Origin of the sequence: Croceimicrobium hydrocarbonivorans, assembly GCF_014524565.1 — a bacterium.
Classification (GTDB): Bacteria; Bacteroidota; Bacteroidia; order Flavobacteriales; family Schleiferiaceae; genus Croceimicrobium; species Croceimicrobium hydrocarbonivorans.
This window is the reverse complement of sequence record NZ_CP060139.1, coordinates 2,718,537-2,833,879: the sequence shown is the minus strand read 5'-3', so window position 1 is coordinate 2,833,879 and position 115,343 is coordinate 2,718,537. Positions and strand designations below refer to the sequence as shown.

Below are 115,343 nucleotides of genomic sequence, written 5' to 3'. Positions count from 1 at the left end.
GTAATTCGAATTCATGGGACGTTTCACTTTATGTTGCCGAACCCAATTAATTACACTCACATGAGAAACGCCTAAAATGCGCTCAATCTCTCGGTAGGAAAGACCCTCTAAATAAAGTTGTAAGGCCTTGGTAACGTAATAGTCATCGATCTTTTTACCTAATCGAGAAACGGTAAAATGGTATTTGCAGTTCTTACAGCGGTAGCGTTGTCGACCTTTTACGACCCCACTTTTAGTGGACTCTTCTCCGCCACAATTTGGACAAACTCTCTTTTCCATTTTCGATATACCTATTTAGCAAAGATATATCAATTTAGCAATTAAGTGTTGAACCGACATTTAATAATGGACAAAAAAAAGCCTCCGCGCGAAGCAGAGGCTTAGATACCCATTGTTTATGAAAAAGTATACTAGAAAGGGTACCTATTCGAATCGATAAGCTTAGCGGCGATTTCGCGACGTAATGCTTTAACATTTACTGGGTTAGCTGGCTTAGTAAAGCGCTTTAAACCGATCAACATCATACGTTGCTCATCTCCTTCAATAAAGCTGTAAATAGCTTCACGTCCTTTATTGGCCACAGCTTCCTGGGCCCAATGCAAGTATAAACGTGCCATGGAGATTTCCACTTTTACCGCTTCCTCGCCTTTTTGTTTCGCTAATTTCTCTGCTCTCAACAAAGCAGACTCCGCAGCATATACTTCGATAATCATATCGGCTGCATTCATAATAATCTCCTGCTCTGCTTCCAGATCCATCCCGAAGGTCTCTACGGCTTTACCGGCCACCATTAAAATGGATTTTTTCAATTTAGCAATGCTCTCTTTCTCTTCTGCAAAAAGGATATCCTCATCAGGTGTATCGAAAGAGGGAATCTCCATTAGTTCATTAGCAACAGCCATGGCAGGACTCATTAAGTCGAGTTCTCCTTTTAAGGCCTTTTTAAGCAACATCGCTACCGAATGCAGGCGATTGATCTCATTGGTACCTTCGTAGATACGAGCAATGCGCATATCGCGATAGGCGGCTTCTAATGGGGCATCGGCACTATAGCCCATACCACCATAGATCTGCAGGCCTTCATCCGAAACAAAACTTCCCGCCTCAGATCCCAATACTTTTAATATGGCACATTCAATAGCAAACTCCTCTACACCTTTCAATTTCGCTTCGCCTTGATCCATTCCGGCCTCCATTAAGCGAGCAATATTATTTTCTACATCCTGACCGGCACGGTAGGTCGCCGATTCTGAAACCCAAGTACGAGTGGCCATATCGGCCAGCTTCTGCTGGATAGCGCCAAAAGTGGATATTGAAGTTCCGAATTGCTTGCGCTCGTTTGCATAGGATACCGCGTGAGTAGTAACCCGACGGGCGGCATCCAAACAAGCAACTGATAATTTGATACGGCCATAATTAAGAGCGTTCATGGCGATTTTAAATCCACCATTGCGCTCTCCCAACATATCTTCTACGGCTACTTCACAGTCATTAAAGAATACCTGGCGGGTGGAGCTAGCACGAATACCCAGTTTATTCTCTTCTTCCCCGAAGGTCATTCCGGGATTACCCTTCTCTACAATAAAGGCGGTTAAATATTTGTCGTCTTCGATGCGGGCAAATACCGTGAAGACATTCGCAAACCCTGCGTTTGAAATCCAAATTTTCTGTCCGTTGATTTTATAGCTCTTACCATCAGCACTTAATTCGGCTTTGGTTTTACCGCTATTAGCATCCGATCCGGCACCAGGCTCTGTAAGGCAATAGGCCCCCATTAATTCGCCGGTAGCTAGTCCTGGCAGATACTTCTGCTTTTGCTCCTCCGTTCCATAAAGTAGAATCGGCAGGGTACCGATTCCGGTATGCGCACCGTAGGCAGTGGACAAGGAACCTGATATACCCGAAATACGATCGCAAACTAACATGGAAGTATTAAAATCCATTCCCAGGCCGCCATATTCTTCGGGAACACTAATTCCCAATAGACCTAATTGGCCGGCCTTTTTCATGATGTCTTCGGTAAACTTATAGTCCTTGCTTTCAAAGCGCTCGCGCTCCGGAGCTACTTCCTTATCAATAAAGTCAGAAGTGGCCTGTGCCATCATCTTCTGTTCTTCTGAAAACTCTTCAGGAATAAAGACTTCATCACTGCTTACCTCACGAATTAGAAATTCGCCACCCTTTAAAAAGGACTTAGTATCGACATCTGCCATTGCGAGAATTTTTTTGGATTTGCCCAAAAATACTAAAATTTACTATGCATGCATAGTTTATAATCGAGCTTTTTGAAAAAAATAAAGGTGCCCCTTTTACAAGAAGCACCTCCATTGCAGAGTATCCTTTGTGTAATCTACAAATCCTTACCAGCGGTAGGATACACCCAACTGGAAAGAATACCTTAATTCATTCCTGTCGTACAGCACAAAATCTTGTTGCAGGGGATAGCGAAGCTGTACGCGTCCTAGAACTGACCAACGATCACTAAATCGCCAGCTCGCACCAGGTTGTAATAAGGCGCTCATTCCAAATAGGGATTGACTACCGCTTTCATCTTCGGAATAGGCCAAAACCTGTTGTAATGCCAGCCCTCCGGCCAGTTGAAACTGCCAATTGCCTTTACCCATTTGGTAACCATACAATAGTGGAAGCTCGGCATAATAATAAGCCCTTACTCTTTGGTTTACGATATTCGTTCGGTATTGGTTTGTATCTACTCTTAAATTAATTGTAGTGTCACTAACGATTCTACGTGTAGTGTCATAGACATAGTGGCCTGCCTGAAAGGAATCAATTACCCATTGGCGACTCACTTCAATCACCTCACGATCTTGAATATTTGTTTGCCAAATACTATCAATTCGCATTCCTTCAGAGGGCAGATTTAGTTTATACGGCTGTTCTACTCTATAATAACCCAGACCGACACTAAAGAATTGATGACGCTTTTGCCATTGTAGTTCGGCTGCAGAACCATAGGCCCAAAGTGAATTGGATTTCAAATCATTTTGTAATCCAGCGAATAGGCTTATGCGATTCAATTCAAAACCGCTTTCCTTGCGAATAAACTCATCTTCCTCTTCTTCAGGAGCAAGCTTGGGTTCTTCATTAGTTCCAGCCTCTGCTTCAGTAGAAGCCTTTATCTCATCAGTCGTCTCTTCTTCCTGCGAAGAATCACTTTGATTAGGCATATCCAATTCGGAGTTTTGATCTGAAGCAGCAGAATTATTTTCTGGTTTTCCAATTGTTGCTCCAGAATTTAATTCTCCTTGATCATTAAAGTCCGTGGCAATTGGTTCACTGCCTTCGGCCATTTCTTCTGCCTGCTGATTTATGGGACCCCTATTTTCAAAGGTTCTTTCGGCAGCCCTGCTTCTATCAGCCTCAAAAGTAGTATTGAGAGCATTTCCCTCTTGCGTATTGAGGGTAGACACTGCCTCTTCCTCTTGATCGGCTTCTATGATATTCGCTTCCGAATCATTAGTAAAAGCTACTGCGGAATAACCTGACTCCTGTCCTTCTTCCTTCAGGTTTGGATCAATCTCTAATTCAGACGATCCCATGCTTGGTCCTTCCTGCCTTTCTACATCTCGGTCGGCATCAGGTATTCCCACAGTAGTTTGATTTGAATTCTCTGGTAATGGAGCTTCAAGGCTAGACTCACTATTCCCAACTCCACTCTCCCCTGAAGAGCGAGGCCAGAAATACAAGGAACCCATGCCCAGCATTAAGCCAATTAATCCGGCAACCAGCCAGCTAAACCAAGAATTCTTTGAGGCAACCGGAGCTAAAGCCGGCTGGGCTGCAATTTTAGCCTGCATAGCCTCCCAGTCCGCAGGGGTCGGACCATCGGCATTTGCACCAATTTTATTTTTTAATTTATCCCAATCGGCCATCAGATCACTTTTTTTAATGCTTGTTTATGGCTGAGTTCTTTCTTAAGCAACTCTTTCGCTTTATTTAAATAGCGCTTAGAGCTCCGTTCAGAGCATTCGAGTTTGGAAGCTATTTCCCTATGCTGATATCCTTCCCATTCGAAAAGGACAAAGACCATTCGTTCCGGTTCTGGCAGGTGATATATCAACTCCTTTACTTCTTCGGCCGACATTTCGTCGACCACCTTAAACAGTCCGGGGTTTAAATGGGGTTCTTCCAATTCAGCATCGGTTTCTTTCAAATCCGTTTGCTCTTTATACCGCTTTTCACGTCGGTATTCATCAATAGCGGTTCGCACCGTTATGCTGGAAATCCAAGGGAAGAAATCTTGCTTCTCATCGTAGGAATCCAGGTTCAATAAAATTTTCAGAAAGGCGTCGTTTAATAAGGAAACTGCGTCCTCTCTCTGCTTCTTATAGCGGAAACAAATAGCCAATAAATAGTCAAAGCAGTGATGATACAGATCAAACTGCGCTTGCCGATCATTCTTTCGACACTGCTTTATTATTTTATGTACTGGCCTATTCATTAAGTATTTAGGATTTGGCAGAATGATGTAATTATCATCCTGCCAAATTCCTTAATCTGTCTGCTTATTGTACAATTAGTCGCAAGGTTTTTGTTGCCCTTTGAGTATTTAAACGAACCAAATAAGCTCCGCTAGGGATATCCCTAATTTCTAATTCATGTTTCTCTCCGGGTAAAATCCGCATTACTTCCTGTCCTGTTAAAGAAATCAGAGATACGGTTTCTACTTTCAAAGCTGGCTTCCAGCTCAATATAAGTTTTTCTGCTGCTGGGTTAGGATACATCTGCACCTCATTTAAAAGGGTTTCTTCCTCTAAACCAATGGTTGATGGATCGATAATATTGATCGTAAAACCAGCCTGTCCTTTATATATGAGTGCTCCCGTGCTATCATAACCGATAGAATCACAGAATACACTAGTGCAGGAGTCGCCAGCGGGATTGCTAGCAATGATGCTAAGACAAACATAGTACACACCATTATTGGCGTAAGTATGGGATGGATATCGACTATTAATTACGGTACCATCACCAAAGTCCCAGGAATAGCTTACAATATTCCCATTGGAAATAGACTGTTCCCAAACTATTAATTGATTTTGGAATCTACCTGAATTAAAGGTATCTACCACAAAATTCGCATAGCAATTTACGGCTCCGGAATTACCAAAATTAGGCACCACAACAGCACTATCGCAATAGGTATTAACACAGGTATCATTACCCAGTACAGAAGTAATGGTTAGACATACCTGATAAGTTCCTGGAAAAGAATAGGTATATAATGGGTTCAACACATTGCCTCCTTGTAGTGTATTACCATCTCCAAAATCCCACTGGTAATTTATAACTGTCCCGTTTGTAGCGGAGGAACTATTGAATCTGATATCATAGCCAATCGCACGTCCACCCAAGGTGTCATAGGTAAAGCTAGCCATACAGTTGATTGGAGAAGGGCCAGAGCCACCTCCACGAAAAACAGCTAAAGTATCACAGTACACCGACACGCAAGTATCGGTCCCCATTACCGAAGTTATCTCCAAACAACGGTAGTAATTTCCTTGAGACGCAAACCAACTTTGAATAGTTGGGACCAAATTAGGTGCAGAAAAGTTGCTTCCCGTTCCAAAGAATCTCATGCCAATGATTGTACCATTGCTACTGGAGGTATTAACAATTGTCGCACTGTAACCAGGATTGCCATCCACAACTGTATCTAGATAAAAACCTGCATTACAATGATGGATCAAGCCTACATAAATATTAGAATGACAGGCAGTTGAAACGCAAGTATCCGAACCTAATACAGAGGTAATGGTTAAACAAACCTTATAATATCCAGTATCAGCATAAACATGACTTATCGGATTTAAATGATTAACATCTACACTACTGCTATCGCCAAAATCCCAATGACTATTAATAATGGTGCCATTGGTGCTAGAGTGGTTGCTCAACTGTAATCCAAATCCCTGAGTTCCCGGGCCGAATAGTTGTGAACTAAAGGATACATTACATTGCACCGGTACAACAGTGCCATTATTCACAACCGTTGTTTCCGGACTGCAAACTCCTTCTTGCCTGGAGTAACTTATTGTTAATGGTAAGCTAAATTGACTGGTACTAATTCCGGTTAAAGTATCATGTCCCCCATTGCCAAATTCGGCCGGCCTGAAAGCTTGACCATTTACGGTCCAAACCTCATTAGTATCTGAGGTAAGACTGGTATTACTGAAATGTCTTAAGAAATAAGTTCCGATTGAAACGCTATTTGAATATACATTAGATACCAGCACAAAGTCGCAATCCCCTGGTTTACAGCTTATATTTAAACTACCACTGGACGGATTAGTAGTACCACCTGATTGACGAATAAAGAAATCGTAATAAAGAGTTCCATTGCAATCTTTGGCTGCATAGTAAACCGTATCACCCGGATTTGCGCTAAATGGAGTATATATAGTAACCTGTCCATTTACGTCGGTAAATCGATGGGCATAAAAGTCGTAAATGCGAGGAGGTTGATTATAGCCATCAATATAAAACTGCCCGGGGGTTTCGAAAAAAAACACGGCCACCCCTTCAGCTGCCGAACCATTCTCATTTACGGTAACAGTAAAATTTTGAGCCGAGAGCGAAAAGCTCATCAAAGCAATTAATAAGAGCAGATAATTTTTCATAAGAGGTTAATTTGAATCTAATTAGTTGATATCCTAAATCTTACAGTTACTTATAGATTCATTTTGAAAGCGTTTTCTTAGGCGCTTTCACTCCTGCTTTAATATTTTAATTCACAATTAATCGAAGGGTTTTACTGGCCGCTTTCGCTTGAATTCGCACTAAGTAAGCGCCTTTAGGAAGATCCTTAATCTCCATATTGGATGCCTCATAAGGTTTTACGCTAAGCAATTCCAGACCTCCTAAGGAGAACACCGAAACCCTTTCCACCTTCAGGGCAGGATCCCAGCTTAAAGTTACTTTCTCTGTAGCCGGATTTGGATACATCTTCAAACTTTCCTCCAGCAGGTTTTCATCCAGGCCAATAGAAGCGGGGTCAACCACATTAATGGTAAATCCCGCTAACTGATCTTTAAACACCATATTTCCACTGGCATCAAAACCGATGGAATCGCAATAAGTACTTATGCAAGTATCCATACGAGAGGAATCGACGGCTGTAATCTCCAAGCATACCTCATATACACCATTTTGGCTATAAGTATGACTGGGGAATTGGTTGGTTTTAATGGTACCATCACCAAAATCCCAACGATATTGCAAGATATCGCCATTGGATTGGGAGAGTTCTCTAATTACAATCTGATTTGGCGCTGCAATTGAATTCAAAGAATCTACCCTGTACCAGGCTTGACATTGCGCTTGTCTTGAAACCGTGATACTATCGCAGTATGTTAGCTGACAGGTATCGCCTCTAAAAGCGGATTTAAACGTGTAACATACCGAATAAACACCATCTTGAGACCAACTGAAGCTAGTGTGTCCACCCCCCTTATTATCGGAGATATTGTGAATCACTCCGTTTTCATCTTCAATGGCCCATTCTGCAAAAAACAGATTTCCAGTGGTGAAAGGACTAGCATAAATATCATACATGTTTGTACCAGGCATACCAGCACTCGAAATTTGCTGAACTTCGCACAGAAAGCCGCGCTTAACACTTCCGCCTCCAGGCCCTACCACAACATTGGTTACCCATTCCTTCATTGCCCCCCAACCAGATGCACTTATACTAGTAACTCCTAATCGCACTCGATAGGTTCCGGTTGAAGCATAGGTATGTTGTGGATCGGAGTCGTATCTACCGTTCAGGGTGGTTCCATCACCAAAATCCCATTCATACCTTCTGAATGCACCATTACTAAAAGATGAATCATTAAAAGCCATAGTGTATCCAGAACCGGATGGACCAACAGGGTCAGCGGTAAAATAGGTAGTTAGGTAAACCTGAGGATCATTATCAATAATTGAGCACTGATTCTGAGCTCTAGTGTATTGTACATTGATCGGTGCTGATAAGCTACCTGGACTGAAGCTTGCAGAATCATAATTAGACTGCACAGTACCTGTCCTACTAATGCCATTCACCGTAATTTGACTTTGCGATCCACTGGTTAATCCCGTTTGACTGTATTCTAAAAAGGGGATAAATTGGAATAAAACAGTTCCTGACACCAATGTGTCAATCCTAATATGAGTGTCACAATCTTGGGGCAAACAAGGTAAATCCAAGACTCCTGTCATTGATGAGCTTGATCCTACCACTCCAAAATCAGTTACCATACCTCGCTGGCAATCGTGGGAGGCCCAATAAACAGTATCGCCAACAGACATATTCCCAAAGGAAAAAACTACCTGTCCATTCGCATCAGAATAAGTAACAGCATCATATTTACCTAAAACAGCTCTAGGTATTACCAAAGGAAATATTTCTTGCTTATCCGTAAATAAAAACACCGAAACACCTTCGACAGGTGTACCATTTTGAGAGACTGTTATTGAAAGATTAGTTTGAGCGAAGGAGGCCAAACCTATCAAACAAAAGAAATAGAGAAATAAACTTTTCATAGTCAGGGATTTAGATTAATCAAACGTAAAGTTTTTTTTAGCGAAAAAGCGCCCCGGTTATCCCGGGACGCCTTCTTTCCAAGGGCTGATGATTTTAGTGTACGATCAATCGAAGCGTTTTGCTGGCGGTTGCGGCATGAACACGCACCAGGTAAGCTCCGCGGGGAAGATCGTTGATCTCTAAGCTAGCTGCTTCGGAAGGACTAACACTAAGCACTTCTTGACCGGCTAAGGATAATACCGATACATTTTCCACCTTCAAAGCAGGATCCCAGCTCAGGGTCACCTTCTCATTAGCAGGGTTAGGATACATAGCTAAACTTTCATCAAGTAAGTTTTCTTCTAATCCAACGGTTGCAGGATCAATTACATTGATGGTAAATCCACCAGTTTGACCTTTGTATACCAGGTTACCATTTGAGTCGAATCCAATAGAGTCGCAGAATGTACTCATGCATGAATCACCTTGAGCGTCTACCGCCATAATGGTTAAGCACACATTGTATACACCAGTGTTGGCATAGGTATGACTAGGATACTGAGTGTTGATTACAGTACCGTCACCGAAGTTCCAGCTGTAGCTGAAAATGGTTCCGTTAGAGTAAGAACTTTCCCAGATAATCAATTGATTTTGGAATAAACCAGAGTTTACGCTGTCCACTGCATAGTATGCATTACACATAATTGGGGTACCACCGCCACCGGTGTTTCCGCCTACATACACACTATCGCAGAAAGTAGAAGTACAGGTATCGTTTCCTAATACCGAAGTAATACTTAAACATACGGCATAAGGACCAGTAACGCTGTAAGTATGAGTAGGAGCAATCGCGTTTGGACCAGAAGCAGTAGTTCCGTCACCAAACTGCCAATCGTAGCTAATAATAGCACCATTGGTAGTAGATGCATCACGATAGATCATAGTATAACCAGCAGGACTTGCACCAACAGTGTCAGCAGTAAAATCTGCATTACAAGTTACGGTAGTACCACCACCGCCGTTTCCGGAATAGGTATAAGTGATTGGAGAACATACACTATCTACACGAGAGTAGGTAAGGGTAAACGGACTTACAGCACCGAAAAATGAAATACTGTCATAGTTTGCAGCCGGGAAACCAGTAGAACTAGTTCCATTTACGGTCCACATACTTTGACCATTAGTAGGTAAGCTGGTTTGATTGTATTCCATTAGAGGATACGCTTCCACTAGGATCATTCCACCAGGGAAAGAATCCGTTCTGAAAATCGCATCGCAATCACCAGGCATACAGCTTAAAGCTAAAGTACCGGTAATATTGGCTCCAGCAGAAGTTAAAACACTGCCACCCCAGATCACATTACCATTGCAATCTTTGGTTGCATAAAACACGGTATCACCTACGCTCACATTCCAAAGGTTAAAGGTGGCTACACCATTACCACTGGTAAAGAGAGGGTAATCAAAGTTTTCCATAGTTGGTCCAGCTGCTCCGCCATTGGCAAAGAACTTGGCATCCGAACTATAGTAAAATACGTTCACGCCATGTGCGGGTACACCATTGTCCGTTACGGTAACCGTAAGGGTAGATTGGGCAGCCACGCTTAAGCTGAAAACGCTTAATAGAGCTAATACTAATTTCTTCATTGTAAGAGATTTTGATTCTTGTATTAGCTAATACGGATCTGAGCCTTCAAAAGGGACAGCCCTTCCTTAATATTTTTCATTATCCACAAAAAAACCCGGGTATCTCAAGCCCGGGTTTCCTACAAATCAGCGTATTCTTCTTGGTTCTATAAAAGTTCATAGATGCCCGCGGCACCCTGACCTTCTCCTACGCACATGGTTACCATGCCGTATTTCTGATCACGTTTTTTCAATTCATTAAAGATCTGCACCGATAATTTAGCACCGGTACATCCTAAGGGGTGCCCCATCGCAATGGCCCCACCATTTACATTTACTTTGGATGGATCTAAGTCCAACTCGCGGATCACCGCTAAGGACTGGGAAGCAAAAGCTTCATTCAATTCGATCAAATCGATATCATCCTTCTTCATGCCTGCTGCCTTCAAGGCCTTAGGAATAGCCTCTACCGGACCAATACCCATAACTCGCGGCTCAACGCCTACCACCTGATAGTTTAATAAGCGAGCTATGGGCTTCAATCCTAATTCATTTACCATCTTCTCGCTCATCACTACCACAAAGGCCGCCCCATCACTCATCTGTGAAGAGTTACCAGCAGTTACAGAACCACGCGCCGCGAATACCGGGCGCAATTTTGCCATGGCTTCTACATTAGTTCCCTTGCGAGGACCTTCATCTGTATCCACTGTATAGGTGCGCACCTGACGTTTTTCATTTTCATCCAAGTAGATTTCCTCGACTTCGATAGGTACAATATCGTCTTTAAAGCGACCTTCTGCGATGGCATTCAATGCCTTCATGTGGGATTCGTATCCAAACTGATCTTGATCCTCGCGCGACACCTTATACTGTTGGGCTACCGCTTCGGCAGTAAGCCCCATATTATTGTAATAGTCGGCATGTTGCTTGGCCAGCTCATAGCTAGGCACCACTTTATATCCCCCCATGGGAACATAGCTCATGCTTTCTACTCCACCGGCGATAATGCAATCGGCAATACCGGCGTGAATCTTAGCAGAGGCAATGGCAATCGACTCCAATCCACTGGCACACCAACGATTTACGGTAGCCCCGGGAACCTTCACTGTATCCAATCCCATTAAAGAGACTAGGCGCCCCATATTCATTCCTTGTTCTGCCTCCGGCATGGCATTCCCCACAATCACATCGTCAATGCGGTCCTTATCCAATTGGGGCATATCCTTCAGGATTTCCCGAATTAAGGTGCCCGCCAAATTATCCGGACGCGTAAATCGAAATACACCCCGAGGAGCTTTACCTACGGCAGTACGTTTTGCGGCTACTATGTATGCGTTCATCTAATATTGTTTTTAGTTCTATATTTTATTAAGGCAGATTTGAGATGTGAGAATTGAGATATGAGAATCACTGGGTCTTTAATTTGGATTGGAAACTGAATATCATTTTCTGCAATTCATCTAATTCTGAAAGTATCCAATTAAAGGATTCCGACTCCTCAAGAAAATTTAATCTCTGAGATAATAGCAATTGAGTTTCAACTTCATTGATAGAGCCATTTGCCATATCCAAAAACCTACTGAAATCCATATCTGTTTTTCTTCCTGCCCCTTCAGCAATGTTTGATGGAATAGAAACTACAGCACGACGAATCTGAGATTTCAGGCCAAATCTTTCTTCATCAGGAAAACCTTGGCTTAGTTCATAAACCTTTTCGGAAATCCCCATCGCTCTTTGCCATATTTTCAAATCCTTGTACTTGTGCATCTCTCACATCTCAATTCTCAATTCTCAATTCTCACATCTCACATCTCACATCTCACATCTCACATCTCACATCTCACATCTAGTTTCTCAACGGCTTCCCAGTCTTCAACATGTGCTGGATGCGCTCCAGAGTTTTCTTTTCGGTGCAGAGGCTTAGGAAGGCTTCACGCTCAAGGTCGAGGAGATATTGCTCTGATACGAAAGTGGGTTCCGAAAGGTCTCCGCCACTCATAACGTAAGCGAGTTTCTCTACCATTTTCTTTTCATGCTCGGTGATATAGCCCCCTTCTAACATGGTGTGGGCACCTACGGTAAACATTCCTAAGGCCTGGCGACCTAATACCTTAATATCGCGTTCGCGGATAGGCATTTGATAGCCGGTTTCCGCTAAAGCCAGAGCACGTTCCTTGGCATCGGCAATCAAACGATGGCGGTTCATAGAAATGCCATCCCGACCCTCTACAAACAAGCCCATATCAAAGGCTTCTTTCGCCGACTTAGCTACCTGCGCCTGACCGATTCTGAATAAATTCTCACGATAGGCATTGGTTTCAATATCATCTTTCACGTAGCGAAGTCCTGCTCTGCGGGTCAATTCTTTGGTACCACCACCGCCAGGGATTACACCTACTCCAAACTCAACCAATCCGATATAGGTTTCAGCTGCAGCTTGTACCGCATCCGCGTGAAGCGACATCTCACAACCGCCTCCCAAAGTCATTTGATGAGGAGCCACCACCACAGGGATGGAAGAATAGCGCACCCGCATCATAGTATCCTGGAAGTACTTAATCGCAAAGTTTAGTTCGTCATATTCCTGCTCAATGGCCATCATAAAGATCATCGCCAGGTTAGCACCCACAGAGAAATTATCCCCTTGGTTGGAGATCACCACCCCTTGATAATCCTGCTCGGCAAGTTCAATACCTTTATTGATACCGGCTAAAACTCCGCTGCCCAAGGAATTCATTTTGGAGCGGAACTCAATATTGAGGATTCCATCGCCAAGGTCTTCAATGGCGCATTCCTTATTCTTCCAAACTGTTTTGCTGGGGCGGATATGATCCAATACGATAAAGCTCTTTCCACCAGGTAAAGCCTGATAGCTCTTATCGCCAATATTGTAATAGTAGCCCTGTCCTTCCTTCACGCTATAGAAAGAAGTATGTCCGGCAGCTTGCATTTCTTTCACCCAGGGAGCCAGGCTCAATCCTTCGGCTTCAATCAGTTTAATTCCCTTCTCGAAACCAATGGCATCCCAAATTTCAAAGGGACCATGTTTCCAGCCAAAACCAGCCCGCATACCTTGATCAATGCGGAATAGATCATCGGCAATTTCTGGAATACGATTAGCTGCATAAGCCATAACTCCGGCTACAGAACGACGGTAAAATTCGCCTGCCTTATCCTTGCCACCAATCAGCACCTTCCAGCGCTCACGCACATCATCGATGGTTTTAGTGAGCTCGAGGGTAGCGAATTTACTGCGCTTTTGAGAGATGTATTCTAAGGTATCTAAATCGAGAGATAAGATTTCCGACTTACCATCCTCACCTTTTACTTTCTTATAAAAACCTTGACCGGTTTTAGAACCTAACCAATTGTTTTCCTGCATTTTTTGCAAGAAGCCCGGAAGTTTAAATACCTCTTGCTTCTCATCATGAGGAACCGCTTGAGCTAAGCCATTGGCCACGTGAATTAAGGTATCTAAACCTACAACATCCGCTGTACGGAAGGTGGCTGATTTTGGACGACCAATCAACGGTCCGGTGAGCTTATCGATATCTTCTACGCTAAGGCCCATTTCTCCCACCTTATGGAAGAGATCCATAATGGCGAAAATGCCTACCCGGTTGGCGATAAAAGCGGGAGTATCCTTACAAAGCACGGTGGTTTTCCCTAGATAGCGATCGCCATAGTGCATGAAGAAATCTACTACTTCCGGATCCGTCTTTGGAGTTGGAATAATCTCTAATAATTCCAAATAACGGGGCGGATTAAAGAAGTGAGTACCCAGGAAGAATTTCTGAAAATCCTCACTGCGACCTTCCGTCATCAGGTGAATTGGAATTCCACTGGTATTGGAAGAGATAAAGGTTCCCGGCTTGCGGTACTGCTCTACCTTTTCAAATAAGCTTTGCTTGATATCCAAGCGCTCCACTACTACTTCGATGATCCAATCGGTTTTGGCGATCTTGGCCAAATCATCATCGAGGTTACCGGTTTCAATACGAGAGGCATAAGCCTTATCAAAAAGGGGCGCCGGATTCATCTTCACTGCCTTAGTCAGGCTTTCATTTACAATCCGATTGCGCACGGCCTTGTCTTCCAAACTAAGGCCTGCTTTTTCTTCTCTTTCGTTTAATTCGCGCGGAACAATGTCGAGCAAAAGCACACGCACACCAATATTGGCCAAATGACAAGCAATCTGGCTTCCCATAATTCCGGAGCCGATTACCGTTGCGTGTTTAATAGTCTTTTTCATACAATTACTTTAGTTCTTGAGTTGCGAGTTTATTCTCCTGCAGCATGGTTTCAATTCCGGTGATTACCTTAAAGAAGGTCTCCAATTCGGAGGGACTGAATCGATCAAAAACCTGCTGGTTAAATCCAATTACGGCTGCCTTAGCATCACGGCGTTTCTCAATCCCAAAGGGGGTTAAAAAAACGAGGACCGATCTCCCGTCCGCCGGATTTGGCTTTCGTTCAATCAGTCCTTTTTCTTCCATGCTCTTTAAAATGCGAGAGAGGCTGGTGGCCTCCATTCCCATTTTGGGGCCCAGGGCAGTACTGGGAGTCCCTAATTCTTTATCTATGTTGAGTAGCACATATCCGGTGGCCATGGTGGCTCCGTATCCTGCGGCTACTTCATTGTACATCTTGGCGATACTTTGCCAGGTACGTTTGATGTGAAAATCAACTGTTTCTTCGGGTTTCAAGCGCTTTTATTTTGAAGCTGCGCTAAGATATAAAAATTATGCATGCATAAGAAATTGCAGCATTTCAAATTCCTGGAATTGATCTGGAAATTAATTAAAATATTTAGGCTTGAGCAGTTCTCTGAAAATGAGATTGGCGCTCTAAGAGCGATACCGTTTCACTCTTAGCCATGCGCAAGAGCTTCGCACTACAGACCATGGTTAAAACACTAAAGAAGCTTAAGAGTGTATTGATTAGTATGCCTCTATCTGTAAGGAGTAGATTGAAAAAACCATCCTGATTAAAGAGAATCCAATTATTGAAAGGAGTAAAATAGATCAGGTAAAATAACCAGCCCGATTGATACAGGCTGCCCATGATCATGCTTTGATCGCCACCTAATTTTTTCGACATCTGACGGCGTTCCCAGAAAATATAAATGACCAGTGAAATGATGGCTACATAGTTGATCACGTAGACAATCTGACTTAAAACAGGCCAGTTTAGCATTAGAAGATACAGCGTCGCAAAAACCAAAAGGGTAAGTAGCACCTGTGGTATTTTGAACCAGTGCTTTAATTCTTTCCACACTGTATACCAAAATCGACGGGTCACCACCTTTTCATGTTCGTCTGCCACCTTGGACAAACCGAATATGCCGAAGGATTTATAAACCTTATGGAAAGCCTCTTTGAAACTTAATTGGGGCTGTTCTTGCCATAGCTCCTCTACCCGCGAGGCTATATGATCCACCAACTCCAATCGCAATTCGAGATAATGGATATCCTTGCGCTTACATAAATCGTAAATCTCAATAAGCTCTTCCTGACTTACTCTGCGCTCTTCCATTCCTGCTCATTTTTAAAAATGGCGGCCAAGGCACCGATATATAGCTGTACCTGGCTTTCCATTTCAGATAGTAATTCCTTGCTCTCCTTGGTGGCGGCCAAACGATAGTATTTCCGCGGCCGACTCCCATCCGTTTTAAAAACAGACACCAAGAGCCCTTGCTCTTCCAGTTTATGCAAAACCGGATATAAAGCTCCTTCATTTAGTTTGATGACACCTTGGGTACGCTCTTCCACCATCCGCGTAAGCTCATAGCCATAGCTCTCCCCTTTCTCGGCGATCAAATGCAAAAGAATATCCTTTAAAAATCCTTTGATGTAAGATTTACTCATACCTCAGAAACTGAGGTAAAAATACAAGGCGATTTTCAGAATTCCAAAAAGGAAGGCCTAAGTAGTTTTCCGATAATTTAAAATCGCCCAGGAATTAGAGATCAAAGCCATTAGTGCAATAATCCCAAACTGAGGCAGCAAATCTTTGAAGCCAGAACCCTTTAAAACCACCAAACGCACCACCTCAATAAAATAGGTAACCGGATTTAAAGCCGCTACCCATTGGGCCCATTCGGGCATGCTTTCGATTGCCGTAAATAAGCCTCCCATCAAGATGAATATCATCATTATGAAGAAGGCCAAAGACATGGCTTGCTGCTGGGTTTCCGCATAAGTAGAAAGCATCATCCCAATCCCCAAAACGGCTATCAAATACAGAAATAAGAAGCTATATAAAGCTAATATGGAACCGATGGGCACAATGCCATAGACCAATCGAGCTACGCCAAAAAGGCCCAAACTAAAAACAAAGAAGCCAATGATCAAGAAAGGAATAAGCTTACCCAAAATGAAATGGTATTTCTTAATCGGGCTCACATTGATCTGCTCAATGGTTCCCACCTCTTTTTCCTTTACAATATTTAGGGAGGTCATATAGACTCCCACCATGGTTACCAAAAGCACCAAAATACCAGGAACCATAAAGGCCTGATAATTTAAAAAGGGATTATACCAATTCAGGCTTTCCACCTGAATACCACCTGATATATTAGCCTGTAATTTTTGGGCAAAACGATTTATCACCTGATTGAGATATGCACTCCCCACGGTGGCTTTCACGCCATTAATAGCATTGGCTGATATGTTTAGAGAAGTCTTCTTAAAGTCTAAAATCTCCTTCTCAAAATGTGCGGGAATTTCGAGAATGAGATCCGCCGTTCCTTTTTCAAATGCTTGATTAGCCTCTTCGAAGCTGTTAAAATCACCCACACTTATAAAATAGCCGGATGCTAATATGGCCTCTTGTAAATCTTCCGCATAGGGACTTTTATCGAGATCCACCAGGGCGATATGGATGTTCTTAATTTCATAATCCGCCGCCAAAGGCATGATCAGCAATTGCACAACCGGCATCATCAAGATCATCGCCAGAATACTGCGATTGCGAAAAATCTGCTTAAACTCCTTTTGTAAGAGAAACTTCAAAATTCTCATGCCAGTCGGGTTTTAAATTTGCGGATACTCAGGGTGAGAAAGACGGTAGTCATCCCCATTAAAACCAACATCTCTCGCCAGACAGACGCCAAGCCTTGCCCCTTTATCATAATCGCCTGCACAATGATGTAATACCATTTAGAAGGCACGATATTGGAAATCACCTGTAAAGGCCAGGGCATATTTTCCAGGGGAAACATAAATCCGGTTAACATTACGGTGGGCAGCAACATCGCCATTAAGGAAATGAGCATGGCTGTTTGTTGCGAGGCGGTTGAATTGGATATAAGCAAACCCAGTGAAAGGGCCGTCAATATTAAAAGCGCGCTGGAAAGGTAGAGCAGGCCTAAACTTCCGGCGATCTCCATATCCATCAGCAGCACACTTAAAATCAATATTACCGTGAGGTTTACCAGCGATAAAAAGAAATAGGGCACTGCTTTGGCGCTGATCACCAAGATGGGATTAAAGGGTGAAACCAGCAGCACTTCCATAGTACCGGTTTCCTTCTCGCGCACAATGCTTACAGAGGTCATTAATACCCCTACTAGGAAGAGCACCAATGCCATTACCCCCGGCACAAAATTGGTAGCTCCCTTCAATTCGGGATTGTAAATCATCCTGGTTTGGGTTTCAATCTGCAAGGGCCCTTGACCAGGCAGTAGATCCGATTTTTGATAATCCTGAATAATGACAGTGGCATAATTCGTTAAGGTGGTGGCTGTATTTGGATCCGAGGCATCGGCAATAATCTGAATCTGACTGCCTTCCGGCCGACGGCGATCTAAACCAAAATTTGGCGGGATCAAAACCGCTACTTTAACCTTACCCCGACGAAAGGCTTCCTCCACCTCAGCCTCACTATTCAATAGCAATCCCTGAGAAAAACTTCGATTGGCCTGAATTTTTTGAATAAGCTCCTGAGCGGCCCAATCGCCCGACTGATCTACTATAGCAATGTTTACATTCTTAATTTCATTGGTGAGGGCAAAGCCAAAGAGCACAATTTGAGCAATGGGCATTCCGAAGAGCAAGAGCATCGTCTTAGGATCGCGGAACACATGCCAGAATTCCTTGCGGATGAATATGTTAAACTGCTTCATCTTAATCGGATCTTTTCGCCCCTCGGGCCATTTCGTAAAACACCGCATCCATGCTATCTACCCCAAATTGCTTTTTCAAATTACGGGGCGTATCCAGGGCCTTCATTTCACCATCTACCATCATGGAAATTCGATCGCAGTACTCCGCTTCATCCATATAATGTGTGGTAACAAAAACGGTAATCCCTCGGGCTGCAGCCTGATGAATTAAATCCCAAAACTGTCGACGCGTAACCGGATCTACTCCTCCGGTAGGTTCATCCAGAAAAACCAATTTAGGCTCATGCATAATGGCCACCGAGAAAGCCAGCTTTTGTTTCCATCCCAGAGGTAAGGAGGACACCAACTTTTTGCGCTCCTGCTCCAGGCCCAGATTTTTAATAACAGCCTCCGAAGCCTCCTTCAATTCCTTTCGGCCCAAGCCATAAATTCCACCGTAAAAGCGAAGGTTTTCGGCCACCGTCAAATCCTCATAAAGCGAGAACTTCTGACTCATATAGCCAATGTTCTTTTTGATGGATTCGGTTTCCCGATAAATGTCAAATCCAGCAATAGTGGCTTCTCCAGAACTGGGTTTAGATAAACCACAGAGCATGCGAATAGCGGTGGTCTTCCCAGCACCATTGGCCCCTAAAAAGCCAAATATTTCGCCTTTATACACCTCGAAGGAAATAGCATTGGTAGCAATGAAATCCCCAAAGGCCTTGCTGAGCTTTTCGGCTTTAATTACTACTTCCATCGCTCTTTTGCATTAGTTCAATAAAGCAGTCTTCCACCCCGGCCTCAATGCTATGCGCTTCGAGATCCTGAAAGCCCTGATCCCTCAAATCTGCCAATAAAGCTTCCATTCCTTGTGGACTCTGTTCTTTAAAACTCAGGTGATGATATTCACCAAAGGCATAAACCGAAGCCAGTTCAGGCTTATCACGCAGGCTATCCAAAAGCTGATTCATGCCCTGAGCCCGCAAAGCAAATAAGGGCCGTGGATATTTCTCTTGTAAGCCTTTCGGCTGATCGATACTCAATATTTGCCCTTCTTGAATAAGCGCAATCCGGTCGCATAAACTGGCTTCATCCATATAAGGGGTAGAAACCAAAATGCTTATCCCTTCGGCTTGAAGCCCCTTTAGCATTTGCCAAAACTCCTTACGGGAAACGGCATCCACCCCGGTGGTAGGCTCATCTAAAAACAAGACTTTAGGTCGATGAATCAAAGCACAGCAAAGGGCCAACTTCTGTTTCATCCCTCCTGACAATTGCCCGGCCCTGCGATCTTTAAAAGGCTCAATCTGAACGTAGATATCCTTGATTAAATCGTAATTAGCCTCAATGGTGGTTCCGAAAAGAGTGGCGAAAAAACGTAGATTCTCTTCGATGCTTAAATCTTGATATAAGGAGAATCTACCAGGCATATAACCTACCGCACTTCGCAGGGCTCGCAAATCTTTCCGTACATCAAAACCCGCCACTTCAGCCTGACCTTCATCCGGAAGTAATAAGGTGGTAAGGATACGAAAGAGGGTACTTTTCCCTGCTCCATCCGGACCAATCAAACCAAAGAGCTCGCCTTTCTCTACTTCGAAGGAAATATCCTTTAAGGCCTGAACTTCCGGTTTCTGATAGCGCTTGGAAATATGTTCTACGCGCACTTCCATTAGTCAGTCCAATTTACTTCGCCGTACATGCCAATTTTATAGCGACCGTCATTCGGCACGCGCACTTTAATGGCATATACCCGATTGGCTCTTTCATCTTTGGTTTGGATACTCTTAGGGGTAAATTCCGACTGATCGCTAATCCAGCTAATCCGTCCTTCTGCCTGATGCATATCGCCATCCCCATTATCCGTTAAAACTTGCACCGGCATATCCAATTTGATTTGCGCCAGTTGATCACCACTCACATAAGCACGCAGGTAAATAGGATCGAGAGCCGCCACTTTAAACAGAGGCTTTCCGGCTGCCGCCAATTCCCCTTTAAAGCTATAGGTCTGTAGGATTCGACCAGCAATAGGACTTTGAACCACGGCTTTATCAATCTTCAAATCAATCTGCTCAATTTGTAATTCCAGAGCTCTTACCTCCCGACGAACCGATTCATTGGCATCCTCCAGTTTATTCTGCAGGGCTACCAACTGTTCCTTGGTATGAATTATCTGAAAATTAATATCATCTATTTGCTTGCGGGTAGCGGCATTTGCTGCCAATAATTTCTTCAGGCGTTTTTCTTCATAGTATAGATTGCCAAGGGTGGCTCGTAAGGCGGCGGTTTGCTGTGCTACGCCTTGGGTATGCGACTCGGCCACCGCGATTTGAGCCATTAACTGCCTTTTCTGTAAATGCAAAGCGGTGGTGTCTATCAATGCTAATACCTGTCCTTCTGTAACAGAGCTACCTTCCTGCAATTCCCATTTCTGAATTTCGCCATTGGCCTCGGAAGAAACAATGATTTCATCGGCTTCAAAATTTCCGGTAGCATCAAATTCGGCCTTCGAATTACTGCAATTCGTGAATAGGAAGAGGCTGGCGATAAAGAGTGTTATTTTTTTCATGGCTTAAGATTCTTGTTTTAGTTTCCCTGAGTGTTGGCATATTGATATTCGGCCATCAGCCTTTGCAGGCGATGAAGCTCCAAATCCTGACGAGTACGACTCACATTATTCAAGCGACGTAAATACTCACTGGTTTGCAGGGTACCTTCCTTTAATTGTACGGCACTGGATTCCAGAATTTCTTCTTGTAATTCCAGCAGACTTAGATCCTTGCTCATCACCGAATCCAGACGCTCCAAATCGGCCAGCTCTTGGGCCAATTGCAATTGAGTTTGGTACACAAAGCTCTCTTGCTGAGCAGAAACCTTTGATTGCTCTAGCTTTAGAATTTTCTTTTGATTGCCGGCAGTATAAAAGCTACTGAAGTTCCATTGCAAGCGCAGTCCACCGATATAATAGAGATCAAAATCATTGTTCAGCATATTTAAAGCAGGGCGACCATAACCACCCTGGAAGAACAAACTGATTTGGGGAAGCTTTTGCTGATCCACCAAATCCCTTTGTAAATCGATTGCCCTTTGCTGCTGACTAAACAATTGCAGTTCGGGACGATTAATCTCCACTGCTTGCTCGCGGTTGCCCGGTTTTTCGAACTGAGCATTTTGGGCGGAGCGACCAATCATCTGGCTAAACATAGCGCGGTAAGCCTTGTCCATAGACCGCAAGTCAAATTGCTTCTGATCCAACTTTAGCATTTCCGCCTTGATTTGCGCCAAATCCACGGAAGTGATTATTCCATTATCCAATGCGGCTTGCATTTCCTTTTGTCTGGCCTCCAAATCAGATCGAGTCAATTGCAATTGATCCTCCTGAATTTCTAAAAGCATGATCCCGAAATACAATTGAATTACCCGCTCCCGAATTTTATAAAGCTCCACTTGTACTTGCTTATCCTGAACAGCCATTTGGGCGCGGGTTAAATCTTCCTTGCCTGAAGTTGTAAAAAGCGCAGTTAAGGATTGATTGAGCTCCCCGTATACCCGATACTGATCTTTGCTCAATTCAGGGATATTCATATTGGGAATCTGTATCGGTAAGGAAGTTACATCCGACTGATAGGTCGCCTGACCCGCCAACTGAAATTGGGGCAAATAAGCCTTGCGCACATTGGAAACGGAATAGTTCTCCGACTGGGCTATTAAATCCAATTGTTTGATGGAGGGATAATTTTGCCGCGCCCACTGCAAACAGGAATCAAGCGACAAGGTCTGCCCTTGCAGTCCAATCGACAGCAAAAAGAGCAGAAGCCCCCAATAACTAATCTTCACTTTTCGATTCATCTTAGTATTTTGATTTAATCATTTGTTTAATCTACAGTCAAAAAAATATTAGTCGGCCCGCAGCATACTTTGCACCCAAATCGGAATCAAGCGCTTTCGCTCTTCCACCATAGCTGCAAAGTCTGCATCCTTTAATCCACCAATATGCTTAATGATGGGCGCCGCCATAAAAGGAAAGACGCAGAACGACATTAAATTGAGTACAAATTGCAGGAAAGGCATGGGCCCAATTTTGCCTTGGCCTTGCAGCTCCGCGTACTGCTTTACGAAATACGATTCCAATAAAATGGATCTTAGATTGATATGCTTAATAACCTCCGCCCCTTGGCCCTGCCTTAATTCGGTAAGCATAAAAATGGGGAGATCGGGTTCCTGACTAAAGAGATTCAAATAGCGCTCGGCAATCAGCTCCAGCTTTTCTTCAAAAGTCGAATCGGTATCATTAAACACACCCGACATCGAATGCATAAACTGCTGCATGGACTCGAGCATGATGATTTCAAAAAGCTTTTGCTTGGAGCGGAAATAGTAATTCAAGAGCGCTAGGTTGATACCTGCTTCCTCTGCGATATCTCGCGTTTTGGCCCCGGCAAATCCCTTGCTATGGAATACCTTTCGTGCTGCTTCCTTGATTTTCAACTCTGTGCTTTCGTCCGTTTTGGGGGCCATTACCTTAAATCTTAGGCAAATGTAAAGCAGAAAAAAGGAATTAAACAAGAGATTTAATCAAATGATTAAATATTGAGACGATAGACGGTAGATTTTAGATGCTAGACTAGATGATGCCGCAATAATAGAAAGTGCCTAGGTCGAATTTGCAATTCGACCGACAATGGCTTTAGCTTGAATTGCAAATTCAAGCTAGTTACAAATTCAAGCTAGATGCAGAATGTAAATTTGATTAAGAAGCCCAATCGACTTTGCGGTACTGGCCAGGAGTTTGGCCGGTTTCCTTTTTAAAGGCGGTAGTAAAATGGGATAGATTCTCAAAACCGCAACTCATCGCTACTTCACTAATGCTGGCTTCGGTATTAAGGAGTAATTGGCGGGCCTTTTCCAATCGTAAACGCTGTAAGAAGCGGGCGGGAGTTTCGCCATACATCTCTTTAAACTTGGCAAAGAATTTCGCGCGACTCATGCAGGCCTTCGCGGCGATATCCTTCATGGCAATACTTTCGGTGAGATGTTGAGACAGGTACTCCACAGCCGCAGACATAGGATTAGATACCGAACTACGCTTATAATCGCGGATCAATAAGCTACGAGCCTGAGTTTGCATTAATCGGATGATCATTTCCTGCATGGCTAAATCCAGCAAGGCATCTTTAAGCTTGGCCTGCTCATTAACGGAAAGATGTACCAATCGATTGAGGGCATTGGCTAAATCCTCACCATTTAAAAGATGATGGATTTTCATATCTAAACTCCAATCGCCACAAGCCTGGGGTTTATTGAATTTCTCATTGAGAAGATCTGCAGTTTTTGAAATCAGATCATCACCAATTTCAATTGCCAGGCATTGGGTGGGATTCTCCTCACAGGCTTCAGGAAAGTCGATGACCATTTTTTCACCGGGTGCGATGATTACCGATTCACCTGGTAGATAATCAAATGCGCCTTTACCTTCTAAATGCATCACCTTCTTCCCTCTAAACATGGAGGTAAAAACAAAGTCTTGAAACTGCAACTCCACCTCATGCGCCTTTAAATGTGTTTCAAAGACATTTAATTCAAATTGATTGTGGCTGTAAGTGGTGCGGTTCTCGACCAAGCTCTTTAAATCCCGCGACTGGGTTAGCGAAGGCTGCTGCAAATAGTTCGGCATAAAATTCTTCCTTTAGCTATACTGTCAAATCTACAATAATTAACTGTAGCTCAAGCATTTTAGACGCAGAGCAAAAAAGTATAGACGCAGACAAAAAGGCTTTCAATTTTAGACTTTGAGCAAATTGAAAGGGACGCGCAGCAAATTGAATCTGTTTTAATGTTTTGACTTTGAGAGGGTCTAATCAAAAAAACATTGAACATGGATGTAATGAATACGCCACACCAAGCGGTGGAGCGCCCCCAAATTAAAAATCAGTACAATCACTTTATTGGTGGTGAGTGGATAAAGCCTAGCAGCGGTGCCTATTTTGAAAATATTAGTCCGGTTGACGGTAAAGTTCTCTCCCATGCCGCCCAAGGAAATGCGCAGGATATTGAGCTCGCTCTGGATGCTGCCCACAAGGCTTTTGCCACCTGGAGTAAGGCCAGCGCTATTGAGCGTAGCAATACCCTTTTAAAGATTGCCGACATTTTGGAGGCCAATGCCGAATTATTGGCGCGGGTAGAAACCCTGGACAATGGTAAAGCTTTACGCGAAACCCGTGCTGCCGACATCCCCCTTTGTATTGATCACTTCCGCTATTTCGCCGGCGTTATACGTGCCGATGAAAGCACCATGTCGGAGCATGATGAAAATACGGTCAGCATTAACCTGCAGGAGCCCTTGGGAGTGGTAGGTCAGATTATCCCTTGGAACTTCCCGCTTTTAATGGCTACCTGGAAAATTGCCCCTGCTTTGGCAGCCGGATGTACTACCGTAGTAAAGCCTGCTGAGCAAACTCCTACCAGCATTATGGTTTTAATGGAATTAATTGCCGAGGTAGTTCCTGCCGGGGTAATTAATGTGGTAAGCGGCTTTGGTCCTGAAGCCGGAAAACCCCTCGCCACCTCCCCACGAGTAGCCAAAGTGGCCTTTACTGGTGAAACTACTACCGGTCGTTTGATCATGCAATATGCCTCTGAAAACCTAATTCCGGTTACCATGGAATTAGGAGGTAAATCACCTAATATCTTCATGAAAAGCATTGCCGATGCCGATGATGCCTTCTTCGATAAATGTGTGGAAGGCGCAGTGATGTTTGCCTTAAACCAAGGGGAAGTATGTACTTGTCCCTCACGGATTTTGGTGCACGAAGACATCTATGACAAATTTATGGAGCGCGTGGTAGCTCGTACCAAAGCGATTAAAATGGGCCATCCCTTAGCGGAAGATACCATGATGGGTGCTCAAGCTTCCAATGATCAGTACGAGAAAATCCTTTCCTATATCGAAATTGGCAAGCAAGAAGGTGCCGAGGTGCTTTGCGGAGGAGCTGCCGCCAATCTTAATTCAGGTTTGGAAGAAGGCTATTACATTCAGCCTACCATCTTGAAAGGCCACAATAAAATGCGAGTTTTCCAGGAAGAGATCTTTGGTCCTGTAACCTCAGTAACCACCTTTAAAACCATGGAAGAAGCGATTGAAATCGCCAATGATACCCTATATGGTTTAGGAGCTGGCGTTTGGACTCGCGATGCGCATGAGATCTACAAACTACCCCGTGAGATTAAAGCCGGTCGGGTTTGGGTAAACTGCTACCATGCCTATCCTGCCCATGCACCCTTTGGTGGTTATAAGAAATCAGGCTTTGGTCGTGAAACGCATAAAATGATGCTGAATCACTATCGCCAAACCAAGAATATGTTGATTTCTTACGACAAGAATAAACTGGGCTTCTTTTAGTAGATAGCCATTTTCATACTGGCCCCGACCGCCTGTGTCGGGGCTTTTCATTTCAAAAAAACAGCTTATGAAAATTGAACGCATTGGTGCTACAGAAGCGGCTTTAGACCTCATTCATAAACTCGAAGCGCAGTATGGTGATTTAATGTTTCATCAAAGTGGTGGCTGCTGTGATGGCTCCGCTCCCATGTGCTTTGAGCGCGGTGAATTTAAAATCGGCGAAAGCGATGTCTTGCTCGGGCATATCCTGGAACATCCCTTTTACATGTCGCGAGACCAATATGAGTATTGGAAGCATACCCACCTCACCTTAGACAGCACCCGCGGCCGGGGCTCCAGCTTTTCTTTGGAAATCCCTTATGGAGAAAGGTTTATAATTCGGTCCAGGCTCTTTAGTGATGAGGAGTATAAAGCCTTAGTCAAGGAAGGGGTGATTTAGATAAGATCGAATTACAAATTCGATCTAGGATGTATAGAGTAGGCAGTTCCAAAATAAGATCGAAGCTAGGTTGAAATTGCAATTCAACCGAAATTTTCAGGATGCACTCCAGGATCAAAACCCCAGAACCAGGGTAAGATGAAATAAACAAAGAAGATCAGCAAGAAAGCCGATAGCAGGTTAAGCCAAATACCGGTGCGCAGCATGTCCTTTAATTGAATCACGCCACTGCCAAAAACGAGGGCATTGGGTGGTGTGGCTACCGGAAGCATAAAAGCACAGGAAGCAGCGATAGCTACCGCTACCATCAAGCTAAAAGGATGCAAGTCGAGGCTTAAGGCCAAAGGCGCTAATATGGGTAACACGACTGAAGTGGTAGCTAAATTGGAAGTAATCTCCGTTAAGAAGTTTACCGATACGACCAAAATTAAGAGTAGCATTAAAAAGCCGGTTCCTTCCAAACTACTGAGCTGATGCCCCAGCCAATCGGCTAAGCCACTACGGGCAAAGCCTATGGCCAGGGATATTCCCCCTCCAAATAATAATAAGACACCCCAGGGGAGGCCTCTCATATCCTCCCAGTCCATGATGGGACCAGCGCCCATTTTTGACGGAACGATAAACAAAATCAGGGCTGCTACGATGGCTATTATGGCATCATCCAAAGCGGGAATCCACTGTTGTAACAAAAAGGATCTACTAATCCAAGCGAAAGCCGTTAATCCAAATATGATCAAGATGCGTATCTCGGGAGCGCTCAATGGCCCCAAAGCTTGAATTTGCTCCTCCACATTTTCACTCACCCCACTTAAATTCAGATCCTTTAAGCGAAAGGCCTTATAACTGATGTAATACCATGTGATAAAGAGCAAAATCAAAGCGAAGGGAAGTCCAAAAACAAACCATTTCATAAAGCTAAGTTCCACTCCATAAGTTTCTTCTAATACCCCCGCTAATATCAAATTAGGAGGCGTTCCAATAATGGTGGCTATTCCTCCGATCGAAGCACTATAGGCAATGGCCAACATTAAGGCCTTGCTAAAATCATTCTGATCGCTAGACAAGCGAATGATCGCCAAACCAATAGGCAACATCATTACGGTGGTCGCCGTATTGGAAATCCACATACTCAAAAAAGCAGTGGCCAACATAAAGCCCAATATAATTCGAGGTGGACTGCTGCCAATCGCTTTAATAATCATCAAGGCCAAACGGCGATGTAAATTCCATTTCTCCATGGATAAGGCCAAAACGAAGCCGCCGATAAAGAGAAAAATATAGGGATGACTATAGCCGCCTACCGCCTCCTTTAAGGGCATGGCGCCACTCAAAGGAAAAAGCACAATGGGTAATAAGGCCGTGGCCGAAATAGCAATTGCTTCGGTAATCCACCAAATGGCAATCCAGGCACTGCAAGCTAAAACCGCCTGAGCCTCAGCTTCCAATTGAGGAGCCTTGAAGAAATAATTAAGGAATATAAAAGCCAGGGGACCCGCTACCAAGCCGGCCCGCTTCTTCATTAACTCACCTAGGTTCATGAAATGCTATACTTAATACAGAAGATCCGCCGCAAAGGCAGAGGTCGCCTCAAAATCGTGATCTACATTTTGCAATTCACGATACTGCCAGCTAAAGGGCGAAGCGATAGCCTGGGCTTGCTGGATACTCTGCTGATAGAAATATTGGGCACGTGCTAGTCGATTGCTACCTTGGGCTCTTGCCTGCGGAGTTTGCCTTAAACTTGCCGCATTAGGATCATTGTCTGCGGTGCCAATTACAATGGTTAAAGGCCGACTAAAAAAAGTAGACAAGTCTGCATTTTCAGCCGGACTAGCTCCCAAACCATAGGGAAATTGGACACTGGTATCCGGAAGGGTATACCATCCCGCTGCTGCGGCAACCACGCGATTTACCGGCGCATCATTCCAGAAAAATAAATAACGATGGGCAACTTGAGCGCCAGCAGAATGCCCAAATACATCAAATTGAGTGGTTCTTAAACCGGTACGCGTTTTAAAGTTTTCGAAGAGAGGTTCAATCACCGAAAAGGTCCACTCCTCTTTAGGATTTAAGGTCGATTCGGAAGGATGGTCTCCATCCTCAAAAATATTCCCCAAATTGTATTTATCCCCTCCTGGATAAGCATCGGAAGAAAACTCAGGCACCACTAATGCAAACTTTAAGCGATTGGCTTTAGCGATGAGTTGATCGCGACTATACTCTGCATCCCTACCATTACCATGGAAAACTATAAGCACCGGAGCATTGGCAGGTAAATCGGCAGGTACATGGTAATAAACTGGCAGTCCACCTGCGGCCAAATTCGGGTAGGTCTTAAAATGGTACAAACCGGTACCTTCCAAACCCTGCGCGGTTTGTGGACTGATTACCTCATTTTTATCGCAGGCCCAAAGACCTGTTAGTAAGCAGAATAGTAAAAATACTTGTCGCATAGAGAAATTCGAAGTGCTAAGATATCGGCCGAAAGAGCCCCAAACAGCAGTCCAATTAAAGTATTTTTAGCAGTCCAATTTAAAGCTTGGTATATAAGGCTCCCATTTGACTAAGCTTTCGGCGAATGATGGGCTTACGCACAGAGGAATAGCCTAAGATTAATCCATTCTGTTTTTCCTTATTCACAAAGCATTTACTGTAAGCATGGGTCACAATATTGTGTTGGGCAAAATGCGCCACCACTTCTGTATCCTTTACCCCATTTGGTAATAGCGCCAGGGTATGCAAACTGGGAACCGGATTGGCCAATTGCCGCAGCTTGCCCTTAAAATTGCTTTCAAACTGCTCGGTAAAAAGTGCCAGGCGCTCATCCGCTACCTGCATCAAGCTATGGATATGGTTGTGCAAATAATGCTTCTCAATAAATTGATTTAATACCACCTGAATGGAAGGCGGCACAAAGCGATGCGAGTGCTTTAAAAGCGCCTCTACCGGAGGTAGCAAATACTCGGGCAAGACCATGTATCCAATCCGAATGGAAGGATGTAATAAACGATTAAAGGTCCCCAGGTACACCGTGCGTTGATCGGTATCCAAGCTGTAAATAGAAGGTCGATATTCCCGATAATTATGCACCTCATGCTCGTAATCGTTCTCAATAATTATCGCCTTATTGCGACGAGCCCAGACCAATAAGTCCTGCTTGCGCTCCAGGCTCATGGGAGTGCCAATGGGATAATGACAAGACGGAGTACTATGCACCAATTTAATTGCTGTTGCCTCCCTGCCCTCCGGCATTGCCTCTACCTGAATTCCCGCATCATCAATAGGCACAGCTTGAATATCGGCTCCCAAGCCCTTAAAAATGGAATGCACATTAGGGAAAGTTGGCTCTTCCATGATAACGCCATCCCCAGGATTCAATAAGGTGGAGCCCAAAAGATACAGCGACTGCAAAGAACCCGAAACGATAATAATCTGATGGGGCTCGCATTTAATGCGTCTACTTAAGTTGAGATAGCTGGCGATATTGCTTTTAAGCTGATCAATCCCTGAAGAAGGTGAATAGGATAAAGCCGAAGATTTAATGTGCCGCCAGTACAAATTGGAAAGGTTCTTCCATTGCGTAACCGGGAATATATCCAGTGGCGGTAAGCCTGGTCGAAAGGCCAAACTCTTATCATCAGTGCTGTTTATAAGACCTACGTTCTTTTGAAAGGATTGCCCCATTCTCGATATTTCGGGATAGGCCTGTACATCAATCTCCACTTTTTCCGGCAGGCTGCGCGGTTCCTGTAATAGCTTCACCTGATTTCCCGATCCTGCTTTGGATTCAGTATAGCCTTCCAATCGCAAGAGCTCATAGGCCTTAACTACCGTGCTGCGAGATATCGCCAAACGGTCTGCCAATACCCGACTGGCGGGCAGGGTACTACCTGCAGGAATCTCATTATTGATAATCCCATCCTTCAGCAAATTATGCAAACGTTGGTAGAGCTTGGTATTCTTATTCAGACTGGCATGCCTGCGCGACTTCTCCCTGAAATTCCGTTCCAAACGCTCCAAAAGGCTCTCCATATTGGTATGCTTATTATTCCATAATTGGTATGCTAAAAGTAGGCAATATTAGGATTCCTTCGAAAAATCAAATGGATAGGAATGTCCCTGTCTCATTCTAAACCTCTTAAATTCTATACTATGCGAAAAATATTTACTCTTGCTTGCCTGCTCTTCCTGGGCATTCAAACTCAGGCGCAGCTGGTTATTAATGAAGTGCTTTATGATCCTTCTAACAATGCTCTGGATGGCGACGCTAATGGCGATGGCACCTACGATCAGGAAGATGATGCCTTCATTGAACTCTACAATTCGAGCAGTACCAATTTTGATATCAGTGGCTATCAAATTTGGGACGACACCACTTCTGGAAATTTAAAATTTGTTTTCCCAGCCAATACCTGGGTACCTCCACACGGGGTAATCGTGGTATTTGGATCCGGACCTTTAGTGGGGAATTTTGGCGGTGCTGTAGTATTATCTGCAGACACCAGCGCTGATGGTTTAAACCTCAACAATTCCGGCGAGGTGATTGCCATAAGAGATGCCAATGGCACTACAGTATTAACCTTTGATTCTGATGCCTTATCCAATAATCCCAATGAATCATACACCCGTAATCCGGATATCACTGGTGCTTTCGAGCAGCATAATGATAATTTCTCGGTATTGTTTTCACCCGGAACCCGGGTAGATGGCACGCCATTCGACACCAACTTTGTGGTTTCTTCCATTGATGTTCAGGGCCAGGGGGGCGGAGACAGTATTACCACTTTAGCCGGCACCCTTCAAATGGAGGCTATGGTTATGCCCAATTTTGCAGCAGACACAACTGTAAGTTGGTCGGTACCCGCCGGAAATGGCATCGCCACCATTAGCGCTACCGGTTTATTAACTGCCGTTTCAAACGGCTCGGTAGTAGTTACTGCCACTGCCAATGATGGCACTGGAATTAGTGGAACCGACACCATTCACATCAGCAATCAGGATATTGGTTTGAAGGAATTAAATCAGGCCTTCCAAATGGAAATTTTCCCCAATCCTGCTCATGATCAAATCCAGGTAAAATCTCCGGTTCAGATTGATCAAATTGAACTTTATACCTTGAACGGCCAGCTGCTGATGGAGACTAAGCAAGCTAATGCACTAAATATTTCAGGCCTGGCCCCTGGCACCTATTTATTGCGTGCCTTTGGCGAGGGCGAAAGTGCCAGCCAATTATTCGTTAAACACTAGAACCCCTGGGGAGCGGAATGCTTCGCTCCCCATTTTCATTTTAATTTGAAGCTATGCGCCTTATAAAATTTGCAGGCCTGGGCCTTTCTACGCTGATCCTTGGATTAAGCTCCTGCGCTACTGATGATGTTGATGGACCTGCTCCTTATACCGGTCCGGCAGTGGCTCTCTCGGCCGATATGCCAAGCATGATTGAAGCTAATGGAAGTATAAATCTGAGCGCTACTTTGGCCGCCACCACTAGCCAAGATGTCAATGTTAGCTTGCTATTCGGAGGCACTGCTTTTGGTGATGGAGTAGACTATCTCTTGAGTGATACCGAAATCAGTATTCCAGCAGGAAGCCTCTCTGCTTCTATTCTGATTACTGCTGTGCAAGACACCTTACAAGAAGGCAACGAAAGTATTGAAGTGAGCATCGCCTCTATTTCAGGTGGATCAGCAGGAACTACCGCCGGAATCACCATTACGATTGAGGATGATGATGTGCCCCTGGAATCGCAAATCATTTTAAATGAGATTCTTTACGATCCTTCCAATAGTGGTTTAGAAGGTGATGCCAATGGCGATGGCAGCTATGCCCAAAATGAAGATGAATTTCTCGAATTCGTTAATCTTTCTTCGCAAGCGGCGGACCTCAGTGGTTACCAAATTTTTGATACCGAAAATTTAACGGCCGGAACCCCAAATCACACCTTCCCTCCGAATACCATCGTACCGGCGGGAGGAGCTATAGTTGTATTTGGTGGTGGAACGCCTACCGGCAATTTTGGTGGCGCTATTGTGCAAACCTCAACTAGTGGAGACTTAAACCTCAACAATGCGGGTGACATCATGACTTTAAAGGATGCCAATGGTGAGGTGGTTTTGAGCTTCGACATTGAGCCGCTCTCCAATAATCCAAACGAATCTTATACCCGAAATCCGGACCTTACCGGTGATTTCGAGCAACATGGCGCTAATTTCCCTGTGCTCTTTTCACCTGGCACTCGCACTGACGGTAGTCCATTTTAATAGTCGACCTTGAATAGCTTAGGCCCCATATTAGCCCTTCTTTTTATTGTGGTAGTTGCCAGGCTCTTGCTGCGTAAATATCACCCACATGCAGTTTTATTAATTGCCGGTTTGCTTATGCTGGCCCTGGCTTTAATTCTGCAATTCCCGGTTCCCGAACCCATGAAGAGCACGGGCTCCAAAGGCCTGGATCTCTTCCGTTTACTTAAAGAATCCTTTGCCGGAACCAATGCCAAGGTGGGCCTGATGATTATGTCGATCGGTGGCTTTGTGGCCTATTCTGATGCCATTGGCGCTTCCAAAGCTTTGGTGCGCATCGCCATGAAACCGCTTTCCCTCTTAAGAAAGCATCCACACGCTACAGCAGCAGCAGTGATTCCCATCGGGCAATTGCTCTTTGTCTGCATTCCCTCAGCGGCAGGCCTGGGCCTCTTGTTAATGGCTTCCATCTTCCCCATTTTGGTGAATTTAGGGGTAAGCCGCTTATCCGCAGTTTCTGTGATTACCGCTTGTACTGCATTTGGAATTGGTCCTGCCTCGGCGATTACGGCCAGCGCCGTTTCTCTGGTGGAAGACAATAGCATTGAATTTTTCCTCGGTCATCAGATACCCTTGGTACTCCCCCTCTCTTTGATTGTGGCGGTGGCCTATTATTTCGTGAACCGTTATTTCGATCGCAAGAATCCGGAGGAAGCCGAAAACACTGCGGCATCTGCAGAAAGTAATTCTGATGCTGAAGAAAAGAAGGCACCGCGCATTTATGCTCTTATCCCGGTATTGCCATTGATATTGCTAGTGGTATTTAGCGACTTCTTTCAGATCTTTTCTAAACCCATTGTACTGGACACTACCACGGCCATGTTCATCAGTTTGTTCATCGCTTTGATATTCGAGTTTATTCGTCAGCGGAAACTCAAGCCAGTACTCGATTCTTTGAAAACCTTCTGGAATGGAATGGGCAATATTTTCAAGACGGTAGTTACCCTGATTATCGCGGCGGATATCTTCTCGCAGGGTCTGATTGCCATGGGCTTTATTGATGGCTTGCTCTACGCTTCCCAAAACTTAGGCTTTGAGGCGATTGGAGTGGGCATTGTAATGACCGTAATGATCTTCCTGGCCTCCATGCTCATGGGCAGTGGAAATGCCGCCTTTTTTGCTTTTGCCCCGCTGGTGCCTGAAATCGCCAAGCAATTTGGAGTGAAGGCCAGCCAAATGATTTTACCCATGAACCTGGCCGCCTCTATGGGCCGCACCGTGTCGCCGGTAGCCGGGGTTCTTATTGCCACGGCAGATATTGCCGGGGTTTCTACTCTACAAATTGTGAAACGAAATCTCATTCCCCTGGGGCTGGCCCTGGTGGTGATGTTGATATACCATTTTATCTAATTATGTTACTAATACGTAATGCACATGTATTTGCCCCCGAAGATTTAGGCATGCAGGACATCCTGCTTGGCGAGGGGAAAATACTGGCCATCGACTCCAAGATCGAAGCCAACAAGCATTTTAAAAGCTGGGATGCCCAGGGTCAAATTGTGACCCCCGGGTTTATCGATCAGCATATCCATATTATTGGCGCGGGTGGTAAGCGGGGATTCTCCTCTATGACTCCCGAAGTAAAAATGACCGACCTCGTACAATGCGGAACTACCACCGTGGTGGGCCTGCTGGGCACCGATGGTTCTACCCGCAGCATTAAAAGCCTCTATGCCAAGGTTAGGTCCTTGGAAATGGAAGGCCTTTCTGCCTATATGTACAGCGGCTACTACGGTTTGGATCCCATCCATATCATGAGCCGGATGCAAGAGGAAATGATCTTTATCGATAAGGTCTTAGGCTGCAAAATAGCCATTGCCGATATCCGCTCCTCTTATCCTTCCGAACTGGATTTACTGCGCTTATTACGCGAAATTCGAGTGGGTGGAATGATCGCCAATAAAAAAGGTATTCTCCATATCCACCTCGGAAATTTGAAGGATCAAATGGACCTACTCTTCCGAGTGGTTGAAGAATATGAATTCCCCATTCAGCATATTTCCCCAACCCATGTGGGACGAACCAAATCCCTCTTCGACCAGGCGATCGCTTTTGGCAAATTAGGAGGAATGATCGACATCACCACCGGAGCATCCAAGTATACTGATCCGCATAAATCAGTAATCTACGCCATGGACCAGGGGCTCTCTATCGAGCAAATGACCTTTAGCAGCGATGGTAATGCCGGCTTAGATCGATTGGATGAAAACAAAAACTTTATTGGGGTACGCGCCGCTTCATTTGCGGAGAACTTCCACGAAATGCGCGCCTTGCATCAAAGTGGATTAGCGCTGGAAGAAGCCTTAAAGCCAATCACATCGGGTCCGGCGAAAAACCTGGGCTTGGCCAATAAAGGACGAATTAAGGTAGGCGCTGATGCCGACTTCTGCATTCTCGATGATCAACTCCAATTACAAAGCGTAATCGCGCGGGGTCAGATGATGATGGAGAACGGGCAATTAACTGTAAAAGACACTTTCGAATGAAAAGTTCCCATTTGCTAAAATTGGGCGGAACGGCCTTATTGCTGCTCGGGCTCTGCTTTCAAGCCTGGGCACAGAATCCCCGCTTAAACCAGTATATCCTTGGCGATGGCCTCACCTTTACCGGAGATAAGGATTACACTGTAAACCTTAGGGGTTACTTCCAGCCTTATTACGAGTACAAATCCTTTACCGATCCGGCAATCGATCAAGGGGTACAGCGCTTTCGTATGCGTCGCTTACGTTTACGCCTTTCGGGTGAAGCGGCCCAACAGAAAATTGAATACCGCTTTCAAGCCGATTTTAGTGGGAACTCTGAAACCGGTGATGAAGCTGCAGGCTTCCTTTTCGATGCTTGGGTAGCCTATAATTTCAATCGCCGGATACGACTCACCTTCGGCCAAAAGGCCACGCCTACCGACAACCGCGAATTGTGGATGGGTTCCAATACCCTGATGCTGGTTGAACGGAGCAGACTCACCTCTTCCTTTGCCAGTATTCGTGAATTCGGGCTTTTTGCCGATGCGACCTGGTGGATTAATGGCGGACATTATTTACGTCCCTACCTCACCCTAACCAATGGTGATGGAGTAAATGTTGTGGGCAATGATCATGGCGGACTTAAGGTTGGCGGTCGCTTGGATTACCTACCCTTTGGTCTCTTCACCTATTTTGGTCAATTCCGTCAGGCGGATGTGGTGCGAGAGCTCAGTCCAAAACTGGTAATTGGTGGTTACTACAATATCAATTACGGGATGAGTAGCAGACGGGGTCGTGGAAGTGGTGACATCATCTATCTCAATAATGACAATGAAGAATCGCTGCCGGACTATGCCAAGTTTGGTGCCGACCTGATGTTTAAATACCGTGGTATTACCGTGATAGCTGAATACGCCGCCTCCAGCGCTACGGTGCCGGATGACATCACACAAAGAGTACGAAATGACGGTACTGTATCTCGCACCTTTGAGGTGGACGGAGTGCAGAATATAGAAAATTATGTAAAAGGCCGTTTGATGTTGGGTCAAGCCTTCAATATTCAGGCTGGCTATATGTTCCGTTCGCGCTACTCCATTGATGGTCGCTTTACGCACATCGAAGCCGATCAACACAGCTTCTTGAATAATGGCACTTTTTACAATCGTCCCAATTACTATACTTTGGGCCTGAGCAAATACTTCGGTAAGGGCTATGGCTTTAAAATTCAGGCTTCCCTAACCTATGTGAATGCCGCTGCCGGCTCCAATGATATTTACAGTTTGCCCATGGATGGCGACGAATGGATCGCTCGGGTAATCACCACATTCTCTTTTTAAGATGACTTGGCGTTATTCCATATCCATCATTGCAGTCCTCTTCCATTTTACGCTGAGGGCCCAATTTAGTCCTCAACCGAAGGAACTTACAGAGCGCTATTTCGCGGATCCTGATATTGAAATTAGCACCCCGGCCTTTGAGAGTAAGCGTGGCTTTACGGAATATGAGGATATGATGCCCTTTCTGCAAAAGCTAGCCGCTCAATATCCGGAGACCATGAGCCTGAGCTTCATCGGCGAAAGCCAGAAAGGTGAAAAAATCCCTTTAGTAAAATTGAAAAAAGCCAATGTGAGTGGCCAGCCCATTAAAGTATGGATGCAAGGGGGCTTGCATGGCAATGAACCGGCCAGCACAGAAGGCATGCTATGGCTTATTCAGCAAATATTGGAAAAGCCAGATTACTTCAAGCTCCTGGACCGTTTGGAGCTCGCGATTGTTCCTATGGCCAATATTGATGGCATGAATAAAGGCAGTCGCTATGCCGCCAATGGTCTGGATTTAAATCGGGATCAAACCAAATTAAATGCGCCAGAAAGCACGGTTCTCAAAACCGCTTTCAATGCCTTTGCCCCAGAGGTAGCAGTCGATTTCCACGAATACCGTCCCTTTCGTAGAGACTATGCACGCCTCAGTTCCTACGGAGTTACGGTGCCTTATGATGTGATGTTTCTCTATTCGGGAAACCTCAATGTGCCTAAAAACCTTCGCTTATACACCAAAGATCGTTTTGTGCAAGCTGCGGCCGATGCGCTAAAAGCGAAGAACATGACTAGCCATGATTATTTCTCGAGCACCAAAGTGATGGGCGCCATCCAGTTTAATCAAGGATCTCATAATGCACGTTCCAGCGCTACCAGCTATGCCCTTACCAATTGTGTAAGTAGCCTGATTGAAATCCGGGGCGTTGGCTTAGGTCGAACTTCCTTTAAAAGACGTGTGCTCAGCACTTTTACCGTGGCCTTATCCTATTTGCAAAGCAGCTATGAGCATGGTGAAGAATTACGCGCCGTAATCGCCAAAGCCCGAGAAGATCAAAGTCCGGCGGTAGTAAGCACCGAACGCCTCAAGGAAGAACGAGACATTTATATGATCGACGTAGAAAGCAATGATAGTATTTCATTGCGCGGCGTAGTGCGCGATGCCTGGCAATCTACGGCTAAACTTAGTCGGACCCGCCCCACCGCCTACATTCTCCTTCCGGAAAACACCGCCTTGGTAGCACGACTTAAAACCTTGGGCCTGGAAGTGCAAAATCTGGACAGTCCACAAAACCTGGAAATAGAAAGCTACACGGTTAGGGAATATCAGCAGGAAGCCGAAGAATATGAAGGTGTACATCGCCAGGAACTACAATGTGAACTAAAGACCGAAAGCCTGGAGATTCCCGCCGGCAGCTTCGTGGTTTATATGGATCAGAAGCACGCGAACCTGGCTATAGAAGTCTTAGAACCCGAAGCACCCAACAGCTTTGTTTCCTTCTCGGTATTTGAAACCAAGGCGGGCGCTCAATTACCTTATTACCGATACCTCTCCAACAAAAAATTGCATCCCTAAATCATGAAAAAAGCATATATACTCTTAGCGGCCTTATTTGCAGGCCAGGCCTTACAGGCTCAATTAAAGCCTAATGATCACCAAGCCTCATTTGAATTAGGTGAAGGATTGAATTTCAATTTTCAGGATGGCGACTACCGCTTTAAAATAGGTGGCTTTATTCAGCCCAATATCGAGTGGCAGCAGGTAGATACTGAGGATGGCAATTTCCTGCTTAATTCCAAGCGCACCTATTTCAATTTCTCAGGTCAGGCCAAGGAAGAGAAGCTGAGTTTCTTGCTGCAATTGGACTTTAGTCGTACCAATCCTCTATTGGATGTTTGGGTAGCCTATCATCCCTGGCAGGCCCTTACCATCACTATGGGACAAAAGCAAAATATTGGCAATAACCGTGAGATGTTGATTATGGAGAACAATCTCCAGTTTGCAGATCGCAGCCTATTTAGCGAGTCTTTTAGTAGAAGCGGCCGTGAATTAGGCCTATTCCTGGACTTGAAATTAGGTACTGAGAATTTCCGAGTGATACCACAGGCGTCCCTTACTTCGGGGGATGGCATTAATAGCTTTGGTGCGGATTCTCGTGATGTAGATTTAGGGGGATTTAAATACAGTGGCCGCATCGACCTTTTGCCTTTGGGCGATTTCTCTGAAGGAGGTTTAGAAGGCTTGGCCGATTTAAATCATGAAGAAGACTTAAAGATGATTATTGGTTTAGCCGGTAGCTACAATGATGGCGCCAGCGATGCAGTTGGTGAAGGTCATGGTACACTGGTTCTTTATGATGGGGCCGGCGCAGTGCAATATCCGGACTACCGCCAATGGTTTGCCGATCTTTTGATGAAGTATCGCGGATTATCACTTTATGCGGAATACGGTCAGGGCAGCGCCACCAATTTAGAGGGCACCTACCTGAACCCCAGTATTGAAGATCCCTTGCTTGCCACTCAGATTAGCGAGTACTACAATTTGGGCACCGGCTTTAACGGACAATTGGGCTATGTAAGCAGAGGCGGCTATGGCATAGACCTGCGCTACAGTGCGGTGTACAATGAATTTGAGAATAATCAGAATGCCTTGTTGGGCAATTCCAATGCCTATGGCTTGGCCTTAAGTCGCTATTTAAAAGGCAATGATTTGAAAGTATTAGTAGCGGTGAATTACCGCGAATACCCTGAGGCCACGCAACTAAACTTTTTGACTGCGCAATTAATGGTGCAAGTTGTTTTTTAGAAACTTGAATACTAATAGCGAAGCTTGAATTACAAATTCAAGCTAGTCAATTGTGGGATTTGAAGACCGGGCGAGAGTTCGGTCTTTTTTTTAATCAAATCTTTAATAAAACATGTTCCTTTGCTAGCCTGAATTTGCAATTCAGCCTACTCCAAAACCAAGCTCACAGCCACTCCTTCCGATTTCAAAACATAAACCCCGGCCGGCAAAGAGTTTCGATCCAATCGAAATAGCTCCTGCCCGGTAATTTTGAAAGTGCGCATACATTGGTCTTGAGTATTATACAAGGAGAGGGATTGCTGATTAGGCTCACCTTTCATTCGAATCCAGGCAAAATCCTTTATGGGATTGGGGAATACTTCAATAGTTGAAGGTTCTGCATAAGTAGGGAGGCTAATCCACGGCTGACCATAATAACGACTTAGCACCAAGCCTTGACCGGAACTATCATAGCGAGCGCCGGCTAAAACTACTTTCCCATCAGCTTGTATAGCCAGGCTATTGGCCAGGGAATAAATTCCCATCGGACTTTGTAATATTCCTCCCTGAGCAAAATTGAAGTTCAAAGAACCATCTCCCAATAGGTGAATTAACTGAAAATGCCCTTGCCCAGTATGTGGTCGAGAGCCGCCAGCCAGATACATGCTGCCATCCGCACGAAGCTTTATATCCTGCACTTTACCAACTGCCGGCTGGCTAATTCCACTCTGTCCAAAACTTTGATCTAAGCTGCCATCCGGATGACAACGAATAAGGGTGACTAGAGAATCGGATGCACCGGCAAATATCAATTTACCATCCGCCTGTTGAGCTGAAGCCCTAACTTCGGCGAAATTTCCAATAGCGATTTGCACGGAACCCTGGCTTCCAAAACTGCTATCCAGACTTCCATTCGAATCGAAGCGCATGGCTGCGAATTCTCCATCTACCACACCAGCAATTAGAATCTTGGCATCTTGTTGAAGCAGTCCAGTATAGGCTCGCCCAGACAATCCAATCACTACCCCATCTGAACCAAAAGCACTATCAATCTGGCCATTGGGAAGGTAGCGCGACAAAGTGAAAAAGGGTTTATCATTACTAAAATGACTAGCATGCCCCAGACAGAGAATTTTGCCATCATTCTGAATTAGCACCTTCAAACATCGCTCGCTATAATAACCTGGATAATCGTGAATAAGTTTTCCTTGATCTGCAAAGCTGGTATCGAGCTCACCATTGGCTAAGTAGCGAACTATATTCACAAACCATCTGGAAGCCCCAGCCACCACTATATTACCATCCGGCTGCAATGCCATGCTGGCCGGAACACTGCGATCTTCAATAGCCGTAATCACCCGTCCGTTTGTGGCAAAGGAACTGTCTAATGCGCCATTTGGCTTTAACTTAAGCAGGGCAAACTGAGCGGTGGTAAAACTCGCTTGAACCGTTGCCGCTACCAGCAAACTGCCATCCGCTAAATAGACCACATCATGAGCTTGCTCGCTTAAGCTCCCTAATGTCAATTGGCTAATCCCTGCCTTCCCGAATGAAGGATCCAAGCTCCCACGATGCTGAGCTGTTACTTGCCCGGATAGGCACAGGATACCTAATAGGACTAAAAATTTAGATAATATTCCAGGCCATTTCATTGCGGGAAAAATTGGGTTTCAAGGATTAAAGATAGAGGAAGAAGCTGAATCACTTCAATTTATTATCCCCGCAAAGGTTTAGTTCAAAATGACAAAAGCACAATCAATAAGACGCACTCATTTGGAACATCGGCATATACATCGCGATTAAAATTAAGGCGACAAAAAAACCTAAGAAAACAATAATCAAGGGCTCCATTGTATTACCCAAAACCTTGGCTTTATGCTCAAGCTCACTTTCTGTTTGGCCACTTAGCTTTTCGAGCAAGAAGGCCAAATTATTTGTCTCCTCCCCCACTTTGATTAAGCCTTTTAGCTTGGGAGACAATAATTTATTGTCTGCAATACCATTGTAAAAACCCTCACCCTCCAGCACCTTATTTTGAGCATCTTGTAAGGCTTTCTGTAATGGGTAAAAAGAGAGCATTTTCGAACTTAGATCTAAAGCACGTACTAATGGCACCTTAGCTCTGAGTAATAAGCCCAAACTTTGCAACATCCTCAGGATATTGTTCTCAAGAATTAAAGGACCTACTAAAGGTATTCTCACCAAGGCACTTCCTAAATTGAAGCGATAGTTTAAATTCTTCCGTAACCTAAGATGCAGAGTTGCCAATATCAAGGAAGTCACTAGTATCAGACCAAATATTGGTCCGATGTTCTCGGAAATCCGAATCACAAACTTTGTAACCGACGGTAAATTATTACCCATTCTTGCAAAAACCTCTTTAAACATGGGGACCATGAAATAAAACATAAAAGTTATTGCAATAATCGCGGTAAATAGGATCACCAATGGATAACTAATAGCTCCGATGAAATTTCTTTTTTGTTTTATCCTTTGGCTAAAGAAATCCGCCAACCTCTTTAAAATCTCAGAAAGATTACCCGTTTCTTCCCCAATCTGCACTGAAAAATACTCATAAGCCGTAAACTGCTTATCCAATTCTAATATTTCAGAAAACCGCTTACCCTGCGTCAACTCTTTTAAAATCTTCTCTAAAAGAATTCTATGACTCTCCTTTTTCTGTTGCTCCAGAAGTAGGTCAAGTGCAGCTTTCAAGTTCAAGCCAGAATCTAATAAAAGTGCGATCTCAGAATAGAAGTGCTCCTTAAAATTATCTTTCAATTTGGATTCTCCAATCTGAGTCTGCAACAATTGGGTAAGAGCACTGTCCTTCTTAGAACTTTCCTTTGAGGAATTTGTATGCACCGTTTTCTTCTGAACTTCCTTAATCGAGATGCTCATAGTCTTCTAGGCTTATTGATTGAGGATAATTCTTAAAATATGTGAAATCCATACTGTCTCCTTCCTGCCAAAACCTTAGGCGTAAAGAATCAACTACCATTAAACTACTATGGTTCTGATGGCAGAATGCAACAAACTCAAATTTTCCTAAGGAATATTGGACACCATTTTCATAGGATGCAAGGTTCTCCTCAAACTGAAGATTAACAAGAGTATCCGAATACTGAAACACCAAATGCCCCGTCTCCAATTCACTAATCTTGATTGCATCATTCCATTGGCTTTGAAGGACTTCATTGAAAGTTAATCGCTCCTGAAACAAATCTGACCTTGCTTTAGTCTGCTGGAAATACTGATTTAGGATTCTCAGACCTAAATAACACATGCTAATTAAAATCGCACTTAGTGCAATTCCAATGAGTACTTCAATTAAGGTGAATGACTTAAGCCTGTATGTGCTATTCCTAATGAACATAAAACCATCTGATTCTTTCGTAGCTAAGGCCTGAGTTTTTATTCGATTCCGCCCTAAAATGCAATCCTATCAAATGTTCCCCCTTATGCTCTTTATCAATACTTAGGGTCCAGCCTGATATATCAGGAGGTAGATATTCGAGCTTAAAGTCCAATTCCTGCTTCTGAAAATATTGACTAGCCACCTGCTGCACTTCTGCTAATCTTTGGTTGGTCCCCCCTGGGCCATTTAATCGGAGAAAAATCATCATCCCAAAGCCTAAGACCAATGAAATCACAGTCATTGCAACTAAATTCTCCACCAATGTACTTGCCTCTAACTTGGTGCTCATATCCTTGATGCTAGATGACATTCCCCTTTATCTTTAAAAGGAAGAAACAATAAAGTACCAGGGTAATTCAAACGATTTATTTTCCCGTTAAGAATCACATTTTCATGTATCCCGGACTGTGTTTTCAACAAAAAGTAACGTGTATAAACTTGACCAAGGACAGTACCTTCCAATTGAAGGTTTGCAGCACAGTAAACAGCTCCCATTACTTTGGAGCCAGAGGCGAGTTCTGCATGCACAGTATTGTTTTTGTAGGGGATCTCGCTTAGATGAATTATACTCCCTCTAAAGACAGACTGAGCTTTCTGTTGATACAAAGCTTCTCTCCCTTCAAGGTGTAATAAAATAGCACTACTGGGATAGTCTAACACCGCTGAATTTCCAATCCTAATCTCATCCGTGGCAATCAGATGGGCCCGAATTTCCACACTATCCTCCACCACAATTTTGGGCGCTATTATCACAATATTATCCAACTTAACACCCCGTCCGATTTGAACCTTTTGGTCTGAGATGAGAAGAATATTCCCCTCAAAAGCGCCATCATTAAGTAGTATCTCGGTGGATGATTTTAGCACCAGGGTTTTCTTCCAAAAAGGATGGTTAAGTTCTTTTGCATACCCTATAGTATGAATACTGTCTTGAGCCTTTATCTTGCCTTGCAGATAAGACAACCAATAGGCGTTTAAGTCATATGCGAAATCAGGGAGTTGTTTATTGGCAATTTTCTCCTTTCCGAAAACCAATTTCTCTCGCTTATAATTTTGACCGTCAATAAAAGCGGATTTCAAGCCTTTCTTTGATGTTTTCACATCTCCATTTAACCACGCATCGCCTGCTAATGACAATACATTATTTTCATCGGATTGATAGAGTGCTAAGGTGGTATCCGTTGGCAAATAGCCAGTTATAAAGGTCCTTTGAAGGGCTCTATCGGAAGCGATAACCCTTGAGCTGACTAATTCAAAGGCTCCCCAATGCCGATGTTTATTAAATGCTATTGCGTCAAAATCAGTTTGATCAATCTTCTCTTGATAATCTATCTCCCTGGTCATTGCCCTGGCGATTCCGGATTGCAAGGCATCTTCCATACGAAACGAAATATCTGAACGTATAAATGCCAGGCGATTCAAATGCACCAAACCTATCATCATGGTGCATATAAGTGCCACAATGATAGCCAAGAATAGTGCATAGGTTAATGAGCCGGCTTTCAGCATTTACTTTTTAAAATATTTCTTTTCTCTGTGGAATTTAAATTGAATGGAATCGCTTTTTGCATCGATCAATTCTAAGCCACGTTCCCTGTCACCTAATGACATAAAATAAATCTGTCCATCTATTTCGACTAAACATAGAGATTGCCCTTTCTTTACGATAAGCCCGCGATACTGCACTCGAGGCCAATGAAGCTCAATTGGCTTAAAAGTAACTTTCGTTGTTTTTGTTTCTTGGGGGCTTTTCGATACAGGTTTTGCCTTTTCAGATGAACTTGATTTATCAGGCCTAAATGGATCAGGATATTCAAGGTTTAAAACGTACACGTTTGTATCGGTATCCCTCTCCTGAGTTATTACTTTTTGTCCCGAATTCGGAATCTCAAAGTCCGGTTCCCCCAAGGCATCCACCAATCGATAGGCCACTAGTCCCCAAATAACTAAAACCGCAGGAACGAGAAGAAACAGCGTTTTTTTGTTATTTAAATTCATGGAATTTGAAAACTACGAACTGAACTAAACGGACTCCTATTTCCTGCCTTATCAATCGACTTAAGTCGCCAGAAATATTGACCACTGGAAAGGGTATCCACCACCAAGCTTGTGCCCCTTACCTCAGCATCAGCATAAATCAATAAAAACAAACTGTCGGTTGCCAACTGTATACTATCCCGGATAGAAGCTCCCCCCATTCGATAATGCAGCCACTGGAAGTTAACTGATGCATTGCTTAAACTTTGCCCATTTGACGGACTAATAAGTTGAGGCTTAGCAGGGGCAGTGGTATCCAGAAAAAAGCTCCTTTCGCTATAGGGACTTAAACTGGTGGTATTTAAGGCTCGAACTCTCCACAAGTAATTACCTTCTTCATCCAAGTTTATGTTTTGACTCGGCTCTACTGGTGACCATGAATTAAGAATGGTTCCAAAGCTATTCCCCGCAGCTAAATCAATCGTATAATATTCAGCATTATAGAGGGATTGCCATTTCAGGATCTGATTCTTCTTATTTGTAGTATCCTTATCAGCAGGACTAAGTAAGAGAACCTCCTGACTGCTTAAGTCCAGGGTACTATCCACATACAATCGATATAGAGTATAGGCAGTTGCGCTCGAATTATTAAAAGCTCTAACCCTCCATTCATAAGCCCCCGGAGCAAGGGTAAATCGCACTTTAGTTTCAGTAACGATAGTATCCACTACCAAGCGATTTATTTGTTCAAAGTTTGGTTGCGCAATTTGAAACTCATAATCCAAAGCGCCGTCTACTTCATACCAGTAAAACAATTGAGAAGACAACTCCGTAACAAGGCTATCCCTTGGGATAAAAATCTCAATTTTCTCATCATCAAGCTGAGGTTCCTGGAATTCAGTACAAGCCACCAGAAACAGGCAGATGAAAACCAAGCTACTTAGTACTCTCATCATCTTCATAGAGGTTTTGGACAAAAATTGTTTGATACAATTCTTCCTTCTGATTATTGTAATTCTTTCGTAATTCAAAGTCCACTGAGGCCACCGTTCCCAGTTTAAAATCACTTTCCAAATGGTTTAGCAATCGGAGATGATCCTTATAAGCTCCTTTTAAACTTAAGCGCAGGGTTTCAATTTTAAAGTTTTGATCCTGAGCTATCATCAATTCTGAAAACTCCGTTAACTGCAATCGATGATCTGCCGCAAAGGAGCCGACCACTTGCAATAAGGCTTCTTCAAAGCCCTGCTCAACTCCAGCACTGCCACCCAACTCTTGACTCAGCATAGCCTCTTGTTGCCGTAACTGCATCATTCGCTCTTCTACCCTTGCAATCCCTTCTTTTTGATCCTCATAATTTTTATACGAGCTTCTTTCTGAAAAGGCCTTACTTATCGACAAATTCCATGAAGCTATTAGCAGGATTAGAAAGCCCGCTACAAGCATGTAAAAACGGTACTGTGGCGTCTTCATGAAGGATCAATTTCAAGTTTCAGTATAAACTCTGCTTCATGTCCTGTCGACAATTCTTGATATCCCAAAATCTCCAATTCAGCCACCCATTCTAATGCCTTAATTTTTGATAACCAATCCTGAAAGCTCCGGTAGCTCTTTGCTTCACCGTGAATGCGAACCATATTTCGCTCATAAAAAACCTTCCCCTCTTTTTCCTTTATTCGTTCAACCGGATGCGATTGCAGCCTTTTAAACTTCACCTCTTTTGGAAGTCGTTCCGCTAATTGATCCAAGGCTTGGGCCGTAGATAAATAATCGCTTTGATTATTAGCGATGAAATTGCGTTTGGTACTTAAAGCAGCCTCTAGTTTCTCTAAGCTTTCTAGCTGCCATTGATAGTCTTGAGCCTTGAAAGCCACTTTATTATTAAGATTATTATAATAGCTAAAGCCTAAAAAACTAAACAGAAGCAGCACCAAAACAGAGCCCAAGCCATATTTAATTAAAGCCTGATTCCACTTGCTGAATTTCCACTGACCACGATTGTAGACTACTTCATTCAGGACAGAAGGAAGCACTGCATTACTACAAAATAGCAATGCATAGGCAAAAGCTCCACTCACCGCAGATTCTACTTCTTCCCCTAATAAGTGCATAATACCGGACTGCTCTGTAGCAGGAACCATTTCAAGAGCTGCGGGATCAAGCTCATATCCACCAATATGCGTAGGCTCCTGCAGTAATTCAGCCAGAGGCTCAAGTAAAAAATAAGGGCCAATCTGCAAATCAATCAAGGGATGGCTTGCGGGCCAATTCTGAAAGAACTCATCCAGCACTTCTTTCCTAATCACAGAAACATGTGCCATGGAATTAATCTGATCAACCTGAAAGTGGACAGACTTAGAATTTACCGCTGGAAAGGCCTGTTTTAATAATTCAGCCGCTTCCACAGTTTCCGGAGAGTCCAATTTCACATTTTTGGTCAAGACCTTTCTCCCACTCAAATAAGCAATACAGGGCAAAGCTCTGCTTTGCTTTAAGCTTTCAAAATCGGAATATACTTTTTGGTCCTTCAGGCTCAAGAGCCCTTTATGATATCGCAATTCACAAGCACGGATTTCCATTCCGGAATCCCGATAATGAATCTCCAAGGCCATGAAATGGCCAGGAACCTGAAAGCCATTCAGTATGTTATCCAGGATTTTCAATAGATAATTACTGGTTTTATAAAGACATTCAGTTTAGACTTACTATCACTACGAGTCCGGCTACTAAAGAGCCATTTCAATACAGGAATTCTGCTCAGCAATGGTAAACCGGAGCCGGTATCATTTGCACTTTTTTCCTCTAAACCGCCTAACAGAACAATTTCATTATTCTTAACTCTGATCATAGAGGAGAACTTGCGACTCACATTTCCTGGAGGAGCTTCCGGCGAAATTCGAGCGGTGAAATCACTTTGCTCTACTTCTATATCCAAGGTTACTTGATCCTTAGAACTCACCATGGGCTTCACTGTAAGGGTAAAGTTTGCTTCTACCGATTGATAATTTCGGGTTGTGGTGGGAATAGGATTTTGAACTCCCTGAATATTCACCTGCTCCACCACATAATACTCTGTGTTTCCTATACTCAAGGTAGCCTCATGTCCATTTAAAGTCGAAAGCTTGGGAGTGCTCCTAACATTTAGTAAGCCATTAGTCTCCAACAGCTTTAGATTCATATAGAAATTGGGAGTTACCGGACCTAAATTCAAGGTGCCAAAACCATTAAAGCTTCGAATTATCTCATTCAATGATTGAGAATTGAGACTGTAATCTATACCAGGATAAACACCTCCTCCGGAACTAGCGGCGGGCTGTTCGCCTACCCCTGCTTCTATACCGGTACTTACATTGAAATTGCGTTGATAATCCACTATAATCACCTCAATAATTACTACCGGAACGGGCTTGTCAATACTTTCCAGAAAACTGGCCAATTGTTCCACCTGAGGATAGGCGCCAGAAACAATCAAACTATTCAATTCTTCTAGCTCCTTAACCTCGATATCCTTAGACAAATTGCGGGGAATATAATCGACCACTTTCTCCACCGATCGATTAAGCAATCCAATTTGGCGAGACTCCAAAAGCCCCTGCATTTCGCGATCCCCGATTAGATAGATATCATTTTGAGGTTTATAAGTGAAGTCCGTTCCTTCAAACAAACGATTAAGCAATTCATCTAAACTTACCTTTTGAAGATTCAAGGTTGCATTGCCTGGAATTTGATTATACAAGAAATACTGTTGATTCAAAGCTCCAAATACCGACTCCAAAAGGGACATAATTGGCTCATCCTTAAAATACAAGCTGATCAAATTCGAATCCACTTCAATGGCTCCTGAACTAGAGCGCTTTAAGTCTCGAAATCGTTTTGGGCTCTGAATCCCTGCATCGGAGGCACCCTTAGAAACGGCATTCTCCAACAAATAGAAACCATCTTCTGTTTTGCTAATCTGTAGTTGATTTGCAAATGCCAGTTTATCCATAGCCTGGTCAAAGGGCACATTTTCAAGGTAAATGCTCAACCTTTTCATTCCTAAATCAGGCGCATAGACCAGGTTTTTCCCCGATAGCTGAGTTATACTTTTCGCCACCTTAGCCAAGGTATCCTGCCTCAATTCCATACTAATATGCTCAGTGGCTGTATCATAGTCAACCGCTACCGAAGGAGGTATACGAATTTTAGGAGGAGCCGGAGGGGCTTTATAGGGACTTATATGAATGATACTCCCCGTGAATTGAAGATCGAGCTGATATTGTTTGGCTAAAAATAGCAGGACATCGCTAACGGCTACATTGCTAAAAGTATTAGAAACATTGCCCTTGACATCTTCACTAACACTTATATTAACCTTATTTTGAGTTCCAATAGCACGAATAAACTCAGCTAATGGCGCCTGGCTCACCGATAAATCTACTGGCTCTTGGAGTCCTGGATTATCTGTTATTTGTAATTCTAATTCAATGGCTAGTCTGGCTATGCGCGCACTGTCGCTAAGTGATTGTGCATAGACCAAGCTTGAGCTCATTATAAAAACAAGAAGTAAGAGGTACTTTCGCATGAATCTATTGCATTAATAGTGAGTAGATTTCCTCCAAGGAGGTTTCACCTCTCCTTAATAAGTCCAATGAACGTGCTCCCAAAGAACTAAAGCCTCGTTCCTTTAATTGCTCATCAATTTCTGATCTGTCTTTTTCAATAGACTCTGCCAAATCACTGTCCATTTTTATCATTTCATAGATCGCCTGTCTGCCCGAGTAGCCAGTGAAGTAACAGGATTCGCAGCCTCTTGGGGCCATAACTGTTTTCAAATCATCCGGTTGAGGAACTGAAGAGGGCCATTGTTTCGGATCGATTACCTCCTCTTGTTTACATTCAGGACAAAGCTTTCTCACCAGTCTTTGCGCCACACTCAGATTTAAGGTGTTGGCAATTAGAAAGGGAGGCACCCCCATATCTATCAATCGAGAAATGGTGCCCCATGCAGAATTGGTGTGGATAGTAGAAAAAACCAGGTGACCTGTTAAGGAAGCCCTGATCGCCATTTGAGCGGTATCTCTATCGCGAATCTCACCCAACATAATTACATCGGGATCCTGACGTAAAAAGGTGCGCATGGCAGTTGCGAAATCAAGTCCGATACTTTCCTTCAACTGAACTTGGTTAATACCCTTCAGAGTATATTCGATCGGATCTTCAATGGTTAGAATATTCCGAGTTTCTTCATTCAACTGCTTTAAGGTTGCATAAAGGGTCGTAGTTTTCCCTGAACCTGTAGGACCACTAATCAATACCACTCCATGCGGTTTTCGAATGGCATCTTCATAGAGCGCTAAGTCATCATGAGACATGCCGATTGCTTGGAGATCTATTTGCATGGCATCTCGACTTAAGAGCCGCATTACCACCTTCTCACCGTATAAAGTAGGAAGTACGGATACCCGAATATCAAACTTCAACTGGCCTTCTCTAAATTCAATACGGCCATCTTGGGGCAATCGTTTTTCGGCAATATCCAAATGAGCCTGAATTTTAATTCGATTGACAATTGCCGGATAATCCTCTTTTGAAATCTCGTATCGCTCGATTAATTTACCATCAATGCGAATACGCACCCGGCACTTATCTTCATACATCTCCAGGTGAATATCACTGGAACCCAAACGATGCGCTTCGCCAATAAGGTCTCTTAAAAAATCCTTCTCCCTTTCTTGATCAAAACTAAGAGCCTTTGAGGCCTGTCCTTTATGCCTTCTGTAATAGCGGGTAAGGCTATGTTGAATCTTTCGGGAATCTGAAGGCTCCAATTCTACTGCAGTTCCAAAAACCAATTCCAATTCATCCACCAAACCCCTGCTGTAGTGAAGCTCATCTACATAAAAGCTCAATTGTTCCTTGGCAATTATTTTAGGGATTATCTGATAGTGAAAGGCCTGCTCCGGACTTAAAAATTGTTGAGCTCCTACACTAAGTTCAAAAAAATCTTTACTTGCTACACCAGCCATAAAATCATAGAATTTAGATCCAGCCCCGCACTATACTCATAAACCAAAACCGCCATTAAGAAAAGAGCTTGTAAGCCCGCCAGGGGGATACTTTGTTTTTTAAACCAGATGATTCCGAAGAGGAGGGAAAGAATTAGGCTTAAAATGAAAAAAGCCGGGAATAAAGGAAAGGGCAAAGCAAGGCAGAGTCCCAAAAAGAAAAGAAGGTCACCAAGCCCGATAAAACTGTTTAAGATCTCTTTGACCCCGTATCCTTTCCATCGAAAAACCAAATACAAAACACTCATATTCAGTAATAGAAAGAAGAGATTGTAAAGGGTCGAATAAATTATATCTGGATAGGAAGCACCTAGGATTCGATAAAGTAGAATTAATCCGAAGCCAAGAGGAAAAAGAGGCCAATGCACGGCACGAAATCGAATATCCTCAAACAAAACCCAGAGCAGGACCATACAAGAAAGTATCAATACAATAACTTCCATTGTGCTTAGTCCTTTAAAACCTCCCGCAGGCTTTGTTCTTCATCAATTTCCCAAACATTAATATTTCCATCACCATCAAAATCGGCCAGAGCCGTTGCCCTGGCTAAAAAGCCGGATGGACTGGCTTCAACAATTTCAATTTGATAATTGGCGTTACCTCCTTGATTAATAGTCTTCTCATGCTCAAAACCGATATCATCCAGCTCGAAGGAATATTTTGAGTGCAGCATAAAATGGCTACGCTGAAGGGTATAGAGATGCTTCAACTGCATTTGGGCCTCCAGGGATTTGGTTTTTGAGATTAAAGGCATCAAACTCGGTAATGCCAAAAGGATGAGAATGCCAATAATTACTAAAACAACCAATAACTCTTGTAAGGTATATGCGGGAATTTTTTTTAGATTCGCTTTGCTCATTTTCTACATAATAGTGCATTACAAAAATCACTTTCGCCTTAAAACCTGATTAGGACAATGTAGATAAATAGGGAAACTTTTTGATTAACAGGAACTTAACACTGCTTCGCCATGCACCAAAATCAGCTCACGCAATTATTGCGGCTGGTAAAAAATCTTAATGAAAAACAGCTAAATTTTTTACAACAAGAACTTGAAGTCCGAAATGAAGGCTCGAACAAACCCAGCAAATTGCTGGCGCTATTTGTTGAGTTAAAGGAAGACAACTCCATTTGCAAAGCAAAAAACGATAGCCAACGCAAGTTGGGTGAATTGCTGGAAAATCAAATTTTGGATTTGCTACTGCATGAACAGAACACCTATTCTGGTTTCGATGATGCTTCACATCCCATGCTCTTGGAAAAGCGATTGATCAAGGCCCGAGTCTTAATGCAACATGGAGTATACCAGCGTTCTGAACAGCACCTAAGTAGAATTGTCCAAATTGCTACCGAGGCAGAGGACTTTGAGATGGCCATTCGCGCTCAACGCAGCATGATTTCCATCACTGCTTTACATAAAGACAGTCAGAAATTTACCAAGTACTTCAAGACCTTGGATGACCTGGAATACCTGAATGCACAAAAGAATAGGGCCATTCGCTTATTTCAAGAATTAAGAATTCGAAAACAAAGACAATTGCTGGAGAATATGTTGATCTTCCTAAGCTCTGCCTATTCTAAATTAGAAGAGAGTAGTCAAAAAGCTCCTTCCAAAACCCTGGAATTTATCCGCTTGTATTTCTTAAAAGAGAAATTAGAATTTGAAGGAGATCCCGGAGGTTCGATAGCTGTATTAAATAAACTTCAAGATGCGGCTCCCATAGCTTTGAGCAATTACCTGATCTCAGGGCCTATGGAATTGTTTTACGAAATGGCCCGGCTCCTTTTTAGTACTGGTAACAGCTGGTCTGCTGAATTCTTTTTGCAAAAATGTGTTCGAAGGATGAAGCTTGAAAACTACAGCTATCATCGCTCTTTAGAACTACTATTCTTTCTATACCATCATCAAGACCTGGAGGCTAAACGCAATGCCATCTTGAATCTTCAGCTACCGGAGCTTTTACAATCGGATAGCCTGAGCACCTTCGATCATTGCAAATGGCTCTATTATCGCGCTTGTGTGGCTCTAAATGAGCACAATGCTCATGCCTGTTTAAAAGACATTGATCGCATTTATCATTTAGATAAGCCTGAAAATTCTTTGAACCTACATTTGCGAATGCTACGAATAACCGCATTCATCGAAAGTCAATTATTTGACCATGCCGATCGTGATATCGAAGCAAGCCGAAAGTTTATTAATAGAAACAAGCTTGAGGAAAAAATGATTCAGTTGCAACTATGGGATTATTTTGAAGCTTTAAAAGCTTTAAAGAAAACAGGCTATCAATTCGAGCAACTAAGCTTGAACAAACCAATTTTCTTTAAACCGAAAGCTTTGGGCTTCACTTTATTCAATTATGCAGACTGGTTGGCAATGAAAATGAGAAATCCCAGGTTTAAACTAACTTATCTGGAGGATCGCCGCAACCATCTCTTTGAACAGGGAATAGCCCAACCAATATACCTCTAATTGCAATTATTGCAGGATTATTCGAATAGGCTCAGCCCCTTCTATATACAATAAGTAAAGTCCTCTTTCAAGGTGACTTAGGTTGAGCTTCAGGTTATGGGGAGCCTGAATGGCTCCTTTTTGAATTAATTGGCCTCCGGTTGAATATAGTGTAAACGGGAAAGGTTTATTCTGCACTAAACCAGGAGCCCATATTTCCACCTCATTCTCAGTAGGATTGGGGTATGCCTTGAATTCCTGTTTGCTTTCACTTAGACCTATATTAGGTAAGTTCACGCACTCTGAAGTATCCACGCAACCTAAACTATTGGTAATGATCACCTGATATTGACCATTTTGACTTGGATGAAATGTTCTGCTGGTAGCACCTGGAATGGTATCCTTAAAGAAGCAATCAATCCATTGATAAGTACTGCCACTATCCGCTTCATTAGAAGTGAAATAATCTCCCCAGGGAGAAGGACTAATACTTAAATTGATGGAATCATGTTGCAACTGCAAGCGTAGAACACTATCTCCTAAACTGCCTTTGCTAAATGAAACATCAAAAACTGTATCACCACGGCGCCAAGACCCCTGCCAAAAAAGCGAATCCCCCACGCAAATCTCTTGAGCATTGGTATCTACAAAACCTTCGAAGTACTCATAAGCACCTATATCAACCTGGGAGCCGGAAACCCGAGGATTCATATCAATATCAAAATCTATCCTTTCTGTGGTATCCCCATCTTCATCTAAATCCAAAACATCAATAGGTAACCAAATGGTATCTCCTCTATCCCTGCCATAGGTTTCTGGGCGAGGGCGGAAGTCTAAGGTGTCATAAACATCGTACGGCATGGACGCATAGCCATAAGCTGACACATTGACTGTATCCCAATTAAAAGGAGAGCTATGAAAATACTGATTATTCCTCCCCATGTGACTACTTGGATAGGTTACCTTACCTGTACAAAGATTATTAAAATGTTTTGCTGAATCTACGTTTTGTAACACCAAAGCTCTTTCCATATTTCGCCAAGCAGTATCTCCAACCAATGTGTTGTTATACAACTCCCAATACGAACCTCCATTTTGATAATTGCTAGATATTGCAGAATTCAGAGCCCCAGGCAAATGAGTGTATATCAACGAGTTAATCATTTTCATATTTGCTGTTTCACAGTTTATCACCCACCCATATGGATAAACTGTCATGCCCTTCTCCACCTTTAAATTCACTAAATAATAATCATTTAGGCCAGCGCTGGTTGAAGAACGGTCACCTTCAAGGTAAATTAGCGAGAATCCAATAGTCGAAACTCTCAAAATTAAATTTTGAAAAATAGCCTTGGCACCTCCTGAACAATGAATGAGGCAACCGTTTTTCCAATAAGTATCATTTCCAAATGGGAAAGGAGAAGCCTGTCTACCGAAACCTTTCTCTAGAACAAACCCATCTAATTTTGCATACGTTGTAAAGTCACCATATAAGGAGACCACATGGGCCACATTATCAGAATCATTTAATGGGTCCCCCATCTCACCAGATAAAATTGTTTCATTCTTTATCCAATTCCTTTGGCTTTTTTGAGTTTCATTCCCAAGGAATCCCCCATATATATGTACACCTTGCTTTAATCTAAAAGTGCTGAATTCTGCTCTTATTCTAGCAATTCCCATAGTATCCAAACTTGGAACATAGGTACCTTTGGCAACCCAGATTTCATCTCCATTTGAAGCAAGGCTCAAAGCATCTTGAAGACTTGTAAAGGCATTAGACCATGACCCCCCATTATTTGTACCAGACGCAGCATAGTTAACATAAATAGTACTTTGTGCCTTAAGAAGACCAAAGGTGAGGCAAACACATAAAGGAAATATTTTTTTAAAAAACATCATACCATAATACTACAAACTAACATCCATAATTCTTCCCATGCAGAGATGACATAAAATCAAGAAATTAAAGCTTAACATCAACACAAATTGGGATAGTCTTCAAGCAAATGGTTATCAACGCCCACACTAACTGATCACATTCAAATTGCCAAACTTTCAAGTCGGAATTAATTGAAAAGTTCTTAATGATACAATGCTATTCTTGTGTGACCTTTAAATATTTCATTCAGTTTTCCCTTAAAACCAATAATCTTCTCATCTGAAAGGTTAGTGTTTTCTATATAAATATTTAAAACTTCCAAATGACGCAATTTTTCGAAGGGTAAAGAATCATATCCATGAATATCAGATATTACAATATCAAGAACCTTTAAACTAGTCATAGATTCTAAAACTCTGATATTATCCGTATTAAATAGTCCAATATTAATATCCAACCTTTCAACCACTTTATGCCCTAACTCGAGCTGTCGTATATCAACAGCCCTTCCTGCATCTAGACCAAAACTCTTGATATAAGGATTCCTCCGAAGAAAACGGTTTAAAACTGAAAAATCTGTTATATTTTCATATCGGAGATAAAAATACACCAATGAGTCATATTCAATTTGACACAATTCTTTACTCTGCCTGTCATTACGAATACCAATAAATAAGTACTCTAAATTAGTCAAGCCAGATAACCCTGAAACATCTACTTCATCGCTTACTTCTAATGCAAGAGATTTCAGCATTTTATTACCTCCACTAATAAAAGTGGGCAGCATATCATAATAGCCTTGAAAAACACAGAATTCCAAATTATCTAAACAATCTAAATTCAGGTACAATGAAGGACAACTTTCATCATATACAATATGACTTAGCCCCCTATATAGGCACAATGAATTGGAGTCTAGATTAACGTCATCTCGACAATTGGCCACATGTAAAAACCGCACAGTATCCTTTCTAGTTGATGACTGTGCTTCCTGAATTGACATAAAGTAAATTTCCTTTGACTCACCATTATAAAAATCCAATAATGTTTGTGCCTCCAAATTGCAGGCCGAGCAAAAAATTAAAATTACCACATAAATCCTCATCGAAACCATCTAACATTTCTATTATTTCTATTGATTACAGAAGGAGGAACTGCAGGAGCCCCGCCTTTTAATCTATTACCATCTGATCCTTCCCATTCGTTAGTCCCATTTGGCCCAGTTCTAATTACGTGCTGCGTTAGCATTGACTGCCCACCTCTGTTATCATTCATCATAACAGAAGTAATCCTGCCTTCATCTTCAAATATAGATATTGAACTCGCACGATTAATGGATACCCTGCTTAACAAATAAAGTCTACCATGATTCCATTTATTTTCAACCTTACTAATATCTTCCATAATATCAATCTGATATGGCGTTAGAGTATAAGTTCCTAAACTATAGGCATTATTATTGAAAACATAGTCCGGATCTGCATCACCAAGATCGCCTCCACTTAACGGAATCGTAATCCTGCCAGCGGCAGTCATTCTCCCCATTACGAATTCTCCAACTTCAGCATATCGATCTTCCAGGCCAAAATAATGGCCAAATTCATGAAAAGGTACGCCTGCTGTATTTGCATCCGAATAATACAGTGTCATGTCATTGCGAGCATCGTTCACAAAGGAAACATCAAAGTTAGGATTGTTTGTATTAGGAGTAATTCGAACCACATTATTAAACTCACTTTGCCCCAATAAATCTTGAATTTCTGATTCTGTTGTTCCTGCTGGCAAAATTCTAAATTGAACCTCACTTGACGAGATACCATTTGATTCTAGCCCTGCAATAATATCAAGCACCGCACCCAACATTGCTGCCTGAAAGTTACCTTGACCAACTCCATTATCATAAAAATAGACCGTAGCCTGAGCTCTGCACTGATCATCAACCTCCCCTCCAAGACCAGATGGGTCAGTGATAGATATTGGCCTATTATCCAGTCCAACATATGGACTTTGATAACTATAATAAGTTTCAAGTTGATCAACTGAAAGCCATCTAGCAAGACTCGAATTATACAGCCTATATTCAGTATTATAAGTCATATCCACTTGTCCTATTTCTTCATGTTTTTCTAGTCCATTAAAGCCATATGGATAGCTCTCACTTCCACTATATTTTCTATCAGGCATAGTCAATCCAAACGAATAATAATCTTGTGCCGTTAGCACATCTGCCACTAACTCCTTAGTTTGACAAGTCTTTTCTAAAGTAACTTGAGATAGACTAAAAATATCCGCTTCACTACTAAATAATTCAAAGGTATAGCTTCCAGCCCCCGACTCCGACAAATCAAAACAGTACTCTCCAGGTTCTTCTATCGTCATTCCTGTTGCTTCAGAACCACCTTCTAAAACTCTTAGAGTTAGCTCTCCTCTCAATTCCTCATATGTAACAGTCACGCAAAGCACATATCCACAATTATCATTGGCTACCGCAAACTCCCTACTAATGCCATCTTCAGCCCCTTGTCCATTTACAGTATATAGTCCGTTCTCATCATCCGACACTAATTCAGGGTCCCCGATAGGTGAATAATTACTAAAATCCCCAGCCTGCGTAAAATCTTCATCTATGACTGAAGTTGACGTTGAATACGATTTCCAATATTTATAATCGGCCACAGTCGCCAGCACATTCCCTAAATGATTTTTTAATTCATATTGTTTCTGATCCGTGTCCCAGCCATCGGTCAAAGACCCTAGAACCTGTTTTACCCCCACAAACTCATGATCCACATAGGAACTTAAAGCCACCATTTCATAAGATGCAGTAGTAGTAAGTACAACCAAATCTGAATACTCAATAATAATCGACTCCATGGGTTTGAGCGTATAAATCACTTTGGAACTACCATCCCTCATATCGGTGAAAGTTCCGACTTGAGCCTCAATTATCAAATCACCTTCTAATGCCTTTAGCATAACCACTTCATCAGCACCACCACTAGCTACATCCAATAAAGCCTCATTATAAGAATTCGATCCAGACACAAAGCAAGGATGCCAATAGCGTGCCCGATCGTATGGATTTAGAGCACCTGCACTTTGACTAGGCTGACAATTAGAAGTAATGAGCTCTTGACCTATTTCCATTTGATCTTCAACAACTCCCAAACGACCTGCGCCATATAACACATAATCATGAAGGAAAGTAGGATTAGTTCCAGTTTTTGTGTAAGTGGCCATGACATTACCCCTAACTCCTCTGACATAAAAAGTATAGCTATTAGCCCCCGTTTTCGGCTTCTCAATTTTCACAACACGTTGTCCCATGGCATTGTATCGATATTCCAAATCAGGTTTAACGCTTGTACCAATTCTTTTGATCTTCGAAACCTTACCACTTAAGGTCCATTGAACTTCATCAATTTCCTCCGAAACATCTCGAATCAAATTCCCTACTGCATCATAACCATAGTTCCCTTCTGATTGATCTTCTAGATCAGTATTGTAGTTTCCACTGGGCGCTAAATCATCCACCCAGGCCAATTTATTGGAGTTCTCATAATAATTATAGCTTAAATTATCCATGCCCTGAGTTCCGGAACCTGAGTAAACACCTTTTCGGTTTAGGCTTAAAACATTTCCATTGGCATCATAAGAATAAGTTGTTCGATAATCACCATTTTCCGTAGCGGTGGCAAAGCTATTATTAGCCACAACCTGATCAGTTCCTGTATTGCGATCTTTAAAAGTATAAGAACTTACCAGGCGATTGAGCTGATCATAAGTGTAGCGGTTGGCATGAGCCTTCACCGGTTCTTCCACATTATCCCAAAATGAAGTGACCATAGCCATAATATCTCCATTATACAAATTAGACGCTCCAATCGAATTAATATTAGCTAAAAAAGGTGCTCCCGTTCCAGAAATAGCGGAATAATCATTTGAATTATAATGCAAACTAAAACAAAAAGCATCGCGAGCTACATGGTTCGCAACCCCATCTGCCCCTAAATCATTACCCTTGTTTAATAGACTTGAATTAACCGCTTTCAACCAACCTTGTAAGGTGTAGGCAAAATCTTCCCCTTGTACTTTAGCTTGACCAAGCTCTAAACGAGATAAAAGTCCGTGATCCATGTATAAATAATCCGCATCCAGATCCCAGGTTTTCCCATCATGAGAAGTATAAACCTCTTGAATTCTATTATCTGCATCATATAAAAAACGATGGTATAAAAGTTCTTGCTGGTAAGGTTGATAAATAACGTCATTAACATTACTCGTAATCAAATCATATGAGTAGTCCAATCGCTTAAATCGTAAATTCTCCACACTTGAAAGACCAAACTCCTTTTGATAGTCGTGAATAATTGTTTTCACATTTCCATGAACGTCATAACTATAAAAAGTGGCATGATCAAAGGATTCATCAGCAACCGCACCATTTAGTAAAAAAGCATATGTTGCTGAAACAGCTACTCGATTCTGCAAATTCCTTAAGGCAAAATCAGATTCAAAATTTTGATAATAGGTTTCAACTGCATTAATACCGGAAGAAAATGGATTAACATCATAAAATGTATGAGTCACTTCTTCTAAATCAAGAGTTGAACTGATATTACGGGGCCAATTCCCTTGACGAGCAAACATTAAGAGATTGGCAGTTGCTCCTGAATATTCAAATTGCCCCACTTCAGTTACCCTTCCTAAATTATCATAGATTGAATAACTGTAAAGATCATCGACCGCTTGCTGGGCATTCTGAGAAAAAATTATTCGCCCTAAATCATCATACCAAAATTGACTTAATCCACCATCAGGGGTACTCTGTAATACCAGTTGGTTTAAACTATTGTAAGTATAAACTGTAGCTAAATTTTGATTGTGTGAAGGTTCTACCGTAGCTCCGTTTGAATTTCGACTGGCTTTAACTGAAACTAATGAACCAGAGCTTAGGGTAGCCACCGCATTTGGCGGAATTGTTTTGGTCAAATTCCCAGCCTGATCATAATAGTAGAGCATAAAATGCTCATCACTGGTTCCATTGCAGGTACGATCAAAGGTCTCTACAGCATTTTCCAGTATATGGGTTCGATAGCGAATTTTAAAAACCGCTTTAACCGAATCCAAATAGGATTGATAGGCTATTAATGCATTATGGGTAGCAATCCGGATTAAATTACTGTCACACTCATTTTCATTAATCTCTAAACCAGGGAAGGGGCGAAAATCCAAATTCGGACAAGGAACGTCCGCCGTGTAATTTGAGCAATAACTAATGATATCTTGTGGGTAGGTGGCGGAACTTAAATAAATATCATAATTCTGAACACAGCTTAAACTGATTCCATTATCCGCAAAATGACCAATCAATGCAAATTGGCCGGTATATGTTCCGGGTAAATAGGTGGAAAAATTTTGAGCAGTACCATTTCCCAAAATAATGGGCATGTAAGCAAAATAAGTACCCAGATAATAGCCCATATTCTGATTACAGAAATCAATCAAAGACACGTAGTAGGGTGAATTGACACTACTAATATTCATGCGGGATAAGTAAGTGATATACTCATCTAAACAGGTAATACCCCAAGAACAGAACTCGGCTTCATTAATGGCATCCAAACCCAAAGGTGTTTCCACCTCGTTTTGGTAATCACTAAAATCTGCCCAACAATTAGTTGGAACTCGGGGAGCTTGTTTAGTGCAACTCTCACATTCCGAAATCATAAAGCAAGATTCCCCTTGAACTTCTACATATTCTCCACTACTTAGTAAGGCCCAAACTGTAAACTGATTAGTTAATCCATCTACAAAAGTTCCGGGCACCCCTTGTAAATTGGTGAACTCTATAACATCATCAAATTCATAAGCCGAAATTTGATCTACAAAATTCATTCGAACCTGGCAGTCATATAAGCCCACTGCATTCCAACTAAGCTTAGTTAAATCGGGACTATACTCTCCGGTTTCAGAATCGTAATTCATTATAGGCTCTTCCACCAAGCCATGTCCATTATAGAAAAAGCCCAAATACTCGGAATGATTATCCGGATTTTGGAAAGCCGTATAATAAGCCACGCCAATTCCATAAGGCTGCCACCCTGTTCTGAAAACAGGTTCCCCAATTTGTTGAGATAAAATTGGAGCTAAAACATCCGTTTGATGCGTCCCAGTATAGATATCCGGATAATATGCTATTCCTGAGTAAGCCAAACCTAAGGCCACATTTAAATAAGACTGCAAAGCAGAGCGAGCGGTACTGAAAGCCTCACAATTCTCCTTAAAACCCGGATCAGACTCTAATGGTCTTCCAGTATAGCCTAAATCAATACTAGCCAAATAATAAGGGGCTGCACCACTAACAGGTGCAGGATCATAAGCATCTAAATAGCCATACAAGGTTGTGGGAGTTTCAATAGGAGTACTCCCTGAATAGCTCACCGTGTTCACGGTAACTTCAAAATTGGGACTCTGACTTAAATTACTGCAGCTTGGACTACTTGCAGGATCAATCTGCTTTAAATCAGCAAAATGATAATCAGTTGCGCTAAAATTAAAGCTGGGGCTATTACAGAATAGTATCCGAAAAGCCACATTACTATTATTCGTATTTATATAGTACTCCGTGGTACTGGATTGTGACCAGGTAAAACCTGTAAAGCTTTGACCAACCGAATTTTCAAGAATAGGACGAAGTGAACTATTAAAAGCATCCGCGTAGGTGGAATTTAAGAGATTAATACTCGTTCCATCAAAATCACCATTCAGCAACAATAAGTTAAAAAGGTTGGTATAGGCACTTCCCTGGACATTTCCATGAGATTGATTTGTGATTACATTAGCACAAGTCTGAATGTCTAAATTGGCCACAGTACCGGTTAAAACTTCGATTACCGTAACACCATTATAATCTATCTCCACCTCCATGGCAAAGCCATAACGAGAACCTGTATTTAAGCTTGGGTCGGGCACCAGGGAACGAACTTCCCTAAACTGCATAGTAGTAGTCCAATCAAAGCTACTGTTCGGATCGAAGTCAATTTTCAGAAAATCATTTATTGGGCTTGAATAATTAAGGTCAACTGTTAACTTTTTGGATGTAGCATCTATACTGGCATCCCAGGTATAGGCTTGATATGAACCGCTAGGAGCAATTAAATCATAAAGCGTCTTTGAAAAACCGTCCACATATAATAAGGCATAAGCGGAGGCTGGATAAGGATCGTGATTCACAAAAACATCACGAATAAAGCCTTTCAAATAATGGGCATGAGGACAAATATTAGTGCGCTCATAGAGTTCCTGCTCTACATCCGCTTGGGCGGGGCCAGATGAACTGGAACCCAACAAATAAGGATCATAAAAAGAAAATCGCTTTTGCTTTTGCTCATAAATATCGGCATGAATTCCGCAAATAGTTTGACGATAAGCTTCCGTTAAAACCCCTGAATACGAATTCATAGCAGAAGGAACCGAACCGATACTTACATATCTATTAATAAGATAAGAAGGTCCGGAAAAACCTTGCTCTCCGATGGCGGTATTGCAATAACCATTTCCCGGCCCTCCAATGTTTAAGGCCTCCCCGTTAGCCCAGGCATAAATTACTTCTTGTTTTAAACTATAATAAGTAGACCACAGAAATCGCCATTCCTTTTCTTGAAGTTTTGCGTCCATGGTTGTACCGTAAGACGGAACTCCTGTACAAGCATTAGTACCATGCCAATTGGAACAATGAGCTGCAAATGCCGCAAAATCATACAAACTTGTTCCGTTCCCATCAACATCTTGTAATCTACTTAATAATGCAGTCTTTTGCGCCTGGACCGCCGCAGATGGAGAAGATTGCTGGAAATAGGGATCCTCATTTAAGATAGGGAAATTAGTGCTGCTATAACCAGTAACAGGCTGGAAAGTACCACTAGAAGCCAATATCACTTTGTAATAATCATTTAAGGCTCCCAAATCTGTATATGAACGAACCTGCCCCAATAAATACTCATACTCCTGAGTGTTTAGGCCTTTGTACGTCACCGACTGATCCCGATAATCTAAGTAATACTGGTTCCAATACTTATACTCGGGATGATAAGGCAATAAATCGATCGCATATTGTGGATCCCAATCTTCAATAATTTCAGAAATAGTCAAACCACTACCGGGATAAGTTATACTTGAACCAACCACATAAACTGGCAAGAGGTTAGGATAATCAGCATTGCTATTATCATTGAAAACGGATAAAGGATCTTCGCTATAATAATCACCATTAGCATCTACATCAAATGAACCATATTGACCACCAGGAGAGACATCCTGCAACATGGTGAAGTAGATTTGGTCGAAGATTTGCGGAACGGTATAAGGGTCCATACACTCCTCTAACAAAGCATCGTATTCAGCCTGACTAGAGTAATTTGCCGGAGACCCGAGCATGGACGCGCATTCATCATAGGCCTCATAGGAACTTAATTCACTATTGTCCAATAATTCATCGCAAGGATTAAAGTCCATTTCATTCATCTCACGTGTAAGGAAGGTTGAGAAAGGAGTCAAGCAATTCGCATCTTCCAAATAGGATTCAGCATATTGCTCCATAGCATCCTCATCAATCCTTAGGGTTTTAGCAACTTTATAAGATCCAGCATCCAAATCAGATAAGGCCGCGCTGTTTAAACTTAAAGTTGATGGGGTAGTAGCACTGGTATTTACATCACCTGCTTGACCTTCTTTCGAATCCAATTCAAGTTGACAGCGATCATCATAAATATTGGTATTCACCTGAACCACTGGCGCGTAGGCTACTCCTTCATCAAAGCAGGCATCTGTAAAAATGGGGATACTCACACTGTAAGCACTACTAAAATCATCTCTGGACGGATAGATTAAATGGTAATTAGCTTCCAAGCCTAAACTATCGATCATGCTAAAATTCCGATCCTGCTCATCATCGGCATCACCCGCTGCGTCTTTAGCCAACATATCTAAACTAGTTAGTGGAGTCACTCCACCACCTAAGGCTTGTAAATTGGCTGGAACATTTCCGGTTAAAGCAGTGGCAATTAACTTCCCAGTTTGATCAAAATAACTTACTGTGGCCTGACCATTTGGGTCCACCATTACAACTTTTTTATAGTATCGGGCATAACCGACCTCGGTGCCAAAAAGTCGATCCAACTCTTCTTGATCGGGTGTACCATAATAATATTTTGTCTCATGACCTGAACCTAGCTGATAATCTGCTCCAACCCCTCCTTGTCGTCGAATTCTCCCCGTATTATCTGGTTCAAATTCAACCTGTGCAAAAGGATAACCATTGGCGTCAGGAATGAATTCACTAGCCCCATTTTGATTAGGGCTATTAGATGAATAAAAACGGGATGATCCAGAGCTAATATCCATAGCGTCAACTGCGACTCCACATGAAACCCCATCAATATCAAAATTTAAAGGACCAAAGTTTGAACTAGAAACTTGATTAAAGTTTTCATGAAAATTTATCTTTGCCTCTCCTGGAACCGGTAATGTTCGAATCGCAGGACGACCTGCATAATCATAATACTGTTCCGACACAATAGACTTAAACGCATCATTTGCGTATGAAATAGTCTGCCGACCTCGCTGAGTACCATCAAAATAGGCTACCATTTCTTTGCTTTTAGTCCCTTCAGCAAACAATCGACTAGCCTGCCAGTTTAAGTTTCGTTCATGACCGGCCAATTGTTGATAGTTGGGCGAAAAGCAATCCAAAGTGCTCACACAGGAAGAAGAGGTCCAATTTGTACTTCTTAAATAATCTGCCGTACAATCAACTTTGTAAAGGGCCCTTAGTCGATACACTAAAAAGCCTTTATCATATAAAAGTGGAATGCGAAATTCATTGCCATCTACAAAAATTCGACTGGCGTTAAAACGCATATCCTCCACTCCAAAGTTTAAGCTTGAAGCAGCGGAAAAGACATTGGCTGTTGCGGTGTAATTATCTACATAAGTCCACTCCAATTCATAGCCTTCCACAAAATCAATCGCATCCCATTTCACCAGCATATAATCGGCCAGGGCATATTCGCTATCCTTATCGGTACCTGTGATTAAGCTAGGGCTTGCATTGGAATTATGTAATTCATGCCGCAAATTCAAAGTACTTAAGGAAGGATTTGTATTAATTCGATGCGAGAATAAACTAAGTTCTAAACTCACATTTGCCGGACAAGAAACATTGGAGCCATTGGACTTTACAGTTAAAACATCCACCTGTATTTTATGTGCTCCGGGCAAGTCTATCAGGTCAATGACACTCACACTGGCCTGAACAACATTGCGTGGATCAACCGACAAAGTGCGGTTTTCATCAAAATACGGGCTGGTATTATTTTGCCCATAAGCCCGAATCCGCACTGCAATATCAAGACTATGCGATAAATTTATTGGATTAGAATAGGCCCTATCCACAACTAAAGCTACCCGACCTTCAGCATTTTTACAATCTGTTCCATTGGAGCTCAGGCCGTAGTCTTCAGCTGCAAGAACCATAGGATCACCGATATCAATCGCCGTATGATCAAATGATTGATTGGATTTTAACTCTTTAGCTAAAGCAGACTCGTAACAAAAGAGGAAAGCCAGTAAAAGGTATGCTATAACACGAAGTTTCATTTCAGGAAGTTTAAAGCGAAAGCAATTCATAATCAGCAAATTCTTGGGTTGGTTTTGGCCCCTGCTTGGCGACCTGGAGATAGGTAGATAGGACCAAGTCCTTGGATTTATAACGTGAGCAAGAAAGATCTTCTCTAACAGAAATTCTCAAATGAGGAAAACTCTGAAAGGCATTGGCCTCATTTGAAGCATTGGGATAAAAAATATCGATTTGAAGTAATTGTCCTTCCGAATTCACTTGAATTTCCATACTCTTACATAGAGTACTATTATCAGCAAATAAGTAGTTGAAAATCAGAATTCCCTCAGAGGTATTTCTCCTCTTAATATTAATGGAGCTTTGAATTAGAGTATCCAAAAGTGTGAAAAATGGATTTGACTGCTGCTGCGAGGAATAAAGCATGATTTTTTCCTCTTTATCAATCTGAAGAACTCCTTCAGAACAAAGCAGAGTAATTTGATCTTCTACTTGAAACAAAACCCGTTCACCGTCATTTTCAGTTTGATAGTAGGCCTTCATTCTTTCTAAAGGTGCAGATTCAGAAGGGCCAAAAGCGGCATATTCTAAATGATAACAGCGTTGCTCACCACTAATAAAGTGCTTTTTCACTAAGTCAAAATCCATTTCAATTTGAGCCAATGCCATTTGATTCATGAAGAGAACCAGAATTAGGCAACCTAATACATCGTTAATCCCGCGCATTACTTCACGAGATTTTGACGATTCTCTTGAATTGTTTGGATCCCTCTTTCAGTTTCCCTTTTCACCCTTACTAAATTTCCTTCCAAATCATACTCATAATAAGTTGCATAATTATTTGCATCCAACTGGGCTGACAGTCTTCCAAAAACCTTATCATAAACATTTGAAGTCATTAATCCATTTGACGGATGAATGCGTAAATCATCCATGTATATTGCCGCGCCATGACTTTTCTGAAAAACCATCATTACCTTATCAACGGATGAGCCAGCTTGAACCTCTAAAATCTGTTCAACCTTTTGCCAACCGTTAATCATTGGAGATATTTTCCTGATATTATTGGCTGTCACAAAACTTCCTGTACCACCTACGTTGTTAAATTGTAAATTAAAGCTTTGATCAGTAAGACTAGCACCATCTTCCGCCTTCAACCAAAAGGAAACCAAATATTCCTGTGTCTCACTTTCTGTATTTTCAGATTCAATTTGGAAAAATGTGTTAAGTTTTTCAGAATCTCTTTGTTCATATACGTACTGATAGATTGGATTATTCAATTGAACTTTAGAAAAGAATCTTGGATAATAAATTTCTGCTATGGTTAATGAACCTGAACTTATTCTCAATGATTGAAATCCAGTATGGCTCTGAGTGGTATTAAGAAAGCTAGGAATTGATGAAGCTCCCCTAAAACCAAAATAAACATTCACCATACTATTGAACAAACCATCGTGTTCAGGGGTCGTACCAGGCTCAAAATCTAAGCTTAGAAGTTGTCCAATAGACATATTCTGCCCACTGGCCACAACATAGTTATCTCCATCTACTAACGCTGAAGTACACAAACCTAAAGCATCTTTAGACTCCACATTTTCTCCATTGGGAAGATATTTAGTAGACTCACTTGCCTTTTTCCAAGAAATACCGGGGCTTTCTGCCCACCCAAACTGAGAATCAAAATACCAAAATGGCTTCAAGCTAAATTCGCCGGCCTCACGAACCTTGGCATTTGAACTACGATTTGCAAAAGCTACATATTGTGATTTGGGACGCCAATTTCCCCTAGCATTGCTGACATATGGATTATAATAAAATCCAGTGGGCAACATAGTAGTTACCACATCAACCTTATGTGTTCTCAATTGACGCACCAAACCAAACTTCCCATAATTATCTCCATTTGCCACTCTAAAGAAATTATTATTCAAAGGGAGACTCAAATAATGATAATAGTTGTAAAAAACATGACGATCATCATTACAAGTTGGACTTAAAGAAGAATTGCTCCGAATCAATTCACCATAAATCTGACAGGTTCTAAATTGCTCTGCCTCGGCCTCATATGCTCTGGTCTGGTAAAACAATCCACCAATATCTTGTTTGAAACTGAAGTTAAGATTATCAACATCAACAATAGTATTGATTGACTTTATATTATCAATTTCATCATTAGTAATATCAAATTCATTCTCACATAAATTAGTCACCAGCGACATATATAAGCCTACGCAGCCACTACGTTCAATTTTAATTTCACAGACCGCACTTTTTATTGTATAAGGGGATTTACTGTAATAATTCTCAACTAATTTCCAATCAACTGAGACCTCAACATAATCTGATACAGATGAGTTTAGAGTTTTAATTCCTGCAGGCGCAAAGCCCCCCGAACCACAACCCCACAAATTCATACAAAAGTCTTGTAGTTCACTTGCGGTAATGGAAGAATTATTAAGAAGCGTTGTTTCTGTTATCGGATTAGCACCGGTTGAAGTATTTAATTTACCACTGGTAGCTAAATAACCTATAAGCCTATTCAGAAAGGTCTCATTTGCAGCTTGAACAGCAACATCATCACTTATTTCATACCCCTTAAACCTAGGAGCTCCTTCATTCAATATTATTTCTGACGTCCCTTGCCAATGATCAGAGTAAGTAATAACATCTGCATTTATTACATTTTCCATTATTGCAGTTCTATCAACAATTTGCAGACTTTTATCGTAAATGTTAGTTTCATCAATCGGATTCTCCTTTAAACCAATTGAACCAACATTAGTAAATTGATTATCTCTCCCGGAAGAAACTATATGGATAATAACTTGTTGATTATCTAAATCCTCATAGTTATTCGCTATTGAATGACTTGAATTCATTGCAGCATTGGAAGGTATTGGATCCCCGTTTTTATCTATTAAAAAATAGCCCTTATCTCCATTACTATCAGAACCTTCAATTATCCAGGCCCTATCAATACTCTCAAGAGAATTACAGTAAATTAAAACCTCATCTCCAGGTCCAAACATTTCATAAAAAGGATCACCTTCAACGATAAATGGGTACTCAGCACTGAGACTCACATTACTTAACTGAAACCCCTGATTTTTATATACTCCTCCCATTTGAGGGTATGGAAGGTGTGCTGGCAAACTAAAATTGTAAACATTAGCATCATATTTATCATTTACCTTAGTAAGGATGACGTTGCCTGTTTCGGCATCCCAGACCAAATTCTCAGTTTCACTCGTTGCTTCTTCATTATGTACCAAGGTTTTATTTAAAACACCAAACTGATTAACGATTTTTGTACTTACGACCGAACGATATTGCGTTTTCATTCGACTATAAGAAGGAATGATAGTAGGTAAATAAATAGCAAAAGGAGGAACAAAAGGAATCACAAATGATGCTCCATTATAATTCAAACCACCAGAAGTAGATGTCGAGTAAAAGTGTCTAAAGTCATTGACCAAATCATATTCTACTCCTATTTCAAAGTTTTCTGAAATTGAATTATTCTTATGTAGCATGGATACTTCGTTATTTAACTTCCCCCCATTAGTTCGATATAAATACTCCAAACCTGACTGAGGTTTTACCTGACCCTCTGCATAAGCCCATTCCGCCTTTGGTTTACCATGCATATCATTCTTTACAATGGTATAGCCTTGACCGGTAGTCATATGCTCTTTAGTTGAAAACTTCAAGAAATTACTTAAGAAGGATGGAGGCCTATGCTGAACCTCAAGACTAGTCTGCTTAACTCGAACTGGAAAATCCTTTGCAGTATAGAACTCCTTTACCACTTTACCAGTAGCATGTTGTCTTGCGTTTTCAGGAATAATATCTTTAATGGTCATCCTACTATAACCCACCATTGGTGCTGGAAAAAATGACTCTCCAAAAGGGCCTTCCTGATATCGACCAGGAACATAGAGATACTCCTCCTTATCAAAACGATCACTCCCATTTTTACGTGCCAAAACAGGAGCTCTAAACGGATTTTCCTCATTACCAATCATTGGCTCATAAGCCGCTACCCCACTGGACTTACCATTAGATAAGGTATACTCAAACTCCTGTCCATAGGAAGCATCTAAACCACCAGCCATGGCATTCCAAGAATCTGATATTAACACTTTAGAAACCCTTGTTCCTCCCCCCAATTTCCCGGACTTTGGCACATCCAATCGGAGCCAAGAGCTTCCAATCTCAAATCTCTGGGCTTGCTTCTTTATCCTTAAACCACCATTTGCACCTGTAAGAAATTCCGCAAAACTTTTAAAAGCATCATACAGTTCGTAAAAAACGTCTTCAATTCCATTCGCACTCAATCCTGATGGATTTACCGAGGCATTTTTCGGTCGAAGACTATATGCTAAATCTGGATTGTTCATCCTTGTATAATTCCAAGCGGTAACTGATACCGGATGTGCATCAGCTGTTGTATTAAGAGGATCCCCCGTTTTCACTGGCTCCACCTTAATATAGGCATAATCATTACCATAGCCTGGAACAAAACCTACTTCTTCCACTCTTAAATAGCCCGAAATATACTCTTGCTCATATTCACTTTGATTTCCAAACACCTGCATACTAGTGCGATTAGGTATTTGAATGAGAAACTTAAAATGAACAGGATCTTTATCTATTCCACTGAAATACTTCGTCTTCAAACTATCTACATCATCATCACCATCCAATGCCGCGGTGCTGATATAGAAATATTGATGAGGGGTTTTATTCACATAGAGATAATTAGAAGCTAAACCGGGATTAAAGGTAGTATTGGTCCCACTCCCTAAAACTTCTACCATTTGCTGAGCTTTTTTATCCTGTACGTATTGGTAATCATCTGCCTCATAGTCCACCTGGATAATTCCTCCACTGGGCAATTGAATATCAGTTAAGGACCAGGCTGCGGTGTAAATATCCGTATTGGAGCGATTTTGATCGGTATATGGCACATCCGCCCTTACAGGGCCATCAGAAGCTTCACAACCCCCTATATTATTAGGGCTGTAATTTCCCCAACGATCATAAGCTTTAATGTCATAATCTGGATTAGCTCCATCATCATCCAATCCATTGTGATCCAAATCCGCATAGGTAAAATAATAAGGATTAGCCTTACCCTTAAAAGAGTTCCCATAGGTGAAATAGACCTTTTTCAAGGTCAATTTCCCTGTAGTATTAGTATTATTATCAACGCCCTGGCATAGACTGTAATCATATTCGAAATGCACTTCTTTAATCGGGGTTGCAGAAGCACCATTAGCCTCATAATCGGCTAGGGTGTATAAACTGATTTTCGTCAAACGATGCATAGAAGCGGGAGAATCTCCTGCACCACCTTCTTCACCTTGAACTCCTTTACTATCTGAACGACTGGCATCGGTATGAAAAATTGCCACATGTGTTTTGCTTTCAATTTTCGAGAGATACTTGATCTCTTTTTCTCCATAGGAATAATGTCCGCGATCATCATAGGCTTTAGTCCGCATCCCAGGATCAAAATTGGCCTTCAAATTACCATAAGGCACGCGCCATTTATAATCATCAACGGTGTTGTATTCAAACTTGTAATAGGTTCCCAAATCGCCAGAAGATGGCCCGGGGGTATTATCAAAATCAGAATAGTCAGACGAAAGTACTTCACTCAATAAATAGGAATGTGCATAAGCTGGTGTTGTAATAGCCTGAAAAAAGCGATCCTGTCCTCTTTCATTCTCTGCGGAAGCATCTTTGCCTTGATAAGAAACCAGACCCGTTTGGCAATTGTAAGGGCGTCCACTTACATTAAAGCTTACATCCTTACTGAAATAATTATAGACCGGAATGCCATAAACGTAGCGAGAGCCATCGGTTTTAGTTACGGCAAACTGTCCAATATGATGTCCTTTAGCAATAGACGAGCCCAAATTATCCACATCATCTTCCCCAGCAAAATAGCCTCCAGCTGAGGTATAATCCTTCATTTCATCTATCGTAAAACTGCTAATATGTTGGGTTCGTTTTACGCGATGGTCACGATTAATTGAACTAAAACTATGGGTACTAAAATTAGCATAGGCGAAATTTTGAGAAGCTTTTACGTCATAATCAGAACCAGTTAAATCTACACGCATGGCAGCCGCCCCATGTACCTGATCCTTATACCAATCGTCAACGCTTGAGCCTGACTCTTTTAAATCTGCGGCTCGATGGCCCACCATCGCGAAATAATACCTTTCCTCTATATCATTTGTGGATTGAGCTTCATACTTCATACTTTTTGCATCATTATGATCCTCCCACATACCACTTTCAGAATTCACAACACCAACATTTAATCCAGCACCATCATGAGTCAAATTTGTTACCCCAAACTCTAAACCAAGCTGCCCACTACCATTGGTATTCTTTACCGTCGGATCTTTTACGTACCCCACATCTGAACGGTAGGATCGGAACATACCAGATAAGCCTTGGCCAGTTAGATGGTATAAATCATAAGTCAAGTTTGTCACGGGTAGATTCGTAGTGTACTTATCAAATGCTCCATCTCTTTCTCTATTAAAGTCCATGGTTGCATTATCAACATTAAGTGCACCTTCCATTTTTGTATAGCCATAAGAAGGTGAGTTCTTTTGATTAGTCATCAAATCTTGATAACTATAGGTTCCTCCGATATCAAAAGTGCCATCTAATCCAAACAAAGTTCCACCAAACTTGAAGGTTGCTCCGTAGTTGCCAGATGTATAGGGTAATTGGAGTTGTGGGACATAAGTGTTTGGTAAAAAACTTGTGAAACCGCCAGCTCCCAGTTTGAAATTCACCATATAAAATGAATTTCCACGTGCAAAATTTATTGATGGGGGACTTAGGCTAATTCCATTTGTCAGCCCTTTAAAGCCTAAGCGAGAATTAACGCTTGCGCCCAAGCTCAAACCAACATTAGTCTGAAATAGCTTATTTGAATAGTTAACTGAAGGACTAAAATCAGCGCCATTCTCACTACTACCCAAAAAGTTTAAACCCAATTTTGCCGTACCATAGGAACCGCCAGATTTCCCAAAGTCCAAAGCCAAACTCACGCCTGCAGAAATATCAATTCCCACTCCTGTGAACGTATTATAGTTTAGAGTAACACCTTGATTTAAGCTTATGCCAGCAAAATCTTCAGGAAGCATATCAATACCAAATAACTCCGAACCAAAATTCCCACGAAAAGTATAAGTCTCATTGCGACGCATACTCATTTCCGTTTTTATTTCATCCCCATCAAACTCATCCGGTATCCCGCGCATGCTGCGATTGATTACCCCAGGGTTTAAGTTCCATCCCAAGCCAACCCAACTAGCCTCTTGATCCATAGTAATTCCTGAGCTATAACTTAAATTGATCGGATAACCACCAACATCCAATAAGGGAATATTGTAACTAAAGTCCCCAGTAAATGGATCTACCAGATCCGTGACGCCTATAGCCTGAAAGCTCTCTACTTCAGGCTGACTAGGACCACCAGTAAGCGCCCAAGCCGTAGTCGGGCTAATCAATTGAAACAAAAAACTCAGCAATAAGGCTTGCGAAATGAACTTGAGCGATCGCTTATTTCGAATCATAGTCAAGGTTTAATTTGGGTAGCTTATTTTGGGGCTGAAGGGGAAACATAATTCCTCCCGTCCCTAAAACGGTTTCATTAAAATGGAGTTCCCCTTTTAGACCATATACGTCCAAGGAACTATTTGAAAAATCAAATGCTAGTAATACCGATTGATAAGGCTTCAGATTATCACTTCTTTCAAAGTGATAGGATGCCACAGGAATTTTACTTGAGTCGGTTCTTATAAATATGTCCTCGGCCGGATAGGCCATAAAATATTGTAGGCGCTTATTGTACTCCTCTTCTGATTCTATCCCGAAATCCAAGAAATCCTTTGTTCCGGATGCTGAAAACCTGAGCTCGAGAAAAAGCATATCCTTAAGAGACGCTAGATTGTTTTCAAACTCCTTTAAGTTAAATCGATGTCGAGAAATGGATTCGAGTGCCTTTACCTCTATAGGTTTGTGCACCAACTCCACCTGAAAACCATTAAAATTTTTCTTTTGACTAAAATCTGCTTGGTTCTCATAATACCAATCCCGCAATTCTATAGGCTCTAAGCTTTGCTGACAAGAGCTAAAAAATGTAATAAAGAATGCAGAAATAATCAGGTGGCGCAAGGTCATGCATTTAATTTGAAGCTAAAATGCATTTTCGAGTTTAGCAGGCCCAGGACAAAACACTTCAGACTGGAAAAAGGCTGAAATTCAGCTTTTTGAAATTGATTTTATTCGAGAGTATTGATAAAATGCAACATATTGGATTTACAGAACATCAATATTCCGTCAATCTAATTTGCAATTAGATCGACACCTTACTACTTAAATCTTAGATTGGATTAACTGCGCTGCGCTTGCTGATCCCAAGCAGGATATCTTAACCAAGAATCCCCGCTTCTCGCTATGCTCGAAGCCTAGGTATTTTTTTATGCACCCCTCTAGATCTAATTTGCAATTAGATCGATCTCTCAAATCTCATCACTCACTACTCATATCTTGAAGTGGATTAGCTGCGCTGATCCCTCAATTCTCCTTACTAAACACCAAATCAAAAAGCCTTTGGACTGCGTCCTTGCGGGCTTTTGCATCTTCTAGATCTAATTTGCAATTAGATCGACCTCTCAATTCTCACTACTCACTACTCATATCTAAAAGTGGATTAGCTGCGCTGCGCTTGCTGATCCCAAACAGGATACCTACACCAAGAATCCCCGCTTCTCGCTATGCTCGAAGCCTAGGTATTTTTTTATGCACCCCTCTAGATCTAATTTGCAATTAGATCGATCTCTCAAATCTCATCACTCACTACTCATATCTTGAAGTGGATTAGCTGCGCTGATCCCTCAATTCTCCTTACTAAACACCAAATCAAAAAGCCTTTGGACTGCGTCCTTGCGGGCTTTTCCATTCCCAAGGCTTCAAGCAAGCTTGGCCCTGGAAACGAAAAAAGCCCTTACGCTTTCGCGTAAAGGCTTTCCGATTTGCGGAGAGAGAGGGTTTTGAACCTAGCTCTCCAATATGCTCAATATCAAATATTTACAACGCTCAATATGTCAAAGTCAAGCCGCTAAGTAAGTAATTCAAATGCTGGAGGGTTTAGCACCCAAATCCTCGACTTAACCGGTTCAAATATAATATATGTGCTGCAAGGTTCAATTCTCAATCCAAAAAATTGATTTTGGATCAACTACAACAACTCGATGCCCCATTTTCCTGAATAGAAGGACAGGCAACGGTTCCGTAGGAGCAATAAACGCAGCAATCTCCCTCCTTGGGACGTAGAAGCGTATGACAGTTCTCGCATTCATAGAAGAACTCACACGCGTCCGTTGGCATCGTTTCTTCTTTCTTATGCCCGCATTTCGGGCAAGTGATAGTTGATTTTGATAAGATTTCCATATTCAAATGCTCTAAATAAATCCTGAAGTATTCCCGCTGCAATGACCGGAACTTACTCCTTATTCATTGCCGTTACCTTGTAACCCGTACTGTTTATCGCTTTTTCAATTTCAAGGATTGAAGTTCTGGACGTGTCAAACTGAACAATTGCGTTCTCACTTTCATAAGAGGCTTGTACTTGCACAATGCCATCAAGTTTGTTAACCTCATGGTGAACGTGTTCTTCGCAGCCAGTGCAAGTCATACCGCTGACTGAAAAAACCATGCTTTTCAGAATTTGCTGATTTTCCACACCTGCCTGCTGTTCCTGCTGGGGATAAAAAACATCTGCATAAACAGGAAAAGCCAGCATCAGTGCTGCAAAAACGGTGATAATAGACAGGAATTTTTTCGATTGCCAGAAGGAAGGCTTAGTCTCATCATCGCAGTCACATTCTATTTCCTCTTTGGACCGCGGCCTAAGCTTCTGATACCAGGCAAAGCCTAAAACCAATACGGTAATGCCAATTAGATAAGGCCGTGCCGGATCTAACCAGGAAAAAGTGGAGGCGGCACCGCTTGCTCCAGCAATTAAGGCCAATACAGGAGTTATACAACACAGAGAGGCTCCTATGGCCGCCATCACGCTGGTGAACATCAAGGAGGTAGAATTTTTCATAATGTAGGCGTTGATTTAGCGACTAGACTTAAGACTTCATTTACAAACAACTTTTCTTTTTCATGGATGGAATAGTAAAGCGTTTGGGCTTCCCGCATTGCAAAAACTAGATCCAGTGATTTCATTTTCTTCAAATGTTGTGATATGGCTGGAACAGACATTCCCAGTATGTCACTCAGGTCACACGGGCACATACGCCCCTCTTCTCTCAGTAAAAAGAGTATTTTCATACGGGTAGGATTCCCAACTGCTCCCATTTTTAGGGAGGCATCAAGGAAGTGCTGATTTAGCTCACCTATCGCCTGCCGACACGACTTGATCTGATTTTCATCAGCTTGAACCCTTATGCACGTTACGCTCATCGCTTATTTAAGGTTTTGCTTAAACAAAGGTAATGAATTGGGGTGGCGTGGGTAGGGTATTCACCGGTATTTCAGGATTCGATCATTAAGAATCCCCATTATGAGAAGACATATCATAATGAAATAATTAACCTCAAATTCTTAATATCTATTGTCAAATAGTTACAAATTATTACATGAAAGCCCACTTAATTTGCGCGCCCTTTTAACCGCGGTGTGCAGAGTAAACACTTTATAGCTGGATATCATCACTGAAATGAACTCGTGATGAATCAGGAATTGGCTCTAATAACCACGAGGTCAGGGGTTTGAAACCTCCGTTTGAGGACTAGCGCTGACTGAGAAACCCCCATTGCCAAAATCTACTCGTTTGGCAATGCTTTAGATAGATTAAAACCATTTTGCAATGAATTGATTTTTAAATACTTGCAACGGAAATTTCCAAACCCATATCCTGTATGGCAATGCGGCAATGTATATATATATACCATTGCCGCATTGCCAAGGATGGGATTTGCCAGAAATGGCCCTCTCGACTAGCACCGTTCCAATCGGAGTTTAACACAACCTGAATAATTGAATGACCAGCATGTTAAACTCTATTGAAACCATTTTAACTGAAATATCGAAAGCTGAAATAAAGCTCGGTAAGAAAACCGGACAGATACCGGTAAACCTATTTGAAACAACTGAAATAATTGACCTGACCTTTAATGGACACGCTACTCTAAAAAACTACGACCACTTCTGTGAAGGCCTGCTAAAAGACCTCCAGGACCAGATAGACGCAATCACCAGTGACAGTGCCAATGCCTTTGGAGCGGTTAGGGCACTTAACCTTCTATTGTTTGATGCCAAGTCACAGGAAAAGCGCTACTTCCCCAAGAAAAAGAAGGACGATTGGCTGGTGAAAGTCACATTTAAGATTCGCTACCAGGTGGAATTCACCCACGATAAACTGGTGCGAGACACGGTGCTCCGATTCCTGGAAATACAGAAGCGGCTCATCACAAGGTGCATCCGCTTAATCAATAATCGGATCAAACACATCCACACCTTCTTTCCGATTCAGGATCTACTCCCACATCATCCGGGTCACGCACCTTTTACCGGACTTGCCCCCTACCAAATGGGCCAGCTATCCCTTTTTCCCAATGGTATGGGACAAACGACTCTCACCTGGAACCGAAGCAAGGCGGATCTCCTGGAGCTCATTGTAGCCTTAAGCAAGAGCAACTCCGTTGGCAGTACCGGTGGAGTTGTCCACCAAAAGGACTTGATAGAGCTCTTTGGATGGTTCTTCAATATAGACCTGGGCAGTGCCCGACAGGCTATTGGTGCCCTCAAGCGAAGGAAGAAACCTGAAAGCTCCTATACCCGGGAATTGAAGGAGGTTTTCAAGCTCTATTGCGAAGATGACTGATTGATAAAAGTATTAGACCTCTATTAGAGTCTAACATTTTTCTTTTCACCTGCTCCTAATCTTGCGTCCATCAAATCGAGAGCAATGTGGAACACAGAAAAGAAAACCAAAGAGGATCTGGAGCATTTGAGACAGCGCCTGGATTCCATGGAGCGAAACTTCAAGGAGCTCCAAACGAAGTTATTGGCACCAAGGCCAAAGCAAAAATTTTTAACCACAGACGAAGCAGCCGATTACCTGGAAGTTTCCCGGAATACGCTGTATCGCTACATGCGGGAAGGTAATGTTGCCTTTCACATGATTGGTGGGAAGCGTAAACTGGCCTTGGACGACCTGGATGAGTTTATCAATCGCAATCACGTTGGTGCCTTGCCTACAATTCTTTAATGCACGGAGCCATGGGATTAGATAAGCAAAGCATACTAGATGCTACCAACAATGGGTATGACGTCTTCAAGCATTTTCTGGGTAGCCGGATTCAAGGAACCGGCAAAGCATTTAAGAGTCCTTTCTATGAAGACACCAAAGCCTCGTGCTATGTCTTCTTTGACAAGCGATCACGGATGTATAAGTTCAAGGATTTTGGGGATGCTGAATACAGTGGCGACTGTTTCTTCTTCACGGGTAAGATCTTCGGATTGGCTTGTGAACACAAGGATGAGTTTGTAAAAATCCTTGGCATCATAAACCAGGAGCTATCTCTGGGATTGGAATCCAACACTCAAAAAATTGATCGAATTATAGAGCGTGCTCCTGATCAGCTCATGCGCGTTAGCGAGCTTCCAAGCATTCACGAAGGATTTGAAACCGCTCAAAACGAGCTACCTTTAAAGGTAAAGGCTTTCACTCCAAGCGAATTGGCCTATTGGAAACAATATGGAGTTTCCAAGGAAGACCTGGTTCGCTTCAATGTAGTATCGGTAGAATCCTACCAAGGTATTGGCAAGAGCGGTAACCGCTATGTGTTCACTTCTTCTGAGAGTGAGCCAATGTTTGGCTACCAGAGCATCCGGTTTACCAAGTTGTACCGGCCGTTTTCCAAGCCGCGATTCCTTTTCACGGGTGAGAAAACCGAACAATACGTTTTTGGAAAAGAGCAGTTACCGATTCGTGGAGATATTCTCTTCTTTACAGGAGGCGAAAAGGATGTGATCACCCTCTCTGCACATGGCTTCAATGCCGTTTCCATGAACAGCGAGACCGCTCATATTCCTAAGAATTTGCTGCGGGCTTTCAGCTTCCGGTTTAAGCACCTGGTCTTGCTTTATGACGTGGATGAAACCGGATTGAAATCCATGGAGTCGCTCAAGCATCAATACAAGAGTTTCAACTTGAAATCGCTGCGACTGCCTCTTTCCGGAGAAAAGGATCAAAAAGATATTTCTGACTTCTTTGCCCAGGGCCATACTGCCGATGATTTGCGAATGCTTTTTCGGGAAATGCTGGATATAGCCTATGAAGATTCCCTGGCCATTATGCGGACTTGTGAAATTGATTTTAGCAGACCACCAACCGAACCGGAGCCATTGATCAAGATCAACGAAGTTACAGTAGGTGCTCCGGGAAATATCATGTGCGTGGCCGGATCAGAGGGAAGCGGAAAAACCAACTTCCTGGGTGGTATTCTTTCCGGTAGCATTAAACCGGAAGGACTGGATATCGACACCCTGGGAACCACGGTGCGTGAAAACAGTAATGGCCAAGGAGTTTTGCTTTATGATACCGAGCAAAGTGAGTATCAACTTTATAAAAACCTGACCTACATCGTGAATCGCTCTACCTTAAAACGTCCGCCATCCTGGTTCAAAGCCTTTTGCCTCGTGGGCATATCCAGAGCGGAACGCATGAAGCTCATCATGGAATCGATGGACAAGTATTTCTATCAATTCGGTGGAATCCATATGGTAGTGATTGACGGAATTGGTGACTTGCTCCCTGGTGTAAACGAAGAAGAAGGATCCGTTGCCCTTATTGAAGAACTCATTCGCATTGCGGCCATCTACAACACGGTAGTGGTTTGCGTGTTGCACATGGCTCCCTCCGGTATGAAGCTTCGCGGACACCTTGGTAGTGAAGTACAGCGGAAGGCGGCCGGTATTCTTTTGATTGAGAAAGATGAAAACACCGACTCATCATTGATTAAAGCCTTAAAAGTGCGCGATGGAAGTCCATTGGATGTACCAATCATGGAATTCGGCTGGAACAAAGAGAAAGGCCGGCATGAATTCTTTGGCGAAAAGAGTCCGAAGGAAACGGTAAAGCGAAATTCAGTTGACTTGAAAGCCCTGGCCAAGGAACTCTACGGTGAAAAACGCTCAATGTCTTCAAAGGATCTGGGGAAACTGATCTCCCAGCACCTTGAAATTAAGGAGCGCATGGCCAGAAACTATATCAATTACATGAAAGAGCACGGAATACTGGAAAAATCCACACAATTCCCTGGCTTCTACACGCTGGTTGACAATCAATAGCATATCATTCAGGCCGCAATCTGCTTTAACAGCCCTCCATTTCACCTTGATTGCGGTCTGAATTGAGAACAGACTGAGACGTCTGTAGTACGGAAATCCTCCTTTTGGGAGGATTTTTTGTTGATATTGGGAAGAACTGAGTCCAGTTGATATATTTTTCTTCGCTTTTCCCATTTACTTAAAATGAAACCGAGCAGATACGAGACTCTACCTACCTGGTTTTCGTATTGGTAAGGCAGTTTTACTGAATTTGTTGAACTATTCCTTGAGACTATAATATCAAACGCGTACTTTTGGACAATTAATGTCCTGACACATTTTTCTAGAACTTCAATGTCAGATGACACCTAAAGCATCATTCGGAGAACATATAAGATCCTTAAGGGAGAATCAGAAACTCCCTCTCCGAAAGGTAGCTGCGATACTGGATATTGACCCGTCCACACTTAGCAAGATTGAAAGAGGTGAACGATCTGCTAACAAAGAAATGATCCCTGTTCTGGCAGAGTTATTCAAAGAAGATACAGAAACACTTGGTTTGATTTTGCTGAGTGATAAAGTGGCTTACGATTTAATGCAGGAGGAAAACTCTCATGAAATCCTTAAAGTGGCGGAGGAGAAAATCAAGTATTTAAAAACCAAAAACCATCAGCAAGGTAAATTAGATTTTGACAAGCAATGACCATTCAAGAACTGGTAGAAAAATATCGATCAGACAGAGTGAGTTGCCTTAAAACAGCTTACAATGAAACGCAAGTACGTAATGACTTTATTGATCCGCTTTTGAAGTGTCTTGGATGGGATGTGGACAATTATAAAGGAAAAACGCAATTCTTACGGGATGTTATTCAGGAAGAATATATTGAGGTAGAAGACGAAACAACCAAAAAGAATCCTGATTATACGCTACGCATCAACGGTACCAGAAAACTATTTGTAGAAGTCAAAAAGCCTTCGATTAACATTTTAAAATCTGCCAAAGCTGCTTTTCAAACGAGAAGATATGGCTGGAACGCGAATCTTGGTATTTCGATTCTAACCAATTTTGAACACCTCATTACCTATGATTGTAGGTTCAAACCAGATGTTTCGGAAAATGAACAGGTAGCCCGAGTTAGAATTTTCAATTTTGAAGAATACGTTGAAGCCTTTGACGAAATTCAGAAGCTGGTTTCGTTTAATTCAGCAAATTCTGGTCAATTAGACGACCTGTTTTCCATTTATGAGCGAAAAGGACAAACTTTTGATGACTATTTCTTAAAACAAATAGAAGATTGGCGGCAAAAATTGGCCATTACTGCTATAGAGAAAAATGAGAGCCTGGATGATGAAGACATTAACTTCTTGATTCAACGGCTGCTTAACCGTATTATCTTTCTAAGAATTTGTGAAGACCGAACGATTGAAAAGTTTGAAACGCTGAAAAATATCAAAAGCTATGATGAACTAAAGAATCTTTTTAAACAGTCGGACAAAAAATTCAATTCTGGCCTGTTCGATTTTATTGAAGATACTCTTTCGCTTAAAATTGACATTGACTCTGAAGTACTAATCGAAATTTTTAATGAACTCTATTACCCATTAAGCCCGTACGACTTTTCAGTTGTTGACCCGACAATATTAAGCCAGATCTACGAAAGGTTTTTGGGAAGCCGTATTGTTCTCGAAGATGGAAGACAACTTTCTATTCTGGAAGAACCGGAAGTTTCTGCATCTAATGGTGTTGTTCCGACCCCTAAACTCATTGTAGAGCAAATCATAAAAGACGCCTTGTCCCCATTGATGACTGGGAAAACCTTTGATGAGATTAGCACAATTAAAATTGCAGATATATGCTGTGGTTCAGGAACCTTTCTTATTTCTGCTTATGACTTCATGCAGCAAAAGGTTCTGGAAAAACTGATTGAAGAAAATGCGAGTAGTAATGAGTTGGTTTACCAACTGGATGAAACCACATCTGCACTTACTCTTAAAGCTAAGCGAAATATTCTTGAGCAGAATATTTATGGTGTTGATATAAATCCTTATGCCACTGAAGTATCTGAATTCAGTTTGCTTCTGAAGCTTCTGGAGGGAGAAGATAAAGCTTCGGTTGACAACTTCATTAATCAACATACAGAAAAAGTCCTGCCAAATCTCAAAGGAAATATTAAATGTGGGAATTCACTGGTTGATTCCAAGTTCTTTGAGTTTATGCCAGATGCGCTGGAAAACAACCAACTGCTGCATAATGTCAAACCATTTGATTGGGAAATAGAATTTCCTTTTTTGAAGGAAACAAAGGGTTTTGATGCAATTATTGGTAACCCTCCTTATGTACGCATACAAAATCTCGTAAAATATGCTCCTGAGGAAATAAAGTTCTACCAATCAAGTACCTCTGGATACAGTGTTGCCAAGAAGGAGACTATAGATAAATATTATGTCTTTATTCAGCGAGCCATTGCTCTGTTAAATACAAATGGGTTGCTTGGCTACATTGTGCCGCATAAATTTTTTCTTATCAAAGGTGGCAAAGGATTACGGGAGTTTATAACAACGAACAGTCAAATTTCAAAAATCACGCACTTTGGAGTTGCACAGGTATTTCCGGATCGTTCGACATACACGGCTATCTTAATCCTTCAAAAAGCTAAAAAGACAGACTTCCAATTTAAGCGAGTTAGAAAAATCACACCTGAATTGCTCGAGAAACAAGATGCCTTTGTTTCGTACCGAACAGATGCTTTCAATACTGATCCATGGATATTTCTTTCACCGGACACGGAAAAAGTCTTTAACAAACTTCGTTCTGAGCAGTCCGTTCCGTTAAAAGAGTTGGCAGAAATATGTGTGGGTTTACAAACCAGTGCTGATAAGATTTACATTTTTGAGCCGGAAAGCGAAACATCAAATACATATAGCTTTACCAAGAGTGGGAGACAATGGGAAGTTGAAAAAAACATCTGCCTCCCGGCTATTTACGACTTGTCATTTGGCTTATTCGATACCATAGCAGCCAATGCCCGGATTATATTTCCTTATTCAGTTGAAAATGATGGAGCCCATTTATTCAGTGAAAAGTATTTTGAAAGCAACTTTCCGCTTGCCTGGTCTTATTTACAGGAGCATAAGCCGCAATTGGAGAAAAGGAGCTTGCAAGGGAACAACCCCAAATGGTATCAATTTGGACGTTCTCAAAGCCTGACAAGATTTCACAACACGCCAAAACTTGTTTGGTCTGTTTTAGCAACCAGCCCTCCCTATGCTCTTGACAATAATGATCTTCAATTCACTGGTGGAGGTAACGGTCCGTACTACGCATTAACTAACCGATCTGACTATTCACTACTGTACTTCCTAGGTATTTTATCACATCCTCTTTTTGAAAATATGGTAAAGGCAGGAGCAAGTGAGTTTAGAGGTGCTTATTATTCTCACGGCAAGCAGTTTATTGAAAATATTCCTATTCGACAGATTGATCTCAACAATACTTCCGAAAAAGAAAAATATAACACCATTATTAAACTGGTAAAATCCCTGATCAAAACGAGGGCACAATTAAAAAGTGCGGCTTACGGATCCAAAAGAACGGTACTCCAAAGAAAAGCTGACACGCTCTTTGATCAATTAATTCGAAACATCAACCTTTTATATGAGATCAGTGAGGAGGAATTTAGTCTGGTTAAGTACGATGATATGTTCACCACAGAATTAGCCATAGAGGAATAATGGGACAGATAAAAAAAAACATAAGCGCTCAAAAATTAAGAGGTGGTTACTATACGCCTCAGGCTATTGCTGATTTTTTATGCCAATGGAGCATTGACAAAAAAACTGAGCGGATTTTAGAACCGAGTTGTGGTGATGGAAATTTTATTGAATCGGCCATACTTCGATTCAAAGAACTGGGGATTGAAGGAGAAGACTTAAAAGGCCGAATCAAAGGGATAGAATTGCTGAAAGAAGAATCACTAAAGGCCAAAGCCAGAGCTGCCAATTTGGGTCTGAATTCCAATACCATCGTTAATCATGATTTTTTTCATTATATCAGCAGCAATGTAGTTGAAAAGTATGATGTGGTTATCGGCAATCCTCCTTTCATCCGCTATCAAAGCTTTCCCGAAGAGCACAGGAAACTGGCTATTGGAATGATGCAGGATCTTGGATTGAGCCCCAATAAACTCACAAATATCTGGGTTCCCTTTTTAGTCGTTTCCGCTTCCTTACTGAAAGATGATGGCAGAATAGCTATGGTAGTTCCTGCCGAATTGTTCCAGGTGAAATATGCAGCGGAAACAAGGGTTTTTCTTTCTAAGTTTTTTGAACGTATTACAATTATCACTTTCAAGAAATTGGTCTTTGCCAGTATTCAACAAGAAGTTGTATTACTACTTTGCGAAAAGAAAGTATATCATGGAAAAGGGGTTAGAGTAATCGAATGTGAAAACCTGGACGAATTGAAGTCAATCAATTTCAAGGCGATTAACGGCTCCAATGTCAAGCCTATAGATCATACCACTGAAAAATGGACAAAGTACTTTCTCAATGAGGGTGAAATCAATCTTTTAAGAGGATTGCGGAAAGATAAACGAGTTACTACCTGTGGAGACATCATGGAGGTAGACGTTGGTTTGGTCACTGGTAGAAATGAGTTCTTTATGATGAACGAGGAACAAGTGAAAGCATGGAAATTGAAAAAATACACCATTCCCGTAGCCAGTAAATCCAACCAATTGAAGGGTATTACATTTTCTGAAACAGATTTTTCTAATAACTCAAAAGCTCAAAATGCCATCCATTTGTTCATTCCACCCAATGAGGATTTTGAGAAGCTACCGAAGGTCTGTCAAAACTATATTGAGTATGGTGAGCAACAAGGATTTCATACTGGCTACAAAACCCGGATAAGAAGAAGGTGGTACATCACTCCATCATTATGGGTACCGGATGCTTTTGCGTTGCGACAAGTAGGCGATTACCCTAAACTCATTTTGAATGAAACAGGTGCTTCTTCTACAGATACTATTCACAGGGTTAGGTTTAAAGAAGGAGTAAATAGAAGTATGGCCGCCATTTCATTTTTGAACTCCCTTTCCTTTGCCTTTTCAGAGATAACAGGGAGAAGCTATGGAGGTGGCGTAATGACCTTTGAGCCCACAGAAATTGAAGAGATACAAATCCCTGTGTTGGCTGATTTAGATATTGATTTTGATCAGGTTGATTCTCTGATTCGTCAGCGAAAAATTGAAGAGGCACTGGATATAATGGATGAGGCTTTCTTGATCAAACATCACGGATTCAAAAAATCTGAGGTAGATGATTTGAGAGCAGTATGGAAGAAGTTGTCACAACGGAGGAATAATAGAAAGAGGTGACATTATGGTTGGGTTGACAGAGGAGGAGAAGAAAATTGTGGAGGCAGGTTAATTGTGTCATAAAAGTTTGATAAAGAAACGCCCAGGATGAAAGGATCTACGAGACAAATTGATAACGAAGCTATCTGGGCAGAGGTGGCCGAAAAGTTTCTTAATGAATGTAAAGCTGCTGTTGATAGGGTAAAGAGAGACCCCAAATTTGATAGGACAGATAGTAACTATCATCTATTAAGTATGCTTGATCGCTATACACTGGAAACCCAAAATTACTGGAGCCGCCTTAGTGGCTTGCTTAGTGATGTACAGAAGGTGGAAGTAATGATTAGAAGATTTCCGGATTCTAAGTATTTACTAAAGAACGGTGTTGACCAGATTGATTACATTAAGTATCATATGGAGGTACTTTACCATAAGCTAAGTTCCATTTTGGATGTTATGAGATTGATGGTAGGCTCACGTTTATCAACTTAATTTGTCTCCTGAAAATTGCAGCTATAAGAATGTAAAGAAGCATCTTCCGGAAACCGACAATTTTGTAATTCGGCTACTTGATAACTATAACGATTCTTTTGAAAATATGATCAAAGCACGTCATTTAAATACTCATCGTGCATTATACAAGGATAGTAGAGCCGATGAGATTGGCTTATTTTTAAAGATTTCAAGGGAAGCTCAAAGATTAGGGATAAAATTTCCAGAAGATCGCAATTCAAGAATAGAAAAAGTGCTTTTACCCTATCAGCTTAAAGCTTTACGAAAGGACAAACTGAAAATGATACGAGATTGCTACAAAGTTGCTGAGAACTATATTGAATACTTCATGCTGACTGCCTTGTCTGAGTGGCAAAAGCGGTGGATGATAAGGAAATAAATCAGATGGCTTATGGCTTGAACATGGATTAAGCTACGTAGACCGCGAATGGACATTGGAAGGAGTTAAAAAACGGAAAGGCACAGCTGCTTCCAAAGAAATTATAGTAGAGGATGAAGAGGGGATAGTCCGCAAAGTAAAGGCCCCTCATGAAGCCGAAGGCTTAGAATTGATGGAGTTAACAGAAGAATTAGAGCGGCTCCTTATTTTTGAAAGCTTTATCAGCTTTGCCAAGAGCAAGGATCATAAGTTGATCTCAGCCGTTTACAAATACCGGGAATACCTCATTGAAAGAAGGTTGGAATTGTCCGATACAGAGGCTTCCTATTGTCACAAACGCTTAGCCACCTTAGGCAACCCGGTCAAGAAAGGATTTTGGTATCACTTGAGAAAGGATATTCGCGAAGAAATAAAAGCGTCTCTAAAAGTTGAAGAAACCTCATTCTGAGACCTTCGGGCCTCCAGCAGCTACTTTTTGAAATCTCAAGACCTTTCCTTATTTTTGCCGACTGTGAAATGGCTATGCTACATATTGGCAGTTTATTTTCTGGGTCTTTCGTTCATAACCTGCGCGGATGATCTTAGCAATAATTCCTCTACTGAAAATCAGCAGGTTGTGATGAGCAGTGATTCCCATTCCGGGCACGATAACGGGTCATCTTCCAATGACTTATGTAATCCAATATGCTCCTGCCATTGTTGCCATATCCATGTTATCTTCCCCAATGCAATGAGCGAAGCCAATCCACTTGGCAATCCATCGCATTACCCTTTTTATCATCAAAATTTCAAAAGCCTCGACCTCTTCGAGCTTTTTATTCCTCCAAGGGCCTAAACCCGGGCAATTTCAGGATAGTTATGCCTTTTCATCTCCTCAGAGGAGCTGATAGAGCAGCTATTTCAATAATCCTGATTTCATAAGCCTTTTTTGTATCAGGCCGGAAAACGGCATTATCTGTAGCAAGAATTTTTAATTCAAGAAAAGGGCAGTTGAGTAAAAAGAAAAAAGGCAGCGAGAAAGTTACCTGGCAAAAAGTGCTAAAGTGGTTCTTAATTGCCATTGCTTGTATAATCCTGCTCTTAGCCACTATCGAACGGATACATCATTACTTCACTGTCCATTTAAAATAACATCAAAGCATTATGATAGACAAAATCATTTCCTTTTCCATAAGGAATAAATTTATTGTGGGCCTGCTCACGCTGGCCCTCATAGGAGTAGGTATCTACTCCATGTCCACGGTTAACCTCGGTTCGGTGCCGGATATCACCAACAACCAAGTACAGGTAATGACCGTATCAGAAAACCTGGCTACCGAAGATATCGAGCAGTTTGTCACTTATCCTGTGGAGTTGGCCATGGGAAATCTTCCCGGAGTGGAAGAAATCCGTTCCGTTTCAAGGTTTGGCCTGTCGGTCGTCACCATCGTTTTTGAAGACGATATGGGCACCTACCTGCCCCGCCAATTGGTACAGGAAAAACTGAATGAATTACAGGAGACCATCCCTGAAAAGTTTGGCGACCCAACTATGGGCCCTATTTCTACAGGCTTGGGCCAGATCTATGAATATACCATCCAACCGAAACCGGGTTATGACACAGTCTACAGCCCGATGGAACTGCGAACCATTCAGGATTGGATCGTAAAAAGACAACTCACCTTGCTTGATGGTGTGGTGGAGGTCAACTCATTTGGTGGTTACATCAAACAATACGAAGTGGCTATTAATCCTGAAAAGCTCAACGCCATGGATGTGAGCATTTCAGAGGTTTACGGTGCCCTTGCCCGAAATAACGTAAATACTGGCGGTGCTTACATCGAAAAAAACCGGATGTCCAATTTCATTCGCGGGGAAGGACTGGTGCGCTCTCTGGACGACATACGGAGTATTGTAATCCGAAACGAAAATGGTATTCCCATCACCATTGATGACGTGGCCGAGAAAGTTCATTTTGGCCACCAGGTGCGCTACGGGGCTTTCACCCGTGATGGTAAAGAAGCCGTAGGAGGCATAATAATGATGCTGAGAGGATCCAACCCTAATGCCGTTATCCAAAACGTGAAAGAGCGCATGGAGGAAGTAGAAAAATCGCTTCCCGAAGGGCTCACGATTGATGCTTTTATCGACCGTAGCGCACTTATAGGGAGAACCACTGATACGGTAAAGAACAACCTGATTGAAGGCGCACTGATCGTAATCTTCGCCTTGGTAATCCTCCTGGGAAGTTTGCGCGGGGGTCTCATTACGGCCACTACCATTCCGCTTTCTCTGCTCTTTGCCTTCATTTTGATGAAGCAGTTTAACGTTTGGGCCAACCTGATGAGCCTGGGCGCTATTGACTTCGGGATTATCATTGATGGGGCAGTGATTATCATTGAAGGAACAGTTTACGAAATCCAGAAACGTATTCGGTCAGGGAAAATCAAGTTCAACCAGAGTGTAATGGATGAGGTAGCTTATGAGTCCGGCAGCACAATGATGGGTTCAGCCTTTTTCGGACAGATTATCATCCTGATTGTATTTGCCCCTATTCTTTTCCTCACAGGTGTGGAAGGTAAAATGTTCCAGCCCATGGCCTATACCTTTGGATTTGCCATGATAGGTGCTATAGTCTTGTGCCTCACTTACGTTCCCATGATGTCTGCCCTTTTCATGAAACCCATCCAAAACAGAAAGAACTGGTTTGGGCGATTTGAACGCTGGCTGGAAAAAATCAGTGATAAAGTCATTGGTGGCATTCATTGGGCCTATCTGCCCTTACTCAAAAGTGCACTCCGGTTTAAAACAATGGTAATTATCGTTGCTGTTGTTCTGCTCGGCATAGCAGGCTATACCTTTTCCCGAATGGGAGGAGAATTTGTGCCCCAACTGGATGAAGGTGATATCGCCATGCAGGCATTGATAAGGCCAGGAAGTTCGCTCAGTGAATCTACAGAATTATCCTATAAAATTGAAAACCTCTTACTGGAGAATTTCCCGGAAATCAAAACCGTAACAGCTCGCATAGGTGTGGCCGACATTCCTACCGACCCTATGCCAATGGATATTGCCGATATGTACCTCATTCTGGAAAAAGACCGGGATAAGTGGACTACGGCAGAAACGAAGGAAGGGCTTATTGACGAAATCAAGGAACTGCTTGAAGAGCGGTTGACTGGTGTCAACCTTGTGTTCACACAACCTGTGGAACTTCGATTCAATGAACTTTTGGAGGGAGTGCGCGAAGACATTGCTGTCAAGCTCTATGGTGAAGACCTGGATGTATTGGCTACCAAAGTTCAGGAAATGGCCGATATTATTGAGACCGTGCCGGGTGCAGGTGATGTGAATGCCGAACGAACTTCGGGTTTGCCTCAAATGACCGTGCGCTATAACCGCAAGAAAATGGCACAATACGGGTTGGACATTGAAAAGGTGAACGCCTACATCAGTTCTGCTTTTGCAGGTGGAAAGGCAGGGGTGATTTTTGAAGGCGAAAAACGCTTTGATCTGGTCATCCGTTTTGATGAGGCCCACCGCCAAGGTATAGACGATCTGCGCACCCTGTATATCGACCTTGAGAACGGAACACAAATTCCCATCAAAGAAATAGCTGACATAAGTTACCAACCAGGCCCGATGCAGATTAGCCGCGACAATACCTACCGTAGGACTTACGTAGGTGTAAACGTGCGAGGCAGGGATGTGGAGTCGGTAGTAAATGACATACAGGCTAAATTGGATGATCAATTGGATTTACCATCTGGCTATTATATTACGTATGGTGGCGAATTTGAGAATTTACAGAGTGCCAAAAAACGGCTCACTATTGTAGTGCCCATTGCACTCTTTTTGATTTTCGTGCTGCTCTATTTTGCACTAAAGTCATTTTCGCAATCCATTATGATCTACATGGCCATTCCCCTGGCAGCCATAGGGGGCGTTTTTGCCTTGTGGATGAGAGATATGCCATTTAGTATTTCAGCCGGTGTTGGATTTATCGTGCTGTTTGGTGTAGCTGTATTGAATGGTTTGGTTCTGATCAACCGCTTCAATTCCCTCAAAGAAGAAGGGGTGACCAGCTTAAAGGATCGAATTTTGACCGGTACCAAAGAAAGGATTCGCCCCATCATGCTTACTGCAACCACGGATATATTCGGTTTCCTGCCTATGGCTTTCTCGGCATCTGCCGGAGCGGAAGTGCAACGGCCTTTGGCCACCGTAGTAATTGGTGGAATGCTGTCGGCTACACTTCTTACGCTGGTTGTACTGCCTGTACTCTATACCTTCGTTGAGAAACGCAGGGAAAAGAAAATCGGAAACCAGGGGCATAAAACAGCTCTGAACACCATCGTTCTACTCATTGGTTTAGGTAGTTTTCTTGGCTTTTCCCAATCTGCACACGCACAGGGAATAAACCCGGATACCTTGCAAAGCATTTCCCTTGAAGGTGCCCAAAATCGGGCTGTTGAGTATTTCCCGCAAGTGAAGGCCAAAAGGCTGCAAATAGAAAGTGAGGAAGCCTTGAAGAAAACCGCATGGGATTTTGGGAACACCCAAATTTTCACGGGAGCGGAAGAAGCAAGCAGCAATACTGATGGAGTTTATACGCGGATAGGGGTTCAACAACAAAATATTGATGTTTTTGGAATTGCTCCACGACTGCGCTTGCAAAAGGAACGGGTCGCCCTTGCCGAAAGCGCTCTCGACCTGTCATTAACAGAGCTTAAACGAGAAGTGAAGTTGGCCTGGGGCCAGGTTTACACCGCTAAAAACACCTACCAGGTGTACAACCGTTTGGATTCGCTCTTTACCGATATAGAACGAGCGGCAGATGTGAGGTTGGAAGTAGAAGAAACTTCTAAACTGGCCTATTTGGCCACTAAAAACCAGGCCAATGAAGTGCGCATCCAAAAGGAACAGGCCTATCGCGATTACCTGGGCGCTTTGCAGCGGCTCAACTTATGGCTGGTCAGCGATACCCTTTATACAGTACCGGATGTGCCCAGTGAGCAATTGACCGGGATCCTTAATTATGACTTGGATTCCCTAAGTACTCACCCTTTGCTTAATGTGTATCAACAGCAAATAAAAGTGGCCGATGCTCGAATAAAGGAAAGAAGATCGGAGTTTTTGCCCAAGTTACAAGGACAGTATGGCTGGCAAGAAGTTGGGGGGCAAACCGGGTTTTACACCTACCAAATAGGCATACAAATCCCCTTGTTTTTTGGGCCCGAGCTGGGCCGTACGCAAGAGGCTAAAATCCAGCGCGAAATTGCCACGGAAAATCTCAGGCAAAATCAGCTACAACTCAATGCCGAGTACCAATCCATGCGGGAAGAATACCTGAAATGGCGTAACTCATGGATTTACTATCGTGACCAGGCATTGCCGCTGGCACGCGAGCAAAGACAAGGTTCGATAACGGCTTACCGAGAAGGCGCAATAGACTATGTAAGTTTTTTGCAAAACATAAGGGACGCTATCCGCATAGAAGTGGATTCATGGAATGCCCTGGGCAATTACCTGGACAGCCGCTATGAACTCGAATACTATTTACAAACAACAAACTAAAACCGGTAACGGATAAAAATAAACGACATGAAAAATCAGATCATAAAATTATTTGCACTGCTATTTATAGCAGGTTTTGTTTCGGCCTGTGGCAACGAAACCGATGGCGATGGGCATAATCACGAGGAAGGTGAGCAGCACGAATCGCACGAAGGCCACGGTGAAGAAGACGGCCATGAGGGGCATGGCGATGAAGAAGGCGGGCACGAAGGCCACGGGGAAGAAGGCATGGGCGAAGTTCATTTGTCCAACCTGAAATTTAAGAGCCTGGGGATGAAAGTGGACACTATGCCCACTCGCCCCATATCGGGCGTGGTAGAAGCCAATGGCCAGTTGGAAGTGCCACCACAACACGAGGCCACCGTTACAGCGATAGTTGGAGGCAATATCACTTCCATCAAAGTGATAGAAGGGGATAAGGTCAGTAAAGGCCAGGTGCTGGCCTACCTGTCTCACCCTGATCTAACCGAGATTCAAACCAAGTACATCACGGCCTACAACCGCAGTGAATACCTTGAGCAGGAATACAACCGGCAAAAGAAGCTGTACGAAGAAGAAGTAGGTTCCGGCAAAACCTTTCAGGAGACCAAGTCTGACTATCAATCCATGAAAGGAGAAGTAAAGGGCTACGAAGCCCAACTGCGCCAGTTGAACCTGAATGTAGAGAAAATCAGGAATGGCGATGTATATGAGCAGGTGCCTGTGGTAAGCCCCATAGATGGTTATATCGAGAACGTTCTGATTCAGGTAGGTCAGTACATTCAGCCGCAAACGGGAATGTTCACAATTGTCAATACCAAACATATTCATGCTGACCTAATGGTATTCGAAAAAGATGTGTACAAAGTGAAAGAAGGGCAGAAAGTTTCTTTTACTGTGGAGTCCGTGCCCGGTTCCCGCCTTACTGCCAAAATTTATTCGGTGGGTAAACAATTTGAACAAAACCCAAAGGCGGTTCACGTCCACGCAGAAATTGAGCAAAAGAAAGAATTCCTGATCCCAGGGATGTACATCAACGGTAAAATCCACACAGAAAGTGAAGCTGTAAAAGCCCTGCCGGAAAGTGCTATTATCGAGGAAGAAGGCAAACCCTATATCTTCATTGCCGAACAGCACAATGAAGACGGTGAGACGGAATGGGCCTTTAAACCGGTGGAAATACGAACCGGTATTGCCGATGAGGGTTGGGTGGAAATAAACCTGTTGGAACCACTGCCCAAAGGAGCTAAAGTAGCCTGGAACAATGCCTATTACCTGATCTCAGAGATGAAGAAAAGCCAGACATCGCATAGTCATTAATTATCTTAAAATTAAATACATACCATTATGAAGACGAGTTTTTTAAAACTGTGGATTGCTTCTTTCATAATAGCCGGAGGCTTTATGGCTACCGGCTGTAACTCGAAGCAACAGGAAGGCACACACCAGCACGAAAATAGCGAGGAGCATGGGGAGTCAGAAGAAAACCATGAAGGCCACGACCATTGAGAAAGCCTCTTGAAATGAATTTAGCAGCGCATTGGCAGCAGGCCAATACCGGTTTTTTGCCAATGCGCTACAATCAATAAAAATAAAGGAATTATGAAAGAAATAAAAGCATTTATCAAGCCCAAGCGGGCACAGGTAGTCATTGAAGCCTTGAGCGAGGCTGGTTTTCAAAGCATGACTATCTCACAGGCAGAGGGTACAGGAGCCCACAAAGCAAAGGGCGCCTCACCCTCTCTTGATTTTCATGTTACCGATAGCCCGGTGGTAAAGCTGGAGCTGGTCTGCCAGAATGAAGAAATGGATAAAGCGGTACAGTTGATAATTGGCAAGGCCAAAACACCTGAGCCGGGAGATGGGATTATATACGTTTCGGAAATTGAGGATGCGTTTCGGATAAAAACGGGTGAGTCGATCCGAAAACAGGTCTAAAGCGATTTTAAGATGTTAATGCGTCCAGTTGAAATGAAACACCGGTATGTGGAGGAGGGACATGCTGCAAACAACAATGATTTGAACATAAACAGACTTAGAAACCCATGAACAATTAGTAAGATGATGCAGATAATGGAAACAAAAGAGGAAAACTTGATTGCCGCTAAAATCAGCGGTAAAATCTCCAAAAAAGACGTGGAAAGATTCCACCCGCTCATCCACAACACTATTGAAAAAGGCCAAAAGGTAGATTTCTACTTTGAACTGGAAGACTTTGACGGCTACGAGTTGGAAGGTTTATGGGAAGATTTAAAAGTAGATACCACACATCTATCAGATTATGGAAAAATGGCATTTGTTGGAGATAAAAAATGGCAGGAGTGGGCGGCCAAAGCCACTGATTTTTTTACGGATTCAGAAGTCAGATTTTTTCACCTTCAGGAGAAGAAAAAGGCAAAAGAATGGATCAGTCAGTAGAAAATAGTAACTCCCAATTAGCATATATCAGAGAGACTGCCCGTAAGTTTCTGGACAGGGAGACCACCGGAGGATTGCTTCTGATTGGCGCAACCATTATTGCCCTGGTGCTGGGCAATTCCCCTTGGGCAGATGCTTACCACCACTATCTTAAAGATGAATTTCTCTTTGAACTATCCGAACATTTTTCTTTTGGTCTGACCATCAAGGAATGGATCAATGACGGGCTGATGGCCATATTCTTTCTGGTGGCCGGCATGGAACTGAAGCGGGAAATAATGGTGGGCGAATTGTCGTCCTTCAAAAAAGCTTCTATGCCGCTCATGGGAGCAATCGGAGGAATGGTTTTACCCGCACTGATTTTCGTAAGTTTTAACTACGGTACCGAAAATATCAATGGCTGGGGAATCCCTATGGCTACCGATATAGCCTATTCTTTGGGCATCATTGGCCTGTTGGGGAAGCGGGTGCCGGCACAGCTTAAAATCTTTCTGGTGGCGCTGGCCATAGCGGATGATTTGGGGGCAATACTCGTTATTGCACTCTTTTACAGCAATGAGCTTAGTGGGCTGTACTTAAGCGCTGGTGGAGGTGTATTCATCCTATTGTTACTGTTAAACCGTTTTGGGGTAAAAAACCTCTTCTGGTACATTGTGGGAGGAGTCGCTTTATGGTATTGCTTCCTGAATTCAGGCATTCACCCGACCATAGCAGGGGTGCTTTTCGCGGTTACCATACCTATAAAACCCAAATTGGACAGTAAGGTATTAAAGGAGCGTACCGCTCATAATATCAAAGAATTAGAAGAAACAGATATTGAAAACCTTGACCCCATGCAGGATAAGCGTCAAGGACAAATACTGAAAACCATTAAAAAAGACACGGAAAACGCCAGACCACCGTTGCTCCGGTTAGAAAACAGATTAATTGATTTTAATGCCTTTTTCATTATCCCAATTTTTGCCATTGCCAATGCAGGTGTAAAACTGGATGTCGGGTTTATGGAAGTGGTTTCGGGCTCTCTTGGACTTGGTATTTTATTAGGGCTTGCCGTGGGTAAAGTTGCCGGTATTGGATTGTTTGCATTTATAGGTCAGAAAATAGGTATTGCAGAACTGCATCCTTCATTGAAATGGCGGCATATTATTGGTATGGGCATGATAGCCGGTATAGGGTTCACTATGTCACTGTTTATTACCAACCTGGCATTTGACAATCCTGAGATTATCAAGGTATCCAAAATCAGTATTTTAATGGCTTCTCTGATTGCTGCTATAGGTGGTGTCATTACTTTGGTAATCGGCACGAAGCAGAATAACTATAAGGAGACTGAAAGTTATAATCATTCTGAAAATGAATAATCCCGATGTTTTCAATGTCCCACTATACCAATCCATGGAAATACTCCGGTATATTCAACATTTAATTGAATTATAGAGATTAAAATGCAAGAATTTCTAAACAGACTATACAAATTCAATCATGAAAAAACTACAAATAAAAATACCCCTTATACTGCCCGAAGTACCGGACGATAAGGATCGATGTGTGCAAAAACTCATTCAACGTCTTGAAGATAAAGAAGGCCTTGAAAAAGTGCATGTAGCAGACGAAACAGACAATGGCATACCTCAACTTTGTTTTCACTACGACCCGGAGTTGATCTCTATAGACCGTATCCAGTCGCTGGCAGAGCAAACCGGGGCGGAAATCACTCAGAAATTCGGACATAAACTCATAGAAGTAGAAGGCATTCGCCATACCCGCCACGCCCGTCATATTGAGCGTGACCTTCGGGGGATAGCCGGTATTTTGGAGGCCTCCGTATCGGCATCCGGCATGGTGCGGGTAGAGTATGATACGGCCAAGGTGGATGAGGCGGAAATCCTGAAAGCCCTGAGAAAAGAGGGACTTGATATACCCGATACACAGGTGAGTGCCGAACGTTTTCTTGATAAAGTAAAAGAAACAAAAAAAGGCGAAGAGCAAAAAAAAGAAGCTGACAAGGGACATGACCATGAGGAAGGTGAAGATGATAAACATTCGCATGGCGGTATTTTCGGTAAAAATACAGAGTTGATCTTTTCCATTATCTGCGGAGCATTATTAGGTATTGGCTTTGGGCTTACTTATATCGAAGCTGTGCCTTCATGGGTAAGTCTTTCACTTTATATCGGAGCTTATTTCTTTGGAGGCTTTTTTACAGCCAAAGAAGCCATTCAAACAGTGGCCAAAGGCGGCTTTGAAATTGATTTCCTGATGCTGGTAGCAGCCATTGGAGCGGCTATTCTTAGCGAATGGGCGGAAGGCGCCTTATTGTTATTCCTGTTCAGCATGGGCCATGCACTGGAACACTTCGCCATGAACAAAGCTCGTAAGTCCATTGCTGCTTTGGCAGAGCTCGCTCCTAAAACGGCATTGCTTAAGAGAAATGGTAAGACCGAAGAAGTCGGTATTGAGGAATTGAGCATCGGTGACATCATCGTGGTGAAGCCCAATAGCAAAATCTCAGCCGATGGTGTGGTTGTCAGCGGATCAAGTAGCGTGAATCAGGCGCCTATCACCGGGGAAAGTGTGCCGGTAGATAAAGAACCGGTGGATAATCCCGATAAAGACTGGTCACAGGAAGATGATATCAAAGATGAGAACCGTGCATTTTCGGGTACCATAAATGGCAACAATACGCTGGAAATCAAAGTGATTAAAGTAGCAAAGGACTCTACGCTCTCCCGTTTGGTAAAATTGGTGAATGAAGCTCAAACCCAGAAATCACCTACACAACGGCTCACCGACAAATTTGAGAAGTATTTTGTCCCGTCCGTATTGGTACTGGTCGTGTTGCTCAATTTCGCTTTTCTGGTCATAGATGAGCCTTTTAGTGTAAGCTTCTACCGAGCAATGGCCGTATTGGTGGCTGCCAGCCCTTGTGCTTTGGCCATTGCCACCCCAAGTGCAGTGCTAAGTGGAGTAGCCCGGGCAGCCAAAAGCGGAGTGCTTATTAAAGGTGGTCGTCCGCTGGAAGACCTGGGTGTACTCACTGCCCTGGCATTTGATAAAACCGGAACGCTAACAGAAGGTAAACCCAAGCTCACCGAAGTAATTGCTTTAGGTGATGTAAACGAGGACGAGCTGTTGAAAATAGCAGTAGCTGTAGAAAACCTCAGCGACCATCCTCTGGCCAAAGCTGTAGTGCGGGATGGGAAAGAGCGATTAAATGGTGCTGATGTGCTTGAAGCGAAAGATCTGGAAGCGGTGCTTGGTAAAGGGATAAAAGCTTCACTGGGAAATAATAAAGTGTACATCGGCAACCTGGACCTGTTTGAATCCCTGGATGATAATAAGCCAGAGAAGGAAATAGAAGAAAAAGTGAAGTCACTGGAATCGGATGGAAATACCACCATGCTGATCCGTCAGAATGACCACTACATTGGCATTATTGCCCTGATGGATACGCCCAGAAAGGAAGCAAAAAATACCCTGGAGCAGCTCAAAAAGATTGGTATCAAGCGTATGATCATGCTAACGGGTGATAACCAGAAAGTAGCCGATGCAGTAGCCAAAGAGATTGGCCTTACAGATGCCTGGGGCAGTTTGTTACCAGAAGAAAAGGTTGAAGCCATTAAAGAACTTAAGGAGAAAGAATCCAAAGTAGCGATGGTAGGTGATGGCGTGAATGATGCCCCGGCCATGGCAAATAGCACAGTAGGCATTGCCATGGGAGCAGCTGGCAGTGATGTAGCCCTGGAAACAGCTGATATTGCCCTGATGGCTGATAAGCTGGAGACCTTGCCTTTTGCAATCGGTTTAAGTAGGAAGGCCAAAGCTATTATCAAACAAAACCTCTGGGTTAGTTTGGGAATAGTAGCATTGTTAATACCTGCCACGGTTTTCGGCTTTGCTAATATCGGTGTTGCGGTACTCATTCATGAAGGGTCAACTCTGGTAGTGGTGTTTAATGCTTTGAGATTGTTGGCTTATAAGAAATAGAATTTTTAAAAGTTGGCACTGGGCAGTTGGCAAAGAGAAAAAAAACAGTTGGCAAGGAAGCTTAACCGCGACAACTTTTGCCAATTGCTATTTGCCTATTGCCAACTTAAAAAGATGGAAAGAAATAAAACAACTAACAATATGAAAGAGATCAAGACATTTATCAGACCAAAGAAAGTAAAGGCAGGTGGTTATGGCAGGTAGTTTTCGTGATTTGACTGTTTTCAAGAAAGCATTTTCGCTGGCGATGGAGGTGTTTGAGGTTACTAAGAAATTTCCATCCGAAGAGAAGTATGCGCTGACTGATCAATTAAGAAGATCTTCACGATCAGTGTGTCGGGCTATTGGCGAAGGATATAGAAAACGTCAATATCCAAAGCACTTCTCAAGTAAAATGAGTGATGCAGATATGGAAAACTCTGAAACTCAGATTTCTCTTGATTTTGCTTTGGCCTGCCAATATATATCGGAAGGAGAGCGAAATGAACTTGTCGTTAAATCAGAAGAGGTAGGTCGAATGCTCAACCATATGATTGAAAACCCCGAAAAATATAAACCAAGAAATAAATGACGGTACCTTTTGCAAACTGCCAACTGCTTTTGCCAACTATTTTTTGCCAACTAAACTAACGGGTAAATAAAAAAACACTTGAAAAAAAGCACATTCATAATAACAAAAATGGACTGCCCATCAGAGGAGCAGATGATCCGCATGAAGCTGGAGCCTTATAGTGAGGTAAAGCAACTTTCATTTGATATTCCCAATCGTAAACTGGAGGTATATCACACGGAAGAAGTAGACAAGATCCATCAGGCCATTCGTGAACTTAAGCTCAATGACCACTTGGAAAGTACGGAATATGAAGCTGAGTTGCCGTTGGCTACTGACGACTCCCAACAGCGAAAAATACTTTGGTGGGTGCTGGGCATCAATTTCGGCTTCTTTGTGATAGAGCTGACTACTGGATGGATTTCCAACTCTATGGGCCTGATAGCCGACTCATTGGATATGCTGGCAGATTCCATCGTTTATGCACTAAGCCTGTTTGCAGTTGGTGGTGCTGTTTCCAGAAAGAAGAAAGTCGCTAAATTCAGCGGTTATTTTCAAATGGGATTGGCGTTCTTAGGATTCTCAGAAGTTTTGCGCAGATTTTTCAGCGAAAGCGAAACACCGCTGTTTCAATGGATGATAGTTATAGCAATTCTGGCCCTTATCGGCAACTTGGTTTCCCTATGGTTGATCAATAAAGCCAAAAGCGATGAAGCGCACATGCAGGCCAGCGCCATATTCACTTCCAACGACATTATTGTTAATGGCGGAGTGATCCTGGCCGGTGTAATGGTTTATTTTCTAAACAGCAAATGGCCTGACCTGTTAATTGGTGGAATCGTGTTCGCCTTTGTGATGCGGGGCGCTATTCGCATTTTGAAACTTTCTAAATAGTAACGACATGATACAGATAGAAGAAAATATAGACAAAATTTACATGGTTGCTACAGGCAAACTTGATGATACCGATTACGATAAAATGTTACCACTACTGTGGCAGAAAATTGAGCAGCACGAACAAATTAGCTGGTACTTTGAGATGCAGGATTTTGAAGGCTGGTCAGCAAGCGCTCTTTGGCGCGATGCGAAGTTTGATCTTAAAAATAAGGAGCATCTTAAAAAAGTAGCCATTGTTGGCCAAAAGAAGTGGCACGAACTCATGACAGATATCATGAAACCTTTTACCGATGCAGACATCCGGTATTTTGATGAGGAAGAAGCTGAGGAGGCGAGGGAGTGGATTAATAGCAAGTAACTTCTTATGGAAAAGGAAAGAGGAAAATATCTTAGAAAGGCCCGTAAAGTACAGGTTTACAATGTCATTTACGACACCATTGAAGTAGTTGTATCTCTCATTGCAGGTTTCTCTTCCGGCAGTGCAGCTTTGATCGGTTGGGGCCTCGATAGCATAATTGAAGTAGTGTCGGCAAGTACCTTGTGGTGGCGGCTTAATGGTGAAGTGAAAGGCATCAGTGAAAAGCGCGTTCGAAAAAGGGAAAGAGCCACTCTCTATGTTATCGCCATTTCATTTTTACTGGTAAGCGCCTTTATTACCTATGATTCTATTTCAAAGCTGATAGCTCAAAACCCTCCTTCCTGGAGTACAGCCGGAATTGTAATACTCGTGATTTCTCTCGTGGTAAATCCGATCCTGATTTGGTACAAATACCGCTATGGCAAAAAGCTGGACAGCAAGGAGCTAATTGCAGATTCCAAGGATACCTTTGTATGCCTTTATCAGACCATTGCAGTCTTAGGGGGTCTGCTTGCTGTTCGTTATCTGGATTGGTGGTGGGCCGATCCTGTTGCAGCATTTCTGATCGTGCCCTATGCTCTTAAAGAGGGTTGGGAAGCTTTTCAGAACGGAAGAAAGATTGATGTTTAGGTTTGTTCTATGATGTAGCTAAAGCAAACAATATGAAATTCAACACTATTAAGCCTTCCAGGTTGCAGCCATACTTCGAGCAGGAGCTTAGAGTATATCGGGCAGCTCTGGAAAAGGATCAATTTAGAATTGCCTGGAGACATCTTGAAAGGGCACATATAATCGGCCAGTCTTGCCCCTGGGAACACAGCTATTTGCATTGGAAGATGCTTCTCTTTGGTATCAGAATTAAAAGTGCCAAAGAGGTGATCGGTCAAATACCACGGTTACTGGTAGGTGGGGTAAAGTCTTTTGTTGGGAAAATTCCTGTAGGTAATACAGGAGGAGCCAAGGTTCCACCTCTAAAATCAATGGAAATACCTCCGGATATTCAACAATTAATTAACAGTGTGAAATGATTACTATCCTTAAATCAATGGTTCTGTTTGTATTAGCCGGCTTATTCGAAATCGGAGGCGGTTATATGGTTTGGCTCAGCTTAAGGGAAGGTAGGCCCTGGTGGATTGGCGTTTTGGGTGGTCTATGGAGTGGTGGCCACCTTTCAACCGGCAAATTTTGGCCGGGTGTATGCAGCCTATGGCGGCATTTTCATTGTGATGGCTATTATCTGGGGCTGGAAGGTGGATGGAGTTGTGCCGGATAAGTATGACCTTATCGGTGGCACTGTTGCATTGCTTGGTGTACTGATTATTATGTATGCTCCAAGATCAACGTAGTTCAAGCTAGGGCGAAAGAAGGATGACTTACTAGTGTCGTAATGAAGTGTGGGACATAGTTTGATCACCAAAGATGATATTGAATGAAAGTGGCCTTCATTATTGAGGGAGCCTCCAACTTTGTCAGAAACCAATATTTAAGCTTGCCTCTTCGAATGGGCAGGTTCTGGAAAAACCTAGCTTAAAACCTCACCTCCATCTCCCCTTGACCAAACCGCCCTTTCCCTTTGGCCATACCATTTTCCACCTCAATAATCACGTCCACCTCATGGGCCAGTTCATTTCCGCCTTTGAACTTACCGTCCTTGGTGGCATGGAAGATGAAAATGAAACTGGTGCGTGGATACTTGTTTTTTAGTTCGATCATGTCATCGAGTTCCATTCCAGCCCGGCTCACGCTGTCAATGAACACAAAATCGTAGGCTCCTAGTTTGCCTGGCAATTCCTCGGAAAAGTTTAGTCGAGGATGAATGGCGCCAATTCGGGTAATCTTCTCCTTTAAGGTATAGCCGTAGCCCTCTTCAAAGGCCACATACAAGACTTCACCGTGATGGCTGGCCAGGTGATGCGCAAAGTCCAGCATGAGGGTAGATTTACCACTCTTGGGTTGACCGAATACCATGGCCGTAAAGCCTACCGAAGGGTCACCGATCAGTTCCTGGAATTTCCCACGGAGGCCGATGGTTTCAAAATCCATGTTCATGAGATCCTGGCTGGAAACAACTCCGGCAAGTCCTTTTGGTTTACCCGGTTTGATTTTAGTTCCGGGCATCCCCAAAAGTCCATAGATTCCGTTGAGCTCGCTTTCCGTAATTTCAGGTGCGGCTTTTTTATCCCGCAGGAAGATCTTCAACGACTTATAAGCCTCACTGAGCTTAGCCGCATAAGGATCGTCTTTACGGATCTTTCCCTTCTTTACCATGCGCTCCATGGCTTTCATCAGGCGCTCGGCCCGTTCTTCCATGCCTTCCCGGCCATGAATGGCCACAAAGCGCTTGAGCAAGGCTATCGACTCCCGGATCCGTTGTGATGAAGCAATTTCCTTGTAGTGCTCTAAATGCTTGGAGGAAATGCTGATTTCTGCTTCGTCACCCATACGTTCCGCGCAACTGATGAGTTGATCTTGGATTTGCAGCATCTCTTTGGCGTAAGAAGAAGTTTTCCGGATGCGCTTCTCCAGCATGGCCTTCTGTAGAGAAGAAAGAAGACGCATGACCGACAATTTGGATTTTACCTTACCATGCATGGCCACATACCTGCGGATAAAGCGAATCTCTTCCGGTAGCATTTCCACCGGCTTGGCTTCGGTCTTGGCAACAGCCTTTTTTACAGCCCTGGGTTTTGCCTGAGCTTTAGCAGGTGATTTCTTCTTTGTCTTTGTCGGGCTAGGCTTTGCTGGCTTGGTTAATTGCTTTTGCGTTTGCTTTGGCCCACTCGCCTTCACATAGGCATTGAGCTTTTCGATATAGGTATCCACCACACGCTTGATGGTTTCATTGCTGTGGTACCCGTTTTGAGCTAAGGCTTTGCGGGTAAGATCGTCACCCTTTTTCAAAGCTTCGGGGAAAGATGAAAAGTCGAGGTTGCAAGCGGTATTCAGGTAATTCTGTACGGTAATCATGGCTTAAATTGCTAAAAGTTCAAGTTCTAATTCAAGGGCAAGGGCTTCCAGTTCCAGGGTACTGTCTTCTTCATCGATGATTTCAAATTCAGCTTCTTCCTCTGGCTCAGTCCGGGATGGTAATTCCACCTTGTAGTCCAATAGGTAATTGAGACGGGCAAACTCCGCAGCGCGTTCCCTGGCCGTTTTGCCCTCCACCTGGAGCGCAGATTTCTTCTCTTGGATCTCACTTCTAAGCTCTGACCAACGTGGACTCTCTTTACCCCCTTTATACCGGTCGGCTTGAGTGGTCAAGGCATCTTGTTCCTTGGTGTAAGTGGCCAATACCATATCGAGGTCAGAATCGATGCTAAAGCCTTTGCTTTTGAGCACGGTTTTCTCAGTCTTTCGCACCTTGGAAACGTATTCCTTCAAATACTCCAGGTACCATTTGTTGGAGAAATACACCCCTAGCATAGAGTAACTAGCATCGATCTTTCGCCCCATGGCGATAATCTCCTTATCCCCCATCTCGGTGGCAGAAAGCAACTCTTCCAGATCATCATGGAGCTGAACAGCCTTTTTCCGAACTTTAGATGCTTCGCCTTTCTCCTCCTGGTCTTCGCTTAGCCAATGGCTGTTTTTGAGAGAAGCCAGGAAAGCCCGCAAGGCCTCAATGGATTTTTCCCGGTAAGAGCGGTAATACTGGATATCCCGCTTGATCTCCTCAATCAGGGAGATGGAATGGCGAATGCGTTTCCATTGGCGCTGTAGCTCTTCTTTTTCCTGGTCAAAGAACATGCGCACCAACCGGTCGATGTCAGTGATCAGTGCCAGTTTCACTTCCTGTGGATCCAGGCTTTCCAGGTCAAGCACATTGCCACGATCACCCCGGAACCAGATGTCATTGATCCGGGCGGTTTTCTCTTCCAGTTTTTGGAATACAAAAACGTCCATGGAATCCTGGATGAGCGGCATCACCACCCGTACATATTCAAATTGGTTGCCTTGTCGCCAGATGCGGCCTTCGAGTTGCCGGATATCGGTGGGGTTCCATTCGGGGTAGCAGTTGTAGATTACAGTCCCGCGTTTTTGGAGGTCAATACCCTCCCGTATGGTAGCCGTACCTATGATGACCTTTACCACCCCTTCCAAAAAGGCTTCCTTGACATTCTCCTTTCGGGTATCATTGATATCAGAAGAGATGATTTCCACTTCATCTACTTTGACCTTCGAATAAGTTACACCTCGCTTAAATCCCAGCTCCTCTTCCAGGTACTCCTTGATCATCGGGAAGAACTGCTTTCCCCGGTTCATGTAGATCACCTGGCCCGAAACTTCCTCACCCCGTTTTTTGTGGTAGTCCTTCACCGAAGCAATACACTCCATCACGTAGGCGATTTTTGGTGAGTTCTTTACAAACTCCCGGTAGTCCTCCGGCTGGCCACCCAGTAAATAAGGAGAAAGTGCGTTATCCAGGCTATAGGCCAGGGCCCTGAAGAGATTGCCCATATCCAACTTTCCTTCCGTGGACTTCTTGGCCAGCGAAACAATCTTATTTTGATTCTCGCGCTGGAATGGAGTCATATTGATGTAGGTGAGCGCCTGATCCTTTACCGGCAAACGCTGTTCAGGCTTGTCCTCCAAAAGGTTGTAGATCATCGGGAGATTGATCTTCTTTGGACGCTTTACCCCGGCCTCCTCACCAGTTTTGTAAAGAATGTGGTTGTAGATGAGCTTCTGCAACACCCTGCGGTTGGTGAAGCTCTTAATCACCTCCTTCTCCACAATCTCTTCCTTGTAGTTGGCCGTCCACTCAATGGTAGGAAGAACAAAAAGGTCGAAGAAGGTATCGATGTTGTAAATCCCACTGCTTACAAGGCTTTCGTAACCTACCAGGGAGAGCATGGAATAGATCTCCAAAGGCGAATTGGTAAAAGGCGTAGCGGTAAGCAGCATGGTATTTCGGCCATACTTACGCTGAATGTAATTGAGGATCAAAAATGCCTTTTGACCGGTTTCTGAAACCGCACTTTGAATACTGTAGCGCTTGCCATTGTCCTCATCGGCTTTTACCGAAGCAAAGACGTTTTTACACCGGTGCGCTTCATCGATCACCACATAATCAAAGGCCAGTGCATCCACATCGGCCACGGTATTTTTAAGACCTACACCGATCATCTCCCGGAATTTCTGGTACTTGATTTCCTTATCGCGCTCGCTTTTCTCGGAAGACTGTCCAAGGATATTCACCAGCTCCGTGAAGAGTGATTCCGAAACATCCTGACCAAAGCCCAGACGCTTGAAACCTTCATAGGTGACGATGGTAATCGACTTCTTAGGAACCGGCTTACTCAGATTCAACCCTTTGACTACCTGAGTTCCCAGATTGTACCAGTCATTGAGCTGGACAACGGTATAGGACAAAACACCAGGAACGAATTCACCGGACTTTTTATCCGTGTAGCCAATGAGTTCGGCAATCCATTTCTTGTAAGTTGGTTTGGGTACTACGATGAGAGGCCGAGAGCATTTACCACTGTACAGCGCATGCGCCAGGTTGGTAATAGCGGTCATGGTTTTACCCACCCCCACGTCAAAAGCATTGATGCCGGATCCCATGGCCTCCATAAAAGCTACTCCCTCCCGCTGGATATCGGTGATCTGTAGTACACCACTTTTAAATTTCCGGGAACATTCAAATCCCACCGGTACCTTGTGGTGCATAATGTCGGCCTGGGCATTGTAGAGTCGGTTCCAAGAATAATCCAGTCGCTGCTGATCCTCGAAAGTCAACACCTCGTGCAGGAACTTGGAAAAAAGCTTTTCGCCTTCTTCACGGGCATTGGCTTTCAGCTCCGCCTTTTCCTCTTTTGAAAGCCGGTCATCCCGCAACGGACGATTGAGCAAATAGTAGTCAGAAATATCAATGGCCGAGCTTTTTACGAAATCTGTTTCCTGGAGGGTGTAAAGCCACTTGATAAAAACGTGTTGCAAGGTGTACTTGCGTTCCCCATCAAACTGGAGGTTGATGGATTCCTTGGCATTCTTTCGGGCAATACGTCCGTTGACCTTCTTAAACTCACTGGCCGATTCCACATCCATATACTCCTCGCGAACCTGGGTGATATTGAAGGTGTCCTTGCTGGATGCGAAATCTGAGATGGCCGTTATTATCGGACGCTCCTTTTCATCCGGATTGGTCACCGTCATTAGTTGTGGTTTGGCCTCCGAGATTTCTTTCAGATGCTTCTGATAAATGGCCTCACCCCAGGTTTCAATAATAAAAGCCTTATCCGCTTCCAGTTGGAGTTCGCGGTCGTACATATTACCAAAGGTGTAGATCGGCAAAGGCAAAAGTTCGCCACCGTGGTAAAACAGAGCTCCTTCTTCCACCAGGCGATTAAGCTCCTTTTGATTGCTGGTCGCTTCACCTTTTATAAGGGAACAGTCATCCGATTTGACTTTAAAAAGCCCGGAGCCCGAACGAACGATATAGTAATTGGTACCGGCTTTGCTTTCTTCATCACGGATCCACTTACCCAGTACTTCACCAGGATAAGCCATGCGGATCTCAGCCATACGCTCGTCATAAAGTAGCGTGGCCGATTTCACTTTCACTTCCTTAGTGGCTTCACCTTCCTTTAGAAAATAGGCTTCCCATCCGTGCATAGGCACACCCACACTTCGCTTGTACCATACCCAGGCTTGGATCTCATTTTTGGAGATGCCTTTGTTGTAGCGTTTCACTACCTCCGAAAAGGGCATCACTTTGGAAGATGTGATGCGTCCTAAACCGTCCAGTTTAGGATCTTCAGTCAGCAATTTTTTCAAAGTCTCAGACTGCGCTGCCAATCTTGCAGCGGTATATCCATTCAGGCTACCCAAGCCCGAAGCGCTCGAAATTCCGTTTAAGTAGCTCATAATTCAAAAAGGTTGAGTTCCAGCTCTAAGGCTTGCGCCTCCAGCTCCATGCTGTTCTTTGTTTCCAGGGTTCGGTCAATTGCTTTTTCCACATCCTCCCGGTTTCCGGCAATGCTTACCGGAAAATCCCGCGAACTGGCAATCACTTCCTGGCCACAAATCTTACCTGGATTGATGTCGAAGTAGGTATTGAAGGTCATCAGCTCGGTTGTGCTAAGCGGCTCATTGGAAAAGCTTTGCTTCTTTTCCACCAGCTTCACCATCTCACCTGCGTCAAATTCTTCAGGGAACACACCATTTCTAACCAGAGCTATTTGCTGCTCCAGTTCCTTTCTTCTGGCAGCAGTGGCGGTCTTTAAATCTTCATTGAATTCCGCGCGCAGGTGATGCAGAGCTGCGATTCTTGCCCTAGACCGTTGAGGAAAGATCAGTTCCATTCCATTTCAATTTGAGGGATCACTGCTTCTGGAATCCGGTTATCACGCAGCACCTTTTCCAGGATGCGCTCTTCCAGCTTTCGGTAGCCTTCCTTGGTTTGAATCATACGATGAATGTTGGGAGAATTAGCCTCAGTCACCTGGCGCAAGCCTTGGAGAATACGCTCACGCATGGCCGTAACCACAGACTCTTCCGATGGACCGGAGAGCGAGCCTTCGCTATTGTCCGCGAAAGAGTAATAGTTGTCCGCGGTACAGATGATGTGATCCAGAACACTGATGTCAAACATAGAAGCCGCTTCTTTAAGACGTTTGGTCATTCTGCGATCCGCTTCACTGGGACGGGTATTCCCGCTGGGATGATTGTGCGAAATGATCATAGCCTTGGACAGAGTTTTGATGGCCACGGCCGTAATGATTTCGATATCCACTTGGGTAGAGTTGATGGTGCCCTTCGAGTGCTTGTAATAGCCTGTGATCCTATTAGCTTGATTCATGTAGAGCACCACAAAATGCTCCTGGATCTCCATGCCATCGAAGATGACCTCCTTGATAAACTTATAAGCATCTGAAGAATGTCGAACCTGGTTGTCGTAAAGCTTTTCTTCTTTGAAGGTGATGTCAATTTCCCGGACTTTAAAGTCGCGTTCGATGTCGCTGATTTGTAATTCCAGTTCATTCAGATCAACCCCATCCAGAACAATGGTACCGGCATGTGAGGGTATATCGTATCGTTTCATTTTCGTCTAAGGATTATAATGTCAGTAGGTACCGAAGAATGCTTGAATACCGGGGGCAAGCGATAGGCATCAATCAGATCGGCCAGCTCGCTTATCCTGTCTTTCTCACTTTGGTAAGAAATGCCGCTGCGGATGATGTTGCTGGAAGTGACAAATACCAAGAGGCCACCAGATTTGAGCAACTGCAAGGATTTAAACATGAAAAAGGTCTCCAGCTGCTTGAATTTTTCCTTCTTGAAGAATGCCGAGTATTGGTTGACATGCTTGCCATAAGGAGGATTCGAGATGACCAGGGAAAAAGGCGAATGCTCCAACCAGGTTTTTCCGTTTGGCAAGGCAGAGGTGAAACGTGGTGCCTTTAAAAAGGCTGTTTCAAAGTATTGATTGTAGACCGTAGCCTTGGGGTAAAGAACCTCCGTAATACGAGCGGAAACCGGGTTGATCTCAAAGGCGGTAATACTGGTCTTTGCAGGGGCATCTTTTAAAAACCTACCGGTGCCGCAGGAAGGTTCCAGAATGGAGCCACCATCATAGCCGTGAAAATGAGCCAGTTCCCACATCTTTTTACAAAGCCATTCGGGAGTGTAGAATTCATGCAATAAACCCTGCCCGGTCGCACCCTTTGAAGCTAACCCGCCAGCTCCTTCATAAGCAGAAATAAAAGCTTTGTCCGCCACAGAATAAGGTTCTCCGGCAGCGTCCTTCCTTTTGATGAAGGATTCTATAGCCATATTTCGCTCTTGCGGATTCAATCTTCAATTTCAATGTGTTGGGTATATTCAATTTGTGCGTTAGGGTTCTTCAAACTCACGCGCTGCATAAGCTTTCGTGGAGAGAAAATCCACAGCCAGGGTTTTTCCCGCTCACCACGGTAAACAACTTGCACCAGGGTATCCCGGTAGGCCAGGTTTAACTGCTGCCGGTTGCCAATGGCTGTTCCCCGGATGTCAAAAAAGCCGTCCTCGTAGTCGAAAATCTTCACGGCAAGGGTATCGTAGATAAGTGAGTCCCGAAGTACTACAGTAGCCGGAGTAGAGATCTCGAACCCGGTAGCGCTCACCGATTCAGCTCTTGAAAGCTTTACTCCCAATTGCTTGATCTCTGAGGCCATTTGAGGCAGCAAATACGAAAGCTCCTTGCTCTTTAGCTGGAGTGCTCTGTTTTGTGCGGCCAACTGCCCATTTTCGGTTTTGAACTGAACCAAGTCTTCTTGCAGTGCTTCATTGGCACCCAAAACCCTTTTGTAGGAGTGATTGGCTTCCTTCCAGGCATCTAATAAATACCAGCAAAGTCCTAGCGATAACACGAGGCCAGCAACCAAGGTGAATATGGTCTTTACATTCATCATTCTTTGCCTGATGTTGGTCGTTTGGTTTCTGCCCAGATGTAGGTGGATAGTATGGTCATCACCCCGGCAATACAGGTAGTGGCCACCGTTTCAAGGTCGCTATGTATGGCGATATAGGTGGTGCTGATCAAAAAAATTAAAGCCACCCAGGTGATAGTCAATCTTTTGCTTTTGCTGATCATGCTCTTTCCCACGTATCTCCGTTAAAAACTTCAATGATTAATGTGCCTTCCTGTATTTTGAGCCGTGAGTTGCCGGCATCTTCCAAAACCTTCTCGCGCTGGCACCAATACAGCGCATCCTGGTAGGCTACCATGATGGTTTCCCCACCGGTAAATTGTTGCGGTGCGCTAAAGGACTTGGTCCCGGTCACTTGTTGACCGGAACTCAAGTCCATAGCACCCTCCACCTGTTTTACTTTAATGCGATCCATTATCTGTAAGCGTAGGCAACTGAGACAGTGTCTGAGGTTTCAGTGACGTAAGGAACCGTGTAGGATATTTCCGGTGATCCGGGAGAGTAAGTCACGGTTTTGACCAGGAGGCCGTTGAAGTAAACTAAGGGCTCAAAACCGGCTGCTACATCGTTGGCAAGAGTGATGTTTACAGGAACACCAGCTTCACCGATTATATTGGTAAAATCCTCTCGCGTTTCTGTAAAGAGATCTTCCTTACTGTTCGCTGTTGAGAGTGCTGAATTCGCGGTAGTTTGGGCGGCATCGGCATCGGCCTGAGCAGCATCAGCAGCCGTTTGAGCATTAGCTGCTGCTGTGCTCGCGCTGTTGGCAGTATTCTGAGCATTGGTTGCCGCAGTGCTTGCAGAATTAGCAGTAGACAGTGCGTTGTTAGCCGTGGTAGTGGTGGAAGCCAAATTGGATTCAATCGTATCCAGGCTTACGGCCTGTGTTACGGTGATATGTCCCACCTTGGTCTTCTCCGCATCGGTGAAGGCATTGGTATTGGCATTACTTTCATAAGAGCTCTTAATGGCTTCTTTGGTAAGCGCATTGCTGAAAGCATCCTCATCGGCAACTTTCTCAAAAGTGGAGGTGGAACCGTTTCCATTGGTGACAGCGGTAACGATGTACATACCCCATTTACCATCACCATCATTCGAAACGAAAACACGGTCGGACACTTTTAGTCCGGTCAGCGCATCGCGCTCGGCAATGGTCGCCACGTTAAATCCATTGTCAGCCCCGGATATCATGTTTTGCACCTCTGTCTTCGAGTACACATCCAAGTTGGTACGTGCATTGGCGGCATTTACATCCGATAGGTTATTGGCTTTCTTTACCACCTGAGAATCCAAGGCTTTTGCAGCCAAATCGGTGGTGAGGTTTTGAATCTGTTTCTGTTTAATAAACTCGCTCATAGTGTCTTTTTCTTCGTGTTAGATAGTTGTTGACGGATATTTCAAGATCACGCGATCGGTGGTCTCCAATTCAAAAGGGCCATGCCAATACAATCGATCATCCTGTATGTGATAATCATAGCTCTGTCCGTATTGGTAAAGCACATTGTTTACGGTAAGGAAGATTGAATCAGTGTCGATGATGGTATCTGGAAAGAAGAAGGTATTCTCACCGTTGGCAATAATCACCAGCTCCAATGTCACCCAATCGATTAGTATCGCAGCTGGATTTCCATCACCACCCAATTCTTGGCAAGAAGAAATACGATAGCGCTCTTCGCCAATGAGAATTTCATCATTGACCGCATCGCCTAAGAACTTCAACACCTCTTTCAAGGTGAATGTCTTGGTTTGTCCACTCCGTAGTTCTTTGAGGGTAAAGGCCATAATTACTTTTTGCTTTTACTGATCCAAATCCAAGCGATTAATCCTGAGATGAGCAATGCTCCGATGGCTTGTCCTCCGGTGGATTGGATAAATTCAAGTCCTTTTTTTTTACGATGGTGGAGATACTGTTGAACGTGCTGATGATACCCTTGCGGTAGTTCTCACGATTATCCCCATTGTTTTCACTGATATAGGGGCTGTAAGCAATGGCCTGGGCATATGCCGCAGAATCATTACTGACTGCATGCGCTGATTTATAGCGACTAGAAATCAAGCGAGCAAAATCATAGAAGCTATCCTGAGCGGTACGATATACCCGGAATTTCAAACGATACTGGTTATTGGCAACCGTGTAGCTTCCGTCCCAGAATTCATTGGGAGAACCAGCCGCAGTAATACCAAAGAAATTCTTCCGCACCCGTGCTCCATAACTTGAGCCCCATCCGCTTTCAATGGCCGCTTGTGCCAGGATAACTGCTGGGTTCATGCCAAAGCGCTCACCGGCTTTTTGAGCCAGTGGCAAATAGGTGGTTACAAAGGTTTCTTTATCCATTATTCAGTTCTTACGTGTTTAGAATTGATCCATCGGTCTGTGCCATCCAGGGTTCTTACCAGGGTATAGTGCATGGCATTTCCTTCCAGGCTCATCACCGGATATCCGATCAATACTGATTCGGGAACTCGCGAGATGGGTTCAAACTTTTCTCCCAGCACCATGGCTGATTCTGTAGTAATTACTCTTGATCCAGGAGCAGATAGCCAACCCAGCCCTGGAATAGGCAGCATGTAGCTCAATTGATTTCGAGCATTGGGATAGGCCTGTGCAAGAGTGGATTCAGAAGTAAACTGAGCTACGTAATTGCTCGAAGCACTTACCCATAAAAGCATAGACTGTCCAATCTTTGAGGCTAATGCTCCAGGTGCTCCTGCACCTACACGAAAGGCCACTTCAATGAACTTGACATTGTTCTTGCTATCAAAGTGTTGCTTGCCGGTAGCATAGCCAATAAACTCTCCAGGACTAGCTGTTTTGTAGATGTTTTTGTTTTCACCCACCTCATACCAAGCCCCGTGATAGGAGGCATCGGGAGATGTCCGAACGAACACGCTGCGCTTGGCAACAATCATCTTTTGGGGAGCGGTATAGGCTCCTGAAGATCTCGAACCGGTACTGCTAGAAGATCCCGAACTATTGCTGCTATTGATACGGTTATTCGAGATGGTTTGCAGAAATGCGTTGAACTTGTCAGTGGAAAGCTCTCCTTGCAGATCCTGAATAAGTTCCTTCCCATACAAGTTGCGATAAGCGGTAGCCACTGCATCCAGATTGGTTATTTGCGATGCAATCTGAGCGATGGCATCTTCATTGGTACCGTCACTCCACATGAGCCAGGAAACACCACTGGGGTTCATGGCTGAGCGTAAGCCCATGGCTTGTCGCACTTCAGGGCTTTGATCCGCCAATACAGAAGTGTTTCTTGAGCGCATGTTCTTAATGGCTTTACTGGTTACTCGATAGCCCAGATAGAGTCCACCGGCAATCATCAACCCACGAAGGATCTTCTGTTGCTGCTCTTTTGATATGGGAAGCACAGGAATCATTAGATCATCAATCGAATTCGCATTTGAATCACTTTGCTGGCCAATTTCTTACCGATAGCTGTCCATTCCTTGGCGTTAAAATGACCGGACATACTGCTCATAGCTGTGGCTATTTCCTGAGCCTCAGCATCGGATTTTGCTTTAATGAGAATGGTCTTTTGATAGGTCATGATGCTTGTTCATTTTGTTGGGTCAAATGAGCAAGGAGCCCTCCAATCAAGGACGGGTTATTGCTCAATTCAATAAATACCAGGTAGAGTTGACCAAGCAGGGCGTCATCTAGCGACTGCATGAATTCGCTCACGAGTTCTATGATCGTTTCCCTTTGGGTCTTCTCAGATTCTTCAGTAGATGTAGAGGTGTCCTCAATTCCAGCTAAGGCTCCCAGGGTATTTCCAAGTGGTGTAGCACTTAGCATTTTAGCAAGTCCGGGAAAGGCCAAGCCTAGAATATTAGCGTAATACTCTACCTTCTTCTTAGCTTCTACAACTTCCTCCATTTCCTCGATCTGCTTTTTCAGCTGATCGTTTTCATGGGATAGTTGCTCATTATCGGTTCGAAGTTCCTCGAGTTCCTCATTGCGTCTTAATTCCGCAATCTTCTGATTCAACAGGTCGTTTACCTCAGCCTCACCCAAACCCTGAAAATCCGTTTGAGTACTCACCATTGGAGTAGGCTCAACATCAAATGAGAAGGTCTTGGTCCAGAGCAACACATCGTCATTGCCTCGAAGCTCAACCCTCAATTTATCGGGCCCTTCCGACTGAATGTACTGATGCATTAATCGGGTGAAATTCTTAGAAGGTGAACGATCTATGCTATTGAGCTTTTTCCCCCTTTTCGAGAGATATGCTGAACACATGATATCCTGATGCCCAAGGGTTCGTTGGGCAGAAATCGCCTTACGGATCGTTGAAGCGATATTGTAGCGTCTATTTTTCTCTAGCTCACTCATGCTCGGGGTATGGCTCTAATGAATTCGACTTGAGAAAGAGCACCGGGATTAGGAAGATGGATGGCCAGTTGACCACCAAACTCCTGGATCTTGGTAATCCCTCGTGAAGACCAGTTTTCATCTACTTCCAAAATGGCTGTCTCACTGGCAATGGTGGTACCTTGAGGCAGCTCATGAGTCAGGAGATAGTAGTAGCCTCGATTGGCATCGCTGTAGAAATTCTTTTGCGATGGATCCAATACCAGGGTAAAGACATCCAGATAGAAATCTTTCACCTGACGAGTCGCTAAGAGTCGCTCAACATATCCTATGGATTCAACAGAAATCATGCTTTGTAACAGTGAAAGGTGAATCGAACTTTATAGGGAGTGAATTCCGCAGTTTCAGGATCAAAGTCCTGCATACCTAGGTCACGGTAGAAACCGGTAACCATACGGTTTTCCAATTGCTGAATGGAAATAGGAAGAAGCTGGGGACGGTGGTGCGTCTGGTCTGTAAAATGCTCCTGGCTTACTAGCGGCACTGTAAAGTTGACCGGATGGATTTTCTTGCCCTCAAACTCTAATGAATACTCACCAAAGACGGGGATTACCGGACTATCCATGGGGATTCGCCCCACCACGATTGCCTGTACGCCAAAGCACTTTGCTGCATCACCAGATAAACGGAAATCCAGGGGCACCACCTGATTAGGGCGGTACACCTGAATACTCCGATTAAGCCTAACTATCCCTTTCATTCTTCCTCGTTCACTAACCACAAAAACACTTTGGCCTCGTAGGGATAGCTCACCCCTTCAATGCTAGGGTCGCTATATCTGCCTTCAAAGGCATTCCCACTGGCCTCGAGCTTTTCTTCAAATCGAAAGAACTTATCATTAGGCGCAACCCCTTGTCCGCAGGTAATAAGACGTACATCGTGATCGTCATCAAATACGTCTTGCCCTCCAACCTTAAAACTCAGGGTTGCACCATATTCTATCTTAGGATCGGGTAAGGCCACGAAAATGCCCCGGATACGACTGTAGGATTTCTCTGTTTCACCGGTAAATCGAACAGTCGCTCCTGCTTGGGGCACCCCAATGCGTATCATTTGGAACTTGTGGTCTTTCATGGCACCCTAACCTTATGCTTTGACAATGATGGTTCCGCGTAGAATGGCCTTTACGTAGGTTCCGGCTGGTGCATTAGAACCCCACTCAAGGTTGAACTCGATGGTTTGCTGATCCTTGATCAGTTTAGGGTTATCCAATCTGTAATGTCCAACAGGCATGGTTTGACCAGTGGTGTTGAACAGCTCGTTGGATGCGTTCTGAATCAAGTTGGTACCATTGGCGATGAATTCAAATTCCCCATTGCGTAGATAGTCCGGGATCACTCCGAAATTCACATCGTGAACGGTGTCTTCAGCACCGGCTACACCAGATAAGAGGGTAAGACCACTAAGCATGAAGAAATTGCCTTTTTCCAACTTAGCTGATGAGATATTGGACAGACCAACCACCTTGTTGTCGTCATCTTTCAAGAGCTTCTGAACACGTGATCCAGAAACATCTTTAACCACGTAATAAGCGGCATCTACTGCTTGCAAGGTTTTACGAGCCAATCCTTCCTGGATGTCACGCGGCAAGAGGTGCAAACGTTTTTCCAATTCACCTCTGGAACCTTTACTAGGTGCCATATTGCGGCTTCGCGCAAACTGGCGAATCGCCTTGGTAAACTTCTTCTTAGCCTGGGGAGTGGCTCCTTCCAAGGCCATAAGCAATTCCTCGTCACTGATTGCGCCGAGAAGTGTAAACTCACTTTGAGTGATTTCTCCTAATGTCATCATAATGATTCGTTGT

General features: G+C 43.1%; 95 protein-coding genes and 1 pseudogene (1 of these 96 only partly in view). 32 read left to right on the top strand and 64 right to left on the bottom strand.

The window, feature by feature from the left end:
- The 21 genes from H4K34_RS12850 to H4K34_RS12750 form a co-directional block, all read right to left on the bottom strand.
- A protein-coding gene (locus H4K34_RS12850; protein ID WP_210757788.1) for an IS1/IS1595 family N-terminal zinc-binding domain-containing protein crosses the window boundary here: on the bottom strand, window positions 1-279 show its 5' portion. Its footprint begins 141 nt before the window's first position; 279 of the gene's 420 nt are visible here — the first part of the coding sequence; the start codon lies at window positions 277-279; its stop codon lies beyond the left edge, outside the window.
- 131 nt (window positions 280-410) lie between these two features.
- Complete coding sequence (locus H4K34_RS12845) at window positions 411-2,213, bottom strand: acyl-CoA dehydrogenase family protein (RefSeq protein ID WP_210757787.1); 1,803 nt, start codon at window positions 2,211-2,213, stop codon at window positions 411-413.
- A gap of 147 nt (window positions 2,214-2,360) precedes the next feature.
- The gene (locus tag H4K34_RS12840) at window positions 2,361-3,893 is read right to left on the bottom strand and encodes an ICP22 family protein (protein ID WP_210757786.1); all 1,533 of its coding nucleotides are present in this window, start codon (window positions 3,891-3,893) and stop codon (window positions 2,361-2,363) included.
- Complete coding sequence (locus H4K34_RS12835) at window positions 3,893-4,462, bottom strand: RNA polymerase sigma factor (RefSeq protein WP_210757785.1); 570 nt, start codon at window positions 4,460-4,462, stop codon at window positions 3,893-3,895. Before H4K34_RS12835 ends, H4K34_RS12840 begins: the two co-directional genes overlap by 1 nt.
- Before the next feature lie 64 nt (window positions 4,463-4,526).
- Window positions 4,527-6,641, bottom strand: a complete 2,115-nt coding sequence (locus H4K34_RS12830) for a PKD domain-containing protein (RefSeq protein ID WP_210757784.1) — start codon at window positions 6,639-6,641, stop codon at window positions 4,527-4,529.
- A 106-nt stretch (window positions 6,642-6,747) separates the two neighbouring features.
- A complete protein-coding gene (locus H4K34_RS12825; protein ID WP_210757783.1) occupies window positions 6,748-8,547 on the bottom strand; it encodes a PKD domain-containing protein in 1,800 nt (599 codons plus the stop codon).
- A 94-nt stretch (window positions 8,548-8,641) separates the two neighbouring features.
- A complete protein-coding gene (locus tag H4K34_RS12820; protein ID WP_210757782.1) occupies window positions 8,642-10,174 on the bottom strand; it encodes a PKD domain-containing protein in 1,533 nt (510 codons plus the stop codon).
- Between the two features lie 146 nt (window positions 10,175-10,320).
- A complete protein-coding gene (locus H4K34_RS12815) occupies window positions 10,321-11,496 on the bottom strand; it encodes an acetyl-CoA C-acyltransferase (protein WP_210757781.1) in 1,176 nt (391 codons plus the stop codon).
- Window positions 11,497-11,563: 67 nt separating this feature from the next.
- The gene (locus H4K34_RS12810; RefSeq protein WP_322107629.1) at window positions 11,564-11,905 is read right to left on the bottom strand and encodes a four helix bundle protein; all 342 of its coding nucleotides are present in this window, start codon (window positions 11,903-11,905) and stop codon (window positions 11,564-11,566) included.
- Window positions 11,906-12,002: 97 nt separating this feature from the next.
- Window positions 12,003-14,408, bottom strand: a complete 2,406-nt coding sequence (locus tag H4K34_RS12805; RefSeq protein ID WP_210757779.1) for a 3-hydroxyacyl-CoA dehydrogenase/enoyl-CoA hydratase family protein — start codon at window positions 14,406-14,408, stop codon at window positions 12,003-12,005.
- Between the two features lie 4 nt (window positions 14,409-14,412).
- Window positions 14,413-14,862 (bottom strand): MarR family winged helix-turn-helix transcriptional regulator, encoded by a 450-nt coding sequence (locus H4K34_RS12800; protein WP_246452118.1) that lies wholly within the window; start codon window positions 14,860-14,862, stop codon window positions 14,413-14,415.
- Window positions 14,863-14,965: 103 nt separating this feature from the next.
- Window positions 14,966-15,691 carry a hypothetical protein gene (locus H4K34_RS12795; protein ID WP_210757778.1) on the bottom strand — a complete coding sequence of 242 codons (726 nt, stop codon included), beginning with the start codon at window positions 15,689-15,691 and terminating at the stop codon, window positions 14,966-14,968.
- On the bottom strand, window positions 15,673-16,023 hold the full coding sequence (locus tag H4K34_RS12790) for a PadR family transcriptional regulator (RefSeq protein WP_210757777.1): 351 nt from the start codon (window positions 16,021-16,023) through the stop codon (window positions 15,673-15,675). Before H4K34_RS12790 ends, H4K34_RS12795 begins: the two co-directional genes overlap by 19 nt.
- Window positions 16,024-16,080: 57 nt before the next feature.
- Complete coding sequence (locus H4K34_RS12785) at window positions 16,081-17,178, bottom strand: ABC transporter permease (protein WP_210757776.1); 1,098 nt, start codon at window positions 17,176-17,178, stop codon at window positions 16,081-16,083.
- A complete protein-coding gene (locus H4K34_RS12780) occupies window positions 17,175-18,281 on the bottom strand; it encodes an ABC transporter permease (protein WP_210757775.1) in 1,107 nt (368 codons plus the stop codon). The genes H4K34_RS12785 and H4K34_RS12780 overlap by 4 nt, the downstream gene beginning before the upstream one ends.
- Window position 18,282: 1 nt before the next feature.
- The gene (locus tag H4K34_RS12775; protein ID WP_210757774.1) at window positions 18,283-19,020 is read right to left on the bottom strand and encodes an ABC transporter ATP-binding protein; all 738 of its coding nucleotides are present in this window, start codon (window positions 19,018-19,020) and stop codon (window positions 18,283-18,285) included.
- Complete coding sequence (locus H4K34_RS12770) at window positions 19,004-19,936, bottom strand: ABC transporter ATP-binding protein (protein WP_210757773.1); 933 nt, start codon at window positions 19,934-19,936, stop codon at window positions 19,004-19,006. Before H4K34_RS12770 ends, H4K34_RS12775 begins: the two co-directional genes overlap by 17 nt.
- Window positions 19,936-20,832, bottom strand: coding sequence for an HlyD family secretion protein (locus tag H4K34_RS12765; protein ID WP_210757772.1), 897 nt, complete (start codon window positions 20,830-20,832; stop codon window positions 19,936-19,938). Before H4K34_RS12765 ends, H4K34_RS12770 begins: the two co-directional genes overlap by 1 nt.
- Window positions 20,833-20,849: 17 nt before the next feature.
- Window positions 20,850-22,112, bottom strand: a complete 1,263-nt coding sequence (locus H4K34_RS12760; RefSeq protein WP_210757771.1) for a TolC family protein — start codon at window positions 22,110-22,112, stop codon at window positions 20,850-20,852.
- Window positions 22,113-22,160: 48 nt separating this feature from the next.
- Window positions 22,161-22,781, bottom strand: coding sequence for a TetR/AcrR family transcriptional regulator (locus H4K34_RS12755; protein ID WP_210757770.1), 621 nt, complete (start codon window positions 22,779-22,781; stop codon window positions 22,161-22,163).
- A gap of 232 nt (window positions 22,782-23,013) precedes the next feature.
- A complete protein-coding gene (locus H4K34_RS12750; protein ID WP_210757769.1) occupies window positions 23,014-23,937 on the bottom strand; it encodes an AraC family transcriptional regulator in 924 nt (307 codons plus the stop codon).
- A gap of 210 nt (window positions 23,938-24,147) precedes the next feature.
- Between H4K34_RS12750 and H4K34_RS12745 the strand changes: the two genes are divergently transcribed.
- Both H4K34_RS12745 and H4K34_RS12740 read left to right on the top strand, forming a co-directional pair.
- Entirely contained in the window at window positions 24,148-25,662 is a 1,515-nt protein-coding gene (locus H4K34_RS12745; protein ID WP_210757768.1) for an aldehyde dehydrogenase family protein, read from the top strand.
- A gap of 67 nt (window positions 25,663-25,729) precedes the next feature.
- Window positions 25,730-26,101: a DUF779 domain-containing protein gene (locus H4K34_RS12740; RefSeq protein ID WP_210757767.1), complete on the top strand. Its 372-nt coding sequence runs from the start codon at window positions 25,730-25,732 to the stop codon at window positions 26,099-26,101.
- A gap of 83 nt (window positions 26,102-26,184) precedes the next feature.
- Here H4K34_RS12740 and H4K34_RS12735 read toward each other — a convergent pair whose 3' ends face one another.
- The 3 genes from H4K34_RS12735 to pdxR form a co-directional block, all read right to left on the bottom strand.
- Window positions 26,185-27,639 carry an SLC13 family permease gene (locus H4K34_RS12735; RefSeq protein WP_210757766.1) on the bottom strand — a complete coding sequence of 485 codons (1,455 nt, stop codon included), beginning with the start codon at window positions 27,637-27,639 and terminating at the stop codon, window positions 26,185-26,187.
- A gap of 12 nt (window positions 27,640-27,651) precedes the next feature.
- Window positions 27,652-28,554 (bottom strand): alpha/beta fold hydrolase, encoded by a 903-nt coding sequence (locus H4K34_RS12730; protein ID WP_210757765.1) that lies wholly within the window; start codon window positions 28,552-28,554, stop codon window positions 27,652-27,654.
- Window positions 28,555-28,633: 79 nt separating this feature from the next.
- Window positions 28,634-30,133: a MocR-like pyridoxine biosynthesis transcription factor PdxR gene (pdxR, locus tag H4K34_RS12725; protein WP_210757764.1), complete on the bottom strand. Its 1,500-nt coding sequence runs from the start codon at window positions 30,131-30,133 to the stop codon at window positions 28,634-28,636.
- A 120-nt stretch (window positions 30,134-30,253) separates the two neighbouring features.
- Between pdxR and H4K34_RS12720 the strand changes: the two genes are divergently transcribed.
- Genes H4K34_RS12720 through H4K34_RS12690 form a run of 7 tightly spaced genes read left to right on the top strand, consistent with a single transcriptional unit; the run spans window position 30,254 to window position 38,984 of the window.
- A complete protein-coding gene (locus H4K34_RS12720; protein ID WP_210757763.1) occupies window positions 30,254-31,348 on the top strand; it encodes a lamin tail domain-containing protein in 1,095 nt (364 codons plus the stop codon).
- 53 nt (window positions 31,349-31,401) lie between these two features.
- Window positions 31,402-32,361: a lamin tail domain-containing protein gene (locus H4K34_RS12715; RefSeq protein ID WP_210757762.1), complete on the top strand. Its 960-nt coding sequence runs from the start codon at window positions 31,402-31,404 to the stop codon at window positions 32,359-32,361.
- A 9-nt stretch (window positions 32,362-32,370) separates the two neighbouring features.
- A complete protein-coding gene (gene dcuC, locus H4K34_RS12710; protein WP_210757761.1) occupies window positions 32,371-33,750 on the top strand; it encodes a C4-dicarboxylate transporter DcuC in 1,380 nt (459 codons plus the stop codon).
- Between the two features lie 2 nt (window positions 33,751-33,752).
- Entirely contained in the window at window positions 33,753-34,886 is a 1,134-nt protein-coding gene (gene iadA, locus H4K34_RS12705; protein WP_246452116.1) for a beta-aspartyl-peptidase, read from the top strand.
- Window positions 34,883-36,199: a porin gene (locus H4K34_RS12700; protein ID WP_210757760.1), complete on the top strand. Its 1,317-nt coding sequence runs from the start codon at window positions 34,883-34,885 to the stop codon at window positions 36,197-36,199. The genes iadA and H4K34_RS12700 overlap by 4 nt, the downstream gene beginning before the upstream one ends.
- A gap of 1 nt (window position 36,200) precedes the next feature.
- Window positions 36,201-37,754: a M14 family metallopeptidase gene (locus H4K34_RS12695; RefSeq protein ID WP_210757759.1), complete on the top strand. Its 1,554-nt coding sequence runs from the start codon at window positions 36,201-36,203 to the stop codon at window positions 37,752-37,754.
- A gap of 3 nt (window positions 37,755-37,757) precedes the next feature.
- The gene (locus H4K34_RS12690) at window positions 37,758-38,984 is read left to right on the top strand and encodes a porin family protein (RefSeq protein ID WP_210757758.1); all 1,227 of its coding nucleotides are present in this window, start codon (window positions 37,758-37,760) and stop codon (window positions 38,982-38,984) included.
- Between the two features lie 146 nt (window positions 38,985-39,130).
- Here the strand turns inward: H4K34_RS12690 and H4K34_RS12685 are convergent, their stop codons facing one another.
- The 13 genes from H4K34_RS12685 to H4K34_RS12625 all read right to left on the bottom strand — a co-directional run bounded on the left by H4K34_RS12685 (window position 39,131) and on the right by H4K34_RS12625 (window position 51,264).
- A complete protein-coding gene (locus H4K34_RS12685) occupies window positions 39,131-40,615 on the bottom strand; it encodes a hypothetical protein (protein ID WP_210757757.1) in 1,485 nt (494 codons plus the stop codon).
- A 103-nt stretch (window positions 40,616-40,718) separates the two neighbouring features.
- Entirely contained in the window at window positions 40,719-41,864 is a 1,146-nt protein-coding gene (locus tag H4K34_RS12680; protein WP_210757756.1) for a type II secretion system F family protein, read from the bottom strand.
- Entirely contained in the window at window positions 41,848-42,339 is a 492-nt protein-coding gene (locus H4K34_RS12675) for a PulJ/GspJ family protein (RefSeq protein ID WP_210757755.1), read from the bottom strand. The genes H4K34_RS12680 and H4K34_RS12675 overlap by 17 nt, the downstream gene beginning before the upstream one ends.
- On the bottom strand, window positions 42,329-42,691 hold the full coding sequence (locus tag H4K34_RS12670; protein WP_210757754.1) for a type II secretion system protein: 363 nt from the start codon (window positions 42,689-42,691) through the stop codon (window positions 42,329-42,331). Before H4K34_RS12670 ends, H4K34_RS12675 begins: the two co-directional genes overlap by 11 nt.
- On the bottom strand, window positions 42,667-43,890 hold the full coding sequence (locus tag H4K34_RS12665) for a hypothetical protein (RefSeq protein ID WP_210757753.1): 1,224 nt from the start codon (window positions 43,888-43,890) through the stop codon (window positions 42,667-42,669). The genes H4K34_RS12670 and H4K34_RS12665 overlap by 25 nt, the downstream gene beginning before the upstream one ends.
- Window positions 43,891-44,379 carry a hypothetical protein gene (locus tag H4K34_RS12660; RefSeq protein ID WP_210757752.1) on the bottom strand — a complete coding sequence of 163 codons (489 nt, stop codon included), beginning with the start codon at window positions 44,377-44,379 and terminating at the stop codon, window positions 43,891-43,893.
- Window positions 44,376-45,314 (bottom strand): fibronectin type III domain-containing protein, encoded by a 939-nt coding sequence (locus H4K34_RS12655; protein ID WP_210757751.1) that lies wholly within the window; start codon window positions 45,312-45,314, stop codon window positions 44,376-44,378. Before H4K34_RS12655 ends, H4K34_RS12660 begins: the two co-directional genes overlap by 4 nt.
- Window positions 45,295-45,672, bottom strand: a complete 378-nt coding sequence (locus tag H4K34_RS12650; RefSeq protein WP_210757750.1) for a hypothetical protein — start codon at window positions 45,670-45,672, stop codon at window positions 45,295-45,297. The genes H4K34_RS12655 and H4K34_RS12650 overlap by 20 nt, the downstream gene beginning before the upstream one ends.
- A gap of 155 nt (window positions 45,673-45,827) precedes the next feature.
- Window positions 45,828-47,021 (bottom strand): hypothetical protein, encoded by a 1,194-nt coding sequence (locus H4K34_RS12645; protein WP_210757749.1) that lies wholly within the window; start codon window positions 47,019-47,021, stop codon window positions 45,828-45,830.
- Window positions 47,018-48,922 carry a secretin and TonB N-terminal domain-containing protein gene (locus H4K34_RS12640; protein ID WP_210757748.1) on the bottom strand — a complete coding sequence of 635 codons (1,905 nt, stop codon included), beginning with the start codon at window positions 48,920-48,922 and terminating at the stop codon, window positions 47,018-47,020. Before H4K34_RS12640 ends, H4K34_RS12645 begins: the two co-directional genes overlap by 4 nt.
- Window positions 48,923-48,926: 4 nt before the next feature.
- Window positions 48,927-50,366 carry a GspE/PulE family protein gene (locus tag H4K34_RS12635; protein WP_210757747.1) on the bottom strand — a complete coding sequence of 480 codons (1,440 nt, stop codon included), beginning with the start codon at window positions 50,364-50,366 and terminating at the stop codon, window positions 48,927-48,929.
- Window positions 50,354-50,848, bottom strand: coding sequence for a hypothetical protein (locus tag H4K34_RS12630; protein WP_210757746.1), 495 nt, complete (start codon window positions 50,846-50,848; stop codon window positions 50,354-50,356). The genes H4K34_RS12635 and H4K34_RS12630 overlap by 13 nt, the downstream gene beginning before the upstream one ends.
- Window positions 50,849-50,853: 5 nt before the next feature.
- Window positions 50,854-51,264, bottom strand: a complete 411-nt coding sequence (locus H4K34_RS12625) for a prepilin-type N-terminal cleavage/methylation domain-containing protein (RefSeq protein WP_210757745.1) — start codon at window positions 51,262-51,264, stop codon at window positions 50,854-50,856.
- A gap of 231 nt (window positions 51,265-51,495) precedes the next feature.
- Between H4K34_RS12625 and H4K34_RS12620 the strand changes: the two genes are divergently transcribed.
- A complete protein-coding gene (locus tag H4K34_RS12620; protein ID WP_210757744.1) occupies window positions 51,496-52,878 on the top strand; it encodes a hypothetical protein in 1,383 nt (460 codons plus the stop codon).
- Between the two features lie 6 nt (window positions 52,879-52,884).
- Here H4K34_RS12620 and H4K34_RS12615 read toward each other — a convergent pair whose 3' ends face one another.
- The 9 genes from H4K34_RS12615 to H4K34_RS18200 all read right to left on the bottom strand — a co-directional run bounded on the left by H4K34_RS12615 (window position 52,885) and on the right by H4K34_RS18200 (window position 75,776).
- A complete protein-coding gene (locus tag H4K34_RS12615; RefSeq protein ID WP_210757743.1) occupies window positions 52,885-54,759 on the bottom strand; it encodes a T9SS type A sorting domain-containing protein in 1,875 nt (624 codons plus the stop codon).
- Between the two features lie 182 nt (window positions 54,760-54,941).
- Window positions 54,942-55,742, bottom strand: coding sequence for a hypothetical protein (locus tag H4K34_RS12610; RefSeq protein ID WP_210757742.1), 801 nt, complete (start codon window positions 55,740-55,742; stop codon window positions 54,942-54,944).
- Between the two features lie 98 nt (window positions 55,743-55,840).
- Window positions 55,841-65,398, bottom strand: coding sequence for an RHS repeat-associated core domain-containing protein (locus H4K34_RS12605; RefSeq protein WP_210757741.1), 9,558 nt, complete (start codon window positions 65,396-65,398; stop codon window positions 55,841-55,843).
- 10 nt (window positions 65,399-65,408) lie between these two features.
- A complete protein-coding gene (locus tag H4K34_RS12600; RefSeq protein ID WP_210757740.1) occupies window positions 65,409-66,101 on the bottom strand; it encodes a hypothetical protein in 693 nt (230 codons plus the stop codon).
- Window positions 66,101-72,982, bottom strand: coding sequence for a hypothetical protein (locus H4K34_RS12595; protein ID WP_210757739.1), 6,882 nt, complete (start codon window positions 72,980-72,982; stop codon window positions 66,101-66,103). Before H4K34_RS12595 ends, H4K34_RS12600 begins: the two co-directional genes overlap by 1 nt.
- Complete coding sequence (locus tag H4K34_RS12590) at window positions 72,969-73,589, bottom strand: hypothetical protein (RefSeq protein WP_210757738.1); 621 nt, start codon at window positions 73,587-73,589, stop codon at window positions 72,969-72,971. The genes H4K34_RS12595 and H4K34_RS12590 overlap by 14 nt, the downstream gene beginning before the upstream one ends.
- Window positions 73,590-74,645: 1,056 nt before the next feature.
- Entirely contained in the window at window positions 74,646-74,861 is a 216-nt protein-coding gene (locus H4K34_RS18120; protein WP_246452115.1) for a GDCCVxC domain-containing (seleno)protein, read from the bottom strand.
- A 52-nt stretch (window positions 74,862-74,913) separates the two neighbouring features.
- The gene (gene merTP / locus H4K34_RS12585; protein WP_210757737.1) at window positions 74,914-75,519 is read right to left on the bottom strand and encodes a mercuric transport protein MerTP; all 606 of its coding nucleotides are present in this window, start codon (window positions 75,517-75,519) and stop codon (window positions 74,914-74,916) included.
- Complete coding sequence (locus H4K34_RS18200) at window positions 75,516-75,776, bottom strand: ArsR/SmtB family transcription factor (RefSeq protein WP_407644582.1); 261 nt, start codon at window positions 75,774-75,776, stop codon at window positions 75,516-75,518. The genes merTP and H4K34_RS18200 overlap by 4 nt, the downstream gene beginning before the upstream one ends.
- 694 nt (window positions 75,777-76,470) lie before the next feature.
- Here H4K34_RS18200 and H4K34_RS12575 point away from each other — a divergent pair.
- The 22 genes and pseudogenes from H4K34_RS12575 (at window position 76,471) to H4K34_RS12475 (ending at window position 101,094) form a co-directional block, all read left to right on the top strand.
- Window positions 76,471-77,304 carry an RteC domain-containing protein gene (locus H4K34_RS12575; RefSeq protein ID WP_210757735.1) on the top strand — a complete coding sequence of 278 codons (834 nt, stop codon included), beginning with the start codon at window positions 76,471-76,473 and terminating at the stop codon, window positions 77,302-77,304.
- Between the two features lie 84 nt (window positions 77,305-77,388).
- Complete coding sequence (locus H4K34_RS12570) at window positions 77,389-77,691, top strand: helix-turn-helix domain-containing protein (RefSeq protein WP_210757734.1); 303 nt, start codon at window positions 77,389-77,391, stop codon at window positions 77,689-77,691.
- 11 nt (window positions 77,692-77,702) lie between these two features.
- On the top strand, window positions 77,703-79,775 hold the full coding sequence (locus H4K34_RS12565; protein ID WP_210757733.1) for a toprim domain-containing protein: 2,073 nt from the start codon (window positions 77,703-77,705) through the stop codon (window positions 79,773-79,775).
- A 340-nt stretch (window positions 79,776-80,115) separates the two neighbouring features.
- Entirely contained in the window at window positions 80,116-80,457 is a 342-nt protein-coding gene (locus H4K34_RS12560) for a helix-turn-helix domain-containing protein (RefSeq protein WP_210757732.1), read from the top strand.
- Complete coding sequence (locus H4K34_RS12555; RefSeq protein ID WP_210757731.1) at window positions 80,454-83,486, top strand: Eco57I restriction-modification methylase domain-containing protein; 3,033 nt, start codon at window positions 80,454-80,456, stop codon at window positions 83,484-83,486. The genes H4K34_RS12560 and H4K34_RS12555 overlap by 4 nt, the downstream gene beginning before the upstream one ends.
- The gene (locus H4K34_RS12550; protein ID WP_210757730.1) at window positions 83,486-85,132 is read left to right on the top strand and encodes an N-6 DNA methylase; all 1,647 of its coding nucleotides are present in this window, start codon (window positions 83,486-83,488) and stop codon (window positions 85,130-85,132) included. The genes H4K34_RS12555 and H4K34_RS12550 overlap by 1 nt, the downstream gene beginning before the upstream one ends.
- Before the next feature lie 234 nt (window positions 85,133-85,366).
- Window positions 85,367-85,603 carry a hypothetical protein gene (locus H4K34_RS12545; protein ID WP_210757729.1) on the top strand — a complete coding sequence of 79 codons (237 nt, stop codon included), beginning with the start codon at window positions 85,367-85,369 and terminating at the stop codon, window positions 85,601-85,603.
- Window positions 85,604-85,709: 106 nt separating this feature from the next.
- Window positions 85,710-86,003, top strand: coding sequence for a hypothetical protein (locus tag H4K34_RS12540; protein ID WP_246452114.1), 294 nt, complete (start codon window positions 85,710-85,712; stop codon window positions 86,001-86,003).
- 55 nt (window positions 86,004-86,058) lie between these two features.
- Window positions 86,059-86,451 (top strand): hypothetical protein, encoded by a 393-nt coding sequence (locus H4K34_RS12535; protein WP_210757727.1) that lies wholly within the window; start codon window positions 86,059-86,061, stop codon window positions 86,449-86,451.
- Between the two features lie 63 nt (window positions 86,452-86,514).
- Complete coding sequence (locus tag H4K34_RS18195) at window positions 86,515-86,838, top strand: DUF6660 family protein (protein WP_394349547.1); 324 nt, start codon at window positions 86,515-86,517, stop codon at window positions 86,836-86,838.
- Window positions 86,839-87,146: 308 nt separating this feature from the next.
- Window positions 87,147-91,559 carry a CusA/CzcA family heavy metal efflux RND transporter gene (locus tag H4K34_RS12530; RefSeq protein WP_151693692.1) on the top strand — a complete coding sequence of 1,471 codons (4,413 nt, stop codon included), beginning with the start codon at window positions 87,147-87,149 and terminating at the stop codon, window positions 91,557-91,559.
- A gap of 27 nt (window positions 91,560-91,586) precedes the next feature.
- Window positions 91,587-92,858: an efflux RND transporter periplasmic adaptor subunit gene (locus H4K34_RS12525; protein ID WP_210757726.1), complete on the top strand. Its 1,272-nt coding sequence runs from the start codon at window positions 91,587-91,589 to the stop codon at window positions 92,856-92,858.
- Window positions 92,859-93,140: 282 nt separating this feature from the next.
- Window positions 93,141-93,476: a P-II family nitrogen regulator gene (locus tag H4K34_RS12520; protein WP_010528133.1), complete on the top strand. Its 336-nt coding sequence runs from the start codon at window positions 93,141-93,143 to the stop codon at window positions 93,474-93,476.
- A gap of 135 nt (window positions 93,477-93,611) precedes the next feature.
- Complete coding sequence (locus H4K34_RS12515) at window positions 93,612-93,956, top strand: SpoIIAA family protein (RefSeq protein ID WP_246452113.1); 345 nt, start codon at window positions 93,612-93,614, stop codon at window positions 93,954-93,956.
- On the top strand, window positions 93,941-95,317 hold the full coding sequence (nhaA, locus tag H4K34_RS12510; RefSeq protein WP_151693689.1) for a Na+/H+ antiporter NhaA: 1,377 nt from the start codon (window positions 93,941-93,943) through the stop codon (window positions 95,315-95,317). The genes H4K34_RS12515 and nhaA overlap by 16 nt, the downstream gene beginning before the upstream one ends.
- A gap of 121 nt (window positions 95,318-95,438) precedes the next feature.
- Entirely contained in the window at window positions 95,439-97,943 is a 2,505-nt protein-coding gene (locus H4K34_RS12505; RefSeq protein ID WP_151693688.1) for a heavy metal translocating P-type ATPase, read from the top strand.
- Window positions 97,944-98,136: 193 nt separating this feature from the next.
- A complete protein-coding gene (locus H4K34_RS12500) occupies window positions 98,137-98,514 on the top strand; it encodes a four helix bundle protein (protein WP_151693687.1) in 378 nt (125 codons plus the stop codon).
- A 78-nt stretch (window positions 98,515-98,592) separates the two neighbouring features.
- Window positions 98,593-99,387: a cation diffusion facilitator family transporter gene (locus H4K34_RS12495; RefSeq protein WP_188477385.1), complete on the top strand. Its 795-nt coding sequence runs from the start codon at window positions 98,593-98,595 to the stop codon at window positions 99,385-99,387.
- Window positions 99,388-99,394: 7 nt separating this feature from the next.
- Window positions 99,395-99,748, top strand: a complete 354-nt coding sequence (locus tag H4K34_RS12490) for a SpoIIAA family protein (protein WP_210757725.1) — start codon at window positions 99,395-99,397, stop codon at window positions 99,746-99,748.
- A 6-nt stretch (window positions 99,749-99,754) separates the two neighbouring features.
- Window positions 99,755-100,378 carry a cation diffusion facilitator family transporter gene (locus tag H4K34_RS12485; RefSeq protein WP_210757724.1) on the top strand — a complete coding sequence of 208 codons (624 nt, stop codon included), beginning with the start codon at window positions 99,755-99,757 and terminating at the stop codon, window positions 100,376-100,378.
- 32 nt (window positions 100,379-100,410) lie between these two features.
- Entirely contained in the window at window positions 100,411-100,776 is a 366-nt protein-coding gene (locus H4K34_RS12480; RefSeq protein WP_210757723.1) for a DUF3703 domain-containing protein, read from the top strand.
- Window positions 100,773-101,094, top strand: a pseudogene (locus tag H4K34_RS12475) (YnfA family protein). Before H4K34_RS12480 ends, H4K34_RS12475 begins: the two are co-directional and overlap by 4 nt.
- A 181-nt stretch (window positions 101,095-101,275) precedes the next feature.
- Here the strand turns inward: H4K34_RS12475 and H4K34_RS12470 are convergent.
- From H4K34_RS12470 to H4K34_RS12385, 18 genes are read right to left on the bottom strand one after another with little or no spacing between them, the layout of a single operon-like run.
- The gene (locus H4K34_RS12470) at window positions 101,276-102,715 is read right to left on the bottom strand and encodes an AAA family ATPase (protein WP_210757722.1); all 1,440 of its coding nucleotides are present in this window, start codon (window positions 102,713-102,715) and stop codon (window positions 101,276-101,278) included.
- 3 nt (window positions 102,716-102,718) lie between these two features.
- Window positions 102,719-106,618, bottom strand: coding sequence for an SNF2-related protein (locus H4K34_RS12465; RefSeq protein ID WP_210757721.1), 3,900 nt, complete (start codon window positions 106,616-106,618; stop codon window positions 102,719-102,721).
- Window positions 106,615-107,055, bottom strand: coding sequence for a hypothetical protein (locus tag H4K34_RS12460; protein ID WP_210757720.1), 441 nt, complete (start codon window positions 107,053-107,055; stop codon window positions 106,615-106,617). The genes H4K34_RS12465 and H4K34_RS12460 overlap by 4 nt, the downstream gene beginning before the upstream one ends.
- Window positions 107,046-107,795: a JAB domain-containing protein gene (locus tag H4K34_RS12455; protein WP_210757719.1), complete on the bottom strand. Its 750-nt coding sequence runs from the start codon at window positions 107,793-107,795 to the stop codon at window positions 107,046-107,048. Before H4K34_RS12455 ends, H4K34_RS12460 begins: the two co-directional genes overlap by 10 nt.
- Window positions 107,792-108,526, bottom strand: coding sequence for an Eco57I restriction-modification methylase domain-containing protein (locus H4K34_RS12450; protein WP_210757718.1), 735 nt, complete (start codon window positions 108,524-108,526; stop codon window positions 107,792-107,794). Before H4K34_RS12450 ends, H4K34_RS12455 begins: the two co-directional genes overlap by 4 nt.
- 17 nt (window positions 108,527-108,543) lie before the next feature.
- A complete protein-coding gene (locus H4K34_RS12445; protein WP_210757717.1) occupies window positions 108,544-109,143 on the bottom strand; it encodes a DUF6549 family protein in 600 nt (199 codons plus the stop codon).
- A complete protein-coding gene (locus H4K34_RS12440) occupies window positions 109,140-109,304 on the bottom strand; it encodes a hypothetical protein (RefSeq protein ID WP_210757716.1) in 165 nt (54 codons plus the stop codon). The genes H4K34_RS12445 and H4K34_RS12440 overlap by 4 nt, the downstream gene beginning before the upstream one ends.
- 17 nt (window positions 109,305-109,321) lie before the next feature.
- A complete protein-coding gene (locus H4K34_RS12435; protein WP_210757715.1) occupies window positions 109,322-109,576 on the bottom strand; it encodes a hypothetical protein in 255 nt (84 codons plus the stop codon).
- Window positions 109,576-110,517: a hypothetical protein gene (locus H4K34_RS12430; protein WP_210757714.1), complete on the bottom strand. Its 942-nt coding sequence runs from the start codon at window positions 110,515-110,517 to the stop codon at window positions 109,576-109,578. Before H4K34_RS12430 ends, H4K34_RS12435 begins: the two co-directional genes overlap by 1 nt.
- A gap of 18 nt (window positions 110,518-110,535) precedes the next feature.
- Window positions 110,536-110,943 carry a hypothetical protein gene (locus H4K34_RS12425; protein WP_210757713.1) on the bottom strand — a complete coding sequence of 136 codons (408 nt, stop codon included), beginning with the start codon at window positions 110,941-110,943 and terminating at the stop codon, window positions 110,536-110,538.
- A gap of 37 nt (window positions 110,944-110,980) precedes the next feature.
- Window positions 110,981-111,496 carry a glucosaminidase domain-containing protein gene (locus H4K34_RS12420; protein WP_210757712.1) on the bottom strand — a complete coding sequence of 172 codons (516 nt, stop codon included), beginning with the start codon at window positions 111,494-111,496 and terminating at the stop codon, window positions 110,981-110,983.
- On the bottom strand, window positions 111,496-112,545 hold the full coding sequence (locus H4K34_RS12415; RefSeq protein WP_210757711.1) for a hypothetical protein: 1,050 nt from the start codon (window positions 112,543-112,545) through the stop codon (window positions 111,496-111,498). Before H4K34_RS12415 ends, H4K34_RS12420 begins: the two co-directional genes overlap by 1 nt.
- Complete coding sequence (locus H4K34_RS12410; RefSeq protein WP_210757710.1) at window positions 112,545-112,715, bottom strand: hypothetical protein; 171 nt, start codon at window positions 112,713-112,715, stop codon at window positions 112,545-112,547. Before H4K34_RS12410 ends, H4K34_RS12415 begins: the two co-directional genes overlap by 1 nt.
- The gene (locus H4K34_RS12405) at window positions 112,712-113,500 is read right to left on the bottom strand and encodes a hypothetical protein (RefSeq protein ID WP_210757709.1); all 789 of its coding nucleotides are present in this window, start codon (window positions 113,498-113,500) and stop codon (window positions 112,712-112,714) included. The genes H4K34_RS12410 and H4K34_RS12405 overlap by 4 nt, the downstream gene beginning before the upstream one ends.
- The gene (locus tag H4K34_RS12400; RefSeq protein WP_210757708.1) at window positions 113,497-113,829 is read right to left on the bottom strand and encodes a hypothetical protein; all 333 of its coding nucleotides are present in this window, start codon (window positions 113,827-113,829) and stop codon (window positions 113,497-113,499) included. The genes H4K34_RS12405 and H4K34_RS12400 overlap by 4 nt, the downstream gene beginning before the upstream one ends.
- Complete coding sequence (locus tag H4K34_RS12395) at window positions 113,826-114,239, bottom strand: hypothetical protein (protein WP_210757707.1); 414 nt, start codon at window positions 114,237-114,239, stop codon at window positions 113,826-113,828. The genes H4K34_RS12400 and H4K34_RS12395 overlap by 4 nt, the downstream gene beginning before the upstream one ends.
- Complete coding sequence (locus H4K34_RS12390) at window positions 114,236-114,613, bottom strand: hypothetical protein (RefSeq protein WP_210757706.1); 378 nt, start codon at window positions 114,611-114,613, stop codon at window positions 114,236-114,238. Before H4K34_RS12390 ends, H4K34_RS12395 begins: the two co-directional genes overlap by 4 nt.
- A gap of 12 nt (window positions 114,614-114,625) precedes the next feature.
- The gene (locus tag H4K34_RS12385) at window positions 114,626-115,330 is read right to left on the bottom strand and encodes a hypothetical protein (RefSeq protein ID WP_210757705.1); all 705 of its coding nucleotides are present in this window, start codon (window positions 115,328-115,330) and stop codon (window positions 114,626-114,628) included.
- Window positions 115,331-115,343: the final 13 nt, after the last annotated feature.

Coding starts and splice junctions, on each gene's coding strand:
- H4K34_RS12845 (WP_210757787.1), bottom strand. CDS start 2,213: ATGGCAGATGTCGATACTAAGTCCTTTTTAAAGGGTGGCGAATTTCTA.
- H4K34_RS12840 (WP_210757786.1), bottom strand. CDS start 3,893: ATGGCCGATTGGGATAAATTAAAAAATAAAATTGGTGCAAATGCCGAT.
- H4K34_RS12835 (WP_210757785.1), bottom strand. CDS start 4,462: ATGAATAGGCCAGTACATAAAATAATAAAGCAGTGTCGAAAGAATGAT.
- H4K34_RS12830 (WP_210757784.1), bottom strand. CDS start 6,641: ATGAAAAATTATCTGCTCTTATTAATTGCTTTGATGAGCTTTTCGCTC.
- H4K34_RS12825 (WP_210757783.1), bottom strand. CDS start 8,547: ATGAAAAGTTTATTTCTCTATTTCTTTTGTTTGATAGGTTTGGCCTCC.
- H4K34_RS12820 (WP_210757782.1), bottom strand. CDS start 10,174: ATGAAGAAATTAGTATTAGCTCTATTAAGCGTTTTCAGCTTAAGCGTG.
- H4K34_RS12815 (WP_210757781.1), bottom strand. CDS start 11,496: ATGAACGCATACATAGTAGCCGCAAAACGTACTGCCGTAGGTAAAGCT.
- H4K34_RS12805 (WP_210757779.1), bottom strand. CDS start 14,408: ATGAAAAAGACTATTAAACACGCAACGGTAATCGGCTCCGGAATTATG.
- H4K34_RS12795 (WP_210757778.1), bottom strand. CDS start 15,691: ATGGAAGAGCGCAGAGTAAGTCAGGAAGAGCTTATTGAGATTTACGAT.
- H4K34_RS12790 (WP_210757777.1), bottom strand. CDS start 16,023: ATGAGTAAATCTTACATCAAAGGATTTTTAAAGGATATTCTTTTGCAT.
- H4K34_RS12785 (WP_210757776.1), bottom strand. CDS start 17,178: ATGAGAATTTTGAAGTTTCTCTTACAAAAGGAGTTTAAGCAGATTTTT.
- H4K34_RS12780 (WP_210757775.1), bottom strand. CDS start 18,281: ATGAAGCAGTTTAACATATTCATCCGCAAGGAATTCTGGCATGTGTTC.
- H4K34_RS12775 (WP_210757774.1), bottom strand. CDS start 19,020: ATGGAAGTAGTAATTAAAGCCGAAAAGCTCAGCAAGGCCTTTGGGGAT.
- H4K34_RS12770 (WP_210757773.1), bottom strand. CDS start 19,936: ATGGAAGTGCGCGTAGAACATATTTCCAAGCGCTATCAGAAACCGGAA.
- H4K34_RS12765 (WP_210757772.1), bottom strand. CDS start 20,832: ATGAAAAAAATAACACTCTTTATCGCCAGCCTCTTCCTATTCACGAAT.
- H4K34_RS12760 (WP_210757771.1), bottom strand. CDS start 22,112: ATGAATCGAAAAGTGAAGATTAGTTATTGGGGGCTTCTGCTCTTTTTG.
- H4K34_RS12755 (WP_210757770.1), bottom strand. CDS start 22,781: ATGGCCCCCAAAACGGACGAAAGCACAGAGTTGAAAATCAAGGAAGCA.
- H4K34_RS12750 (WP_210757769.1), bottom strand. CDS start 23,937: ATGCCGAACTATTTGCAGCAGCCTTCGCTAACCCAGTCGCGGGATTTA.
- H4K34_RS12745 (WP_210757768.1), top strand. CDS start 24,148: ATGAATACGCCACACCAAGCGGTGGAGCGCCCCCAAATTAAAAATCAG.
- H4K34_RS12740 (WP_210757767.1), top strand. CDS start 25,730: ATGAAAATTGAACGCATTGGTGCTACAGAAGCGGCTTTAGACCTCATT.
- H4K34_RS12735 (WP_210757766.1), bottom strand. CDS start 27,639: ATGAACCTAGGTGAGTTAATGAAGAAGCGGGCCGGCTTGGTAGCGGGT.
- H4K34_RS12730 (WP_210757765.1), bottom strand. CDS start 28,554: ATGCGACAAGTATTTTTACTATTCTGCTTACTAACAGGTCTTTGGGCC.
- pdxR (WP_210757764.1), bottom strand. CDS start 30,133: ATGGAGAGCCTTTTGGAGCGTTTGGAACGGAATTTCAGGGAGAAGTCG.
- H4K34_RS12720 (WP_210757763.1), top strand. CDS start 30,254: ATGCGAAAAATATTTACTCTTGCTTGCCTGCTCTTCCTGGGCATTCAA.
- H4K34_RS12715 (WP_210757762.1), top strand. CDS start 31,402: ATGCGCCTTATAAAATTTGCAGGCCTGGGCCTTTCTACGCTGATCCTT.
- iadA (WP_246452116.1), top strand. CDS start 33,753: ATGTTACTAATACGTAATGCACATGTATTTGCCCCCGAAGATTTAGGC.
- H4K34_RS12700 (WP_210757760.1), top strand. CDS start 34,883: ATGAAAAGTTCCCATTTGCTAAAATTGGGCGGAACGGCCTTATTGCTG.
- H4K34_RS12695 (WP_210757759.1), top strand. CDS start 36,201: ATGACTTGGCGTTATTCCATATCCATCATTGCAGTCCTCTTCCATTTT.
- H4K34_RS12690 (WP_210757758.1), top strand. CDS start 37,758: ATGAAAAAAGCATATATACTCTTAGCGGCCTTATTTGCAGGCCAGGCC.
- H4K34_RS12685 (WP_210757757.1), bottom strand. CDS start 40,615: ATGAAATGGCCTGGAATATTATCTAAATTTTTAGTCCTATTAGGTATC.
- H4K34_RS12680 (WP_210757756.1), bottom strand. CDS start 41,864: ATGAGCATCTCGATTAAGGAAGTTCAGAAGAAAACGGTGCATACAAAT.
- H4K34_RS12675 (WP_210757755.1), bottom strand. CDS start 42,339: ATGTTCATTAGGAATAGCACATACAGGCTTAAGTCATTCACCTTAATT.
- H4K34_RS12670 (WP_210757754.1), bottom strand. CDS start 42,691: ATGTCATCTAGCATCAAGGATATGAGCACCAAGTTAGAGGCAAGTACA.
- H4K34_RS12665 (WP_210757753.1), bottom strand. CDS start 43,890: ATGCTGAAAGCCGGCTCATTAACCTATGCACTATTCTTGGCTATCATT.
- H4K34_RS12660 (WP_210757752.1), bottom strand. CDS start 44,379: ATGAATTTAAATAACAAAAAAACGCTGTTTCTTCTCGTTCCTGCGGTT.
- H4K34_RS12655 (WP_210757751.1), bottom strand. CDS start 45,314: ATGATGAGAGTACTAAGTAGCTTGGTTTTCATCTGCCTGTTTCTGGTG.
- H4K34_RS12650 (WP_210757750.1), bottom strand. CDS start 45,672: ATGATGCAGTTACGGCAACAAGAGGCTATGCTGAGTCAAGAGTTGGGT.
- H4K34_RS12640 (WP_210757748.1), bottom strand. CDS start 48,922: ATGCGAAAGTACCTCTTACTTCTTGTTTTTATAATGAGCTCAAGCTTG.
- H4K34_RS12635 (WP_210757747.1), bottom strand. CDS start 50,366: ATGGCTGGTGTAGCAAGTAAAGATTTTTTTGAACTTAGTGTAGGAGCT.
- H4K34_RS12630 (WP_210757746.1), bottom strand. CDS start 50,848: ATGGAAGTTATTGTATTGATACTTTCTTGTATGGTCCTGCTCTGGGTT.
- H4K34_RS12625 (WP_210757745.1), bottom strand. CDS start 51,264: ATGAGCAAAGCGAATCTAAAAAAAATTCCCGCATATACCTTACAAGAG.
- H4K34_RS12615 (WP_210757743.1), bottom strand. CDS start 54,759: ATGATGTTTTTTAAAAAAATATTTCCTTTATGTGTTTGCCTCACCTTT.
- H4K34_RS12610 (WP_210757742.1), bottom strand. CDS start 55,742: ATGTCAATTCAGGAAGCACAGTCATCAACTAGAAAGGATACTGTGCGG.
- H4K34_RS12605 (WP_210757741.1), bottom strand. CDS start 65,398: ATGAAACTTCGTGTTATAGCATACCTTTTACTGGCTTTCCTCTTTTGT.
- H4K34_RS12600 (WP_210757740.1), bottom strand. CDS start 66,101: ATGCGCGGGATTAACGATGTATTAGGTTGCCTAATTCTGGTTCTCTTC.
- H4K34_RS12595 (WP_210757739.1), bottom strand. CDS start 72,982: ATGATTCGAAATAAGCGATCGCTCAAGTTCATTTCGCAAGCCTTATTG.
- H4K34_RS12590 (WP_210757738.1), bottom strand. CDS start 73,589: ATGACCTTGCGCCACCTGATTATTTCTGCATTCTTTATTACATTTTTT.
- H4K34_RS18120 (WP_246452115.1), bottom strand. CDS start 74,861: ATGGAAATCTTATCAAAATCAACTATCACTTGCCCGAAATGCGGGCAT.
- merTP (WP_210757737.1), bottom strand. CDS start 75,519: ATGAAAAATTCTACCTCCTTGATGTTCACCAGCGTGATGGCGGCCATA.
- H4K34_RS18200 (WP_407644582.1), bottom strand. CDS start 75,776: ATGGGAGCAGTTGGGAATCCTACCCGTATGAAAATACTCTTTTTACTG.
- H4K34_RS12575 (WP_210757735.1), top strand. CDS start 76,471: ATGTTAAACTCTATTGAAACCATTTTAACTGAAATATCGAAAGCTGAA.
- H4K34_RS12570 (WP_210757734.1), top strand. CDS start 77,389: ATGTGGAACACAGAAAAGAAAACCAAAGAGGATCTGGAGCATTTGAGA.
- H4K34_RS12565 (WP_210757733.1), top strand. CDS start 77,703: ATGGGATTAGATAAGCAAAGCATACTAGATGCTACCAACAATGGGTAT.
- H4K34_RS12560 (WP_210757732.1), top strand. CDS start 80,116: ATGACACCTAAAGCATCATTCGGAGAACATATAAGATCCTTAAGGGAG.
- H4K34_RS12555 (WP_210757731.1), top strand. CDS start 80,454: ATGACCATTCAAGAACTGGTAGAAAAATATCGATCAGACAGAGTGAGT.
- H4K34_RS12550 (WP_210757730.1), top strand. CDS start 83,486: ATGGGACAGATAAAAAAAAACATAAGCGCTCAAAAATTAAGAGGTGGT.
- H4K34_RS12545 (WP_210757729.1), top strand. CDS start 85,367: ATGCTTGATCGCTATACACTGGAAACCCAAAATTACTGGAGCCGCCTT.
- H4K34_RS12540 (WP_246452114.1), top strand. CDS start 85,710: ATGATCAAAGCACGTCATTTAAATACTCATCGTGCATTATACAAGGAT.
- H4K34_RS12530 (WP_151693692.1), top strand. CDS start 87,147: ATGATAGACAAAATCATTTCCTTTTCCATAAGGAATAAATTTATTGTG.
- H4K34_RS12525 (WP_210757726.1), top strand. CDS start 91,587: ATGAAAAATCAGATCATAAAATTATTTGCACTGCTATTTATAGCAGGT.
- H4K34_RS12520 (WP_010528133.1), top strand. CDS start 93,141: ATGAAAGAAATAAAAGCATTTATCAAGCCCAAGCGGGCACAGGTAGTC.
- H4K34_RS12515 (WP_246452113.1), top strand. CDS start 93,612: ATGGAAACAAAAGAGGAAAACTTGATTGCCGCTAAAATCAGCGGTAAA.
- nhaA (WP_151693689.1), top strand. CDS start 93,941: ATGGATCAGTCAGTAGAAAATAGTAACTCCCAATTAGCATATATCAGA.
- H4K34_RS12505 (WP_151693688.1), top strand. CDS start 95,439: ATGAAAAAACTACAAATAAAAATACCCCTTATACTGCCCGAAGTACCG.
- H4K34_RS12500 (WP_151693687.1), top strand. CDS start 98,137: ATGGCAGGTAGTTTTCGTGATTTGACTGTTTTCAAGAAAGCATTTTCG.
- H4K34_RS12490 (WP_210757725.1), top strand. CDS start 99,395: ATGATACAGATAGAAGAAAATATAGACAAAATTTACATGGTTGCTACA.
- H4K34_RS12485 (WP_210757724.1), top strand. CDS start 99,755: ATGGAAAAGGAAAGAGGAAAATATCTTAGAAAGGCCCGTAAAGTACAG.
- H4K34_RS12480 (WP_210757723.1), top strand. CDS start 100,411: ATGAAATTCAACACTATTAAGCCTTCCAGGTTGCAGCCATACTTCGAG.
- H4K34_RS12470 (WP_210757722.1), bottom strand. CDS start 102,715: ATGATTACCGTACAGAATTACCTGAATACCGCTTGCAACCTCGACTTT.
- H4K34_RS12465 (WP_210757721.1), bottom strand. CDS start 106,618: ATGAGCTACTTAAACGGAATTTCGAGCGCTTCGGGCTTGGGTAGCCTG.
- H4K34_RS12460 (WP_210757720.1), bottom strand. CDS start 107,055: ATGGAACTGATCTTTCCTCAACGGTCTAGGGCAAGAATCGCAGCTCTG.
- H4K34_RS12455 (WP_210757719.1), bottom strand. CDS start 107,795: ATGAAACGATACGATATACCCTCACATGCCGGTACCATTGTTCTGGAT.
- H4K34_RS12450 (WP_210757718.1), bottom strand. CDS start 108,526: ATGGCTATAGAATCCTTCATCAAAAGGAAGGACGCTGCCGGAGAACCT.
- H4K34_RS12445 (WP_210757717.1), bottom strand. CDS start 109,143: ATGATGAATGTAAAGACCATATTCACCTTGGTTGCTGGCCTCGTGTTA.
- H4K34_RS12435 (WP_210757715.1), bottom strand. CDS start 109,576: ATGGATCGCATTAAAGTAAAACAGGTGGAGGGTGCTATGGACTTGAGT.
- H4K34_RS12430 (WP_210757714.1), bottom strand. CDS start 110,517: ATGAGCGAGTTTATTAAACAGAAACAGATTCAAAACCTCACCACCGAT.
- H4K34_RS12425 (WP_210757713.1), bottom strand. CDS start 110,943: ATGGCCTTTACCCTCAAAGAACTACGGAGTGGACAAACCAAGACATTC.
- H4K34_RS12420 (WP_210757712.1), bottom strand. CDS start 111,496: ATGGATAAAGAAACCTTTGTAACCACCTATTTGCCACTGGCTCAAAAA.
- H4K34_RS12415 (WP_210757711.1), bottom strand. CDS start 112,545: ATGATTCCTGTGCTTCCCATATCAAAAGAGCAGCAACAGAAGATCCTT.
- H4K34_RS12410 (WP_210757710.1), bottom strand. CDS start 112,715: ATGACCTATCAAAAGACCATTCTCATTAAAGCAAAATCCGATGCTGAG.
- H4K34_RS12405 (WP_210757709.1), bottom strand. CDS start 113,500: ATGAGTGAGCTAGAGAAAAATAGACGCTACAATATCGCTTCAACGATC.
- H4K34_RS12400 (WP_210757708.1), bottom strand. CDS start 113,829: ATGATTTCTGTTGAATCCATAGGATATGTTGAGCGACTCTTAGCGACT.
- H4K34_RS12395 (WP_210757707.1), bottom strand. CDS start 114,239: ATGAAAGGGATAGTTAGGCTTAATCGGAGTATTCAGGTGTACCGCCCT.
- H4K34_RS12390 (WP_210757706.1), bottom strand. CDS start 114,613: ATGAAAGACCACAAGTTCCAAATGATACGCATTGGGGTGCCCCAAGCA.
- H4K34_RS12385 (WP_210757705.1), bottom strand. CDS start 115,330: ATGATGACATTAGGAGAAATCACTCAAAGTGAGTTTACACTTCTCGGC.